The sequence below is a fragment of the Pseudomonas danubii genome (genome assembly GCF_042980055.1).
GTDB classification, from domain to species: domain Bacteria; phylum Pseudomonadota; class Gammaproteobacteria; order Pseudomonadales; family Pseudomonadaceae; genus Aquipseudomonas; species Aquipseudomonas danubii.
In genome coordinates this window covers 3027219-3140923 of the sequence record NZ_CP116502.1, presented here as the reverse complement: position 1 = coordinate 3140923, position 113705 = coordinate 3027219, and the positions used below count along the sequence as shown (strand labels likewise).

The window sequence follows — 113705 nt, the reverse complement described above, 5'->3', positions numbered from 1 at the left end:
ACTCCTCGTCGTAGGACTCAAAGCGAATATCCAGCACTTCGCCGATGGTGTTCTTCTGGATTGCGTTCAGTTGTTCGATGTTCGGAGTGGTACGCCACAGACTCATCGCCGCTTCCTTCTCTCGGGTTGTTCTTGTCGATCAATCCTGCCACAGCACGGCTTCGCCACGCTCGCTCCAGGTTTGAAAACTCCCGCCATAGGTGGCTTCGATCACATTGCGCTTGATCTTCAGGGTCGGGGTCAGAAAGCCGTTCTCCACGGCCCAGTTGTCCTTGACCACCACTAGCCGATGCAAACGCTCGTGTTTGTCCAGACTGCCGTTGACCTGAACCAGGAGACTTTCCAGGCTGCTGTGCAGCCCTTCCCGGGAGCTGCCGCCAGCAGCCTGCAAGCCGGCCGCCGAAAGCACACACAACCCCAGGGGCGCGCTCAAGCCATCGCCCACCACACACACCTGCTCGATATGGGCATGCACCGCCAGGCGATTCTCGATGGGGGCCGGGGCCACATACTTGCCCTTGCTGGTCTTGAAGATTTCCTTGAGCCGGCCAGTCAGGCGCAAATTGCCGGCAGCATCCTGCTCCCCTTTGTCCCCCGTGCGCAAAAAACCATCCTCGGTGATGGTTTCCGCCGTTTTCTGCGGGTCCTTGTAATAACCCAGCATGGTGGCCCCGCTGCGCACCTGGACCTCCCCTGCCTCATCGATACGCACTTCGACCTCCGGACAGGGCCGGCCGATCCAGCCCGGAACATGCTCCCCGGACCGCCCGATATGGGAATAACCGCAGCTTTCGGTCATGCCGTAAACCTCCAGCACGTCCAGGCCCAGGCGGCGATACCAATGCAACAGGGTCTGAGGTACCGGCGCCGCGCCCGACAAGGCCACGCGCAATGCGTCGAGCCCCAATCCGGCCAGCACCTTGTGACCGACGCGCCTGCCGATAAAAGGCAGGCCCAAAAGAAAATCCAGACGCTTGGCCGGCACCTTGCTGTACACCCCCATCTGGAACTTGGTCCAGATCCGCGGCACGCCAAACAGTGCAGTGGGCCGGGCCCGCTGCAGGTCAACCAGGAAAGTGTCGAGGCTTTCGGCAAAGAACACAGTCTGCCCGGTGTAGATCGCCGCCATCTCGACGAACATGCGTTCGGCCACATGACACAACGGCAGGTAGGACAGCAACCGATCCTCGGGGCCCAGGCCGAAAAGCCCGACGCCGTGACTGGCGGCAAAGCCCAGGTTGCCGAAACTGTGCATCACGCCCTTGGGCAGGCCGGTGGTGCCGGAGGTGTAGATAATGGTGGCCAGTTGATCCGCAGGCGGGCAAGGGCTATCCGCCAGGGGCTCGCTACGCTGCACCTGTTCCCAGTCGAAATCGAAATGCCCCTCGGGGCCCAGCGGCAGACGGATGGTGGGCAACCCGGGCTTCAACCCCGGGGCCATGCCCGGCCAGTCATCAAGCTTGCCGATGAATGCCAGGGCCGACTCGGAGTGCTCCAGCACCTGGGCCACCGAATCGGCTGTGAGGTTGGGATACAGCGGCACCGACACATGCCCGGCCATCCAGATCGCCAAGTCGCTGATGATCCAGTGCGCGGAGTTCTTGCCAATGATTGCAATGTGGCTGCCAGGAGCCAGCTGCCGTTCCCGCAGCCACTGGGCGGCACGACGGGCCTGCTGGCCGACGTCGAACCAGCTCAACGCCTGCACCTGCCCTCCGGCGCTGGGCTGCACCAGGAAACGTTGCTGGGGATGACGAGCTTCGCGCTCGTAGAACACTTGCAGCGGCAAACGAAAAGCAGCAGCCATGACTCGCTCCTTTGTTTTTATTCTGTTCGCGACACCAACCAAGCACTTGCTTGGCTGACTATTCCACGCACAAAGGAGCGCTGCAAGTTAAGAAATGTAGCGGATCACGACCCGATACCAAGCGGGGGCAAAAGGTCATGACGGCCAGGGGATTCCCTGGCCGCCGCCAGCATCAAGGGTGCTTGACGCCGTTAAGGATCATCAGCCCCGCCAGAGGCCAGTCGCCTTCCAGCTCCGCCAGGCTGGCGGTGTTCATGGGCTGGGGATCACGCAGATGGCCATGCTGCAACAGGCCGATCAGGCTACCCACCAGGGGTTGATGGCTGACCAGCAGCAGATTGTCCGCACCGTCCAGTTGCTGCAGCACCTGCAGCGGATTGGCCTCCGGCGTCAGCCAGGGCACGGTACGGATCTCTGCTTCGAACCCCAGGGCCTCGCGTACCAGCTGGGCCGTTTGCTGGGCTCGTACATAAGGGCTGGCGATGATTGCGCTGATGGGCTGGCCAATCAGTTGCGCGGCGCTGCCCAGCACTTCCTCACGGCCGTGGGCGGTGAGATTGCGCTGGGCATCGGTGGGCGCGTGGGATTCGGCCTGGCCATGGCGCAGGACCCACAGTTTCACAGCTTGGGCTCCTCATCGCGCACCGGATGGGGGGCTGGCGGCACGCTATGGGGAGCCTCCCCCTCAGGTGCTCGTGGGGCTGGCCAATCCGAGAACGGCCAGGGTTTCTGTTCGGTATGGAAGCTGCCGAAACGGCCGATCTGAGCCAGGAACTGACTCAGGCTGTCACCGAAGTTCATCAGGCCGGCATTGGGAGCGCCGTAGATCAACCGATAAACAAGCTGCACCAGGACCAGGGCACCAAGGAGAAACTGCGCCACCTGCCACACCATCACGAACACCAGCATCCACAGCACGCGCAGGAGGATGGATTCGTATTTGGCTTCGGAATTCGTATCGTTCATGTCTGGCTCCTGTGCTACTCAGTTGAATCCGCTGGTGGAGATAAAATCGACGTCGGTTTTCGGCTCGCCGCGCATCAAGAGCTCGATCACCTGATTCAGCGTACGCCCTTCGAACAGGATCGCGTGCAGCCCGGCTACCAGCGGCATGTAGACCCCCAACTCCTGAGCCTTGACCTTGAGCACCTTGAGGGTGTTAACGCCCTCCGCCACTTCGCCAAGACGCGTCACCGCCTCTTCCAGGCTCAGGCCCTGGCCCAGGGCAAAGCCCACCTGATAGTTGCGGCTCTTGGGCGAGGAACAGGTGACGATCAGGTCACCGACACCCGCCAGACCGAGAAAGGTCATGGGATTGGCACCCTGGCTCACGGCAAAGCGGGTCATTTCCGCCAGCGCGCGGGTAATCAGCATGCTCTTGGTGTTTTCCCCCATGCCCAGGGCCACCGCCATGCCGGCGATGATCGCGTAGACGTTCTTCAGCGCTCCGCCCAGCTCCACGCCAAAGCGGTCGGCACTGGCATAGACGCGGAACGTCCGGCCATGCAACACAGCCTGGACCTGCTGGCACAGTTCTTCGTCTTCGCTGGCGACCACGGTGGCGGTCAGGGCGTGCTCGGCCACTTCGCGGGCCAGATTGGGCCCAGAGAGCACGCCGATCCGCGCTTGCGGGGCGATATCCTCGAGGATCTCGCTCATCAGTTTGAAGGTCTGGGCCTCGATGCCCTTGGTCAGGCTGACCAGCATCTTGCCGCTCAACAGTTGTGCGTGGGGGGCCAGTACCGAGCGCAGGGCGCTGGAAGGCAAGGCGACAAAGCACAGGTCACTGTCATTCAGGGTGGCCAGCAGATCGGTGACCGGCTCCACTGCCGGATGAATCTTGATGCCCTTGAGATAGCGCGGATTCTCGCGATTGACCCGAATGGCCTCGGCCTGTTCGGGGTCACGCATCCACTGCCGCACCGGGTGACCGTTCTCGGCCAGCAGATTGGCCACGGCGGTACCAAAACTTCCGCCTCCCAGGACCGCAATAGGGCGCTGTTGTGTCATATGCAATCCGTTTATCCATAGCAGTGGCGATGGCGGCATTATACGGGGCGGTTTCCCCACCACCAGCCCCAGCGGCCATTCAGACGATCTGTCGGGAACGGGTGGACTCATTCGGGGAATGTCGGGCTTATCGACTGGAAAACTCGACTGTCTCGGTTAACATGCGCGCCATCTTTCAAGATTCAAGGCTGTGCCGTGTCCATTGGCCCCTCACCTCTTCGTCTGTCGCTGCTGCTGGGCATGTTGTTCGGCTACCCAGCGCTGGCCGACGATTTGTTCATGGATGGCAGCGCCCTGCCCGAGGTCCTCACCGCCACGCGCCTGAAGCAATCCCCAGCCGCCGTCCCCGGCAGCATGACGGTGCTCGACAATGAACTGATCAAGGCCAGCGGCGCGCGGGACATCAGCGAACTGCTGCGCCTGGTGCCGGGGATGATGGTCGGCGCCATCAGCGGCAATCAGGCCACGGTCAACTACCACGGCACCAACGCCAGCGAAGCCCGGCGCATGCAGGTACTGATCGATGGGCGCTCGGTGTATCGCGCGGGCCTGGCCACGGTGGACTGGAGCGATATTCCGGTAGCCATGGAAGACATCGAGCGCATCGAAGTGTTTCGCGGCCCCAACACCGTCAGCTACGGCGCCAACGCACTGATGGCGGTGGTCAACATCATTACCCGCTCACCCGCCAACAGCCACGGCACGCGCTTCAAGGTGACCAGGGGCCAGCGCGGTATCAACGACTGGTACGCCAGCCAGGGCACCGGCTGGGAAAGCGGCGACCTGCGGCTGTCGTTGTCGGGGCAGGAAGACGATGGCTTCGACAGCCGCCTCGACGGTTCGGACTACCGCGACAGCAGGCGCTTGAATCGCGTCAGTCTGTCGGTGAGCCAGATGCTCAATGAACAGCAGAGCATCGATTGGCAATTGAACGCCAAGGAAGGCACCAACCAGCGACCTTATACCTACAAGCCGGTGTTCTATGGCGTGTCCCAACAGGGCAACAACTCCGACGTGGTGGCCAAGGACTACGCCGGGTCACTGCGCTGGAACCTGGAACTCAATCCGCAGCACAGCCTTTATGTCCAGGGCTCGGCTCAGCACTGGGATCGCCAGCAGACTTGGCGCGCCTGTGACGCGGCGATTTCCTTCAGCCCCGAGCTGACCCGCCTGTGGCAAATCAATCCGAATTACGCCGAGCGCCTGGCGCGCGGCATCAAAGGTTTCAGCGATGCCGGTGCCCCGCCCCCGGGATCTCCCGCCGAGCAGGCCATAGCCCAGCAGGTCCTCACCCAGTGGAACGCCGGCGGCAAGCAAACCGTCTGCGGCAATATCGACCAGAGCGCCCGGGAGACCCGCTACGACCTGGAGTTGCAGGACACCCTGAGCCTCAGCGATAACCTGCGACTGGTCAGCGGCATGAACTATCGTTACGACCGGGCCGACTCCGAAACCTACTTCAACGGCACCCTCGACGACACCACCTGGCGCCTGTTCGGCCAGTTGGAGTGGCGGGCCAGCGAACACTGGCTGATCCAGGGCGGGGCTATGTACGAAGACACCCAGCTGACCGGCAACTCGCTGACGCCACGGATCGCCGTCAACTACCTGATCAACCCGCGCCACGGGCTGCGCGCGGTGTATTCGGAAGCCATCCGCTCTGCGGACATGTTCGAGAACAACGTCAACTGGAGCTACCGGGTCACCGGTCTGAGCGCTCCGGTCTACGGCCAGAACAGCGCCCAGTACTTCGTCAGGACCCGTGGCCCCGGCAATCTTGACCAAGAGCACATGCGCTCTCGGGAGCTGGGCTACAACGGCTATTTCAGCGACCAGGCACTGAATCTGGACATCAAGCTGTTCTACGACGAAATCAGCGGAATGATCAGCGAACCGCTGCGCAACAACCAGTACATCGCCAGCAACAACAACTCGGCGCGCTTCTCCGGCACCGAGGGCCAGCTGGACTGGCAACTGAGCCGCGCCGACCGCCTGCGCCTGACCTACGCCTATGTCCACGCGCAAGCCAGCAATCGCCTGGACCAGCACCTGACCGCCAGCAACAGCGGTTCTGCCGGCTGGCTGCGCAATTGGGGCCAGGGCTGGTCCAGCGCCCTCTTCTACTATGGTGACAACGCCCTCAACGGCTACCGCTTCCAGCGCATCGACACCCGCATTGCCAAGCGCCTGGCCCTGGGCAAGGCCAGCCTGGAACTGGCAGGCACGCTGCAACAGCGGCTTGACCATGAGCCCACCACCTTCGCCGACAACCTCTACGACTCACGGCACGTGGCCTACCTCAGTGCCGAGCTGGAGTTCTAGCATGGGCCAGCGCGGGCCCTGGAAGGCCCTGGGCATTCATCGCTGTCTCGGTATCTGCCTGATCCTCCTGGGCATGCTGCTGGCGACTCCGCTGCGGGCAGCCGACGTGTTGCTGACCGCCAGTGAAGGCAGCGACAGCGTGCGCACCTTCACCGAGGAACTGGCCACCCAGCGGCCTCAGGACCAGGTGCGCTTCGTGCCCTTGGCACAACTGCCGGCACCGAGCCAACTGCCCGCAGCCACGCGCCTGATCCTGCTGGACCCGCAAAGCCTCGACTGGCGCCTGCAAGACCCGCAAGGGCCGGCCACCCTGGTCCTGCGGATCAGCCGCCTGCAGGCCCAGCAGCGCCTGCAAGGCGCGCCTCACCCCAAACTCAGCCTGCTCTGGAGCGACCCGCCCTTGAGCCGCCAACTGCGGCTGATCCACAAGGTGCTGCCCCAAGTGCGCCGGATCGGCGTGCTGTACAGCGAGGACAGCCAGTTCCTGCTCAGGGAACTGCGCGACGCAGCGCAATCCATGGAAATGGAAATCGTCGCCGAACCCTGGGACAGCACCAATGACAGCCGTCCGATGCAAAACCTGTTGCGCAACAGCCAGGTGCTGCTGGGCCTGGACGACCCCAAGCTGTACAACCCGAAAACCGTGAAGAACCTGCTGCTGAGCAGCTACGCCCGGCAACAGGCGCTGATCGGGCCCAATGCCGGCTTCGTCAGGGCCGGCAGCCTGGCCAGCACCTACAGCGACCAGCAGGACTGGCTGCAGACCCTGGACAGCCTGCTGGATCAGGCACCAGCCCACTGGCCCAGGGAGCTGTACCCGGCGGCCTTCAAAGTACTGAGCAATCCACAGGTGGCACGCTCCCTGGGCATCGAGGAAATCGACCCGCAAGCCGTCGCGCACCAGTTGAGTGAAGGAGAGAAACGCCCATGACATTGCGTCGCCGGTGGGATATCCAGACCCGCACTCAGCTCATCAGCCTGGGCCCGGCCCTGCTCCTGACTCTGCTGCTGATCAGCTTTTTCACCTTCGTGCGCCTCCAGGATCTGCGCCAGGAGTTGAACCATACCGGCCAACTGATCGCCAACCAATTGGCCCCGGCCACTGAGTACGGGGTGATCTCCGGCAACAACGAGGGCCTGGAAAGCCTGTTGCAAGCCACTCTGGCCACGCCTCATGTGCACTTTCTGGAAGTCCAGGACAGTGCCAACAACATCCTGGTGTATGTCGAGCAGCCGTCCGCCAGTCACAACCATGCCCAGCAGATCAAGGTCTTCCAGGCGCCGGTGCGCTTGCAACGCATTCAGGTGCACAACGACTTTCTGCAGAATGATCCCGCCAGCCTGAGCCCCCAGGGCGACGGTTACCTGGGGCGGGTCATTGTCGGCATGTCCAATGACGCCTTCAGCCAGCGTCAACAGGAAATCCTCCTCAAGGCCGGGATTCTCGCCCTGTTCGCCCTGCTCTTCACCTTCTTCCTGGCCCGACGCCTGGCGGCCGGCCTGGCGCAACCCATCAGCGCCATGGGCCACGCGGTGAAGGCGATTCAGGAAGGCGACTTCAAGACGCCGCTGCCGATTGTCGACGACGGCGAGCTGGGCAATCTGGCGCGACATATCAACAACCTCGCCGCCGGCCTGGAACTGGCCAGCCGTGAGCAGCAACAGGCAATGTCACAACTGATCCAGACCCGGGAAGATGCCGAGCGGGCGAACAAGGCCAAATCGGACTTCCTGGCGATGATGAGCCATGAGCTGCGTACCCCGATGAACGGCGTACTGGGGATGCTGCAATTGCTGGAAACCACCGAGATGACCCAAGAGCAGAGCGAGTACGCGGCACTGGCCTCGGAGTCCACCGAGCACCTGCTGAAGGTGATCAATGACATCCTCGACTTCTCGCGCATCGAACGCTCGGCCCTGGAGCTGGAACACATTCCGTTCAACCTCGCCGAGTTGATCAGCAGCTGCGCCCAGGCCTTCCAGCACAGCGCATTGCAACGAGGCCTGGACCTGCAACTGCGGCTGCCGCCGGGCATGGAGTCGCTGCAGGTCAAGGGCGACCCGACGCGAATCCGCCAGATCCTGGTCAACCTGATCGGCAACGCGCTGAAGTTCACCGAACAAGGCAGCGTCACCATCGAGCCCCAGTGGCAGGCCCTGGATCACGAACTCCTGTGGTTCACCTGCTCGGTGCGCGACAGCGGGATCGGCATCAGCCCGGCCAGCCTGGAGCTGATGTTCGATGCATTCCAGCAGGCCGACAGCTCGATTTCCCGACGCTACGGCGGCACGGGCCTCGGCCTGCCTATCGCCCGGACCCTGGCTGAACGCATGGGCGGCACCCTGCGGGCCCAGAGCGAGGAAGGCCAGGGCTCGGTGTTCACCCTGGAAATCCCCCTGGCGCTGTTTCAGCAAAGCCTGCCCGTGCTGGCGCCGCGAGTGAACACGGCCGCTCACCAGGGCGAAGGCCGCAACGTGCTACTGGTGGAGGACAACCCGGTGAACCAGACCGTGATCCAGGCCATGTTGCGCAGCCTGGGCTTCACCGTCAGCATCGTCACCGACGGCGCCCAGGCGGTACGCAGCGCCGAAAGCCTGATTTTCGAGGCCATTCTGATGGACTGCCGACTGCCACTGGTCGACGGCTACGAAGCCACCCGGCAGATCCGCCAACTGCCCGGCTGCGCTGATTTACCGATCATCGCCCTGACCGCCAACGCCTTGCAGGGCGACCGTGAGGCCTGCCTGGCGGCGGGCATGAACGACTACCTGGCCAAGCCGTTCAAGCGGGCTGATCTGCAGCAAATTCTCCAACGTTGGGTGCAGTAACAGGCTATTTTCCAACAGGTGCGACTGGCGTGACGGGCGAAAGTGCGGCAGTCTTAGGCACCCGACGGGCCCCGAAAAGGCCCTCAAAAAAAATTTCAGTGCACAAGTGTACATTCATGCCCTTTGCGCTGTGACTTTCACTACAACGCAATAGTCTATGAGTAGGCTGCCGGCTCGAGGCATGAACGCTTCGATCGGCCGGGAAGATTGCCCAACCCTGCCGCACGGGACTATTGAGGAGCTCGCATGACCAAACAAAACGCCTTTACTCGGGAAGACCTGCTGCGCTGCAGTCGCGGTGAGCTGTTCGGCCCAGGTAACGCGCAACTGCCCGCCCCCAACATGCTGATGGTGGATCGCATCACCCATATCAGCGAAGAGGGTGGCAAGTACGGTAAAGGTGAATTGGTCGCTGAGCTGGATATCACTCCAGACCTGTGGTTCTTCGCTTGCCACTTCGAAGGCGATCCGGTGATGCCGGGCTGCCTGGGCCTGGATGCCATGTGGCAACTGGTCGGTTTTTTCCTCGGCTGGCAAGGCCTGCCGGGCCGCGGCCGCGCCCTGGGTTCGGGGGAAGTGAAATTCTTCGGCCAGGTACTGCCGACCGCGAAAAAAGTCACCTATAACATTCACATCAAGCGCGTGCTCAAGGGCAAGCTGAACATGGCCATCGCCGATGGTTCGGTCAGCGTTGACGGCCGCGAAATCTATACCGCCGAAGGCCTCCGGGTCGGCGTGTTTACCTCAACTGACAACTTCTAAGGGTTATCCGCATGCGCCGCGTCGTTATCACTGGTCTGGGCATTGTTTCGTGCCTGGGCAATGACAAAGAGACCGTCTCCGCTAACCTGCGTGCAAGTCGCCCTGGCATCCGCTTCAACCCGGAATATGCCGAAATGGGTCTGCGTAGCCAGGTTTCCGGCTCCATTGACCTGAATCTTGAAGAACTGATCGATCGCAAGATCTATCGCTTCGTCGGCCACGCAGCGGCTTACGCCTACCTGGCCATGAAAGACGCCATCGCCGACTCCGGCCTGAGCGAAGAGCAAGTGTCCAACCCCCGCACCGGCCTGATCGCCGGCTCCGGCGGCGCTTCGACCCTGAACCAGATGGAAGCACTGGACATCCTGCGCGAGAAAGGCGTCAAGCGCGTTGGCCCGTACCGTGTAACGCGGACCATGAGCAGCACCGTTTCCGCCTGCCTGGCCACGCCGTTCAAGATCAAGGGCCTGAACTACTCCATCGCTTCTGCCTGCGCCACCAGTGCTCACTGCATCGGTACCGCCATGGAACAGATCCAGATGGGCAAGCAGGACATCGTCTTCGCCGGTGGCGGTGAAGAAGAGCACTGGACCCAGTCGTTCCTGTTCGACGCCATGGGCGCCCTGTCCACCCAGTACAACGAAACCCCGGAAAAAGCCTCCCGCGCCTATGACGCCAAGCGTGACGGTTTCGTCATCGCCGGCGGTGGCGGCATGGTGGTGGTCGAGGAGCTGGAACACGCTCTGGCCCGTGGCGCGAAGATCTACGCGGAAATCGTCGGCTACGGCGCCACTTCCGATGGCTACGACATGGTGGCTCCAAGCGGCGAAGGCGCAATCCGCTGCATGCAGATGGCCATGTCCACCGTCGACGCACCGATCGACTACCTGAACACCCACGGCACCTCGACTCCGGTCGGCGACGTTGCCGAGATGAAGGGCGTGCGTGAAGTGTTCGGCGACAAGGCTCCAGCCATCAGTTCCACCAAGAGCCTGTCGGGTCACTCCCTGGGCGCCGCCGGCGTTCACGAAGCGATCTACTGCATGCTGATGATGGAAGGCAACTTCATGGCCGGTTCGGCCAACATCGACGAGCTGGATCCGGAAGTGGCCGACATGCCGATCCTGACCAAGACTCGCGAAGACGCCACCATCAACACCGTGATGAGCAACAGCTTCGGCTTCGGTGGCACCAACGCTACCCTGGTGCTGAAACGCTGGCAGGGCAAGTAAGCCCCGCCGCTTCGCCGAATGAAAAAGCCCCGACTGGTTCGGGGCTTTTTTTCGCCTGGCGTTCGCCGGTAAGCCGACGCCCAAGCAACCTGCACGAGCCAGCTTGCCAGCGAAAGCGCCTCACACCGAGAAGCGCGCCACCATGGTGTTCAGATCCACCGCCAGCCGTGACAGCTCCTGGCTGGCGGCGCTGGTCTGGTTGGCCCCCGCCGAGGTCTGCAGCGCCAGATCGCGGATGTTCATCAGATTGCGATCCACTTCCCGCGCTACCGCGGCCTGCTGCTCCGAGGCACTGGCAATCACGATATTGCGCTCGTTGATCAAGGTGAAGGCCGAAGCGATTTCCTCCAGCGCCTGACCTGCCGCCTTGGCCACTTCCAGGGTCGAGCGGGCCCGGCTGTTGCTGTGCTGCATGGAACTGACCGCCTGGTCGGTGCCTTGCTGGATCCCGCCAATCATCTGCTCGATTTCCTGGGTCGACTGCTGAGTCCGATGGGCCAGGGCCCGCACTTCGTCTGCCACCACGGCAAACCCGCGCCCGGCATCCCCGGCTCGCGCAGCCTCGATGGCCGCGTTCAGTGCCAGCAGGTTGGTCTGTTCGGCGATGGAGCGAATCACATCCAGCACCTTGCTGATGCCATAGACCTTCTGTGCCAGCTCTTCCACCTGGCTGGCATTGGTCGTCACATCCTCGGCCAGCAACTCGATGGAGAGCACCGTCTGATGCACCTGCTCACGCCCATGCTGGGCGATCCGGTCCGACTCCCGAGAGGCTTCGGAGGTGGCCACGGCATTGCTGGCCACCTCCTCCACCGCGGCGGTCATCTGATTCACCGCAGTGGCCGCCTGCTCGATTTCCAGGCTCTGCTGATGCAGGCCCCGGGTCGCATCCTCGGTCACGCAACTGAGCTCTTCCGAGGCGGAGGCCAACTGGCTGGAGGAGTCGGAAATGCGCCGGATGGTTTCCCGCAGGCTGTGCTGCATGGCCTTGAGCGCCAGCAACAGACGCGCCGGTTCATCCTTGCCAACCACCGTGATGTCACCCGTCAGGTCGCCGCCGGCCACCACCTCGGCGACACTCAGGGACTGGGCCAGGGGCAGGACGATGCTGCGGGTCAGCAACAATGCCAGGCCAATGGTCACCAGCGCCGCCACCGCGATCATGCCCACCACCCAGACCCGCGACTTGCTGAACACGGCCTGGGCCAGGTCCGTGGCCTGGGTCGCGCTCTGCTTGTTCAACTCGACCAGTTCATGCAGGGTCGCCGCCATGTCATCGGCCAATTGATTCATCTCGCCATTGACCACCTTGATCGCCTCTTCCAGCTGGTTCTGGCTGGAAAAGGCCATGACCTGGGCCTGGCGCTGCAGGTACTGCTTCTCAATGGCCTTGAAACGATCGAACAGGACCCGTTCCTGGGGCAGCACGATCAATGACTCATAGCGCCCCTGGGCAACCCCCAGGCCAGTCTTGATGTCGTTGATCTTTTTTTCGTTCTGGACAATCGCTTGCGGGTCGCGATTGATCAGCAGACGCAGGGTCAGGGCACGGATGCGCAGCAGGTCCTGACTCATGTCACCGACGAACATGACGCTGGGCAGCCAATTGCTTTCCACTTCATCGGACTGCTGGCGCATATTGGCCATCTGCATCAGGGCGAATGCCCCGAGGGCAAACACCATCAGCGCCAGCAAGCCGAAACCCAGGCCTGCGCGCGGCGCGATATTGAGACTTCTAAGGCTCATTCCTCTGGCTCCTTCCTAGAGCGCTGCAAGAACTTGCAGCAGGGTGCTCTTAGACGGTATCGGGCCGTTGGAAAATTGCGTAAGACAAAAACGTGATATCAAAACGCCCTAGCACTCCAATACTTGGGCGTAAAACGATTCAGCGCACAGAAAATCGCTGTTCTGCCAACAAACGGTCGCCCTGAAAGACCATGAAGTGCCATTCGCCGGGCACCACTTCATGGTTCTCCGTGAATTCGTAGGCCATCACATCCTGAGGTGCATTGGGTACCAGTTTCTGGGTGATCTCGAACTTGTCGTGGCGCGCCCCGTCCGGGGTACGGATGCCCGGAGTCAGGTAGAGCAGAGTCAGGGGCTGATCCTCGGCCACCTTGCCCAGCAACTGGTAACGCATACCGAACTTGGTCCCCAGCTTGGCGGGCACCACCGAGGTTTGCTGGATCTTCTCGTTGCTGCGGCGCAGCACCCGCTCCCCCGATTGCAGCTCGGCCTTGGGCCCTTCGAACACGCCGTATTCCACCGGTCCTTCAACACGGACTTCGGCACTGGCCAGGCCAGTGAAGATCATCAGCGCCGCCAATGCGCTTAAACGAGTGAGGTGCATATCGCGCTCCTTGATTGAGATGGCGCGAGCTTATGAAGCAGGCGTGACAGGCTGATGACAGACTGGGGCCTGCTAAGGGCGACTTTTGGCGGGAAGGATGGCGAGAAAATTGTCATGGGCCACCTTGCGCGCCACCTCCTCCGGCAAGGCATCGAGGAAGACATCGAAGCTGTGCAGCTCGCGCCCCAGCTTGTTGAAGCGCCCGACCACATCCGAACCGAGCATGAAGCGCTCCGGGAAGCGCTCCACCAACTGCAGCCATGCCTGGCTGGGGTTGCCCTGCTCATCCAGCAGATAGGGCGTGAGCAGGCTCCAGGACAGGTCGATGTACAGATTGGGGTAGCTCTCCAGCAGCCGCGTCAGGGTCGGCAGCAAGAATTCCAGGCGGGTCTGGTGACGATGGATCTCGGCGCTGGTGCCAGCGTGGGCCCAAATAAAGCGCGTATGGGGGTGATTGCGCAGCGGCTCTTCGATTTCTGCCAGGTACAGCGGGTTGCGTTCGCGCTTGGAGGTGATGTTGGAATGCAGCATGACCGGCAGGTCGTTCTCCGCCGCCAGGTGATAGACCTTGGTCATCGCCTCGTTGTTGGCCCGTGGCGTGTCTCCGGCAGTCAAGGCCGTGAGGTCGTCATGGCGGGTGAAGACCTCACCGATGCCCTGCCACAGCCCCGGATCAAGGTCGAGCATGCGCTGGATATGCGCCGCGGAGTTCTTGTCATTGGGATTGAAACCGGACAGGAAGGGATGAAAACGCTGACGCTGCTCAGGGGGCAGTTGCTTAACCGCAGCCGCCACCAGCACGTCGGTGGCGCTGTACCAATAGGCATCAGCATCATCACCGGCGTAATAGCGTGGACGCTTGGGTTCATCCTCGTGCCATTTCTTGGCCACCGGAATGCCGGAAATCATCACCTGTTCAATACGGTTGTCAGCCATGGCCTTGAGCAACGCATCCATGCCCGCGGATTCCTGGAAGAAGTCCACGTAATGCAAGTGAGCATCGCTGTAGCGGTAATCCCGTGCCTGGGCCGCCACGCCGGGCAGCAGCATCAGCAACGCTCCAAGGCAGGTTCCGTATAAATGATTCCAGTACACCGCAGCGTCTCCAAAGGGTTGCAGCCGGGTAGACCCTGCACCCCAGCAGCAGGTTCAGAAAAAAGGGGAACGCCTGTGCCTCCCCATGCTCTATAACTTCAGCACCTTTACAGCCTGATCCGATACTCATCACTGCCTGAGGTTTGCCATGACCATTACCGTCAATACCGAGTCCAGCGAAGGTTTCCGCCACAGCATCCAGGTGGATGACCACCAGTTGTTCACCGACCTGCCCCAGTACGCCGGTGGCGAAGGCACCGCCCCCGAGCCCCATGACTACTTCGATGCCGCCCTAGGGGCCTGCAAGGCCCTGACCCTGAAGCTCTATGCGCAGAAGAAGAACATCCCGCTGACCGGGGTCACGGTGGAGCTCAAGCACGACAACAGCCAGGAGCCGCAAGGCAAATACGCCCTGCATGTAAAGCTGACCCTCAAGGGCGTGCTCACCGATGCCCAGCGTGATGAGCTGCACCGGGTGGCCGACCGTTGCCCGATCCACAAGCTGATGACCACCAGCGAAGTCAGCATCGAGACCCACCTCTCCGAAGGCGCCTTCAGCCAATAGCGGCAAGGCTGGCACACGCGGGTTATGCTCCCGGGCATAACCCGATCAGCCTGGAATCCGCCATGAACTCACCCCTCGTGATCCGTCCCCGTGCCGAGGACGTTGAAGGCCAGCCCATCCTGCGCCCCCTGCCTTCGGCCCAGTGCCGCAGTGTCGGGCCCTTCGTGTTCTTCGACCATATGCTGGAAACCCGCTACCCGCCGGGCAAGGGCATGAATATCCGCCAACATCCGCATATCGGCCTGTCCACCCTGACCTACCTGTTCGCCGGGCAGATCCAGCACAAGGACAGCCTGGGCTCCGACCAGATCGTGGAGGCCGGAGACGTCAGCTGGATGACCGCCGGCAGCGCCATCGCCCATGTCGAACGCACGCCAGCCCCCTTGCTGGCCCAGGGGTTCGCCATGCACGGCCTGCAGGTCTGGCTGGCCTCGCCCCAAGAGCAGGAGCAAGGCCCGGGGCATTACAGCCATCACCCGGCCAGCAGCCTGCCGGTGAGCGACAACCTGGGGGTGAGCATCCGCATGATCGCCGGCAGCGGCTTCTGCCTGGAATCGCCGGTGCCGGTACTCTCCCCCACCCTGTACGCCGAACTGCGACTGCAGACCGCCACCAGCCTGCTGATTCCCACCGAGCACCCGCAGCGCGCGCTGTATGTACTGGACGGCGAGGCACAACTGGACGGCGAGCCTTTGCCCGTGCACGCGCTAGTGGTATTGCCGGAGGGGGAGAACGCCACGCTGTTCGCCGAAAGCGATTGTCACGCAGTGCTGATCGGCGGCGCGCCCCTGGACGGTCCTCGCCGGATCAATTGGAACTTCGTGGCCAGCGATCCGGCGCGTATCGAGGAAGCGCGCCAACGCTGGGCGGCCGGGGATTGGCCGCAGGTGCCAGGAGAAAGCGAGCGCATCGAATTGCCACCCCCCCCCCGCCACTGATCGCTAGGAGCCGGCTTGCCGGCGAACAGGCCCGTGAGTCTGGCGTTGCTCTCACTGATGCCTTCGCTGGCTAGCCAGCTCCGGAATCAGAGGCGGCGGGTCAGCCGCAGAAAACTTCGTCCAGCAGGTAATGCATGGTGGCGAAGGCCCGCGCCGAGGTCTTGGCGTCGTACATCATCTTGCCCGGTACATTGGCGTGGGTATCGGTGAAGGAATGCACCGCACCGCCATAGCTGACCAGTTGCCAGTCCACACCCGCCGCATCCATTTCCGCCTCGAAGGCCGGCAGTTGCTCCTTGGCCACTAACGGGTCCGCCGCACCGTGCAGTACCAGTACCGAACCCTTGATATTGTTCGCGTCGCTAGGGTTGGGGGTGTCCAGGGTGCCGTGGAACGACACCGCCGCCTTCACTGGCGCGCCACTGCGGGCCAGCTCCAGGGCGCAGCAGCCGCCAAAGCAGAAACCGAAGGTGGCCAGCCTGGAAGTGTCCACCGCTGCTTCGCCCTGACTCTGCAAGGCCGCAAAGGCCGCCTGCATGCGCTTGCGCAACAACACCCGGTCATCCTTGAGCGGCATCATCGCGGCACCGGCCTCACTGGCATCGCTGGGACGCAGCGACTGGCCATACAGATCAGCGATCAGTACCACGTAGCCCTTGGCCGCCACCGCCTCGGCGATCTTCTCCGCGCCGGCGCTGACGCCCATCCAGTTCGGCGCCATCAGCAACCCCGGGCGCGCGCCTTGATGGGCGGCATCGAAGGCCAGTCGACCTTCATAGGGCTGGCCATCGATCTGATAGACCACGGAACGCACTGTGATTTGACTCATGACTCAGCTTCTCCAGTAGAGGGACACCAGAATGAAAAAACCCGCCGAAGCGGGTTTTTCTTGCAACGTGGTTAAACCGACAGTTCAACCAGCAGCTTGTTCAGTCGGCGCACATAGGCCGCCGGGTCTTTCAAGCTGTCACCGGCCGCCAGGGCCGCCTGATCGAAGAGGATGTGCGACAGGTCGCCAAAGCGCTCTTCGCTCTGCTCACCGTCGAGTTTCTCGATCAGCGGGTGAGTCGGGTTGAACTCGAAGATCGGCTTGGAATCCGGAACCTTCTGCCCGCTGGCTTCAAGGATCTGGCGCATTTGCAGCCCCAGGTCCTGCTCGCCGATGGCCAGGATCGCCGGGGAGTCGGTCAGGCGGTGGGAAACCCGCACTTCGCTGACGCTCTCGCCCAGGGCGGTCTTGATCCGCTCCACCAGGCCTTCCTTGGTCTTGGCGACTTCCTCGGCAGCCTTCTTGTCCTCTTCCGAGTCCAGGTTGCCCAGGTCCAGGTCACCACGCGCCACGTCGACAAAGCTCTTGCCGTCGAATTCGTTGAGGTAGCTCATCAGCCACTCGTCGATACGGTCGGTGAGCAGCAGCACTTCGATGCCTTTCTTGCGGAAGACTTCCAGGTGCGGGCTGTTCTTCACCTGAGCGTAGGATTCGCCGGTGAGGAAGTAGATCTTGTCCTGACCTTCCTTGGCGCGAGCCAGGTAGTCGGCCAGGGACACTGTCTGCTCGCCGTCGTCGCCCTGAGTGGAAGCGAAGCGTAGCAGGCCGGCGATCTTTTCCTTGTTGGCGAAGTCTTCGGCCGGGCCTTCCTTCATCACCTGGCCAAAGTTCTTCCAGAAGCCCTTGTATTGCTCTGGCTCGTTCTTCGCCAGTTTTTCCAGCATGTCGAGGACGCGCTTGGTCAGTGCCGATTTCATCGAGTCGATGATCGGGTCTTTCTGCAGGATTTCCCGCGAGACGTTCAGCGACAGGTCGTTGGAATCCACCACGCCCTTGATGAAGCGCAGGTACAGCGGCAGGAAGGACTCAGCCTGATCCATGACGAACACGCGCTGCACGTAGAGCTTGAGGCCCTTCGGCGCTTCACGCTGGTACAGGTCGAACGGTGCACGGGCCGGCACGTAGAGCAGCGAGCTGTATTCCAGCTTGCCTTCGACCTTGTTGTGGCTCCAGCTCAGCGGGTTCTCGAAGTCATGGGCGATGTGCTTGTAGAACTCCTGGTATTCCTCGTCCTTGATCTCGGTACGCGGACGGGTCCACAGGGCACTGGCGCGGTTGACGGTTTCCCACTCCAACGCCGGTTTCTCTTCGCCTTCGGCGGCAGCGGCTTCTTTGGGCAACTCGATCGGCAGCGCGATGTGGTCGGAGTACTTCTTGATGATGTTGCGCAGGCGCCAGCCATCGGCGAACTCGTCTTCACCGGATTTGAGGTGCAGGACGATGCGGGTACCGCGCTCGGCCTTGTCGAGGGTCGCCACTTCGAACTCGCCTTCACCCTTGGACGACCAGTGCACGCCTTCGCTGGCCGGCAGGCCGGCACGACGGCTGAACACTTCGACCTGGTCGGCAACGATGAACGCGGAGTAGAAACCCACGCCGAACTGACCGATCAGGTGCGAGTCCTTCTTCTGGTCGCCGGTGAGGTTCTTCATGAAATCGGCGGTGCCGGATTTGGCGATGGTCCCCAGGTGAGTGATGACATCTTCACGGCTCATGCCGATACCGTTGTCTTCGAGGGTGACGGTTTTCGCGTCCTTGTCGAAGCTCACACGGATTTTCAGTTCGGCGCCACCTTCCAGCAACTCGGGCTTGGACAGGGCTTCGAAACGCAATTTGTCGACGGCGTCAGAGGCGTTCGAGATCAATTCGCGAAGGAAGATTTCCTTGTTGGAATACAACGAATGGATCATGAGGTGCAGCAGTTGCTTCACCTCGGTCTGGAAGCCCAGGGTTTCCTTTTGAGTTTCCACACTCATGGTCATCAAACTCCAATCAGATGGCTGTGGTCGCGCTCCGGAAGCGGAGAGCGGCGGGATGACATGGAAGTGGGGGTAGCTGACTGGATTTCAAGGGGCGAGACTCTCTTCAATCTTGAAATGTGCCCGGGCGGTAGCAATTGGCTCGTCGGCGGTGCTCTGCCAGGCCGTGATGGCGACGTTGGCCACCCTCCTCCCCTGCCGCCACACCTGGCAGCGAGCGAAGGTGTCACGAAACTGTCCGGCACGCAGGTAGTCGAGGGAAAAATCGATGATCTTCGGCACGCCGGGCGAGCCGGTGAGAATCAGCAAATGCAGGGCTGCCGCCAGCTCCATGAAACCGGCGATCACTCCACCGTGCAGGGCCGGCAGCAGAGGATTGCCGATATTGTCCTTATTGGCCGGCAGGCGAAACAGCAGCTCATCCCCCAGCGGCGTGCACTCGATGCCGATCAATCTGGCGTAGGGAATCTGCTCCAGCAACGCGGCGTAATCGCCCTGCTGACGAGCCTGCTCCAATAACCCTGCAAGCCCCCCGCTCATGCCCGCTCTCCCTTGATGGAGCCGGCAAACCCACGACTGCCCTTGAGCCCTTTGCCCATGCGCATGAAGGTACCGACCACGTGGGCCACGGGGCGTTCGGGGTCGTCCTGATAGGCAAAGCCACGGGTGAAGATCACGTCAGTGGTGACCCGGTAACACTGGGCAAAGCCGTGCACGTCATGATGAGGCATCGCCGGATGCATATAGTCTATGCGCAGGTCCAGGGTCGGACACACTTCGAACTCCGGCAGCACACAAAGCGTGGCCATGCCGCAGGCGCTGTCCATCAGCGTGGTCAGGGCGCCGCCATGAATGATCCCGGTTTGCGGGTCACCGACAATCTGCGGGCTGTAGGGCAAGGTCAGAGTCATGCCTTCCACCGAGGCGCTGTGTACCCTGATATCCAGCACCTGACAGTGGCGCAGAGCGGAAAGAAAGCGCGTCGCACGCTCGAAAATTGGGTTCTGCACCATGGCTTATGCCTCTTGTTATTGTCAGGAATGTGCATTGAATGAAGCAGACAAAAGTTCCGTGAAACGAATACTTAATATATCTATGAGCCTCAAGGAACTTAAATCACAAGGCCATGATCGAAAGGCCAGTAGATATCTTCACTAAGGAGAAACACCCCATGCGTAAGACTTTAGCTATTGCCCTGATGCTGACCGCTTCCCTCGGTCTGGCTGCCTGCGACAAAAAATCCGAGGACAAAGCTCAAGATGCCAACCAACATGCTGAGCAAGCTCAACAAAAAATGAACGAAGCTCAGGATAAAGTGAACGAGGCAGCGAAAGAAAACGCCGAAGCCGCCAAAGATCAGGCTGAATCCAACAAGGCCGCTGCTGAAGAAAGCGCCAAGGAAGCAGCACCTAAAACCAACTAAGCCGGTTTTAGCGCAACACCAAAAAGCCCGCCAAGTGCGGGCTTTTTCTTGTCTGCAAAACAGCAGCTCAATACAACGGTGTTTAGTTGTCGAATAGGTAACTAAGCACTGAAGCTCAATACCCTGACTCCAGGAACAACTCATCCTGGAGCGGCTCTGCCTGCAACGGGTGTCCAGACACTCCACTGGCTGAAGACTCCAACGCATAGTGCGAGGAACTGGATACGGGCAATAGCCTGATGGGAAAGTCGTAATGGGCGGTAAAGGGTGCCAACCACTGGCGAGTCTGGTAATCGACCGCGCTGATACTCATGTAGCAAGGGTGCGGGGTGTCCTGGGGCGCGCGGCCAGCCAGCACCATCACCAGTTCCCAGTCGGTTGCCTGCTCGACCTGGAAGCGTCCGTCCTCGCCAGTCAGGAACTGCGCCCCACACAAGGTGCCCCTGGCCCCGGCGATCGGCATGCCGCTCAATGCATCCACCACCTGGCCACGGGCGTCGCCATTCAGATACAGGGTTTGCACCCGGCAACCGGACAACAAAATGAATGAAAGGCACAGGCACATCAGGGCACGCAGCTTACTCATTGGCCAACTCCTTTTAACCGGGCAACAGATCAATCGATCAGCCCTCCCCGCTCAGACTGCGTCTTTGGGGCTATCGGCCAAAGGCTGTTCAGTCGGGGTATAGACCATGACGTCAAGTACGTCGGAATGAAACTCCCGCCGGTACAGGACAAACACCACGCCTGCACTCATCAGCATGAACAACCAGGGGCTGACGAACCAGGCCAGCATGGTCATGCCGAAATAGTAGGAACGCAGCCCGAAGTTGAACTGGTTGGCCGCCATGGAAATCACCCGGGCTGCCCGCAAAGCAAACGCCTTGCGCTCCTGCTCGGAGACATGTCGCTCGCCGATCATCGGCGCCGACCCCACCAGCACCGCCGCAAAGTTGTACTGGCGCATGCACCAGCTGAAGGTGAAAAAGGCATATACGAACACCAGCGCCAGGCACAGCAACTTGATCTCCGACATGCCCTGGGACGCCTGCTGCACCAGCGGAATGTCCGCCAGCAGCGACACCGCGCGCTCCGATGCACCGAGCACTGTGAGGATGCCTGCCAGGATGATCAGGGTACTGGAAGCGAAGAACGAAGCGTTGCGCTCCAGGTTGCCGATCACACTGGCGTCGGCGATACGGTTGTCCCGCAGCAGCATGCGACGCATCCAGTCCTCGCGGTACAGGTGCAGGACGCTGGCCAGGCATGCCGTGTCCCGGCCCTTCCAGGTGGCATAGCGGGTATAGCCGCCCCAGCAGACGACGAACCACAGAGCGGCCAGTAGATGAATCAGGTTGGCTTGGACAAACGACATGCAAATTCCTGTAAGGCGTTGGCAAAAGACAAGGACACTGCTTCGACGCCACGCCGAGGAAAAAGACACCGCCCAAGCCCCATAAAAAATGCCCCGTATCGATGGATACGAGGCATTTTCCTTGGCGCTCATGGATCGCTTGTGGCGATCCAGAGCCATCAGCGGCAGATCAAGCCAGGGCTTGGGCCGGCTTGCCCAGAATACGGTCGAAAACCACCGCAACCGCCAGGACGATCACCGAAGGCACCAGCCAGGCCAGGCCTTGCTCGCTCAACGGCAAGTGGGCCAGCTGGCTAGGCAAACCATCGGCCAGGCCGGCCCCCTTGAGCGCATCGATCAGACCGAACACGAAAGACACCAGCATCACCGGGCCAACGATACGCCGCTGGTCCTGCCAGAAGTCCTTGCAGAAGCTCAGGGCCACCAGGGCAATGCACGGTGGATAGATGGCAGTCAGTACCGGGATCGAGAAGGCGATCAGCTTGGTCAGGCCAAGGTTGGACACCAACAGCGAGAAGACCGCGAGGATCACCACCAGAGTCTTATAGGACAACGGTGTTACGCGGCTGAAATACTCGGCGCAGGCACAGGTCAGACCCACAGCGGTCACCAGGCAAGCCAGGGAGATCAGTACCGCGAGGAAGCCGCTGCCCAGGGAGCCAAAGGTGTGTTGGACATAGGCATGCAGCACCGCCGCGCCATTGGTGGCCCCGGCGGCCACTTCATGGCTGCCCGAACCGAGACGGAACAGACTGACATAGACCAGCGCCAGACCGACCCCGGCGATCAGGCCGGCGATCACCGCGTAACGGGTGATCAGTTGAGGCGACTCGACTCCTCGCGAGCGAATGGCGTTGACGATAACGATACCGAACACCAGAGCGCCCAAGGTATCCATGGTCAGGTAACCATTAATGAAACCTTGAGAAAACGGCGCTGCCACATATTCGGGCGTGGCCTCGCCAACAGTACCCGCTGGCAGCGCGACCGCTGCAATACCCAGAACCGCCAGCGCGATGATCTTCAACGGCGCCAGGAAACGGCCAACGGTATCCAACAAGCGGCCCGGATACAGGGAGATGAAGAACACCAGCAGGAAGTAGGCCGAGCTGTAGAGGAACAGCGCCAGCGGGCTCTCGCCCGTCAGTGGCGCCAGGCCCACTTCAAAGGACACAGTAGCCGTCCGCGGCGTGGCGAACAGCGGGCCAACCGCCAGGTAGCAGACCGCCGCCAACAGACCGCCAGCGACTTTACCGATGGGGCTGCTCAGGGCATCCATGGCGCCACCGACCTTGGCCAGGGCAACCACCGTGATCACTGGCAGGCCGACCGCCGTGATCAGAAAACCCAACGCCGCCATCCAGACATGGGGTCCGGACTGCAAACCGACGATAGGAGGGAAGATGATGTTGCCAGCCCCGACGAACAGGGCAAAAGTCATGAAGCCGAGTGCCAGAATGTCCTGGCCTTTCAACACTTTCATTAAGGAAATACCACACTACTGAATCGGAATTTAGAGAGGGATTTCCCTTATGGGTGAGGGAAATGCTGTCAATCCGTATAAGACTGACCCGTTTAGCGCGCAGTTACCTTGTGGGCAGCAGACGCAAAAAGAGGCGGCTAGCCTACCGAATCTGCAAGACGAACGCACCGGCGCAATGAGAATTTTCTGATATGCGACATTGGGATGTCGCATTTTCGAAATTATATTTCCATCGGGCTTAATCCCATCCCCGCACACCAGCCAGCATGCTGGGAGCCGAACCGTATAGAAGCCGAATTAGGTAAGCGAGGCTTGTATAGGAGCTGGCTTGCCAGCGAAGCCCTCCCCCCAGGGCAACAACTGAACTGAAGGCCTCTTCGCCGGCAAGCCGGCTCCTACGGCAGAAAGCACAAAGGCCACCCGAAGGTGGCCTTTGTGGTTGAAGCGTCAGTTAAGCGCGAGGCTTACTTGACAGCCCAACCGGTCAGCTCGGCCAGGGCCTTGCCGATGTCTGCCAGCGAACGCACGGTTTTCACGCCTGCGTCTTGCAGCGCAGCGAATTTCTCGTCTGCAGTGCCTTTGCCGCCAGAGATGATTGCGCCAGCATGGCCCATGCGCTTGCCCGGAGGAGCAGTCACACCAGCGATGTAGGAAACAACCGGCTTGGTCACGTGAGCCTTGATGTAGGCAGCCGCTTCTTCTTCAGCCGAACCGCCGATCTCGCCGATCATCACGATCGCTTCGGTCTTCGGGTCTTCCTGGAACAGCTTCAGGATGTCGATGAAGTTGGAGCCTGGGATCGGGTCACCACCGATGCCGACGCAGGTGGACTGACCGAAACCGGCGTCAGTGGTCTGCTTCACAGCTTCGTAAGTCAGGGTGCCGGAACGGGAAACGATACCGACCTTGCCTGGCAAGTGAATGTGACCTGGCATGATGCCGATCTTGCATTCGCCTGGAGTGATCACGCCTGGGCAGTTAGGGCCGATCAGGGTAACACCCAGCTCGTCGCACTTAACTTTAGCGTCCAGCATGTCCAGGGTAGGAATGCCTTCGGTGATGCAGACGATCAGCTTGATGCCGCCGAACGCTGCTTCCAGGATCGAGTCCTTGCAGAAAGGAGCTGGAACGTAGATCACGCTGGCGGTGGCGCCAGTGGCAGCTACAGCGTCTTTCACGGTGTTGAACACTGGCAGACCCAGGTGCTCGGTACCGCCTTTGCCTGGAGTTACGCCACCCACCATCTGGGTGCCGTATTCGATGGCTTGCTGGGTGTGGAAACTACCTTGCGAACCGGTAATACCCTGGCAGATAACTTTGGTGTCTTTATTGATCAGGACGCTCATTATTTGCCCTCCGCAGCTTTGACAACTTGTTGAGCAGCGTCGGTCAGGCTGGTAGCAGCGATGATGTTCAAGCCGCTTTCTGCCAGTACTTTAGCGCCCAGTTCAGCGTTGTTGCCTTCAAGGCGAACAACAACCGGGATTTTCACGCCGACTTCTTTCACAGCGCCGATGATGCCTTCGGCAATCATGTCGCAGCGAACGATGCCGCCGAAGATGTTGACCAGTACTGCAGCGACGTTGGTGTCGGACAGGATGATCTTGAAAGCTTCGGTCACGCGCTCTTTGGTAGCACCACCGCCCACGTCGAGGAAGTTGGCTGGCTTACCGCCGTGCAGGTTGACGATGTCCATGGTACCCATGGCCAGGCCGGCACCGTTGACCATGCAGCCAATGTTGCCTTCCAGGGCTACGTAGTTCAGTTCGAACTTGGCAGCGTGCGCTTCGCGCGGATCGTCCTGCGACGGATCGTGGAAGGTCTTCAGCTTAGGCTGACGGTACATGGCGTTGGCGTCGATGTTGATCTTGGCGTCCAGGCAGTGCAGATCGCCGTCAGCCTTGATCACCAGCGGGTTCACTTCCAGCAGGGCCAGATCGTGATCCTGGAACAGTTTGGCCAGACCCACGAAGATCTTGGCGAACTGGGCAACTTGCTTGCCTTCCAGACCCAGCTGGAAAGCCAGCTCGCGACCCTGGAATGGCTGAGCGCCAACCAGTGGGTCGATAGTGGCTTTCAGAATTTTTTCTGGAGTGTCGTGAGCGATTTTCTCGATGTCCACGCCACCTTCGGTGGAAGCCATGAACACGATGCGACGGCTCGAACGGTCAACGACAGCGCCCAGGTACAGCTCTTTAGCGATATCAGTGCACGATTCAACCAGGATCTTGGTGACAGGCTGGCCATTGGCATCAGTCTGATAGGTCACCAGACGCTTGCCCAACCACTGCTGAGCGAATGCCTTAGCGTCTTCTTTGCTGCGAACCAGCTTAACGCCGCCCGCTTTACCGCGACCACCGGCGTGAACCTGGGCTTTGACAACCCACTCGGAGCCGCCGATTTTGTCGCAAGCTTCTGCTGCTTCTTCCGGGGTGTCTACCGCGTAGCCTTTGGATACTGGCAGGCCGTATTCAGCGAACAGCTGCTTACCCTGATACTCGTGAAGATTCATGCTTTTTACCGTCTTCGTTAGGTACTGCGCATTCGGCGCTGCGCTCAAGATTGAGTGCCGCACCACCTGTGACCGCTACTCTCAAACCAGCGCCACACCTGAACCCGGAGCCTGGGCCCCGATCCAGTGTGTGGCGCTACCTCAAGAGGTCGAGTCCAGCGGATATTCCGCGGTGAGTCTTGCGCACAAGGCTCACGACGGGCCAACCGCCGTGGTTTCTTATTATTGCTTAGCGTTTCTTGCGGTTGGCAATGTGGATGGCGGTGCCATTCACAGCCAGAGCTGCTTCGTGCAGGGCTTCGGACAGGGTCGGATGAGAGAAAACCATCATGCCCAGGTCTTCGGCGCTGGTGCCGAATTCCATGCCGATTGCACCTTGCTGAACCAGTTCCGCAGCGCTTGGGCCAATCACGTGGACGCCCAATACGCGGTCAGTCTTGGCATCGGCGATGACTTTGACGAAACCACCGGTGTCGTTGGCTGCCATGGCACGGCCGCTGGCGGCAAACGGAAAGGTGCCGACGTTAACTTCAACGCCTTCAGCTTTCAAGGCCTGCTCGGTTTTACCGACCCATGCAATTTCCGGGTGAGTATAGATAACCGAAGGGATCAGGTCATAGTTCATCTGGGCCTTGTGGCCCTTGATGCGCTCGGCAACCATGATGCCCTCTTCCGAGGCCTTGTGAGCCAGCATCATGCCGCGCACCACGTCACCAATGGCGTAGACGCCCGGTACGGTAGTAGCGCAGTGATCGTCAACGTGCACGAAACCGCGCTCGTCGAGGGTCACGCCGCAGTCGGCAGCCAGCAGATCGGTGGTCACCGGACGGCGACCAACGGCGACAATCAGCTTGTCGAAAGTGATGGTCTGTTCGCCGTTGGCGTCGGTGTAGGTCACCACGACTTCTTCGCCGTTGACCTTGGAGCCGGTCACGCGAGCGCCCAGCTTGATGTCCAGACCCTGCTTGGTCAGGGTTTTCAGCGCTTCCTTGGAAACAGCGGTGTCAGCTGCCATCAGGAAGGTGTCCAGGGCTTCCAGGACAGTCACTTGCGCGCCCAGACGCGACCAGACCGAGCCCAGTTCCAGACCAATAACGCCAGCGCCGATCACGCCCAGACGTTTTGGTACGGCCTGGAATTCCAGCGCGCCGGTGGAGTCGACGATGACATTCTGATCGACCGGGGCCGGTGGAATGTCGATTGGACGCGAACCCGGAGCCAGGATCACGTTTTCAGCTTCGATGACTTCAACCGAACCGTCCGGCTTGGTGACTTCGACTTTCTTGCCTGCCAGCAGTTTGCCGTGGCCTTGGATCGAAGTGACGCCGTTGGCTTTGAACAGGGTGGCAACACCGCTGGTCAGGCCTTTGACGATGCTGGCCTTGCGACCGACCATGGCCGGTACGTCCATGGTCACGCCAGCGTGGCTGATACCGTGGATGGCGAAACCGTCCTGGGCCTCATGGAATTTCCAGGAGCTGTCCAGCAGCGCCTTGGAAGGAATGCAACCGACGTTCAGGCAAGTACCGCCGAGGGCCAGCTTGCCCTCTTTATCGGTGTACTTCTCGATGCAAGCGGTGGTGAAACCGAGTTGTGCGGCCTTGATTGCGGCGACATAACCGCCTGGGCCCGCGCCAATCACTACCACGTCGAATTTCTGAGTCATAAAAAGGTTCCTTTTAACGGCAAGCTAGAAGCCGCAAGCCGCAAGCTTGAAGCCCCTCGCCTTAAGGGCTCGGAACTTGTCGCTTGCAGCTTGCAACTGCTTTTTAGATGTCCAGGAGCAGACGCGCCGGGTCTTCCAGCAGGTTCTTGATGGTCACCAGGAACGTCACAGCTTCTTTACCGTCGATCAGACGGTGATCGTAGGACAGCGCCAGGTACATCATCGGACGGATTACTACCTGACCGTTGATCGCCATAGGACGTTGCAGGATGTTGTGCATGCCCAGGATAGCGGCTTGCGGTGGGTTGACGATCGGGGTCGACATCATCGAGCCGAAAGTACCACCGTTGGTGATGGTGAAAGTACCACCGGTCATCTCTTCCATCGACAGCTTGCCGTCGCGGGCCTTCTTGCCGAAGGTGGCGATGCCGCCTTCGATTTCGGCCAGGCTCATCAGCTCGGCGTTACGCAGGACCGGAACCACCAGGCCACGGTCGCTGGACACCGCAACACCGATGTCGGCGTAGCCGTGGTAGACGATGTCGGAACCGTCGATCGAAGCGTTGACTGCCGGGAAGCGCTTCAGCGCTTCGGTGGCGGCCTTGACGAAGAACGACATGAAGCCCAGGCGCACGCCGTTGTGGGACTTCTCGAACAGGTCCTTGTACTTCGAACGCAGAGCCATGACTTCGGTCATGTCGACTTCGTTGAAGGTGGTCAGCATGGCCATGTTCGACTGTGCTTCGACCAGACGCTCGGCAACCTTGGCCCGCAGACGGGTCATAGGTACGCGCTTCTCGACGCGATCGCCGGCAGCGAAGACTGGAGCGGCAGCGGCTGGAGCCGGAGCCTTGGCAGGCGCGGCAGCCGGAGCGGCTTTCTTGGCGGCAACAGCAGCCACCACGTCTTCCTTGGTCACACGACCGCCTTTGCCGGTACCGGCAACGGAGGCGATGTTGATGCCGTTCTCTTCAGCCAGCTTGCGCGCGGCAGGAGCGGCGATTGGATCGTCTTCGCCGTCAGCGGCAGCCGGGGCAGCAGCGGCAGCGGCCGGAGCAGCGGCGGCAGCAGGAGCAGCGGTAGCAGCACCGCCTTCAACGATGGAGCCCAGAACTTCGTCGGACAGAACGGTGTCGCCTTCGTTCTTGACGATAGCGCCCAGCACGCCATCAGCGGTGGCCAGCACTTCCAGCACAACCTTGTCGGTCTCGATGTCGACGATCAGCTCGTCGCGCTTGACGGCTTCGCCCGGTTGCTTGTGCCAGGTGGCAACGGTGCCATCGGCAACCGATTCCGGGAAAGTGGGGGCTTTGATCTCGATAGCCATTATCAGTGGTTCCTTAAATTCGGTTTCAGGTGCGCGAAGGCGTTAAACAGTGAAGGCATCTTGCAGCAGTTTTTCCTGCTGCTCGGCGTGCATCGACGCGTAGCCACAAGCTGGCGCAGCAGAGGCGTCACGGCCCGCGTACTCGAGTACGAGCGACTTGTCGTGATTGCCTACGATGCGACGCATGTGGTGCTGGCTGCAGTACCAGGCGCCCTGGTTCATCGGCTCTTCCTGACACCAAACCACATGCTTGAGGTTGGTGTACGGAGCCAGGACTTCGTTCAGATCGTCCTCAGGGAACGGATACAGCTGCTCAATACGCACGACGGCGATGTCTTCACGACCTTCGGCACGGCGTTTTTCCAACAGGTCGTAGTAGACCTTGCCGCTACACAGAATCAGGCGCTCGACCTTTTTCGGGTCCAGTACGTCGATTTCCGGAATCACGGTCTGGAACGAACCTTCGGCCAGATCTTCCAGAGTCGAGATGGCCAGCTTGTGGCGCAGCAGCGACTTCGGAGTCAGAACCACCAGTGGTTTGCGCAGAGGACGGATCACCTGACGGCGCAGCAAGTGGTAGATCTGTGCCGGAGTGGTCGGCATGCACACCTGAATGTTGTGCTCGGCACACAGTTGCAGGTAACGCTCCAGACGCGCCGAGGAGTGCTCAGGGCCCTGACCTTCGTAACCGTGAGGCAGCAGCATGGTCAGACCGCAGAGACGGCCCCACTTGTGCTCGCCACTGGTGATGAACTGGTCGATCACCACTTGCGCACCGTTGGCGAAGTCGCCGAACTGGGCTTCCCAGATCACCAGCGCGTTCGGCGTGGTGGTCGAGTAGCCGTATTCGAATGCCAGTACCGCCTCTTCCGACAGGAAGGAGTCGTACAGGTCAAAGCGCGGCTGACCTTCGAACAGATGCTTGAGCGGCACATAAGTGCTGGCATCTTTCTGGTTGTGCAGAACGGCGTGGCGGTGCGAGAAGGTGCCGCGGCCGATGTCCTGGCCGGTCATGCGGATCGGGTGACCTTCGAAGGCCAGGGTCGCGTACGCCATGGTTTCAGCGTAACCCCAGTTGATCGGCAGGCCGCCGGCTTGCATCTTCTGACGGTCTTCGTAGATCTTCGCAACCTGACGCTGAACCACGAAGCCTTCCGGCAGCTCCAGCAACTTGGCGGACAGTTCCTGCAGGGTCTTGAGATCGAAGGTGGTGTCGTGACGTGCGGTCCAGGTGTGGCCCAGGTATGGACGCCAGTCCACGAACAACTCTTTGTTCGGTTCCTTGACCAGGCTCTTCACTACGTGCAGACCGTTGTCCAGCGCATTGCGGTACTCATCGACTTTCGCCTGAACACGCTCTGCGTCGAGCACACCGCTCTGGATCAGGCGATCGGCATACAGCTCACGGGTGGTACGCTGTTTGGTGATCTGCTGATACATCAGTGGCTGGGTGCCGCTTGGCTCGTCGGCCTCGTTGTGGCCGCGACGACGGTAGCAGACCAGGTCGATCACCACGTCGCGCTTGTACTGCATGCGGTAGTCGATGGCCAGCTGGGTCACGAACAACACGGCTTCCGGATCATCACCATTCACATGGAGGATCGGCGCCTGGATCATCTTCGCAACGTCGGTAGCGTACTCGGTGGAGCGCGAGTCCAGCGGGTTGCTGATGGTGAAACCTACCTGGTTGTTGATCACGATGTGCACAGTGCCGCCGGTACGGAAACCGCGGGTCTGGGACATCTGGAAGGTTTCCATCACCACGCCCTGACCGGCAAACGCCGCGTCACCGTGGATCGAGATCGGCAGAACCTTGTCGCCGGTCTGGTCGTTGCGACGATCCTGACGGGCGCGCACCGAACCCTCGACCACTGGAGAAACGATTTCCAGGTGGGACGGGTTGAACGCCATGGCCAGGTGAACTTCACCGCCGGCGGTCATCACGTTGGACGAGAAACCCTGGTGATACTTAACGTCACCGGAGCCCAGCTCGACCTTCTTCTTGCCTTCGAACTCGTCGAACAGCTCGCGCGGGTTCTTGCCGAAGGTGTTGACCAGGACGTTGAGACGGCCACGGTGAGCCATGCCGATCACGACTTCCTTGGTGCCGTAGGAACCGGAACGCTGGATCAGCTCGTCGAGCATTGGAATCAGGCTTTCACCACCTTCCAGACCGAAACGCTTGGTGCCCGGGTATTTGGTACCCAGGTATTTTTCCAGGCCTTCGCCGGCGGTGACGCGCTCGAGCAGGTGGCTCTTGATGTCGGCGGAATAGGTCGGACGGCCGCGTACGCTTTCCAGACGCTGCTGGAACCACTGACGCTGTTCGGAATCGGTGATGTGCGTGAATTCAGCGCCGATGGTGCGGCAATATGTCTGCTGCAACGCTTCGTGAATTTCGCGTAGGCTCGCTTCCTCTTTGCCGATGAACAGGTCGCCGGCACGGAAGGTCGTATCAAGATCGGCATTGGTCAAGCCGTAATGATTGATCGACAGGTCTGCAGGTGCAGGACGCTGCCACAGCCCCAGCGGGTCCAGCTGGGCTGCCTGGTGGCCACGCATCCGATAGGCCTGGATCAATCGCAGCACTTCAACTTGCTTCTTCTCGTGCTCACTGCTCACGCTGCCGGCGGATACCGGTTGGGCGCGGCGCTGGTTCTTTGCCAGCAAGACGAAATGATCGCGGATTGTCGAGTGCGAAACATCGATGGCAGTGCTGCCGTCGGTAGGCAACTTCTGAAAGTAAGTGCGCCACTCTTCTGGCACAGCGTTAGGGTCGTGCAGGTAGAGCTCGTAGAGCTCTTCCACATAGGCAGCGTTACTACCGGATAGGTAGGCGCTGTTCCACATGCGCTGCATCACGCTTTCTTGCATGCTTGGTCACCCTCGGTTAGGGGAACACCACCGGCGAAGACACCGAGCAAGCTTGCAGAAGTCCGAATGCAGCGACCAAAACAAGCCACTTAGGATCACGCTGATAGTCCGGGTACCAGCCCGGATGCCCCTGCTTGTCTCATTTCTTCAAAAATAAAAGCAGCCACTTTGTGAGCTGCTGCTCAGGTTAGAGCCATGACGCGGGTTGAAGCCCGCGCCTTGGCTTTTACGGGTACAGCGGTCCTACGGGTACAACAGCTGAATCACACGCCACTCTGCAGCAACATGTTACGAATGTGACCGATGGCCTTAGTCGGGTTCAGGCCCTTCGGACAAACGTTGACGCAGTTCATGATCCCCCGGCAGCGGAATACGCTGAACGGGTCATCAAGAGAAGCCAGACGCTCGGAAGTCTTGGTGTCACGGCTGTCTGCCAGGAAGCGATAGGCTTGCAGCAGAGCAGCCGGGCCCAGGAACTTGTCCGGGTTCCACCAGAAGGACGGACAAGAGGTCGAGCAGCAAGCGCACAGGATGCACTCGTACAGACCGTCGAGCTTTTCGCGCTCTTCTGGGGACTGCAGACGCTCGATGGCCGGAGCCGGCGTGTCGTTCTGCAGGAATGGCTTCACCTTCTCGTATTGCTTGTAGAAGATGCTCATATCGACGACCAGGTCACGGATAACCGGCAGACCTGGCAGCGGACGAACAACCAGCTTGTTCTTCTTGACCACGGCGGACAGCGGCGTGATGCACGCCAGGCCGTTCTTGCCGTTGATGTTCATGCCATCGGAACCGCAAACGCCTTCACGGCAGGAACGACGATAGGAGAACCCCTCGTCCTGCTCTTTGATCAGCGCCAGCACGTCCAGCACCATCAAGTCCTTGCCACCGGTGTCGACCTGGAAAACCTGGGTTTTCGGAGCCGAGTCGGTGTCAGGGTTGTAACGATAAACTTCAACTTGCAACATATCGATCACCCTTTAGTAAGTCCGGACTTTTGGTTCAAAAGTCGGAACAGTCTTCGGCGAGAAGTTGACCGCACGCTTGGCAACGCGCTTCTCACCCGGGAAGTACAGGGTGTGGCACAGCCAGTTTTCGTCGTCACGGTCTTCGAAGTCTTCACGGGCGTGAGCGCCGCGGGACTCTTTACGCACTTCGGCAGCGATGGCAGTGGCTTCAGCCACTTCCAGCAGGTTCTGCAGCTCAAGTGCTTCGATACGCGCAGTGTTGAAAGCTTGAGACTTGTCGTTGATCTTGACGTTGGCGATACGCTCGCGCAGCTCAGCCAGCTGAGCAATACCCTTCTGCATGTACTCGCCGGTACGGAATACACCGAAGTAGTTCTGCATGCAGTTCTGCAGCTCGCGGCGCAGGGTTGCAACGTCTTCACCGGTGGTGCGCTCGTTGAGCTTGGCCAGGCGGTTCAGGGCAACGTCGACGTCGGTGTCGCTGGCATCGCGGTATTCGATACCGTCGGTCAGCGCTTTTTCCAGGTGCAGGCCAGCTGCACGACCGAACACCACCAGGTCCAGCAGCGAGTTGCCGCCCAGACGGTTGGCGCCGTGTACCGATACGCAAGCCACTTCACCCACTGCGAACAGACCAGGGATGATGGTGTCTTCGCCAGCAGCATTCTGAGTGATCGCCTGACCATGAATGTTGGTGGCAACGCCGCCCATCATGTAGTGGCAGGTTGGAACGACCGGAACCGGAGCAACCACCGGGTCAACGTGGGCAAAGGTCTTGGACAGCTCGCAGATGCCAGGCAGGCGGCTGTGCAGTACTTCTTCGCCCAGGTGATCGAGCTTGAGCATCACGTGGTCGCCATTCGGGCCACAACCGTTGCCGGCGATGATTTCCTTGACCATGGAGCGCGCAACAACGTCGCGACCTGCCAGGTCTTTGGCGTTCGGAGCATAACGCTCCATGAAACGCTCGCCGTGCTTGTTGATCAGGTAACCGCCTTCACCGCGGCAGCCTTCAGTCACCAGTACACCAGCGCCGGCGATACCGGTCGGGTGGAACTGCCACATTTCGATGTCTTGCACCGGAACGCCGGCACGCAGCGCCATGCCTACACCGTCACCGGTGTTGATCAGGGCGTTGGTGGTGGAAGCATAGATACGACCTGCACCGCCGGTAGCCAGAACAGTGGCCTTGGAGCGGATGTAGGTGGTTTCGCCGGTTTCGATGCAGATCGCGATCACACCGACAAAAGCGCCGTCCTGGTTCTTCACCAGATCGACCGCGTACCACTCGTTGAGGAACGTGGTGCCGGCTTTCAGGTTGCCCTGATAGAGGGTGTGCAGCAGCGCGTGACCGGTACGGTCGGACGCAGCACAGGTACGAGCAGCCTGGCCGCCCTTGCCGTAATCCTTGGATTGACCACCGAAAGGACGCTGATAGATACGACCGGTTTCAGTACGAGAGAACGGCAGACCCATGTGGTCCAGCTCGAAGACCGCAGCAGGACCTTCCTGACACATGTATTCGATAGCGTCCTGGTCACCGATGTAGTCGGAACCCTTGACGGTATCGTACATGTGCCAGCGCCAGTCATCGTTCGGGTCCGCCGAGGCGATCGCGCAAGTGATGCCGCCTTGGGCAGACACAGTGTGCGAACGGGTCGGGAACACCTTGGTGATTACAGCAGTCTTGTGGCCGCCCTGGGCCAGCTGCAGTGCGGCACGCATGCCGGCGCCGCCGCCGCCAATGATGATGGCGTCGAAAGAAATGGTTGGAATGTTAGCCATGAATCAGATACCCCAGAGAATCTGCACACCCCAGACGAAGTAAGCGAACATTGCAACGCCGCATACTGCCTGGAAAAGGAAACGCACTGCTGTCGCCGACTTGCCCAGCGCCATCGGCGTCAGGTAGTCAGTCGAGATGGTCCACATGCCGACCCAGGCGTGAGCGCCCAGGGCCACCATGGCCAGCAGACTGAAGATACGCATCCAGTTGTTTGCGAACAGGCCATGCCACTGGGTGTAGTCAATGCCCGGATTCGCTACGAGGTATCCGATCAGGAAAATGAAATAAGCCGCGAGAACGACCGCAGACACACGCTGTGCCATCCAGTCATAAAGGCCCGAACGCGACAGGTTCGTAACGCTGGTTACCATATCCAAACTCCCGCCAGAACGATTACCACCACGGATACGGCGATAACGATTTTCGAGCCCAGCTTGCCGCCTTCCAGCGTCTCACCGATGCCCATGTCCATAATCAGATGGCGTACACCGGCCACCAAGTGATACAGCAAGGCGGACAGGAGGCCCCACGCAACGAATTTGGCCAGCGGACTGGTCAAGCACGCCTTCACCTCGGCATAGCCTTCCTCAGAGCCCAGGGATTTGCTCAATGCATAAAGCATGATGCCGATGCCCAGGAAGAGGATGATGCCGGAAACACGGTGAAGAAACGACGTAACGCCGGTGATGGGGAGTTTGATGGTCCTTAGGTCTAGGTTTACAGGTCGTTGGCTATTCACGGCTTTTTTCACACTGAAGAGCCCCTAACAATCAGGGCAAAGTTGTTGGGGAGTGCACTGGTCAGGTAACCACTACCCAGGGAGTGCGACCCCCAATAAAGCGGGCCCAGAAGCCTACGGAGGTCGGTGGCCGAGTATAGACAGTTAGGCTACTAATGACAACGCAAACACCTTCCCCTAATAGCTGATTGCGTTAGCCTTATAAAAGGCGTAAATGGCGCTGAATTTCGCTAAAAAATCCCTCCCAAAGCCTTCTGGGACAAGACTTTAGGCAAATTGACATTCAGATTTATCTCACTATAGTGGTGCGGGCCCTGCGTGGGGGGTCTGTCTGATGATTTCAAGCATAAATAGGAGGCCACATGGCTGACAAAAAAGCGCAGTTGATCATCGAGGGCGCAGCCCCCGTCGAGCTGCCCATTTTAACCGGCACCGTTGGTCCCGATGTAATTGATGTTCGGGGCCTGACGGCCACGGGCCGCTTCACTTTTGACCCGGGTTTCATGTCGACCGCCTCCTGCGAGTCGAAAATCACCTATATCGACGGCGACAACGGCATTCTGCTGCACCGCGGCTACCCGATCGAACAGCTGGCTGAAAAGTCGGACTACCTGGAAACCTGCTACCTGCTGCTCAACGGTGAATTGCCTACCGCCGAACAGAAGGCCCAGTTCGTCAGCACCGTGAAAAACCACACCATGGTTCACGAGCAGCTGAAGAGCTTCTTCAACGGTTTCCGCCGCGACGCCCATCCAATGGCGGTAATGTGCGGCGTAGTGGGTGCACTCTCGGCGTTCTACCACGACTCCCTGGACATCAATAACCCGCAGCACCGCGAAATTTCCGCCGTGCGCTTGGTCGCCAAGATGCCGACCCTGGCAGCGATGGTTTACAAGTACTCCATGGGCCAGCCGATGATGTATCCGCGCAACGACCTGTCGTACGCGGAAAACTTCCTGCACATGATGTTCAACACCCCGTGCGAGATCAAACCGATCAGCCCGGTACTGGCCAAGGCGATGGACCGGATCTTCATCCTCCACGCCGACCACGAACAGAACGCCTCGACTTCCACCGTGCGTCTGGCCGGCTCTTCGGGTGCCAACCCGTTCGCCTGTATTGCTGCCGGTATCGCCGCGCTCTGGGGCCCTGCCCACGGCGGCGCCAACGAAGCCGTACTGACCATGCTCGACGAAATTGGCGATGTCTCGAACATCGACAAGTTCATCGCCAAGGCCAAGGACAAGAACGATCCGTTCAAACTCATGGGCTTCGGTCACCGCGTGTACAAGAACCGCGACCCGCGCGCCACCGTAATGAAGCAGACCTGCGACGAAGTCCTGAAAGAACTGGGCATCAACAACGATCCTCAGCTCGAACTGGCCATGCGCCTGGAAGAGATCGCCCTGACCGATCCGTACTTCATCGAACGCTCCCTGTACCCGAACGTCGACTTCTACTCGGGGATCATCCTCAAGGCGATCGGCATTCCAACCAGCATGTTCACCGTGATCTTCGCCCTGGCGCGGACCGTCGGCTGGATCTCCCACTGGAAGGAAATGCTCTCCAGCCCTTACAAGATCGGCCGTCCTCGTCAGCTGTACACCGGCTACGAATCGCGCGACATCACCAAGCTGGAAGACCGCAAGTAAGACCTGCCTTGCGCACACGTCTTAGCTGCACCGGATACGGCCTCTAACAGAGGTCGTATTTGTTTCTGCTCCCCTCCCCTCACCTATCCCCTGCCGGAACCGACTTGCCGGCGAAGAACCCCGCAGCCCTGCCTCCCCCTCAAATAAGCCTTCGCTGGCACGCCAGCTCCTTGCATCTCGACTATCGCTGCGCCCGCAATCGAGGGTATCTGAACAGGGCGAGCAGACAAAAAAATGCCTCGATCTTTCGATCGAGGCATTTTGCTATTACACAGCTTCTATATAGAAGCCGATACACAGGCCGAGCTTAGTGCGACACCGCCCCACTGGCGCCCAGGCCGGTCTGCGAACGCACGAACTGCGGGAAGAACAAGGCCCGCTCATTGGCCGCCGAAGCCGACTTGTCAGTGATGGAGAAGAACCAGATACCGACAAAGGCAATGATCATCGAGAACAGCGCCGGGTACTCGTACGGGAAGATTGCCTTCTCGTGGTGCAGGATCTGCACCCAGATGGTCGGACCGAGAACCATCAATGCCACCGCACTGACCAGACCTAACCAGCCGCCAATCATGGCGCCACGCGTGGTGAGCTTCTTCCAGTACATGGAAAGCAGCAGCACCGGGAAGTTGCAACTGGCAGCGATGGAGAACGCCAGGCCCACCATGAACGCAATGTTCTGACTCTCGAAGAGAATGCCCAGACCGATGGCCAGCACCCCCAAGGCCACGGTAGTGATCTTGGAAACGCGAATCTCATCCTTCTCGTTGGCCTTGCCCTTCTTGACCACACTGGCATACAGGTCGTGGGACACCGCCGAAGCACCTGCCAGGGTCAGGCCCGCTACTACCGCCAGAATGGTGGCGAAAGCCACCGCCGAGATGAAGCCGAGGAACACGCTGCCGCCCACCGCATTGGCCAGGTGCACCGCCGCCATGTTGTTGCCACCCAGCAAGGCGCCTGCGGCATCCTTGAAGGCCGGATTGGTGCTCACCAGCAGGATCGCGCCAAAGCCGATGATGAAGGTCAGGATGTAGAAGTAACCGATGAAGCCAGTGGCGTAGAGCACGCTCTTACGGGCTTCCTTGGCATCGCTCACGGTGAAGAAGCGCATCAGGATATGCGGCAGGCCGGCTGTACCGAACATCAGCGCAAGCCCCAGGGAGAATGCCGAGATCGGGTCCTTCACCAGACCGCCAGGGCTCATGATCGCCTCACCTTTGGGGTGAACCTTGATCGCCTCGGAGAACAGGGTGTTGAAATCGAAGTTGACGTGCTTCATCACCATCAGCGCCATGAAGGACGCACCGGACAGCAGCAGCACTGCCTTGATGATCTGTACCCAAGTGGTGGCCAGCATGCCGCCGAACAGCACATACAGGCACATCAGGATCCCCACCAGGATCACCGCCACATGGTAGTCGAGGCCGAACAGCAGCTGGATCAGCTTGCCGGCACCCACCATCTGCGCGATCAGGTAGAACGCCACCACCACCAGCGAACCACAGGCCGACAGAGTGCGGATCTGAGTCTGCCCGAGGCGATAGGACGCCACGTCGGCAAAGGTGTACTTGCCCAGGTTGCGCAGGCGCTCGGCGATCAGGAACAGAATGATCGGCCAGCCCACCAGGAAGCCGATGGAGTAGATCAGGCCGTCATAGCCGGAAGTGAACACCAGCGCGGAAATCCCCAGGAAGGACGCCGCCGACATGTAGTCACCAGCAATCGCCAGGCCATTCTGGAAGCCGGTGATCTTGCCACCCGCGGCGTAATAGTCGGCAGCCGACTTGTTGCGCTTGGAGGCCCAGTAAGTGATGCACAGGGTGGCCCCGACGAAGACCACGAACATCACGATCGCCGAGACGTTGAGGGGTTGCTTGTGGACTTCGCCAGTCAAAGCGTCTGCGGCCCACAGGGCAGGAGCGAAAGCGGCAAGACCGAGTGCTGCGAATAGACGTCGGATCATTGCTGAGCCTCCTTCAGGATCGCATTGTTCAGGTCATCGAACTCGCCGTTGGCGCGTCGCACATAGATACCGGTCAGGATGAAGGCCGAGACAATCAAGCCGACACCAATGGGAATGCCCCAGGTGATGGATGAAGTTGGACTGAGTTTGGCGCCCAGGATCTGCGGACCGTAAGCGATCAACAGAATGAAGCCCGAGTAAAGCCCAAGCATGATCGCCGAGAGAATCCAGGCGAACCGCTCTCGCTTACTGACCAGCTCCTTGAAACGCGGGCTGTTTTGAATCGAGAGGTAAATGCTGTCGTTCATTGTTTTTATCCTCGCAGCACAGATTTTAGGTAGAACCTAATCCACTCTATGCGGCTGTGAGGCAGGTTCCAGACGACCTTAGTATTAGAACGACATTAGCCACCTCGCCAACTTCCCCCCCAAAAAAACACAAGGCCGGCCGCTGATTTCAGCGGCCGGCCTCACAACCCTCGTTCTAGACGCCTGACGGCTATTTAGCAGTCCACTCGGCAACCCGCTCCGGGTGCTTGCTCACCCAGTCCTTGGCTGCCACATCCGGTTTTGCGCCATCTTGAATGGCCAGCATGACCTCGCCGATTTCATCCTTAGACGCCCACTGGAACTTCTTCAGGAACGCTGCCACCTCTGGCGCCTTCTTCTCCAGGCCCTTGCTGCCGATGCTGTTGACGGTTTCAGCGGCGCCATACACCCCTTTCGGATCTTCGAGGAAGCGCAGTTTCCACTTGGCGAACATCCAGTGCGGTACCCAGCCGGTCACGGCGATGGATTCCTGCTTATCCTCGGCCCGGGTCAATTCGGCGATCATCGCCGCACCGGAACTGGCCTGCAGCTTGTAGTCCAGGCCGTAGTCCTTGATCGCCTGGTCGGTCTTGAGCATCACCCCTGAACCGGCGTCGATGCCGACAATCTTGTTCTTGAAGCTGGTATCGGTCTTGAGGTCCTCAATGGTCTTGGCCTTGACGTACTCCGGCACGATCAGACCGATCTTGGCGTCCTTGAAGTTGGGACCGTAGTCGACAACCTTGTCCTTGTTCTTGGTCCAGTATTCGCCGTGAGTCACCGGCAACCAGGCCGAGAGCATGGCGTCGAGCTTGCCGGTGGCCACGCCCTGCCACATGATCCCGGTCGCCACCGCTTGCAGTTTGACGTCGTAACCGAGCTTCTGCTTGATCACCTCCGCCGCCACATAGGTAGTCGCCACGCTGTCGGACCAGCCGTCGACGTAGCCGATGCTCAGGGTTTTGCTGTCGGCACTGGCCAGAGTGGAGCTGATGGCAAGTACCAGTGCGGCACCTGCGCCTAAGAGTCGTCGCATCTTCATCGTTACTTCCCCGAAAAGTGCAGTGCCAGGCGGCTGCCGGGCACGTCAACGTATGGTTATGGTGCTCAGCGCCCCCATCACGCCTCACCGCGAACGCGTTCGATCATCAGCGGAGTACTGATGCTTCGATCATCAACCCGCCACCGCCCGCGACCTGCTCTGCCTGCGACCTCAAGGCAACCAGCAACGACATCAGATAGCCAGTAACCAGGTGCTGCGACCTCCCCGACTGAGGGCCCGCCCAAACTTTGCATGTCAAAATCATGCAGGCCACCAAGCTGTGGACAAATGCGGGTAAGATGCCCCGCTTTGTTCCACTACGGCCTGACCATGCCCGCCACAGCCCGCTTCCCCACCCTCGCTTATCTGTTTGCCTGCCTGCTCGGCCTGCTGGCCCTTGGTAGTTACTGGTACGGCCTTGGCCGGCCGGTGTCGCTGCCGGACGTCGCCAGCGCCAGCCACAAACTGCAATGCGCCTCCTATACGCCGTTCGACAAGGACCAATCGCCCTTCGACCAGCCGTTCAAACTGCGCCCCGAACGCATGGACGCCGACCTGGCATTGCTGGCCACCCGCTTCGAATGCATCCGCACCTATTCCATGACCGGCCTCGAAGCCCTGCCCGAGCTGGCGCGCAAGCACGGCCTGAAGCTGATGATCGGCGCGTGGGTCAATAGCAACCCAGTAGACACCGAGAAAGAAGTCGACCTGCTGATCGCCTCGGCCAATGCCAACCCGGATGTCGTCAGCGCGGTGATCGTCGGCAACGAGTCGCTGCTGCGCAAGGAAGTCACCGGGCCGCAACTGGCGCGGCTGATCCTCAAGGTCAAGGCCGGGGTCAAGCAGCCGGTCACCTATGCCGATGTCTGGGAATTCTGGCTCAAGCACCCGGAGATCGCGCCAGCGGTGGACTTCCTCACCATTCACCTGCTGCCGTACTGGGAAGACGCCCCCTCGAACATCGACGCGGCCCTGAACCACGTGGCCGAGGTACGCCAGGTATTCGGCAACCGCTTTGCCCCCAAGGACGTGATGATCGGTGAAACCGGCTGGCCCAGCGAAGGCCGCCAGCGAGAAACGGCACTGCCGAGCCGAGTCAACGAGGCCAAGTTCATTCGTGGCTTCGTTGCCCTGGCGGAACACAACGGCTGGCACTACAACCTGATCGAAGCCTTCGACCAGCCCTGGAAACGCGCCAGCGAGGGCGCAGTCGGCGGTTACTGGGGGCTGTTCGATGCCGATCGCCAGGACAAGGGCATCCTCGCAGGCCCGGTGTCCAACCTGCCTTACTGGCCACAATGGCTGGGGGCCGGCACGGTGATATTCCTCGGCACCCTGATCCTGGGTGGCCGGGTTCGCGGTCGACGCGCTGCGCTGCTCTTGCCGCTGCTGGGCGCGCTGGCGGCGTGCACCATCGGCACCTGGGGCGAACTGGCGCGGGTCACCAGCCGCTTCGCTGGCGAATGGTGCTGGGCCGGACTGCTGCTGGGCCTGAACCTGCTGATTCTGGCCCATGCCGCCCTGGCCTTGAGCCCTCGCGAAGGCTGGCGTCTGCGGGCCTTCAATGCCCTGGAAAAGCGTGCAGGCTGGTTGCTGGCAACGGCAGGATTCGCCGCCGCGGTGATGATGCTGGAGCTGGTGTTCGACCCGCGCTACCGCAGCTTCCCGAGCGCGGCCCTGCTGTTGCCGGCGCTGGTCTACCTGTGCCGCCCGGTGCGCGTGCCACGCCGCGAAATCGCCTTGCTGACCTTTATCCTGGGTGCCGGCATCGCTCCGCAGCTGTATCAGGAAGGCCTGGCCAACCAGCAGGCCTGGGGCTGGGCCCTGGTCAGCCTGCTGATGGTGGCCGCGCTGTGGCGCAGCCTGCGGGCCCGCATCGCCTGAACCACAGCCCTAGCCGCAGGTTTCGCTTGCGGCTAGGGCTTGGCGGCGCGCACCAGGCGCAAGGCCGCAATCACCACCGCAAACACCGCCAGCGTGGTGTTGTACAAGGCCAGGGCCGGAATGCCCGCCAGCAAGGCCAGCACCGCCAGCCACCAGCCGGCACGACCGGGCACGACAAACCCCAGCAGCGCTGCGCCCAAGGCACTCCAGCCCAGCACCTTGAAGTGGATCATCCAGCCCAGGCTGGAACGTAGCGAACACTCCCAGCGACCGGCCTCATCAACACAGACGCCCACCCACCGAGCATCCTCCATAAAGCCATAGCGCAGGCCATAACTGGCGGCCAGCCACAGCGGCAGGACAACGAGCAGCACAATCACGGGAAGGCGGCGGGACATGAAACACTCCGAACAATCAAAACGGCGCCCAGCATAATCGCCCACGGACGCTTGGCAAGCACGACGCACAGATAACTGTTCAGCAAATAGCGGCAAAGTGTATCGTCCGGCTACTATCACCCCCCAGCAGGCCTGTGGCCGGGGTTATTTGTGCCCACCCATGGCACTTCGGCAGCAGCGCGGTGGTCATAGCCTGCGAACCTCATTCGGTACCTTCCTTCTAGGGATACAGTCATGCTTCGTTCCTTGCGCCTCGCTGCCCTGTTCGGCGGCCTTATCCTGAGTGCGTCCGCACTGGCGGTGGATGTCGACCCGGCCAGCTATGGCTACCCGTTGACCAACCCCTTTGAAGCCACCATCGCCACCACCCCCCCGGAGCTGCGCCCGGAACTGCCCGCCAACGATGACATCCGTCAGTCCGACTACAGCCTGAACCTGCGGCCGGAGCGCGAGTTCATCCTCCCGGACAATTTCTGGGCGGTGAAGAAGCTCACCTACCGCATCGCCACCCAGGACCACGCCGCGCCACTGATCTTCCTGATCGCCGGCACCGGCGCGCGCTACGACAGCAGCCTCAACGAATACCTGAAGAAGCTCTACTACAAGGCCGGCTACCATGTGGTGCAACTATCCTCGCCCACCAGCTTCGACTTCATCACTGCCGCCTCGCGCTTCGCCACCCCCGGGGTGAGCCAGGAAGACGCCGAAGACATGTACCGGGTCATGCAGGCCGTACGGGCCCAGCACCCCAAGCTGCCGATCACCGAGTTCTACCTCACCGGCTACAGCCTCGGCGCCCTGGACGCGGCGTTCATCAGCAAACTGGATGAGACCCGACGCAGCTTCAACTTCAAGAAAGTGCTGCTGCTCAACCCGCCGGTCAACCTCTACACCTCGATCACCAACCTCGACAAACTGGTACAGACCGAGGTCAAGGGCATCAACAACAGCACCACTTTCTATGAACTGGTGCTGGGCAAGCTGACCCGCTACTTCCAGCAGAAGGGCTACATCGACCTCAACGACGCCCTGCTCTACGACTTCCAGCAGTCCAAGCAACACCTGACCAACGAACAGATGGCCATGCTGATCGGTACCTCCTTCCGCTTCTCGGCAGCGGACATCGCCTTCACCTCGGACCTGATCAACCGCCGCGGCCTGATCACCCCGCCCAAGTACCCGATCCGCGAAGGCACCAGCCTTACCCCGTTTCTCAAGCGTGCCCTGCAGTGCGACTTCGACTGTTACCTGACCGAACAGGTGATCCCGATGTGGCGCGCCCGCACCGACGGCGGCAGCCTGCTGCAACTGATCGACCAGGTAAGCCTCTACGCCCTGCAGGACTACCTCAAGGCCAGCCCGAAGATTGCCGTGATGCACAACGCCGATGACGTGATCCTCGGCCCCGGCGACCTGGGTTTCCTGCGCAAAACCTTTGGCGACCGCCTGACCGTCTACCCTCATGGCGGGCATTGCGGCAACCTCAACTACCGCGTCAACAGCGACGCCATGCTGGAGTTCTTCCGTGGCTAAACATCTCCTGCTTATCGCTGCGTTGCTCTGCGCAGGCTATGCCCAAGCCGACAACAGCAAGGCCCACGCCCCCACGGTTCAGGACCCCGACGGCTTCACCGAGCCGTTGAAGAAACTCAAGTTCAACCCGGGGCTGGACCAGCGCGAGTTCGAGCGTTCGACCCTCAATGCACTGAACATCTATGACCCGCTGGAGTCGTGGAACCGCCGGGTCTACCACTTCAACTACCGCTTCGATCAGTGGGTGTTCCTGCCGGTGGTGGACGGTTATCGCTATGTGACCCCGAGCTTCCTGCGCAGCGGGGTCAGCAACTTCTTCAATAACCTCGGCGACGTCCCGAACCTGATGAACAGCCTGTTGCAGTTCAAGGGCCATCGGTCGATGGAAACCACGGCGCGCCTGCTGCTCAACACCACCATCGGCGTTGCCGGCCTGTGGGACCCGGCCACCAAGATGGGCCTGCAACGCCATAGCGAAGACTTCGGCCAGACCCTCGGATTCTATGGCGTGCCCGGCGGCGCCTATCTGGTGTTGCCGATCCTCGGCCCGTCGAACCTGAGGGATACGGCCGGGCTGGCGGTGGACTACACCGCCGAATCGGCGATCAACTTCCTCAACGTCTCGGAAGTCAGCAGCAATCACCCCGAGATCTGGGCGCTGCGTGGTGTCGACAAGCGCTACCAGACCAGCTTTCGCTATGGCCAGCTGAACTCGCCGTTTGAATACGAGAAGGTACGCTACGTGTACACCGAATCGCGCAAACTGCAGATCGCCGAGTAACCTGCTGTACCGGTTGCCGACCGCAAGAGCGGCAACCGGCTGACTCGGATCTCAGCCGCGCAAGGCGCGCCAGCCTTTGCCCAGTAGCGTCACGGCCAGCAGTACCAGCCCACCGGCAATGATCCCGGCTACGGCATTGAGCAGGGTCGGCATGATCACCGACACCGGGCCCATGACTGCGGTACTACGCTCGGCCAGGCCCTCGATCAGATGGTGCACGGCAGGGACGCCGTGGGTGAGGATGCCGCCGCCCACCATGAACATCGCCGCCGTGCCGATCACCGACAGACTCTTCATCATCCACGGCGCCGCTCGCAGGATGGCACCACCGACGCGTTTGGCCAGAGCGCCCGGTTTCTGCGCCAGCCACAACCCCAGGTCATCAAGCTTGACGATGCCCCCCACCAGACCGTAGACGCCAACGGTCATGACAATCGCAATCCCCGAGAGCACCACCACCTGCTGGCTCAGGGAGGCGCCTGCCACCGTGCCCAGAGTAATAGCGATGATTTCCGCGGAAAGGATGAAGTCGGTACGAATCGCGCCCTTGATCTTGTCCTTCTCAAAGGCCACCAGATCCACCTGAGGGTCTGCCAGCGCCTGCAAGGTCTGCTCATGCTCGGCCGCATCGTCGCCGTGGGGCAGGTACTTGTGCGCCAGCTTCTCGAAGCCTTCGAAACACAGGTAGGCCCCGCCGATCATCAGCAACGGCGTCACCAGCCAGGGCGCCAGGGCACTGATGGCCAGCGCCGCCGGCACCAGGATCAATTTGTTGCGAAACGAGCCCTTGGCCACGGCCCAGACCACGGGAATTTCCCGCTCGGCGCGAACCCCGGAAACCTGCTGGGCATTGAGCGCCAGATCGTCGCCCAATACCCCGGCGGTCTTCTTCGCCGCCATCTTGGTCATCAAGGCTACGTCATCGAGAACTGCGGCGATGTCGTCGATCAAAACCAGCAAACTGCTTCCTGCCATGGGCCAGGCTTCCCTGCGTGAAATAAGGCGCGCAGCATACCGCGTCAAAGGCCGGACAAGCGAGATGTCAGAAGCAGGAAAACCGCGGCCAACGGGCATTCTTGAGCCCCTCGCGACCCCGGTGCTACCATGCGCAACCGCCCGAACAGGCAAGGAATCCCCCGGTTTATGAGCACCATCCGCGAGCGCAATAAAGAACTGATCCTGCGGGCCGCCAGTGAAGAGTTTGCCGACAAGGGCTTTGCAGCGACCAAGACCAGCGACATCGCCGCCAAGGCCGGGTTGCCCAAGCCCAACGTCTACTACTACTTCAAGTCCAAGGAAAACCTCTACCGCGAGGTGCTGGAAAGCATCATCGAACCGATCCTCCAGGCTTCCACTCCGTTCAACGCCGACGGCGTACCCAGTGAAGTGCTCAGCGGCTACATCCGCTCGAAGATCCGCATCTCCCGCGACCTGCCTTTTGCCTCCAAGGTGTTCGCCAGCGAAATCATGCACGGTGCGCCGCACCTGAGCCCGGACCAGGTGGAACAGCTCAACGCCCAGGCCAAGCACAACATCGAATGCATCCAGACCTGGATCGATCGCGGCCTGATCGCCCCGCTCGACCCCAACCACCTGATGTTCAGCATCTGGGCCGCGACCCAGACCTACGCCGACTTCGACTGGCAGATCTCGGTGGTCACCGGCAAGAGCAAACTTGACGAAGACGACTACGAAGCTGCCGCGCAGACCATCATCCGCCTGGTGCTCAAAGGCTGTGAACTGGATCGCTGATCGCGTTTCGGCCCCTTCCCGTGCATTTGTGTTGTTGCTGCAAACTGCGCACAGGGATATCTAGACACCAGGCAAGGTCCTGCGGACCTTTTCGCAGCCTCGCGGGCTCGGCAGCGGCTACAGGCCAGGGCCGGGCCCGCAAGGTTAAGGGCTAAGCGCTGACGCCGGCGTCCGCCGCCAGGCCCTGAGCCTCGATCGCGCTGATCGCGCATTGCTCATCGATGTCCGAGGTATCGCCACTGATGCCGATCGCTCCCAGCACCGCCCCCGCCTGATCCCGAATCAACACCCCGCCCGGCGCGGGCACCACGCTGCCCTGTCCCAGGCCATTCAACGCACCGATGAACGCCGGGCGCTGCTGCGCATCCAGCGCCAGCAGGCGCGAGCCCTTGCCCAGGGCTACCGCGCCCCAGGCCTTGCCGATGGCGATCTGCGGACGCAACAGGCTGGCGCCATCCTCCCGTTGCAGGGTCACCAGATGCCCGCCGGCATCCAGCACCGCAATGGTCAGCGGGGCCGCGTTGATCTTGCGCCCCGCATTGATGGCCTGATTGGCCAGGTTGACTGCGACTTTCAAGGTTAAAGCGCTCATGGGTGCCGTCCTTATCTTGTTATTGGGAAAGCCTGGTGGAAGCTTCTTGCAGGAGAAGTCCGATACAGCAAATAGAACACAATGAATTTATTTTTTGTATACAATAATTCGAGAAAGGTAGCTCATGCGACAAAAGGACGCCGGTTTATAGGGCCCCATCGAAAGCCGCTACCGTTCAAGAAAATGGATTGACCTGCGCCATCCGCCGTGAATACACTTTGCGCAAAACCACTTGTATACAATTACAAAACGCAAGAGGCACAAAACCATGAGCAAAATGAGAGCAATCGAAGCCGCCGTTCTGGTGATGCGCCGTGAAGGGGTCGATACCGCTTTTGGCATCCCGGGTGCCGCCATCAACCCGCTGTATTCCGCGCTGCAGAAGGTCGGAGGCATCGATCACGTCCTCGCTCGCCACGTCGAAGGCGCCTCGCACATGGCCGAGGGCTACACCCGCACCAAGGCCGGCAACATCGGCGTGTGCATCGGCACTTCCGGCCCGGCCGGCACCGACATGGTCACCGGCCTGTACAGCGCCTCGGCCGACTCGATCCCGATTCTCTGCATCACCGGCCAGGCGCCCCGGGCCCGCCTGCACAAGGAAGATTTCCAGGCCGTGGACATCACCAGCATCGTCAAGCCGGTGACCAAGTGGGCCACCACCGTGCTGGAACCGGGCCAGGTGCCCTACGCCTTCCAGAAAGCCTTCTATGAAATGCGCTCCGGCCGTCCTGGTCCGGTGTTGATCGACCTGCCGTTCGACGTGCAGATGGCGGAAATCGAATTCGACATCGACGCCTACCAGCCACTGCCCCTGGCCAAACCGGCGGCCACCCGGCTGCAGGCGGAAAAGGTTCTGGCCCTGCTGGACCAGGCCGAACGCCCGTTGCTGGTAGCCGGTGGCGGTGTGATCAACGCCGATGCCAGCGACCTGCTGGTGGAGTTCGCCGAACTGACCGGCATTCCAGTGATCCCGACCCTGATGGGCTGGGGCACCATCCCTGACGATCACCCACAGATGGTGGGCATGGTCGGCCTGCAGACCTCCCATCGCTACGGCAACGCCACCCTGCTCAAATCCGACACGGTGCTGGGCATCGGCAACCGCTGGGCCAACCGCCACACCGGCTCGGTGGACGTCTACACCGAAGGCCGCAAGTTCATTCACGTGGACATCGAGCCAACCCAGATAGGCCGGGTATTCACTCCGGACCTGGGCATCGTCTCCGACGCTGGCAGCGCCCTGACCGTACTGCTGGAAGTGGCTCGTGAATGGCAGACCGCCGGTAAGTTGAAAGATCGCAGCGCCTGGCTGCATGACTGCCAGCAGCGCAAGGCCAGCCTGCATCGCAAGACCCACTTCGACAACGTGCCGGTCAAGCCGCAACGGGTCTACGAAGAGATGAACCAGGTCTTCGGCAAGGACACCTGCTACGTCAGCACCATCGGCCTGTCGCAGATTGCCGGTGCGCAATTCCTCCACGTCTACAAGCCACGCCACTGGATCAACTGCGGTCAGGCCGGCCCATTGGGCTGGACCATCCCCGCCGCCCTCGGCGTGGTCAAGGCCGATCCGAACCGCCAGGTGGTGGCCCTGTCCGGCGACTACGACTTCCAGTTCATGATCGAAGAGCTGGCAGTAGGGGCACAGTTCAACCTGCCGTACATCCACGTGGTGGTGAACAACTCCTACCTGGGACTGATCCGCCAGGCCCAGCGCGGCTTCGAGATGGACTACTGCGTGCAGCTGTCCTTCGACAACCTCAACGCGCCGGAGCTCAACGGCTACGGCGTGGACCACGTCGCGGTCGCCGAAGGCCTGGGCTGCAAGGCCCTGCGGGTGTTCGAACCCAAGGACATCCAGCCGGCCCTGCGCCAGGCCCAGGAAATGCTCCAGACCTTCAAGGTACCGGTGGTCGTGGAGATCATCCTGGAGCGCGTGACCAACATTTCCATGGGCACCGAAATCAACGCGGTCAACGAGTTCGAAGACCTGGCGCTGGTGGGCAACGACGCCCCGACCGCCATTTCCCTGCTCGACTAAACCCTGTAGCCGCGCCCCCAGGCTGCCATCAGGTTCGCAGAACCTGGCCGGGATCTGCCCCGCACCCTCTTCAAGAGGCACTGCCGGGGCAGCTCGACTGCAGCCTTCGCCCGCTCTACAGGCTTCACCGATTCACAGGAGACCACCATGCCGCGTTTTGCCGCCAACCTGTCCATGCTGTTCACCGAACAGGACTTCCTCGCTCGCTTCAAGGCCGCCGCCGATGCCGGTTTCAGCGGCGTCGAATACCTGTTCCCCTACGAATTCAGCTCCGCCGAGATCAAGGCGCAACTCGATGCCCACGGCCTGACCCAGGTGCTGTTCAACCTGCCCGCCGGCGACTGGGGCAAGGGTGAGCGCGGAATCGCCTGCCTGCCCGACCGGGTCGAGGAATTCCGTGCCGGCGTCGACCTGGCCATCGCCTACGCCCAGGTCCTGGGCAACACCCAGGTCAACTGCCTGGCCGGCATCCGTCCCCAGGGGGCTGATGCCGCGTTGCTGGAAAAGACCTTCGTCGCCAACCTCAAGTACGCCGCCGACAAACTGCAGGCGGTCGGCATCAAGCTGGTGATGGAAGCCATCAACACCCGCGACATTCCCGGCTTCTACCTCAACAACACCGCCCAGGCGCTGTCGATCCGCGAACAAGTAGGCAGTGCCAACCTGTTCCTGCAGTACGACATCTATCACATGCAAATCATGGAAGGTGACCTGGCGCGGACCATGGCCAACCACCTCAACCAGATCAACCACATCCAGCTGGCAGACAACCCAGGACGCAACGAACCCGGCACCGGCGAGATCAACTATCGCTTCCTCTTCGAGCACCTGGACAGCATCGGCTACCAGGGCTGGGTCGGCTGCGAGTACAAACCGCTGACCACCACCGAAGCGGGCCTCGGCTGGCTGAAAACCCACAACGCAATCTGAAACCGCCCCCCCTGTAGGAGCCGGCTTGCCGGCGAACAGGCCCGCAAGCCGTGCTGCGCCTTCGCTGGCCAGCCAGCTCCTACAAGGTCCCGTTGAATAGAGGATTTTTATCATGGCTAAAATCGGATTTATCGGCACCGGCATCATGGGTCATCCCATGGCGGCAAACCTGCAGAAAGCCGGTCACTCCCTGCTGCTCTCGGAACACCACGGCAAGGCCCCGGCCGACCTGATCGCCGCCGGCGCGGTGGCCCTGGCCTCGCCCAAAGAAGTGGCCCAGGAAGCCGAGTTCGTCATCATCATGGTGCCCGATACCCCTCAGGTCGAAGACGTGCTGCTGCGTGCCGACGGCGTTGCCGCCGGGATCGGCAAGGGCAAGATCGTCATCGACATGAGTTCCATCTCCCCCACCGCGACCAAGGCCTTCGCCGCCAAGATCAACGAGAAAGGCGCGCAGTACCTGGACGCACCGGTGTCCGGCGGTGAAGTCGGGGCCAAGGCCGCGACCCTGAGCATCATGGTCGGTGGCGACAGCCAGGCCTTTGAGCGCGCCTTGCCGCTGTTCCAGAGCATGGGCAAGAACATCACCCTGGTGGGGGGCAACGGTGACGGTCAGACCGCCAAGGTGGCCAACCAGATCATCGTCGCCCTGAACATCCAGGCCGTGGCCGAAGCCCTGCTGTTCGCCTCGAAGAACGGTGCCGATCCGGCCAAGGTGCGTGAAGCGCTGATGGGCGGTTTTGCCTCCTCGAAGATCCTCGAAGTGCACGGTGAACGCATGATCAAGGGCACCTTCGATCCAGGCTTCCGCATCAACCTGCACCAGAAGGACCTGAACCTGGCCCTCAGTGGCGCCCGCGAGCTGGGGATCAACCTGCCCAACACCGCCAATACCCAGCAAGTGTTCAGCACCTGCACCGCTATTGGTGGCGGCAACTGGGACCACTCGGCCCTGATCAAGGGCCTGGAACACATGGCCAACTTCTCGATCCGCGATAAGAAATAAGCAGCGTCCGTAGCCGCTACCCCAAGCAGCGCCAAGGTTTGCAGGAAACGCCTCACGGCGGGCCAGGGACAGGCCCTGCTGACCTTGTCGCCGCCTGAGGTGGCGGCTACACCCGTTTCAAGCCCCCCATAACAAGAAATCCGGGAGCCCGCCATGTCGGTCGATCCGCAACAATTCCTCCGAGAGCTGTTCGCCACAGCCATCGACGCCGCCCATCCGCAACAGGTTCTCGAAGCCCATCTCCCCAGCGACCGCAGCGGCCGCGTCATCGTCATCGGTGCCGGCAAGGCAGCGGCGGCCATGGCCCAAGTCGTGGAACGCAGCTGGCAGGGCGACGTCTCCGGGCTGGTGGTTACCCGCTACGGCCACGGCGCCCCGTGCACCAAGATCGAAGTGGTCGAGGCCGCTCACCCGGTGCCCGACGCGGCCGGCCTGGCCGTGGCCAAGCGGGTACTGGAGCTGGTCAGCAACCTGTCAGAACAGGATCGGGTGATTTTCCTGCTGTCCGGCGGCGGTTCGGCGCTGCTGGCCCTGCCCGCCACGGGCATCACCCTGGCCGACAAGCAGGCCATCAACAAGGCCCTGCTGAAATCCGGCGCCACCATCAGCGAGATGAACTGCGTGCGCAAGCACCTCTCGGCGATCAAGGGCGGACGCCTGGCCAAGGCCTGCTGGCCGGCCACGGTCTACACCTATGCCATTTCCGACGTCCCCGGCGACCTGGCCACGGTCATCGCTTCCGGCCCCACAGTGGCCGATCCGAGTACCTCGGCCGAAGCCCTGGCGATTCTCAAGCGCTATGCCATTGAAGTACCCGCAGCAGTACGCAACTGGTTGCAGAACCCCGACTCGGAAACCGTCAAGCCCGGCGACCCGTGCCTGGAACGCAGCCACTTCCAGTTGATCGCCCGCCCCCAGCAATCCCTGGAAGCCGCCGCGGTCAAAGCCCGCCAGGCCGGCTACAGCCCGCTGATCCTCGGCGACCTGGAAGGCGAATCCCGGGAGGTGGCCAAGGTTCACGCCGGCATCGCCCGCCAAGTAGCCTTGCACGGCCAGCCCCTGGCTGCGCCCTGCGTGATCCTTTCCGGTGGTGAAACCACGGTTACCGTGCGCGGCAAAGGTCGCGGCGGCCGCAACGCCGAGTTCCTCCTGAGCCTCACCGACAGCCTCAAGGGGCATCCCGGGATCTACGCCCTGGCCGGCGATACCGACGGCATCGACGGCTCCGAAGACAATGCCGGGGCGATCATGACCCCGGACAGCTACGCTCGGGCTGCGGCCCTGGGCCTGAGCGCCAGCGACGAGCTGGACAACAACAATGGCTATGGCTACTTCGCAGCCCTGGGCGACCTGATCGTCACCGAGCCGACCCGTACCAACGTCAACGACTTCCGCGCCATCCTGATCCTCGAGAACTCCAAAAATGACGCCTGACAAGAAAGTCAAAATCCTCGCCACCCTGGGGCCGGCCACCGACAGCATCGAGGACATCCGCGAACTGGTGCAGGCCGGCGTAAACATCTTCCGACTCAACTTCAGCCACGGCAGCCATGCCGACCATGCTCAGCGATATGAGTGGATTCGCCAGATCGAACGCGAGCTGAACTACCCCCTGGGCATCCTCATGGACCTGCAAGGACCGAAACTGCGGGTTGGCACCTTCGCCGAGGGCAAGGCGCAGTTGGTACGCGGCCAGGCCCTGCGCCTGGACCTGGACCCGACGCCGGGGACCGCCCAGCGGGTCAACCTGCCGCACCCGGAAATCATCGCGGCCCTGGAGCCCGGAATGGACCTGCTGCTGGACGACGGCAAGCTGCGCCTGCGGGTCATCGCCAAGCACGCGGACGCCATCGAGACCACCGTGCTCAATGGCGGCGAACTGTCGGACCGCAAGGGCGTCAATGTGCCCCAGGCAGTGCTCGACCTCAGCCCGCTGACCGCCAAGGACCGCCGCGACCTGAGCTTCGGCCTGGAATTGGGCGTGGATTGGGTGGCGCTGTCCTTCGTGCAACGTCCGGAAGACATCCGTGAAGCCCGTACCCTGATTGGCGACAAGGCCTACCTGATGGCCAAGATCGAAAAGCCTTCTGCGGTGGCCCAACTGCGGGAAATCGCCGAACTGAGCGACGCGATCATGGTGGCCAGAGGTGACCTGGGGGTGGAAGTCCCGGCGGAAAGCGTGCCGCAGATCCAGAAGAACATCATCAGCACCTGCCGTCAGCTGGGCAAACCCGTGGTGGTCGCCACACAGATGCTGGAGTCCATGCGTTTCTCCCCGGCGCCCACCCGAGCCGAGGTGACCGACGTCGCCAATGCCGTGGCCGAAGGCAGCGATGCGGTGATGCTCTCGGCGGAAACCGCCTCCGGGGAATACCCGCTGGAAGCGGTGCAGATGATGAGCAAGATCATTCGCCAGGTGGAAACCGGCCCCGACTACCAGACTCAACTGGACGTCAGCCGCCCCCAGGCCGAAGCCACGGTATCCGACGCCATCAGCTGCGCGATCCGCCGGGTGTGCAGCATCCTGCCCGTGGCGGTGCTGGTGAACTACAGCGAGTCCGGCAGTTCCACCCTGCGTGCCGCCCGGGAACGTCCTTCGGTACCTATCCTCAACCTGACGCCGAACCTGCAGACAGCGCGCCGCTTGAGCCTGGCCTGGGGTGTGCACTCGGTGGTCAATGACCGCTTGCGCCAGGTGGACGAGGTCTGTGCCACGGCCCTGGAAATCGCCCAGGCCCAGGGTCTGGCCAAACGCGGGGATACCGTGGTGATCACCACCGGCGTGCCGTTCGGCCAGCCGGGAACCACCAACTCCCTGCGCGTCGAAACCCTTCTCTGACCCGCCGCAGCGCCCGCGACCTGCAGCGAGCCTCCCAAAGAGGATGCCGCTGGGGTCGAACGCTGCGGTACGACAACCACCGCATTCGCCGACTCTCGTCATGCCTGCACAGTCTTTCAATGCCTTCTGCCCCGACTGGGCCACTGCCTTGCTCAACGGTTTCAGTCAGATTTTCCTCCAGCGCCACCCGCTGTGCGGCCTGCTGTGCCTGCTGGCGATCCTGATCAGCGCCCCGGCCCTGCTCGGGGGCGCCCTGCTGGGTGCCCTGGCCGGCCTGCTCACCGCCCAGCAACGGGGCTATGCCAAGGCAGACCGGCAAGCCGGACTCTTCAGCTATAACGGCGTGCTCCTGGGCCTGCTGCTGAGCCTGTACCTGCCCTGGTCGGTGCTGCTGCCGCCGCTGATCATCGCCGCCGCCGGCCTCAGCGCGATCATCACCCAGCAATGGCTGAAACGGGCCCGCAGCCCCGCCAGCCTGCCGGCCTACACCGCGCCCTTCGTGGGCCTGGGCTGGCTGTTGCTGAGCCTGATGGAACCCATGCAATCCATGCCCCAGGCGGCGCCCGGCCTGTCCCTGTGGAGCCTGCTGAGCGGAGTGTTCCAGGGCCTGGGCCAGATCATGTTCCTCGGTCAGCCTCTGGCCGGATTGTTGATTCTCCTCGGCCTGCTGCTGGCCAACCGCCGCGCAGCGACCTGGGCCCTGATCGGTTCCGCCAGCGGCCTGGCCTTGACACTGCTGCTGCATGAGCCCGGCCGTGCCCTGCTGGGCCTGGGCGGCTATAACTGCGCACTGGTGGCCCTGGCCCTGGGCCAAGGAGCCCGACGTCCGTGGCGGCCACTGGCAGGAATGTGCCTGGCGCTGCTGATCACCCCAGGCATTGTCGCCCTGGGGCTAGCGCCCCTCACCGCCCCCTTCGTCCTGGCCTGCTGGCTGATGCATGTCGCCACCCGGGTCCTGGGGCCTGCGCCTGGGGACCACGCACCTTGCGCTCCCCCGGCAACTCCCCCTAGGCTTCGCTGATCTTTGATTCAGGCGATTCCCATGGTTAACCGCGACAACTGGCGCCAGCGCCTCTACGTGATGATCTTCCAGACCGATACGGTGGCCGGAAGACGCTTCGATACGACCCTGCTGCTGATCATCCTCGCCAGCCTGGTGATCGTGATTCTCGACAGCATCGACGAGGTGCACAGCAACTACGCCGACGTCCTGGCGTACATCGAATGGGGCTTCACCCTGATCTTCCTCATCGAGTACGGACTGCGCCTGTATTGCTCCCCCAAACCCCTGCGCTATGCCTTCAGCTTCTATGGCCTGGTGGACCTGCTGGCGATCGTCCCCGGCATCCTCGCCCTGTACTACAGCGACGCCCAGTACCTGTTGATCATTCGGATCATCCGCATGCTGCGGATCTTCCGCGTGCTCAAGCTGTCGCCCTACCTGAAACAGGCCCATTACCTGCTCGATGCCCTGCGCGGCAGCAAGCAGAAGATCCTGGTGTTCCTGCTCAGCGTCTGCACCCTGGTCACGGTGTTCGGCACCCTGATGTACGTGGTGGAAGGCCCGGAACATGGCTTTACCAGTATCCCCAAGGGCATCTACTGGGCCATCGTCACCCTGACCACCGTGGGCTATGGCGATATCGTGCCCAAGACCGTAATCGGCCAGATTATTTCGTCGATGGTGATGATCACCGGTTACTCGATCATTGCCGTGCCTACCGGGATCTTCACCGCGGAGCTGGCCAGCGCCATGCGCGGCGAACAGCTCAAGCACGACTGCCCGGTGTGCCGCAAGAACAGTCACGAACCGGCCGCGGCCTTCTGCTCTCGCTGTGGCAACGCGCTGTTCAAGAAAATGGAATAAGCAAAGTACTTTTTAATCTTTAAAGAGATATAGCGCCCCGGCTATAGTCGGCGGCAAATTGCCTTCACTCTCGAACAAAAGGAATGCGCAGTGAAAAAACTCTTCAGCGCCTCGCTTCTGGCCGCCGGCCTGGCCCTGGGCAGCGTCGCCCAGGCCGCACCGACCCTGCTCAACGTGTCCTACGACGTGATGCGCGACTTCTACAAGGACTACAACACCGCCTTCCAGAAACACTGGAAAGCCGAGCACAACGAAAACATCACCCTGCAGATGTCTTTCGGCGGCTCCAGCAAGCAGGCGCGCTCGGTGATCGACGGCCTGCCGGCGGATGTCATCACCATGAACATGGCCACCGACATCAACGCCCTGGCGGACAACGGCAAACTGGTGCCGGACAACTGGGTAACGCGCCTGCCGAACAACAGTGCGCCCTTCACTTCGGCCACCGTGTTCATCGTCCGCAAGGGTAACCCCAAGGCCCTGAAAGACTGGCCAGACCTGCTCAAGGATGGCGTGCAAGTGATAGTGCCCAACCCCAAGACCTCGGGTAACGGCCGCTACACCTACCTCTCGGCCTGGGGCTACGTGCTGAAGAACGGCGGCGACGAGAACAAGGCCAAGGACTTCGTCGGCAAACTCTTCAAGCAGGCCCCGGTACTGGACACCGGTGGCCGCGCCGCCACCACCACCTTCATGACCAACCAGATCGGCGACGTGCTGGTGACCTTCGAGAACGAAGCGGAAATGATCGCCCGCGAATTCGGCCGCGATCAGTTCGAAGTGATCTACCCAAGCGTCTCCGCTGAAGCCGAGCCGCCGGTGTCGGTGGTGGACAAGGTGGTGGAGAAGAAAGGCACCCGCGCTGCGGCCGAGGAATACCTGAAGTACCTGTGGTCGCCGGAAGGCCAGGAAATCGCCGCCAACAACTACCTGCGCCCACGGGACCCGAAAGTCCTGGCCAAGTACACCGACCGTTTCCCGAAAGTCGACTTCCTGTCGGTGGAGAAGACCTTCGGCGACTGGCGCAGCGTGCAGAAGACCCACTTCAACGACGGCGGGGTCTTCGATCAGATCTATACCAACGCCAAGTGACGCTGGTAGCCCGATAAAAAAAGCGACCGTGAAGGTCGCTTTTTTTATGCCGCCGATCAGGGAGTCACAGAGCCCGCGCCGAACTGAACTGCGCGGCTTCGGCTGCCTGATAACGCTCATCCAGCACCGCCTCCGCCTCGACTTCGATCAACCACTCCGGCAACGACAGCCCGCTGACGATGATCCATGAGGACGCCGGTGGCTGGCTGGCAAAACGCTCGAGCAATACCGCGCTGATGTGCTCCTGCTGATCCCGCGCCGCTTCGGCGATGTAGATCCGCAACATCACCACATCCGCCAGTTGGCCTCCCGCCTCGGCCAGGACCTTCTCGATATTGTCGAAGGCCTGCTCGGTCTGCTGCCGCAGGCCCGGCCCTACGGTGCGCTCCTGCTCATCCACACCCACCTGACCGGACAGCAGCAGGCGTCGACCGCCGCGCACCTCCACCGCCTGGCTGAAACCGTATTGCAGGGAATTGAACACACTGGCTGGGTTGAACGTTGACTTTTCCATAAGGGACTCCCACCGCACTGAACGACCGGAAACCCTAAACCAAGGCCTCAGCGACTTCCACTGCAAGCGCAGCGCAGCAACATTTGGCAACGCAAGCTTCAGCGCGGGGTTGCCAGCCTTGAGCAGGCTGCCCCCAGGGCCCTGAAGACCATGAGCATGCTATCGAACAAGATGTAAGTAAATGTATCATCAGGCCTCGGCAGCGGCACGCCCCGGCCATCTCCAGAGCCTCATGACTCAGAGATTTATTCCCAACAGGAATGAATGCTATCGCCCCGCCCTCTCTACTGCGTTACTGCGCGGTCTCTTAACCTCGTTCCATCCTTTCGCCGCCAAGAGAAACCTGATGACTTCCACGACCCAGGTGCTGCCCGCCAGCAACGTGACAATGACCCGAGGCATGGTGCTGCTGTTCGCCTTCTGCTGCGGCGCCATCGTCGCCAACATCTACTACGCACAACCGATCATCGAGCTGATCGCCCCGGACCTGGGCCTGTCCAGCTCCCTGGCCAGCCTGATCGTGTCCCTGACCCAGATCGGCTATGCCCTGGGCCTGTTCTTCCTGGTGCCCCTGGGAGACCTGCTGGAAAACCGTCGGTTGATGATCACCACCACCCTGGTGGCCATCGCCAGCCTGCTGGGGGCTGCGTATACCCAGCAGCCCAACGCCTTCCTCCTGGTATCGCTGCTGATCGGCTTCAGCTCGGTGTCGGTCCAGATCCTCATTCCCCTGGCTGCGCACCTGGCCCCGGAGGAGTCCCGAGGACGAGTGGTGGGCGGCATCATGGGCGGCCTGCTGCTGGGGATTCTCCTGGCCCGCCCGGTGTCCAGCGTGGTGACCGATCTCTTCGGCTGGCGCGCAATGTTCATCGCCGCCGCCGTGCTGATGGCCGCCATCAGCCTGGTATTGATGCTGACCATACCCAAGCGCCAGCCGGCCCACAGCGCCACCTACGGCCAACTGCTGCGCTCCCTGGGCGGCCTGCTGCGCCAGCAGCCGGTCCTGCGCCAGCGAGCCTTCTACCAGGGCTGCATGTTCGCCACCTTCAGCCTGTTCTGGACCGCCGCGCCCCTGGAACTGGCACGACATCACGGCCTGTCACAAAGCCAGATTGCGATCTTTGCCCTGGTGGGCGCCATCGGCGCCATCGCCGCCCCCATCAGCGGACGTCTCGCGGATGCCGGCCATACCCGCATCGCCTCGCTGCTGGCCATGCTCCTGGCAGCCCTGAGCTTTATCCCGACACTGATCCATCCCGCCTATAGCGTCATCGGCCTGGCAGTGACCGGGGTGGTCCTGGATTTCTGTGTGCAGATGAACATGGTGCTCGGCCAACGGGCGGTGTATGCCCTGGACGCCCACAGTCGCAGTCGCCTCAACGCGCTGTACATGACCAGCATCTTCATCGGTGGCGCCTTCGGCTCGTCGATTGCCAGTGCGGTGTACGAACACGGCGGCTGGCTGGGAGTGGTGCTGGTGGGCAGTGGGTTTCCACTGCTGGCCCTGCTGCGCTTCCTGCTGGTGGCGGACAACCGCCGCGCGGCCAGCGCCTAGGCCGTGCGCCCAGGACTCGGTGAACGTTTTGGCGCACACTCCCCGATTCCCCCTTCTCAACCCAGCAAGGACAACCGATGGACCGCCTGGCCGCGATGGAAACCTTTGTACATGTGGTGGAAAGCGGCTCCTTCTCCGCTGCCGCCCGGCGTCTGAACCTGGGTCAGCCCGCCGTATCGAAAAGCATCGCCCAACTGGAGGCCTATCTGCAGGTGCGGCTGTTGCTGCGCTCCACCCGCGGCCTGAGCCCCACCGAAGCCGGCCTGGCCTTCTTCGAACGGGCCAAACGCACCCTGGAGGAAGCCAGCGAAGCGGAAAATGCCGCCCGGGGCTCGGCCTCCCAGTTGCGTGGCACCTTGCGCATCTGTGCGGCGGTGACCTTCGCCCGCCTGCATATCATTCCTCACCTGGGGCCCTTTCTAGAGCAGCACCCCGAGTTGCAGATCGACGTGGTGATGGATGATCACACCATCAATCTGGTGGAGGCGGGAGTCGATGTCGCCCTGCGCATGGGCAGCCTCGCCGACTCGACCCTCATCGCCCGCCAGATCGCCGAGTGCCCGCGCCTGCTGCTGGCCACTCCCGAGTACTTCGCCGAGCACGGCGAGCCGCAGCATCCCGGTGAACTGACCGGGCATCAAGCGGTGATCTATAGCCGGGGGCCCGGCAATCTCTGGCACTTTTCCCAAGGCGACGACGAGCAACGGGTAAGTGTCAGTGGCAGGGTTCGAGTGAATGCCGCAGAAGGCTTGCGCGAATCGGTACTGGCCCATCAGGGGCTGGCAATGGCCTCGCAATGGATGTTTGCCCCGGAGCTGGCCAAGGGCGCGGTCAAGGCCGTGCTCACGGATTGGCAACTGCCCCGGCAGCAGCTGTGGGCGGTGTTTCCCGGCGGGCGCCTGGTGAGTGCCAAGGCCCGGGCGTTCGTGGATTATGTGGAGCAGTTGCTGGAGCGTCTGTGAAACCCCGGCCTCAGATCCGCTCGCGCACCAGCACTTCGATATTCGCCGCCTCACCCCAGCGCCGCAGCCGGTCGATCAGGCTCAGGTCGGTTTCACCCACCAGATACAGGACGTCGATGGTCTGGATCGCGGCCCACTGGACGAACTCACTGCTGTCGAACTCGCCAAGACTGGCGAGCTGGAACTCGTTCTCGTAGAAACCTGGGATCACCGGGACCGGGGTGTCCTGGGGGCTGGCTCCGGCAATGAACGGGCAGGACAGGTGCACCACGCCCCATTGCGCCACACGCCAGTTCCTCAGGGCTTCGTCCAGGCGCGCGCGGGCACCGCGGACAAAGCCCAGGCCGTCGATCACTACCCGCCGGTTGACGATCAGCCACAACTTGCGCCGGCGCGGCGCCTTGAGCAGTACCTCGCCGGTCACCTTGGACGCCCGCAGCGCCAGGGCGATCACCAGCAGCAAAGGTGCGCAGTAGCCATAGAGCCTCTCGGTCTGACTGGCCTCGGTCAGGCCATGCAGACGGTGTACCTCGGCCCGCTGGTGCTCCAGCTCACCGAAGGTGTCCCCCAGACGCTGCAGCCATTGCTGCACCAGCGGCGCTGAATACTCACCACGAAGGTCGCCCAGGGCCTGCTGCACCTTGATCACGGCCAAAGCCGACAGACGCCCATCGGCAGAACGCTCCAATGTGCCAAAGCGTTCGCACAGATTGCTGACCTGGGCGGCATCCTGGGGCTCATGCAGCTCCAGCGCCGCCTTGCAGTGAGCGCTGCCGAGCATGTCGTCGATCTCGGCCAGCACTCTGCGCTGCGCTGCGTCCCGGGCACTTTGTGCCAGTTGGTAGTCGCTCTGGAACCAGTCCACCCGCACTGCCTGGGTGGCGCTGATCAGGGCCAGGGCAGCCAGCAGCAACCAGCCGTAGTCGACTTTCTTCCAGCCGACCTCCCCCAAGCGGAAAACCGAGATCAGGCTCCAGCAGAAGAAGTAGTACATGAAAGCGAAGGCCACCAGCAGGTACACCGGTGCCAGGGACAGATAGATCAGCTCCGGCACGTCCGCCGGCCCCAGGCCGTACAACAGCAACAGGACGCAGACCACGGCCAGCCAGAACACCATCGGCGCGACATAGGGTTTGTTCAGGTCTTTCTTCATCGGGCGCTCAACGGCTGATACTCAGGAACACCCCGCTGTATCGGCCAGCCTGGGCAGGGCTTAAATAATCCGCTGACCATGGCAAGGCCGGCGCCGGCTCTGGCCCGCGCCTGTGCAGTCAGTCAATGGTGTTGGAAATTACTGGAACTGACGCCCCAGCCCTGCGGGTACACCATGGATGTCGGTGTCTTCCCAAGGACCGTCGGGGCTGATGGAGCGGCTCCAGCCGTTGTTCCAACGGTAATAGGTGCGTTGGCGATAGAAGGTGTTGCTCTGGTTATCCAGCACATAGACCCCCAGCCGCGCATCCCAGTGGCTGTGCCCGCCGGGTGGCGGAGCAAAGCTGGCGGAGGTGCGTGGCAGGGGCTTGGCGGCGGGAATCGGCGCCCCGGGCTTGCCTGGCGCGGGAGCCGTAGACGGGGCCGGGCGCGTGCTCGGCCCCGCAGGCGGGATGGGTTCAGAGGAGGTCGGCGCCGGCCGGTGGACCGTACAAGCACTCAACCCCAGGACCAGTGACAACAGGGTGATACGAGCGATGGCGGTCATGGCGGCTTCTCTGATTATTGATCCGGACTGTCGATGGTCAGCTGTTGCGCGGCCGTGGTGCTGCTGGGCAGGGGCTGGCTCTGCCCGATCCACTCACCGGCCGTTGGCTGGCCGGCACGGGAAATGCGCGCAACCAATTGGACTTCAGGGAAGTTCGACAGTTTCAACTGCGGCATCATCGCGTCGCTATCCCCCAGCTCCACAGTGGCCGGCAGGTCGGCGACGGTCAGGCGCTTGGCCGCCAACGGCGCGGGCGGGCCCTGGGTCGCACGGGCGAAGATGAATACGCTGTCACCCGGCTGGACCTTGGCCTTGAGCTCCGCCGCCAGATCGACCCGGACCTTGAGCAAGGCGCCCTTGGCCTTGACCGCAGGCTCGGCCGCGACCTTGCCACCGGCTGCCAGCAGTTTCTCGCTGGCGCGATCAATGCCTCCCTGCAGCGCGGCACGGGAATTGTCCTGCGGCGGCAGTTGCGCCTGCAGGCGCTTCCAGTAATCGATGGCCTCCTGGAAACGCCCGCCTTCGAAAGCGGCGATACCCAGCAACCCGAGACTGGTGACTTCGTTGGGATCGGCCTTCAACGCTTCATCGGTCAAGCCCTGGACCTTGTCCGACCATTGCTTGTTATCGGCGAAGTACTGAGCCTGGGCCCACTGCCCCAACAGCTCGGGCTGGCGTCCGGCCAGGGCCACGGTACGCTCGAAGATCTTCGCCGCGTCCGCTGGACGGTCCTGGGCCATGTAGGTACGCCCAAGGAAGTACAGGCCCTCGGCAGAATCCGGCTGGGCCGCCACTGCGCGCTCCAGGCGCCGGGTCATTTCTTCCATGGACTGCGGCGCCTGGGCGAACTCCCGGGTCAGCTCGACCTTGTCGCTGGCACCAAAATGCAGGTACAGACCCAAGCCCAGCACCGGCACCAGCAGCGCCGCCAGCAGCGGCAGCGGTTTGCCCAGACGCGAGGTCCGCACTGGGCCGCTGCCTTCGGTGTCCGCCAAGAGTTCCCGGGCCGCTTCCGCACGCCCCGCGTCCATCTGCTCGGCACTGAGCACGCCTTGCGCTTGCTGGCCATGCAGCTCGGCCACGCGCTCTTCATAAAGCGCCACGTTCAGCGCGGTACGATCCTCCTCACGTTGGGCACGACGCTCACGCAATACCGGGATCAACAGGAAACTCAGGGCGATCAGGAGCAGCAGACCTGCTGCAAGCCAGAAATCAATCATGGGGGGTTTTATCCAGCAGTTGGTCGAGGCGCTGACGCTCTTCGACGGAAAGCGTGTTCGGGCTGTCGCTGCGCTCGACGCGACGACGCCGGACTATCACGGCAATGATCACCAACCCGCCCAGCAACAGGCCGGCAGGACCGAACCAGAGCAAGGCGGTCTTGCCGGTCAGGGCCGGCTTGTAACGCACGAAGTCACCGTAGCGATCCACCATGAAGTCGATGATCTGCTGATTGTCCTTGCCCTCGCCGAGCATGCGGAAAATCTCCTTGCGCAGGTCGGCGGCAATCGGTGCATTGGAATCGGCGATGTCCTGGTTCTGGCACTTGGGGCAGCGCAGTTCCTTGGTCAGCTCGCGAAACCTTTCGCGGTCGGTGTCATTGGCGAACTGGTAGGTATCAATGGCAGCGTGGGCCACGCCAGCGATGCTCAGGCCCAGGATGGCGGCAGCTAACCAGCGCTTCATGGCTTGGCCTCGTCGACCAGGGCCTGGTACTTGGCCGCCAGCTGTTCGCGCCACACCACTTCGTCGATCACCCCGACGAACTTGTCACGGATGATGCCCTTGGCATCGATGAAGAAGGTTTCCGGAGCGCCGTAGACACCCAGATTCAGCCCCAGGGAGCCCTCCTCGTCACGCACATCCAGCAGGTAGGGATTGTGGAACTCGGCCAGCCACTTCAGGGCGTCGGCATTGACGTCCTTGTAGTTGATGCCGTAGATCACCACGCCCTTCTCGGCCAGCTTGTTCAGCACCGGATGCTCGACCCGGCAGGAAATGCACCAGGTGCCCCAGACGTTGACCAAAGCCGGCTTGCCCAGCAGGTCCGCGCGGGTCAGGGTCTTGTCGCCCTGCACCGACGGCAGGGAGAACTCCGGGAACGGCTTGCCGATCATCGCCGACGGCAGCTCGGCCGGGTCCAGATACAACCCGCGATAGAGGAACACCGCCACCACCAGGAACACCGCCAGGGGCAACATCATCATCCAGCGTCTCATGCGGCGGCTCCTGTCATGCCCAGCGCTTCGCGCACGCGGCTTTTAACCTTGACCCGATAACGCCGATCCATCGCCGCCAGCAAGCCACCGAACCCGGTGAGCAGGCCGCCGAACCAGATCCAGCGCACGAACGGCTTGACGTGTACCCGCACCGCCCAGGCGCCATCACCCAGGGATTCGCCCAGGGCGACATACAGGTCACGGGTGAAACCGGCATCGATGCCGGCTTCGGTCATCATCGAGCTCTGCACGGTGTACAGGCGTTTTTCCGGGTGCAGCACCGCCACTTCCTTGCCGTTGCGCACCACACGCACAGTGCCCTTGTCGGAAGTGAAGTTCGGCCCTTCGAAATGCTTGGCGCCTTCGAAGATGAACTGATAACCGGCCAGTTCCATGGACTCGCCTGGCTCCAGGCGCAGGTCGCGCTCGGCGCTGTTCTGGCTCGACAGCACCACGCCCAGGGCGCAGATCGCAATGCCCAGGTGCGCCAGCTGCATGCCCCAATAACTGCGAGTCAGGCTTGGCAGGCCCTTGATCAGGCCCTTGTGGCGGGTCTTGTCGAAGATGTCACGCACCCCGGCCAGCAGCACCCAGGCCGCCAGCAAGAAGGTCGCCAGCACCGCCCAGTTGAAGTCGCCGTAGGCAATGCCGGCCACCACGGCCAGGGCCACGCTGCCCAGCAGCACCGGACCGAGCATGCCCAGCAGCCATTTCACCGGGGTGTCTTTCCAGCGCACCAGCACACCCACCGCCATCACCACCATCAGCAGGGCCATCAGCGGAATGAACAGCGCATTGAAATACGGCGGGCCCACCGACAGTTTGGCCCCGGTCAGGGCATCCAGCACCAGCGGATACAGGGTGCCCAGCAGGATCATCGAGGACGCCACCACCAGCACCAGGTTGTTGCCCAACAGCAGGGTTTCCCGGGACCACAGGTTGAAGCCCACATGGCTCTTGACCACCGGCGCTCGCAGGGCAAACAGGGTCAGGGAGCCCCCCACCACGAACAGCAGGAAGATCAGGATGAACACGCCGCGCTCAGGGTCCGAGGCGAAGGCGTGCACTGAAGTCAGGACCCCGGAGCGCACCAGGAAGGTCCCCAGCAGGCTCAGGGAAAAAGCGGCAATGGCCAGCAGCACGGTCCAGCTCTTGAATACACCGCGCTTTTCCGTCACTGCCAGGGAGTGGATCAAGGCCGTACCCACCAGCCAGGGCATGAAGGAAGCGTTTTCCACCGGGTCCCAGAACCACCAGCCGCCCCAGCCCAGTTCGTAGTAGGCCCACCAGGAGCCCAGGGTGATACCGATGCCGAGGAAGGCCCAGGCGACAATGGTCCAGGGCCGCGACCAACGCGCCCAGGCAGCGTCCAGGCGACCGCCGAGCAGCGCGGCGATGGCAAAGGCGAAGGCTACCGAGAAACCGACATAGCCCATGTACAGCATGGGCGGGTGGACGATCAGGCCGATGTCCTGCAACAGCGGGTTGAGGTCGCGACCGTCCGCCGGCACTTGGGGCAGGATCCGCGAAAACGGGTTGGAGGTCATGATCAGGAACAGCAGGAAGCCGGTGCTGATCATGCCCATCACCGCCAGCACCCGGGCCAGCATCACTTGCGGCAACTGGCGCGAGAACACCGATACGGCGAAGGTCCAGCCTCCGAGGATCAGCGCCCAGAGCAGCAGCGAACCTTCGTGGGCGCCCCACACGGCGCTGAACTTGTAGTACCAGGGCAAGGCGCTGTTGGAGTTGCTGGCGACATAGGCCACCGAGAAATCGTCACTCATGAAGGCGTAGGTCAGGCAGCCGAAAGCGAATACCAGGAACGCAAACTGGCCCCAGGCTGCTGGCTGGGCCAAGCTCATCCACAGGCGGTCGCCGCGCCAGGCGCCCAGCAATGGCACCACGGCCTGGACCAGGGCAAAGCACAGGGCGAGGATCATCGCCAGATGACCGAGTTCGGGAACGAACAGTGCGGAACTCATGGCTTAACCCTCTTTCGCTGGTGTCGGTGCCGACTGGCCGCTGTCTTGCAACGCCTTGGTGACTTCCGGCGGCATGTATTTCTCGTCGTGCTTGGCCAGCACTTCATCGGCCACCACCACGCCATCGGCGTTGAGCTTGCCCAGGGCGACGATGCCCTGCCCTTCGCGGAACAGGTCCGGAAGAATGCCGCGGTAGGTGATGGTCACTGATTTGTTGAAGTCGGTGACCACGAATTTCACGTCCAGGGAGTCGGCGGAACGTTGCAGGGAGCCGGCCTCGACCATGCCGCCAGCGCGAATTCGCGTGTCCAGCGGTGCTTCACCATTGGCAATTTGGGTCGGGGTGTAGAACAGGTTGATGTTTTCCTTCAGCGCGCTGAGGGCCAGGCCGACGGCAATGCCGACGCCCACCAGGATCGCCAGGATGATCAAAAGACGCTTTTTACGCAGCGGATTCACTTACCGTTCTCCCGGCGCAGACGACGCGCCTCTTGTTGCAGATAACGCTTGCGCGCCAGGATCGGCGCCACCAGCTCACGAGCCAGGACGACCAGGCAAATGCCATAGGCCGACCAGACGTAGAGGCCGTGATGGCCCATGGCGAGAAAATCGCTGAAGGATGCAAAGCTCATTGTGCGGTCTCCAGGCTGCGTTGGACTTCGGCCTTGACCCAACTGGTGCGGGCTTCGCGCTTGAGCACCTCAAGGCGCATGCGCAGCAACAGCAGCACGCCAAAGAAACAATAGAAACCCAAGGACGTCAGCAGCAGCGGCAGCCACATTTCCACCGGCATGGCGGGCTTTTCGGTGAGGGTGAAAGTCGCCCCCTGGTGCAGGGTATTCCACCACTCCACCGAGTATTTGATGATCGGGATATTCACCACGCCGACAATCGCCAGCACCGCGCAGGCCTTGGCGGCGCTGTCACGATTGCTGATGGCGGCATTGAGCGCAATCAGACCTGCGTACAGAAACAGCAGGATCAGCATCGACGTTAGTCGCGCATCCCAGACCCACCAGGAACCCCAGGTCGGCTTGCCCCAGATCGCCCCGGTTACCAGGGCCAGGAAGGTGATCGAATGCCCGATGGGCGCCGCGCATTGCAGGGCAACGTCGGCCAGTTTCATTTTCCACACCAGCCCGACCACACCGCACACGGCCAGCATGACGTAGCAGGACTGGGCCAGCATCGCCATTGGCACATGGATATAGATGATGCGAAAGCTGTTGCCCTGCTGGTAATCCGGTGGCGCAAAGGCCAGGCCCCAGACCACGCCGATACCGATCAGCAACACGGCGGCGACGCTCAGCCAGGGCAGCAGCTTGCCGCTGATGCCGTAAAACCATTTAGGCGAGCCGAGCTTATGAAACCAAGTCCAGTTCATTCATTGCTTCCATCACGGTTGCTCTTCGCTCTCACGAACAGCCAGGGTCTTTACTGGTCAAAAAACAACCAGACCTCATTATTCGCCGACGCTGATCTTCAGGCCAGCAGCTATTGCAAAGGGTGTAAGGGTTACTGCCAGGGCGGTCAGGCTCCCAAGCCACAGCAGATAACCTGTCGCCGGCATGCCCTGCAGTGCCGCCTGCAGGGCGCCACTGCCGAGAATCAATACCGGGATGTACAGAGGCAGGATCAGTAACGCCAGCAGCAAGCCTCCACGCTTCAACCCCACCGTCAGTGCTGCGCCCACTGCGCCCAGCAGGCTCAGCACCGGAGTGCCCAGCATCAATGAAGCCAGCAACACCGGCAGGCAGGCGGCAGGCAAGCCGAGCATCAAGGCCAGCAAGGGTGCAAGCAATACCAGTGCCAGGCCGGAAAAGGCCCAGTGTGCCAGTACCTTGGCCAAAACCAGAAGAGGCAGGGGGTGCGACGAAAGGACCCACTGTTCAAGGGATCCGTCCTCGAAATCACTGCGAAAAAGCCCGTCCAGCGAGAGCAGGACGGACAATAAGGCCGCTACCCAGACCAGCCCGGGAGACAAGGTTTGCAACAGATTTGTCTCAGGTCCCACGGCCAATGGGAACAGTGCAACGACGATGGCGAAGAACACCAGGGGATTGGCCAGCTCCGCCGGGCGTCGGAACAGCAAGCGCGCTTCACGGGCCAGCAATTGGGCAAAGACGCTCATGCCGCCCACCGCCCCAGATCCAGATCGCGGTAGCCGGACGGCATACGGGTCAGCGTGTGGTGAGTGGTCAGGACCACCATGCCGCCACGTTCACAATGATTGGCCAGGTGCTCCTCGAGCTGGGCCACCCCCTGTTTGTCCAGGGCGGTAAAGGGTTCGTCGAGGATCCACAGCGGCGGGCCGTCCAGATACAACCGGGCCAAGGCCACACGACGCTGCTGGCCGGCGGACAGGGTGTGACAGGCAACGTCCTCGAAGCCGCGCAGGCCGACGGCCGCCAGAGCCTGCCAGATAGCGTCGCGCGTTGCCGGCTGGTGCAAGGCACAGAGCCAGTTGAGGTTTTCCTCGGGGGTCAGGACATCCTTGATTCCGGCGGCATGGCCAATCCACAGCAGGTTGCGCGCCAGTTCGGCGCGCTGGGCATGCAAGGGCTGGCCATTGAGCAGCACCTGACCGCTGGTGGGTTGCATCAGGCCGGCGAGCAAACGCAGCAGGCTGGTCTTGCCACTGCCGTTGGGGCCACTGATCTGCACCATGTCTCCGCCGGTCAGACGCAACTCCAGGTGTTCAAACAGCATCCGCCAGTCGCGCTCACAGGCGAGTGCTACGGCTTCGAGAAGAGGGCTGGTCAAGGGATGGTGGGCCTTTACGGGTTCAAGTCGGCAGTGGAGCGGCCGTTAAAGGGATGCAGGATAAATGCATTGGCGGCCTGTTCTAGAGAGCTGCGTCAAACATTTGCAATGTTTTCCCCACTCCCCCAAAGACGGGCGGCATTATACATGCGAAGCCCTACTCTCAAGAGGGCTAATTTCCACAGGTTGTGTCCGAATGACTGGCGAAATAAACATCCTGCCACTACCCCAGGCGCCGGCTCCCGGCCCCTCGCGCCCTCAGCCGATCAGCGGCGAACTGCTCAAGCTGGTGCCGCCACTGGAAGGCTTGATTGCCGCCGGTCAGAGCGCCAAGGCTGAAGTGCTGTCGCTCAAGCAGACCGACCAGACCTTCCAGCTGTTGCTCAAGGTGACCCTAGACAACGGCCGGCAAACCACCGTGCAAGCCACCAGCAGCCAACCCTTGCCCCAGGGCACCAGCCTGGCGGTGATCCAACCTTCGGCCGGCAACCTGGCGATCACCGTGCAGCAGGCCATTGCCTCCAGCGTCGCCGCCCTGACGCGCCTGGATACCAGCCAACTGCCCGCCGGCACCCTGCTCCAGGGCAAGGTGCTGACTACCCAGCTCCTGCCCCAGGGCAGCAATCAGCCGGCGATCTACCGTTCCCTGGTGAGCCTGCTCAACACCGCGCAAAGTGGCGCCACCTTGAGCATCGACAGCCCGCAGCCGCTGCGTATCGGCAGCCTGCTCAGCGCCCAGGTCGCGGATGCACAGACCCTGAACTTCGTCCCTCTAGGCAACCGCCAGGAACAACTGGCCATCGCCGCACAACTGGCCAGCCAGCAAAGCCGCCAGGGTTCCCTGAACGGACTGATCAACCTTCTGCAGAACCTGCCCGCCGACAGCGAACTGGCCACTTCCTCCGCCGACCTGCGGGCCGCCGTGGAGCGCTTGCTGGCCGGTCTGCCGGACCATCAGCAGTTGAGCACCTCGCGCGGCGTGGCCCAGGCTCTGCTGGGCAGCGGCCTGTTTCTGGAAGCCAAGCTGCTGGCCGGCACCAATCCCGGTCAGACGCCAGACCTGAAGGGCGACCTGCTGCGCCTGATCGCCCAGTTGACCCCGGGGCTGCCCTCCTCCAGCAGCTTCAATGCAATCATCGCCGCCAACACCCTGGCGCAATCGCTGCCGAGCTTCGTGCGCAGCGCCCTGGGCACCCTCGGCCAGGTCAGCGCCAAGACCTCACCCAGCGGCTTCCCGCTGCCGGCACGGCTGCTGCAAAGCCTGGAGGGCGAAGGCGATCTGGAACACTTGCTGCGCCTGGCCGCCGCTGCGGTATCACGCCTGCAGAGCCATCAACTGGCGAGCCTGGAACAAAGCGGCCAGACCGACGATGGCCGGCAACTGACCACCTGGCAGCTGGAAATTCCCATGCGCAACCTGCAGGACATCGTGCCCTTGCAGGTCAAAATGCAGCGCGAAGAAGCGCCGGAACCTGAGCCGCAACAAAAACGTGAAGAGCGAGAATCCAAGCAGGCCTTGTGGCGGCTCGATCTGGCCTTCGACCTGGAGCCCCTGGGCCCGCTGCAGGTCCAGGCTCAACTGATTCAAGGTCGGCTGTCCAGCCAGCTGTGGGCCGAACGCCCCTACACCGCGAGCCTGATCGAAAGCCACCTGGGCAACCTGCGCGAACGCCTGCTGGCTTCAGGGCTGGATGTCGGTGACCTGGACTGCCACCTGGGCATCCCGCCCCAGGGCCCGCAAACCCGATTGGAACAACGCTGGGTCGACGAAACCGCATGAAGCACACACCTCCTCCACGCCAGGCCATTGCCCTCAAGTACGACGGCCAGCAAGCCCCGGCCCTGACCGCCAAGGGTGACGATGAACTGGCCGAAGCCATCCTGAAGATCGCCCGGGACTATGAAGTGCCGATCTATGAGAACGCCGAGCTGGTGAAGCTGTTGGCGCGCCTGGAGTTGGGCGAGAGCATTCCACCGGAGCTGTACCGGACCATCGCCGAAATCATCGCCTTCGCCTGGAACCTCAAGGGCAAGTTTCCGGCCGGGCATGATCCGCATCAGGTGGAACTGGAGAAAGACATCACCGAGCGCGGTGACGATTATTGAAGAGAAGCCGCGGCAAGCGCTGAGTCGCAAGCCTCCCTCGGGAAGCTTGCGACTTGTGGCTAGCCTTTGTGCAGCTTGCTGACCAGCTCCGCCTCGGCCTGGGTCAGGCCGCAGGACTGGGTCAGCTCGTCGACACTGGCGCCCATGCCCACCAAGCGCGCGGCCTGGGCGAAGGACAGGCTGGAGGGGTCACGCTGCTCCAGTTGGGCCAGTTTGTCCGGCAACGGCGCCACCACCGCTCGCAGCTCGTGCAGATCCTCGCCCATGCGCACCGTACCGCTCTGGTAATGATCGACGCGCTTGGCCAGCTCCTTGATCCGCTGGTCGCGCACGGCATCGCCTTCGGCCTGCTGGGCAGCGATCTGCCGCTGATTGCGGGTGTACGAAAGGAATAGCGCCACAGTGGCGACCCAAAGGATCGCCAGGACAATCACCGCTACCTCGAGGATCAATCAGATACTCTCCAGTTCCGACCATTCCTCTTCGCTCATCATCTTGTCCAGTTCAACCAGAATCAGCAGTTCGCCGTTCTTGTTGCAGACACCCTGAATGAACTTGGCCGACTCTTCGTTACCGACATTCGGCGCGGTCTCGACTTCCGACTGACGCAGGTAAACCACTTCCGCCACGCTGTCGACCATGATCCCGACCACTTGCTTGTCGGCTTCGATGATGACGATCCGGGTGTTGTCGTTGACTTCGGTCGGCACCAGGCCGAAACGCTGACGGGTGTCGATCACGGTGACCACATTGCCCCGCAGGTTGATGATCCCCAGCACATAGCTGGGAGCACCCGGTACCGGAGCGATCTCGGTGTAGCGCAGGACTTCCTGGACGCGCATCACGTTGATGCCGTAGGACTCGTTATCCAGCTTGAAGGTGACCCATTGCAGGATCGGATCTTCGGAACCCTGTGCAGACGACGACTTATTCATACCCTGACCCCTCAAAAAACCGTTGAAAACGGCGTGTGTTCTGTGTGGCCACGTCCGACGGACGTAGCCTGTTGTTGGTTTACTTCGGCTTGTGGGCCGCTTGACTGATAGCCATCTGCTTGGCGCCACCGGTGGCAATCAACTCGGCCAGTTCAGCAACGTCAAGCAAGGCGCACATATGCTCAATCACCGTGCCGGCCAGCCACGGACGCTGGCCACGATGACTGCGCCACTTGATTTCGTTGGGGTCCAGGCGCAGGGAGCGACTGACCTGATGCACTGCCAGCCCCCACTCGTAGCCCTGGACCGAGATCACATACTGCAAGCCCTGGCGAAAATCATCACGGTAGCGATCCGGCATGACCCAGCGAGCGGTATCCAGGACTTTCAGATTACCGGCCTGGCTCGGCAGGATGCCGAGGAACCATTCCGGCTGGCCGAACAGCGGTGTCAGTTCCTGCCCTGCCAGGGAGTAGATCGACCCCAGGCACACCAACGGCACTGCCAGGGTCAGGCCGGCGACATCGAACAACAGGCACTCGAAAGGTTCGGCCGCCCAGCTGGGACGGTCGCTACCGGAAACCGGAGGCGGTGTATTGTTCGGCGGCAGATGAACTTCCACCAGTGGCGGCACCAGGGCCTGGAGCATCGGCACCACCGGCGAGATCGAGCTCGGCAAGGGTTCCGGCGCCTCCATTACCGCAGGTGCAGGTGCAGCGTCCCGGACAGCAGGTGCCGCCTGGTGCTGGGCCTGTGCGTCCCGCGCCTGCTCTTCCAACACTGCAGCCTGGAACTCATCCAGCACTTCGCTGGAAGCCGGGGACATTACCGGCGGGACCGGCGGAGCAACCTGGACCGGAGGCTCCGGTAGCTGTTCCTCTTCGGTAGCATCCTGCAGCAAAGCGTCCAGGTACGACTGCAGCGCCAGCTGAGGCCGGCTCTTGATATCCAGAGGACGGTTCATGAGGATGCCCACGCAAAAACCCCGGTACAGTGATCTGTAGGGGTTATCGGCCGAGCGGTCGAGTGACTTGAATAGCGCTTCACGTCAAGCCACCTGCGCCACGAGTTGTTGGGCCAGCAGATGCTTGAGCAAGGCCTTGTAGGCCAGTACACCGCGGCTCTTGCCATCGAACTGAGATGGTGTGACCCCTGCCCGGCTGGCATCCCGCAAGCGGGTATCCACCGGGATATAGCCCTGCCAGATTTCGTCGGGAAACTTGTCCCGCAGAATGCGCAGAGTACCCAGGGAAGCCTGGGTCCGGCGGTCGAACAGGGTCGGCACAATGGTGAACGGCAGCGGCTGCTTGCGCGAGCGATTGACCATCGCCAGGGTGTTGACCATGCGCTCCAGCCCCTTGACCGCCAAGTGCTCGGTCTGCACCGGGATCACCAGCTGCTGGCTGGCCGCCAGGGCGTTGACCATCAACACACCGAGCAGCGGCGGGCTGTCGATCACCGCGTAATCGAAGTCCTGCCACAGCTGTGCCAGGCTCTTGGCGATCACCAGGCCCAAACCACTCTGCCCCGGTGACTGACGCTCAAGGGTGGCCAGGGCGGTGCTCGACGGCAACAGCGAAATGCGCTCATGGCTGGTGCCCAGCAACAACTGGCCCGGCAGGTCCTGGGGCACATTGCCCTTGTGCAGGAACAGGTCGTAGCTGCTGTGCTCCAGGCTGTCCGGGTCATAGCCGAAGTAGCTGGTCATGGAACCGTGGGGGTCGAGATCGACCACGACCACGCGCTTGCCCGCCTCGGCCAGCAAACCGGCTAAAGCGATGGAACTGGTGGTTTTACCGACACCACCCTTTTGATTGGCAACTGCCCAGACTCTCATTCGGTTTGTTCCTCCCGCCCGGCCACAGCGGGGCGAGACATAGCGCTAAGTTATAAAGCGGGTGACGGAGAATTGACGGCGCTTCCCTGTACCGGCGTTTTCACTGGGGTTGGTGCAGTTTGTGTGCCAGCACGCTTGAGTGCCGCATCCGGTGTCGCGTTGGCGGTTCCGGTACCGGTCAGGCTGCGACGCACATCCAGGTTGCGCGATACCACCAGCACCACCCGGCGATTGCGTGCCCGGCCTTCGGCGGTGGCATTGTTGGCCACCGGCTGGAACTCGCCATACCCCACCGAAGCCATTCGCGCGGGGTTCACCCCCTGCATCGCCAGCATCCGCACGATGCTCGCCGAGCGGGCCGAAGACAACTCCCAGTTGGTCGGGTACTGCGCGGTCTGGATCGGCAGGTTGTCGGTGAAGCCTTCGACATGAATCGGGTTGTCGAAGGGTTTGAGGATCTTCGCCACCTTGTCGATGATGGTGAACGCCTGATCGCTGGGCATGGCATCGCCGCTGCCGAACAACAGGCTGGAGTTGAGTTCGATCTCCACCCACAACTCATTGCCACGCACGGTCATCTGGTTGGAGCTGATCAGGTCGCCAAAAGCGGCGCTGATGTCATCGGCGATGCTTTTCAGCGGATCACTGCCACCGGAAATGCCGGCGTCGGTCTGTTCGCTGTCCTTGACCAGCGGCTTGGCCGGGGTCACGGTCTTGGGCCGCTCGTCACCGATGGGAATCGGCTTGAGACTGCGATCGGAGTCGGTGAAGACCCCGATCAAGGCTTCGGAAATCACCTTGTACTTGCCCTCGTTGATCGAGGAGATGGAGTACATGACCACGAAAAACGCGAACAGCAAGGTGATGAAGTCGGCGTAGGAAACCAACCAGCGTTCGTGGTTGACGTGTTCTTCTTGCTGGCGACGACGAGCCATAATCAGTCCATGAAGCCTTGCAGCTTCAACTCGATGGAGCGAGGGTTTTCGCCTTCGGCAATCGACAGAATGCCTTCGAGCAACATTTCCCGGTAACGGGACTGGCGCAAGGCAATGGCCTTGAGCTTGGCCGCGATCGGCAACAGCACCAGGTTGGCGCTAGCCACCCCGTAGATAGTGGCGACGAAGGCCACGGCGATACCACTGCCCAACTGCGACGGGTCCGCCAGGTTGCCCATCACGTGGATCAGGCCCATCACCGCACCGATGATGCCGATGGTCGGCGCATAGCCGCCCATGCTTTCGAAGACCTTGGCAGCCTCGATATCGCGGCTTTCCTGGGTATAGAAGTCCACTTCAAGGATGCTGCGGATGGCTTCCGGCTCGGCACCATCGACCAACAGCTGCAAGCCTTTGCGCGAATAGGTGTCAGGCTCGGCGTCCGCCACGCCTTCCAGGCCCAGCAGGCCCTCCTTGCGTGCGGTCAGGCTCCAGTTGACCACCCGATCGATGCCCCCGGGCAGGTCCACCCGAGGCGGAAACAGAATCCACACCAGGATCTGCATGGCTCGCTTGAAGGCACTCAACGGCGACTGCAGCAAGGCCGCGCCGATGGTCCCGCCGAGCACGATCAGTGCCGCCGGGCCATTGGCCAGGGCCGACAGGTGCCCCCCTTCCAGGTAGTTGCCGCCAATGATGGCGACAAACGCCATGATGATCCCGATAAGGCTGAGCACATCCATCAGAGACAGGCCTCGACCAGATGCCGGCCGATGTCGTCCAGGCTGTACACCGCGTCCGCCAGATTGGCTTTGACGATGGCCATGGGCATGCCGTAAATCACGCAGCTGGCTTCATCCTGGGCCCAGACCGCGCTGCCGCCCTGCTTGAGCAGACGCGCGCCTTCACGACCGTCAGCGCCCATACCGGTCAGAACCACCGCCAGAACTTTGTCGCTGTAGGATTTGGCTGCAGAGCCGAAGGTGATGTCCACGCACGGCTTGTAGTTCAGGCGCTCGTCGCCAGGAAGAATCTTCACCGCGCCACGACCGTCGATCATCATCTGCTTGCCGCCCGGCGCCAGCAGCGCCAGGCCTGGACGCAGTATGTCGCCATCCTCCGCTTCCTTGACGCTGATCCGGCACAGCTTGTCCAAACGCTCGGCAAAGGCCTTGGTGAAGGCCGCGGGCATATGCTGAATCAGCACGATAGGTGCCGGGAAGTTGGCCGGCAGTTGGGTCAGGACCCGCTGCAGCGCCACCGGGCCACCGGTGGAAGTACCGATCGCCACCAGCTTGTAGGCCTTGCGCTTGGGCGCCGGCGATGCCGGGCCGGCAGCCGGTGCAGGAGCACGGACTGGAGCAGGCGCAGGCGCCGGACGACTGCCGCCAAAACTCGACGGCGCCGGAGCCGGTGCAACCGGTTGCGGCGCCGGGGCGCTGTAGCTGCTGAAACGGCGATTACTGCGCGAAATGCTGTGGACTTTCTCGCACAGCAGTTGCTTGACCTTCTCGGGATTGCGCGAGATGTCTTCGAAATTCTTCGGCAGGAAATCCACAGCCCCGGCATCCAGCGCATCGAGGGTCACTCGAGCGCCTTCGTGGGTCAGGGAAGAGAACATCAGGACCGGCGTCGGGCAGCGCTGCATGATATGCCGCACTGCGGTGATGCCATCCATCATCGGCATCTCGTAGTCCATGGTGATCACGTCCGGCTTGAGGGCCAGGGCCTGATCGATCGCCTCTTTACCATTGGTCGCCGTACCGACGACCTGGATATTCGAATCCGCTGAAAGAATTTCCGAGACGCGGCGGCGGAAAAAACCCGAATCGTCCACCACCAGGACTTTGACTGCCATAAACACTCCGTTAGGTGGGGCGAGGCCAACCGCCCCTCCCCGCCGAATCAAATACGCCGTGCGGCGTAACGCTTGAGCATGCTCGGAACATCGAGAATCAGAGCGATGCGGCCGTCACCGGTAATGGTGGCGCCGGACATGCCCGGGGTTCCCTGAAGCATTTTGCCCAAGGGCTTGATGACCACTTCTTCCTGGCCGACCAGTTGATCGACGACAAAGCCGATCCGCTGGGTGCCCACCGAAAGGATCACTACGTGGCCTTCACGCTGCTCTTCATGAGCGGCGGAACTGACCAGCCAGCGCTTGAGGTAGAACAGGGGCAACGCCTTGTCACGCACGATCACCACTTCCTGGCCATCCACCACATTGGTGCGGGACAGATCGAGGTGGAAAATCTCGTTGACGTTGACCAGAGGGAAAGCGAACGCCTGGTTGCCCAGCATCACCATCAGGGTCGGCATGATCGCCAGGGTCAACGGCACCTTGATGACGATCTTCGAGCCCTGGCCCTTGGTCGAGTAGATGTTGATCGAGCCATTGAGCTGGGAAATCTTGGTCTTCACCACGTCCATGCCCACACCACGGCCGGAGACGTCGGAGATCTCGGTCTTGGTGGAGAAGCCCGGGGCGAAGATCAGGTTGTAGCACTCGGTGTCGCTCAGGCGGTCGGCCGCGTCCTTGTCCATCACGCCGCGCTTGACGGCAATGGCTCGCAGAACGTTGGGGTCCATGCCCTTGCCGTCGTCGGAAATCGACAGGAGGATGTGATCACCTTCCTGCTCCGCCGCCAGCACCACTTTGCCGCCGCGGGCCTTGCCCGAGGCTTCGCGCTCTTCCGGCGACTCGATGCCATGGTCCACCGCGTTGCGCACCAAGTGCACCAGCGGATCGGCCAGGGCCTCGACCAGGTTCTTGTCGAGGTCGGTTTCTTCCCCCACCAGCTCCAGGTTGATCTCTTTCTTGAGCTGTCGGGCCAAGTCGCGAACCAGACGCGGGAAGCGCCCGAACACCTTCTTGATCGGCTGCATGCGGGTCTTCATCACCGCGGTCTGCAGGTCGGCCGTCACCACGTCCAGGTTCGACACGGCCTTGGACATGGCTTCGTCGCCGCTGTTGAGCCCCAGGCGCACCAGACGGTTACGCACCAGAACCAGCTCGCCCACCATGTTCATGATTTCGTCCAGGCGCGCGGTATCGACCCGCACCGTGGTTTCTGCTTCGCTGGCAGGCTTTTCCGCTGGTGGCGCAGCTGCGGCACGAGCCGGTGCCGGCGCTGCAGCCGCTGCCGGTTTTGGCGCCTCGGCCTTGGCTTCGGGCTTCTTCGCCACGGGCTTGGCGACGGCGGTGCTGGTTGCAGCAGCCGCTGCCGGTTTGGCCGCACCCGGAGCTTCAGAGAACTTGCCCTTGCCGTGCAGCTCATCGAGCAGGGATTCGAATTCGTGATCGGTGATCAGGTCGCTGCCGGCTGCGGCGGCGCTTGGCGCCGGCGCGGCAGGCACCGCGGCCACTGCTGACTCCAGTGCGTCCACGGCAAAGTTGCCCTTGCCATGCAACTGGTCCAGCAGGGCTTCGAATTCGTCATCGGTGATTTCGTCGCCCGCCGCGGCAGCACCAGCGGCAGCAGGAGGCGCTGCGGTGGCTACGGCATCGGGTGCGAACTGCCCCTTGCCATGCAGTTGGTCCAGCAGGGACTCAAACTCAGCATCGGTGATCTCGTCGCTGGCGGGCTCGCCCTCGGCCACCGGTGCGGCAGCAGGTGCGGCTTCGGCGTCGGCCTTGGCGGCATTCAGCGAGTCGAGCAAGAGTTCGAATTCGTTATCGGTGATGTCCCCTGACGGAGCCTGCGCTTCAGGCTCGACAACGGCTTCGGCCACTTCTTCAACCACCGGCGCTGCAGGTTCGGCACCGGCAGGCTCAGCCAGGCGCGCCAAGGCGGCCAGCAGCTCTGGTGTCGCGGCAGTAATTTCGGTGCGCTCACGGACCTGGCCAAACATGCCGTTCACCGCGTCCAGAGCCTCAAGCACCACGTCCATCAGTTCCGAGTCGACCCGCCGCTCACCCTTGCGCAGGATGTCGAAGACGTTCTCGGCGATGTGACAGCACTCCACCAGCTCATTGAGCTGGAGGAAGCCGGCGCCCCCTTTAACAGTGTGAAAACCGCGAAAAATTGCATTGAGCAAGTCCGCATCATCTGGCCGGCTTTCCAGCTCGACCAGTTGTTCGGACAGTTGCTCTAGAATCTCGCCGGCCTCAACCAGGAAATCCTGAAGGATCTCTTCATCGGCGCCGAAGCTCATTAATGGGTGCTCCTAGAATCCAAGGCTGGAAAGCAAATCGTCTACATCGTCCTGACCGGACATAACGTCTTCCCGTTTATCGGCATGAATCTGCGGACCTTCACCCTTGGCGAGATGTTTTTGCGGATCTTTTTCAGCGAGGATCGATTCACGGTCATGTTCGATGCCAGCGAAACGATCGACCTGACTGGCCATCAAGACGAGTTTGAGCAGATTGCTTTCGACTTCCGTGACCAACTGGGTCACACGCTTGATCACCTGACCGGTCAGGTCCTGGTAATCCTGCGCCAGCAGAATGTCGTTGAGGTGGCCCGAGACGGTGCGGGTTTCCTGCTCGCTACGCGTCAGAAAACTGTCGACCCGGCGTGCCAGTTCGCGAAACTCTTCAGCGCCGACCTCGCGCCGCATAAAGCGCCCCCAGTCTGCGCTCAAGGCCTGGGCTTCAGTGCTCAGGCCATTGACCAACGGAGTGCTGATCTCTACCAGATCCATGGTGCGGTTGGCGGCGGCTTCCGTGAGCCGGACCACATAGGACAGGCGCTCAGTGGCATCCGTGATCTGTGAAACTTCCTCGGCTTGCGGCATGTGCGGGTCAATCTGGAAATTGACGATCGCGCTATGCAGCTCGCGGGTGAGCTTGCCCACTTCCTGATACAGGCCGCGGTCACGGGTCTGATTGAGCTCATGGATCAATTGCACCGCTTCGCCAAACCTGCCCTTTTCAAGGCTTTCGACCAGTTCCAGCGCATGTTTTTTCAGGGTCGACTCAAAGTCGCCCAGTGAAGATTCGTTATGCTCCATAGCTCCCCCGTGGCGGAATGGCTACGTACATCAACCGATGCGTTCGAAGATCTTTTCGATCTTCTCTTTCAACGCCTGAGCCGTGAATGGTTTGACGACATAGCCGTTTACGCCGGCCTGGGCCGCTTCGATGATCTGCTCGCGCTTGGCTTCAGCAGTCACCATCAATACCGGCAGGTGCTTGAGTTTTTCATCGGCACGCACGTGGCGCAGCAGGTCGATACCGGTCATGCCCGGCATGTTCCAGTCCGTTACCAGAAAGTCGATGCTCCCGCTGTTGAGTACCGGAATGGCGGTAGTGCCATCGTCGGCCTCGACCGTGTTGGTGAAACCCAGATCACGCAACAGGTTTTTTATGATCCGCCGCATCGTTGAAAAGTCATCAACGATGAGGATTTTCATGTTCTTGTCCAATTCGACCTCCAAGCAGTCTTAAACGCATCCAGCACCTGAACGCGCCATTCAATCAATTCGGCATAACACACAACGACTGCATGGAGCACATACTGCAAGACCGGTGCAGCGCTTGCTTCACCGGTCCTGATCGCAGTGTCCCCACACTGCCTGTCAGCGCGCTCGCCACTCCCCCAAACGCCCCCGCAAGCGGGCTGCGCACTGGCTGTGTAACTGGCTGACCCGCGACTCGCTGACCCCCAGGACCTCACCGATTTCCTTGAGGTTCAGCTCTTCGTCGTAGTACAGCGCCAACACCAGTCGCTCGCGCTCCGGCAAATTGGCAATCGCATCCGCCAACGCAGCCTGGAAGCGTTCATCCTCCAGGTCCCGTGACGGCTCGAGATGAGCACTGGCGCCATCCTCATGCAGCCCTTCATGTTCGCCGTCCTGCAACAGATCGTCGAAACTGAACAGGCGACTGCCCAAGGTGTCGTTCAAAATCCCGTAATAATCGTCGAGACTCAATTGAAGTTCGGCCGCAACTTCGTGATCTTTAGCGTCGCGACCGGTTTTAGCTTCAATTGCGCGAATGGCATCACTGACCATGCGCGTATTACGGTGCACCGAACGCGGTGCCCAATCGCCTTTGCGAACCTCGTCGAGCATCGCCCCGCGGATACGGATACCCGCGTAGGTTTCGAAACTCGCCCCCTTGCTCGCGTCGTACTTGGTCGACACTTCGAGCAAACCGATCATTCCGGCCTGAATCAGGTCTTCCACCTGAACACTGGCCGGCAACCGCGCCAGCAGGTGATAGGCAATACGCTTGACCAGTGGCGCGTAGCGCTCGATCAATTCGTATTGGCTGTCACGTGCCGACTTCTTGTAGAGGTTGTAGCCGCTGGCAGTCATAGCACCGGTCCCGCTGTTTGATGCACTAGGCGCTCGACAAAAAACTCCAGATGCCCGCGTGGGTTCGCCGGCAACGGCCAGGTATCGACTTTTTGCGCGATGGCCTTGAACGCCAATGCACACTTCGAACGAGGAAAGGCTTCATAGACCGCACGCTGCTTTTGCACGGCCTTGCGTACGCTTTCGTCGTAGGGAACTGCGCCGACGTATTGTAAGGCCACGTCCAGGAAACGATCCGTGACCTTGGTCAATTTTGCAAACAGGTTGCGCCCTTCCTGAGGGCTCTGGGCCATGTTGGCCAAGACCCGGAAACGGTTCATGCCGTAGTCGCGGTTGAGCAACTTGATCAGCGCGTAGGCGTCGGTGATGGAGGTCGGTTCGTCGCAGACCACCAGCAACACTTCCTGGGCAGCGCGGACGAAACTGACTACCGAGTCACCAATGCCCGCAGCGGTGTCAATCACCAGCACATCGAGATTGTCGCCGATGTCGCTGAAGGCCTGGATCAGGCCCGCATGCTGGGCAGGACTCAGGTGCACCATGCTTTGGGTGCCCGAGGCGGCCGGAACGATGCGAATGCCGCCAGGCCCCTGGAGCAGCACGTCGCGCAGCTCACAGCGCCCTTCGATGACATCCGCCAGGGTGCGTTTGGGGGTCAGACCCAGTAGGACATCGACGTTGGCCAGTCCCAGATCGGCGTCCAGCAGCAAGACCCGCCGACCGAGCTCAGCCAGAGCCAGGGACAAGTTCACTGACACATTAGTCTTGCCGACGCCACCTTTGCCGCCGGTCACCGCAATCACCTGTACGGGATGCATGCTGCCCATGTTCTTTCTTTACCTTGTCTTACTTAGACGGGGCCACATAACTGGCTGCGCGTTCACCATTGGAACAATGCATGGCAGACCATCGATGTAGATACACTGCAATCTATTCATGTCTACCTCAGCCGACCCGCTTGGTCGGGCTGTGATAGAGGTCAGCGAACATGTCGGCCATGGCTTCTTCGCTGGGTTCTTCCTGCATCTGCACACTGACAGCACGACTCACCAACTGGTGACGGCGAGGCAGATGCAAATCGTCGGGAATCCGTGGGCCATCGGTGAGATAGGCCACTGGCAATTCGTGACTGATGGCCAGGCTCAAGACCTCGCCAAGACTAGCTGTTTCATCCAGTTTCGTGAGGATGCAACCGGCCAGACCGCAGCGCTTGTAGCTGTGGTAGGCAGCCGTCAGCACCTGCTTCTGGCTGGTGGTGGCCAGCACCAGGTAATTCTTCGCCCGAATCCCACGACCGGCCAGGCTTTCCAGTTGCATGCGCAACGCCGGGTCGCTGGCTTGCAGGCCGGCGGTGTCGATCAACACCACGCGCTTGCGCAGCAGCGGGTCCAGGGCTTGAGCCAGGGACTGACCAGGATCGACATGGGTCACCGACACATTAAGGATGCGCCCCAGGGTCTTGAGCTGCTCCTGGGCGCCAATACGGAAGCTGTCCATGCTCACCAGGGCAATGTTCTGTGCGCCGTACTTGAGTACATAGCGCGCTGCCAGCTTGGCCAGGGTGGTGGTCTTGCCCATGCCGGCAGGACCGACCATGGCAATCACCCCCCCTTCTTCGAGTGGCTCGACTTCCGGGGTCTGGATCATCCGCGCCAGGTGCGCCAGCAACATGCGCCAGGCCTGGCGGGGCTCGTCGATTTCGCTGATCAGTGCCAGCAGGTCGCGCGCCAGCGGGCCGGACAGGCCGATGCGCTGCAGGCGACGCCAGAGGTTGGCCTGCTCCGGGCGGCTGCCCTGCAACTGGCTCCAGGCCAGGGAGCCCAACTGCACTTCCAGCAGCTCACGCAGACCGTTGAGTTCGAAACGCATGGAGTCCAAGGCCCGGTTATCGGGCGCCGGAGCAACAGGAGCCGGGGCCGGACGCGGACGTTCGGTCAGGGTCGGCTCGATCAGCGGCTCGGCGGCAGTCAACGGCAGACCGGCGAACAACTGGCGATTGGTGATCGAGGCACTGTCGCCCTCGCCCCGCAGGCTCAGTTCGGCCTGGGCGGTGACGATACGCGACTGGGTCTTGCGCAACTCGTCTTCAAGTTCCATGTTCGGAACCCGCGGCGACAAGGCTGACAACTTGTAATCCAGGGCAGCCGTCAACTCGACGCCCCCGGCAATCCGCCGGTTGCCGATAATGGCGGCTTCAGCGCCCAACTCATCACGAACCAGTTTCATGGCCTGACGCATATCGGCGGCGAAAAAACGCTTAACTTGCATAACCCACTACCTCAGCCGTTGGGCCCTACTGTCGCAACGATGGTCACTTGCTTGTTGTCGGGAATTTCCTGGTACGCCAGCACATGCAACCCGGGAACGGCGAGACGCCCGAACCGCGAGAGCATGGCGCGGACCGGACCCGCTACCAACAGAATCACCGGTTGACCTTGCATCTCTTGACGCTGCGCCGCTTCGATCAGCGAACGTTGCAGCTTTTCAGCCATGCTTGGCTCCAGCAGAACGCCTTCTTCCTGGCCTTGTCCTGCCTTCTGCAAACTGCTGAGCAAAATTTGTTCCAACCTTGGCTCCAAGGTAATCACAGGCAGCTCAGACTCAGTACCTACAATGCTTTGGACGATGGCGCGAGACAAGCCGACCCGAACCGCGGCAACCAAAGCGGCAGTATCTTGACTCTTGGCGGCATTGTTGGCGATCGCCTCGGCAATGCTGCGGATGTCCCGTACCGGCACCTGTTCGGCCAGCAGCGCCTGCAACACCTTGAGCAACTGCGACAACGACAGCACACCCGGCACCAACTCCTCGGCCAGCTTCGGCGAACTCTTGGCCAGCACTTGCAGCAGCTGCTGCACCTCCTCGTGACCAATCAGCTCGCTGGAGTGCTTGTACAGAATCTGGTTCAAGTGGGTGGCGACCACGGTACTGGCGTCCACTACGGTGTAGCCCAGGGACTGCGCCTGAGGCCGCTGGCTGATTTCGATCCACACCGCCTCCAGGCCAAAGGCCGGGTCACGGGCCGAGATACCGTTGAGGGTGCCGTAGACCTGCCCGGGGTTGATCGCCAGTTCGCGATCCGGATAGATCTCGGCCTCCGCCAGGATCACCCCCATCAGGGTCAGGCGATAGGCACTGGGGGCCAGGTCCAGGTTGTCACGGATATGCACAGTGGGCATAAGGAAGCCCAGGTCCTGGGACAGCTTCTTGCGCACACCCTTGATCCGCGCCAGCAGTTGCCCGCCCTGGTTGCGATCCACCAAAGGAATCAGGCGGTAGCCAACTTCCAGGCCGATCATGTCGATCGGAGTCACATCGTCCCAACCCAGCTCCTTGGTCTCCATGGCCCGAGCCGGAGAAGGCAGCAAGTCTTGCTGACGCTGGACTTCTTCCTGAGCCTTGACCTTGACCAGGTTCTGCTTTCTCCAGAGCAGATAAGCCGCACCACCGGCCACTGCCGCCAGGCTGAGGAAGGAGAAGTGCGGCATGCCCGGCACCAGCCCCATCACCGCCATCAGGCCCGCAGCCACTGCCAGCGCCTTGGGCGAAGCGAACATCTGCCGGTTGATCTGCTTGCCCATGTCTTCGGAACCCGAAGCACGAGTCACCATGATGGCGGCCGCGGTGGACAGCAGCAGCGATGGCAACTGCGCCACCAAACCGTCACCGATGGTCAGCAAGGCATAGACCTTGCCGGCGTCGGCAAAGGTCATGTTGTGCTGGAAGATACCGACCGCCATGCCGCCGATCAGGTTGATGAAGAGGATCAGCAGGCCGGCGATGGCGTCGCCGCGAACGAATTTGCTGGCACCGTCCATGGAGCCGTAGAACTCGGCCTCCTGGGCCACTTCCAGACGGCGCAGCTTGGCCTGATTCTGATCGATCAGGCCGGCGTTGAGGTCAGCGTCGATGGCCATCTGTTTGCCGGGCATGGCATCCAGGGTGAAGCGCGCGCTCACCTCGGAGATCCGTCCGGCACCCTTGGTCACCACCACGAAGTTGATGATCATGAGGATCGCGAAGACCACGATACCCACGACATAGTTACCGCCGATCACCACCTCACCGAAGGCCTGGATCACCTTACCGGCGGCGGCATGGCCTTCCTGACCGTGGAGCATCACCACCCGGGTCGAGGCCACGTTGAGTGCCAACCGCAGCAAGGTGGCTACCAGCAGAATGGTGGGGAACACCGCGAAATCCAGTGGTCGCAGGGCGTACACACAGACCAGCAGGACTACGATCGACAGGGCAATGTTGAAGGTGAAGAACACATCCAGCAGGAACGCCGGCACTGGCAGCATCATCATGGCCAGCATGACCAACAGCAGCACAGGTACACCCAGGTTGCCTCGACCGAGGTCAACCAGGTTACTGCGAGCCGTGTTGATTAACTGAGAGCGATCCACCGATTTACCCCGTTCCGTAAAGCAAACTTTTGACGCCTGAAGCGGCTCGGGGCTGCTACTGCAAGAAGCCTTCCAACTTTGCCAAAGCGGCGCAATCCCATCCTTGACCAGGAAGAACCGGGCTACCGGCGAACAAGATCGCGGGACCACCATTGTCGGCTAGCGAAGCGCCCTGGGTCAGCTGCAAGAAACAAGGTTACAAGGCGAAATAATGGCCATTAGCCATTTTTCTGACGAAAGCAGGACGCACTCGTTGGCAAGCCAGGCCCTGCATGCCTGCAGCTACACAGGCTCGATGGGGCCGCCCGAGGATTGCTTGCCGCCAGTGTCGCGCCGCAGATCCGCCGGAATCGGCAAGTCCTTGAGCGGGTCCGGACGCTTGCCCTTGCCCGCGCGGTGCTGGCGGATCTGATAGACGTAGGCCAGGACCTGGGCCACCGCCAGGTACAGGCCCGCAGGGATTTCTTCTTCAAGCTCAGTGGAGTAATAGATGGAACGCGCCAAAGCCGGCGACTCCAGCAGCATCACTTCATGGGCCACGGCAATCTCGCGGATTTTCAGGGCCAAGAAATCACTGCCCTTGGCCAGCAACACCGGAGCCCCACCCTTCTCGGCGTCATACTTGAGGGCAACGGCGTAGTGAGTCGGGTTGGTGATCACCACGTCAGCCTCGGGGATTGCCGCCATCATCCGCCGCTGAGACATCTCGCGCTGGGTCTGGCGAATCCGCTGCTTGACCTCAGGACGACCTTCCTGGTCCTTGTGCTCGTCACGCACCTCCTGCTTGGTCATCAACAACTTCTTATGGGCCTGGTAAATCTGCACCGGCACATCCACCGCCGCGATCAGGATCAGCCCGCACGCCATCCACAACGTGCTCCAGCCCACCACCTGGACGCTGTGGATGATCGCCAGTTCAAGCGGTTCGTGGGCAATGCGCAGCAGATCATCAATGTCCGCCGACAGCACCGAAAGCGCCACGAACAGCACCAGGCCGAATTTGGCCAGGGCCTTGAGCAGCTCGATCAACGCATTGGTGGAAAACATCCGCTTAAGACCACTAGCCGGATTCATCCGACTGAACTTGGGCGCCAGACTCTTGCCCGCGAACAACCAGCCCCCGAGGGAAATCGGCCCGATGATGGCCGCCAGCAGCAAGGTCAGCAGCACCGGCTGCACCGCCAGGATGGCGATCTTGCCCGAGTGCAGCAGGTACTGCCCCATGGCTCCCGGGCTGAGCAGCACCTCCCGGGGCAAGGAGAAATTCAGACGCATGATTTCCAGCAGGTCCTGGGCCAGACCACCGCCATACACCAGCAGGCCGCCCGCCCCTGCCAACATGACGGCCAGGGTATTGAGCTCCTTGGAACGGGCAATTTCACCCTTTTCCCGGGAGTCCTTCTTGCGTTTCTCCGTGGGGTCTTCTGTCTTGTCCTGACCGCTCTCGCTTTCTGCCATGGCTCAACGCGCCTTTGCCAGTTCGCGTAAAAACTGCAAGGCCTCGGAGGCCAGCGGTTGATACTGATTGAGAATGTCAGCCAGGCTGACCCAGACAATGCCCATGCCGAGCACCAGCGTCAGGGGAAAGCCGATGGAGAAGATATTCAATTGCGGGGCGGCTCGGGTCATCACGCCAAAGGCGATGTTGACCACCAGCAGCGCGGTGATCGCCGGCAGTACCAGCAACAGCGCAGCCCCCATGACCCAACCGAGCTTGCCCGCCAGCTCCCAGTAGTGGTTGACCATCAGGCCACCGCCCACTGGCAGGGTGGTGAAGCTTTCGGTAAGGACTTCAAAGACCACCAGATGGCCGTTCATGGCCAGGAACAGCAGGGTCACCAGCATGGTGAAAAACTGCCCGATCACCGCCACCGAGACGCCGTTGGTAGGGTCGACCATGGAAGCGAAGCCCATGCCCATCTGGATCGCCACGATCTGCCCGGCGATCACAAAGGACTGGAAGAACAGCTGCAGGGAAAACCCCAGCACCGCACCGATCAGAATCTGCTCGGCAATCAGCAGCAGGCCGCTGAGATCCAAGGCACGCACTTCGGGCATGGGCGGCAGGCCCGGGACTATGACCACGGTAATCGCCAGGGCGAAATACAAACGCACGCGACGCGGCACCAGAGTGGTACCGAATATCGGCATCACCATCAGCAGCGAGGTGACCCGGAACAACGGCAACATGAAGCTCGCCACCCAGGTACTGATCTGAGTGTCGGTCAGCGCCAACAGGGACATCGGCTCAGCCGATCAGCTGAGGAATACTGCCGTACAACTGACGGATGTATTCCATGAAGGTTTGCACCAGCCAGGGACCGGCGACAATCAGGGTCACCAGCATCACCAGCAAGCGCGGCAGAAAGCTCAGGGTCTGTTCGTTGATCTGGGTGGCCGCCTGGAACATGGCCACCATCAAGCCCACCAGCAGGCTGGGCACCACCAGCACTGCCACCATCAGGGTGGTCAGCCAGAGGGCTTCGCGAAACAGGTCTACCGCGACTTCAGGAGTCATTGTCGAGCACCCGCAAACAAGGTTTTAAACACCACCGAAACTGCCCGCCAAGGTGCCGATGATCAGGGCCCAGCCATCCACCAGGACAAACAGCATGATCTTGAACGGCAAGGAAATGATCAGCGGTGACAGCATCATCATGCCCATGGCCATCAGCACACTGGCCACCACCAGGTCGATGATCAGGAACGGGATAAAGATCATGAAGCCGATCTGGAAGGCCGTCTTGAGCTCCGAGGTGACGAAGGCCGGCACCAGGATGGTCAGCGGTGCCTGGTCGGGGCTGGCAATGTCGGTGCGCTTGGACAGGCGCATGAACAACTCCAGGTCACTGCTGCGAGTCTGCGCCAGCATAAAGTCCTTGATCGGCACCTGGGCCTTGGCCACCGCCTCCTGGGACGTGAGTTTTTCCGCCAGGTAAGGCTGCAAGGCATCCTGGTTCACCCGGTCGAACACCGGAGCCATGATGAACATGGTGAGGAACAGCGCCATGCCGGTGAGGATCTGGTTGGACGGCGTCTGCTGCAGACCCAGGGCCTGACGCAGGATCGAGAAAACGATGATGATCCGGGTGAAGCTGGTCATCAGCATGACGAACGCCGGGATGAAACTCAGCGCGGTCATGATCAGCAGGATCTGCAGGCTGACCGAGTATTCCTGCTGACCGTCGGCATTGGTGCCCAGGGTAATCGCCGGGATCGACAACGGGTCGGCCGCCAGCGCCAGCGGCGCCACCAACATCAGTGCCAACGTCAAGATGATGCGCAACGGCATTACTTCTTATCCTTATGATCCTTGCCCAACAGCTCCATCAGGCGCTGGGCAAACTCGGGCGTCGCCTGCTCGGCACTGGGCACCTGCACCGGTTCTTTGAGTACATGCAGCGGGGTGATGGTGCCCGGGGTCAGGCCCAGCAGAATCTGCTCGCTGCCCACTTGCACCAGCACCAGGCGATCGCGCGGCCCCAGGGCCCGGGAGCCGATCAACTCGATCACCTGCCCCTTCCCGGCGGGACCGGCCTGCTGCACCCGGCGCAGCAGCCAGGCGAGGAAGAAAATCAGCCCGATCACCAGCAGCAGGCCCAGCACCAGCTGGGTCAACTGCCCACTGACGCTGCCCACTGCCGGGGCTGCAGCCGCAGCTGTCGCTGCCGACTCTGCAGCCAGGGCGCCCAGGGGCAAACCGAGCACGACCACGCCAAGCAGCTTGTTCACTTAGCGCAGCTTCTTGATGCGTTCGCTGGGGCTGATCACGTCAGTCAGGCGAATACCGAACTTCTCGTTGACCACCACCACCTCGCCATGGGCGATCAGGGTGCCGTTGACCAGCACATCCAGCGGCTCGCCGGCCAGGCGATCAAGCTCGATCACCGACCCCTGGTTGAGCTGCAGCAGGTTGCGGATGTTGATGTCGGTGCTGCCCACTTCCATCGAGATCGATACCGGGATATCGAGAATCACGTCCAGGTTGGGACCGTCGAGCGTGACCGGCTCATGACTCTTGGGCATGCTGCCGAACTCTTCCATCTGCAAACGCCCGGAGCCGGACGCGGCGCCTGCATCGGCGGCCAGCAAGGCGTCGATATCGGCCTGGCCGGCATCACCGGTTTCTTCCAGTGCAGCAGCCCATTCATCGGCCAGTGCCTGGTCGTCCTGGGAGTTAATTTCGTCAGCCATCTTGGGTCCTCGACGGGCAAAAATTCATTGAACAGCAAACAGGTTGGAGCGCCGCTCAACGGCGCTCGATCGGCTCGATCACTTGCAGCGCCAGGTTGCCCTTGTGGGAACCCAGCTTGACCTTGAACGACGGTACGCCGTTGGCACGCATGATCATGTCTTCCGGCAGTTCCACCGGGATCACATCGCCCGGCTGCATGTGCAGGATGTCCCGCAGGCGCAACTGACGACGGGCCACGGTGGCGCTCAGCGGCACTGCCACATCCAGCACGTCCTCGCGCAGTGCCTTGCTCCAGCGCTCGTCCTGGTCATCCAGGTCAGACTGGAAGCCGGCGTCGAGCATTTCGCGGATTGGCTCGATCATCGAGTACGGCATGGTCACGTGCAGGTCGCCGCCACCGCCATCGAGTTCGATGTGGAAGGTCGACACCACGATGGCTTCGCTGGGGCCGACGATGTTGGCCATGGCCGGGTTCACTTCCGAGTTTATGTACTCGAAGTTGACCGGCATGATCGCCTGCCAGGCTTCCTTCAGATCGACGAAGGCCTGCTCCAGCACCATGCGCACCACCCGCAGCTCGGTAGGCGTGAATTCACGCCCTTCGATCTTCGCGTGGCGGCCGTCGCCGCCGAAGAAGTTGTCCACCAGTTTGAACACCAGCTTGGCGTCGAGAATGAACAGCGCCGTGCCACGCAGCGGCTTGATCTTCACCAGGTTGAGGCTGGTGGGCACATACAGCGAGTGCACGTACTCACCAAACTTCATAACCTGCACGCCACCTACCGCCACATCGGCGGAACGACGCAGCATGTTGAACATGCTGATCCGGGTATAGCGGGCGAAACGCTCGTTGATCATTTCCAGGGTCGGCATGCGTCCGCGGACGATGCGATCCTGGCTGGTCAGGTCGTAGCTTTTGACACTGCCGGGCTCGGCAGCGTGTTCGGTCTGTACCAGACCGTCGTCGACGCCATGGAGCAGCGCATCGATCTCATCCTGGGACAGCAGGTCCTGCACGGCCATGTCGTGTTCCTACTGCAGTACGAAGTTAGTAAAGAGCAACTGCTCGACCACCACTTTGCCCACCTCTTTCTGCGCCACTTCCTGGACGCTGGCAGTGGCCTTCTGGCGGAGCATTTCCTGGCCAACCGGAGTCGCCAGGGTGTCGAAACTCTGTCCTGAGAACAGCATCACCAGGTTGTTGCGGATCACCGGCATGTGCACTTTCAGCGCATCCAGGTCGGCCTGGTTGCGCGCCAGCAGGGTAATGCTCACCTGCATATAGCGCTGACGACCGTTCTGCGTGAAGTTGACGACGAAGGCCGGGGCCATGGGCTCGTAGATCGCTGCCGGCTTGACGTTGCTGGCGGTTTCCGCAACCGGCGCAGGCTTGCTCTGAGCACTGTGCATGAAGTACCAGGTGGCGCCGACCGACAAGCCGATGGCCAGCAACAACGCCAGAACAATCAAGAGGATAAGCTTGAGTTTGCTTTTCCCTGCGGTGGGTTTTTCTGCTGCTTCGCTCTTCGCCATGCCAATAATCCGTCACTATTCGGGGGTTCACAGTCGCACGGCAAGGCAAGAGCAAGTGTTATGCCAGATTTGTCCGAAATGGGGGGATAAGCAGCGGGGAAGGAGAAGCAAGGGGCATGGCGAGCTCTCTCGGCCACGCCCCCTCTGTCACTCAATCAGGCGTAATAGTCCACAGCGCTGGTGCCAATCACGGTCTGCACCGGGGCAGCCACTTCAGCCACGCCATGGGGCAACTCTTCGTCGCCACCGTCCAGGCGCGTGCCACTGGTGCTGGAACCACTCCTGCGGTTCTGCTCCTGCTGCGCCTGTTCCTGACCCTGCCAGCCGCGAGACTGGTCGGAAACGTTGACGTCCACCTGCCCCAACCCCTGCTGGCTGAACATGTCTCGCATACGGTGCATCTGCCCTTCCAGGGCCTCACGGACACCGGCATGGGCACTCATGAAGGTCACCTGGGTCTGCTGATCAGGAATCATGTGTACGCGAATATCCAGGCGTCCCAGCTCCGCAGGTTGCAACTGAATGTCCGCCGACCTGAGGTTGGCGCTGGACAGGTACATCACCCGATTGACCACTTCATCGGTCCAACCGCTCTGGTGCATGGCCAGCGGCTGGTTGACCGGCACCGCATTGGCGGTCTTCGGCGTCGCGGCCTGAGTCAGGGCCGCCAGACGATTGGCGAAATCATCCACCCGGGTATCGCTGGAAGCCCCCTTGAGGTCTTTCAGGCCGTCGGCAATCAGGCCAGTGAAGGCCTTTTCGCCGCCCTGCTCGGTGCTGTTCTTGCTAGTGTGCTGCTCAAGCATGCCGGCCATGCCATTGGCGAAGTTCTGCACCGACGTCAACTGACCGTCGGCATCGGCATTCGCAGGTGCAGCCTTGGGCTGAGACTGACTGGAAGCCGAGACATGCCCGCCTTGCTCCATGGCCAGACGCAGCGCTGGCAAGGCATCCAGCGGATCAGCCTCAGGATCGAAGGCCTCCTTGGGCGGCTCCGCCACAGGCGCCACCGTCGCCACTACCGCTGCCACCACCCCAGCGGGCGGCGCCACGGGCACTTCCACCTGAGGTTGCGCAGCCACTACCGGCGGCGGCACTTCAGCAACCTGGGGTTGCGGCTGGATCGCCGGCAACAGACTCGGGTCCACCGGCGCCGGATCCACCGAGGCGTCGGCCTGCGTGGTATCGGCCGGCTTGCTGTCATCACTGGCGGCAGTGGCGGGCTTGCTGTCGCTGCTCACCGGCTTATCGGCAGGCAAGGTTTTGCCGCTATCGGCAACCGCCGGCTGCGGCGCGGCAGACTGATCGCTGGCAACATCCTTCTTCGGACTGTTGTCGACGCTCTTGTCCCGTACGGGCTTGGGCGAGTTGTCGGCGAGGGCCGGCGACTTGTTCTGCGGCTTGCTCTGAGACTCCTTGGCATAGAGCTGCGCGAAGCTGGACGCCTTGTCCCCAGGCTCGGCAACGCTTGCCAGAGGGCTGGCAGGGGCCGCTTGAGTCTTGGACTTAGCGTTGGCCTGAGCTGTGGCCTGAAGAAGCGAATTAGGGGTAACAGCCATGGGACAGTCTCCGCTGCACGGGGATCAAAGGTACAGTTCAGAGACTTGACTGCAAAGGTCGAGCCAGCTTTATCAACCTGCTGACAAAAGGTCGTTTCTCAGCAGTGGAAGCGCTGCAATTCCTGCTCGCACAAGCGCCGGACAATGGCGAACTCGCCATCGATCTCCCCCACCAGCTGGCGAATGCCATCAACGGCAGACTGTCCGGCCCGCACCTCAAGCTCATGACAGAGCTCAGCCAGGCGGATCGCCCCCATATTGCTGCTACTGCCCTTGAGACTGTGGGCGGTCGCCACTAGCTGCAGAGCATCCTCGGACTTGCGCAACAGCCGCACTCGTTCCTCGGAGTCGCAGACGAAAGTGTCCAGCAGGACGGGGTATTCATCCTCCATGACTTCCTGCAATGCGTTGAGCACCGTGTGGTCCAGATGTATCTCAGCCACTTGTTCACTCCTTGATCAAGAACCCCAGGATTATGCCAGAGCCTCCCAGGAAAACTCCACGCAGACACTGCGCCCATCGTCCGCCCACACCGCCTGGCGGCTCATCTGTCGGATCAGGCTCACGCCGCGCCCCGACAAGCGCTCGGTATCGTTGGGCCGAGCCAGGATCGCCGCGACATCGAACCCCTCGCCACTGTCTTCGATCCGCACTATCAGGCGCCCTCCCGTCTCCAGGGGCTGCACCTGCAAATGCACCCGCACAAAGCCATCCTCTAGCTCCGCCAGCCTCACGGATCGCTCGCGGTAATAGCGGCTGAAGCCCTCGGCATCCCGTTTAAGCCGGGAGTCGAGCTTGAGCACACCGTGCTCCAAGGCATTGGAATAGAGTTCGGCCAGCACGCTGTACAGAGCCCCGCTCTGGGAGCGCAGGCCGTGCACCTCCAGCAACAACTGCAACAGATACGGCAAAGGATTGAAGCGCTTGAGGGTAGCGGCGCGGAACTCGAAGCTCACCGACCAATCCAGCGGACAGGACTGGCCGCTGTCGGAGTACACCGGGGCCGGCGGCGCCAGCCTGGGAAATTCTGGCAAGCCGACTTCGACCATGCTCACATCGTCCCGGGCACTGCCACCAAAGTCCTCCAGGGCCTGCTGAATCTCCTCGAACAGTCGCTCCTGCTCGCGGTTGGCGGCAAACACCCGGTGCAACCGCTCCACACCAAACAACTCATCGGCGGTGTTGCAGGTGTCGATCACCCCGTCGGACAGCAGGAATACCCGATCCCCCGGCGCCATGGGGAACACTTCAGTGCGATCTTCGAAAGCCTCGGCACTCAGCACCCCGAGGGGCAGATGTCGCGCCACCAGGGGCGTACGCGCACTGCCGGCATGACGATACAGATACCCCTCGGGCATGCCGCCATTCCACACCTCCACTGACCGTCGCTGGTTACTCAGGCACAGCAGGGTCGCACAACAGAACATATCCACCGGCAGGATGCGCTTGAGCTTGGCATTCATCTCCCGCAGGGTTTCCGGCAGTCCGTAACCCTTGGCGGTCATGCCATAAAACACCTCGGCCAGGGGCATGGCCCCAACCGCCGCTGGCAAGCCATGACCGGTGAAGTCCCCCAACAGCACATGCATGTCACCCGCCGGGGTGTAGGCCGCCAGCAGCAAATCGCCATTGAACAGCGCGTAAGGCGACTGCAGGTAGCGGATGTTCGGCGCATCCAGGCAACCGGAATGGGCGACCTTGTCGAACACCGCCTTGGCCACCCGCTGCTCGTTGAGCAAGTAATCGTGGTGACGAGTGATCTGGTCCCGCTGCGCCAGCACGGTTTCCTGCAGGCGCCGCAAACGGTCCATGGCGTTGATCTTGGCCCCCAGAATCACCGGGTTATAGGGCTTGGCCAGAAAGTCGTCGCCACCTGCCTCCAGACAGCGAGCCAGCGCCTCCCCTTCGCTCAGGGAGGTGAGGAAGATGATCGGCACCAGGGTCTCGCCCGCCAGGGTCTTGATCCGTCGCGCGGCCTCAAAGCCGTCCATCACCGGCATCATCGCGTCCATCAGCACTATGTGCGGACGCCGCTGCTCGAACAACGCCAGGGCCTCGGCCCCATTACTGGCCGCCAGCACCTGATGCCCCTGGCGCCGGATAATGCCAGACAGCAGCAAGCGGTCCGCCGCGCCATCTTCGGCGATCAGCACACACAGGGGCTCGGTCATCGAGCGCATACCGCTCAACTGATGTCGAAAAGCTTGTCGAAATTGGAGATGGCAAGGATCTTGCGCACATCCGAGTTGCTGTTGATCACCCGGACATCGGCATTGTCGCCACCGGCGTGATCACGCAACAGCAACAGCATGCCCAGGGCCGAGCTGTCGAGGTAGGTGGCTTCCTTGAGGTCCACCACGATGGACTCTGGCGTCCGGTTCAGGCGCTCATAGGATTCACGAAACTCCTGGTGGCGTCCAAAATCGAAGCGCCCCCTGATGGAAATCGTGAGTTTTTGTCCGTCCGGGGATATTTCTGTAACGACCGACATGTGACTGCTTCCTTGTCATTGACGACGTTTAAAAGGTTTAGCACCCACTGACCCGGCGAACAACCTGCAGACGAAAAATGAGCGCTCTCAATAAGGGTTCTGACGGGGCAGACGCTGGGAAAGTTCATCCAGCAGCTTCTGTTCGCGCTTGTCCTCAAGCGCTCGAGCCTCATCAATGTAACGCTGCACCAGCTTGCGCAGCCCTTCCACCCGGGCATAAGCCTGCTGCCAGGCCTCGCGCGCGCGATCGAGGTTGTTCTGATGCCAGGCAAGGCTTTGCCGCTGCTGGGCCACGGCGGTATCCAGCTGACTGAGAAAATACTGGTAGTTCATCAACCAGTGACCACTGACGCCGAGCTTGCCGCGCTCGACCCACTGTTCCTGGTAGTCGCCACGAAAACGCTCCAGGTCCCCGAGCTTGCTCTGGGCCACACGCACCTGGCCGTGAAAGTACTCCAGACGCTGGGCAGCGGTACGCTCGGCGTTTTCCGCCATGTCCACCACCGGCGCCAGACGCGCCGCACGGCTGTCGGCCATGGCCGGTTAGCCCCCCGTCGCTGGAGCGAAAAGCATTTCCAGGTGGGTCTGGCTATGACCCAGGCTGACGTTGTCGTTAAGGCCCTGGCGCAGGTAGGCAACCATCGCCGGCTGCAGGGAGATTGCGGTGTCGGTATCGCGATCGCCACCGGCGACGTAAGCGCCAACGCTGATCAAGTCCCGAGCCTGTTGATAACGCGACCACAACTGTTTGAAGTATTGCGCCCGGGCCATGTTGTCGGGGCTGATCACCGCCGGCATGACCCGGCTGATGGAGGCCTCGATATCGATGGCGGGATAATGCCCTTCTTCGGCCAGGCGCCGGGACAGCACGATATGCCCGTCGAGCACGCCCCGAGCCGAGTCGGCGATCGGGTCCTGCTGATCGTCACCCTCGGACAGCACGGTATAGAACGCGGTAATCGAACCACCACCGGCCTCGGCATTACCGGCCCGCTCCACCAGCTTGGGCAGCTTGGCGAACACCGAAGGCGGGTAACCCTTGGTGGCCGGCGGCTCGCCAATGGCCAGAGCGATCTCCCGCTGGGCCTGGGCGAAACGGGTCAGGGAATCCATCAGCAACAGGACGTTCTTGCCCTTGTCGCGAAAATACTCGGCGATCCGCGTGCAGTACATCGCCGCCCGCAAACGCATCAACGGCGCATCGTCCGCTGGCGAAGCCACCACCACCGAACGCTTGAGCCCCTCTTCACCGAGAATGTGCTCGATGAACTCCTTGACCTCACGGCCCCGCTCGCCGATCAGCCCGACCACGATGATGTCGGCCTCGGTGAAGCGAGTCATCATGCCCAGCAGCACACTCTTGCCCACGCCGGTACCAGCGAACAGACCGAGGCGCTGGCCGCGACCTACCGTCAATAAACCGTTGATACTGCGAATGCCCACATCCAGCGGCTGGCTGATGGGATCGCGCTTGAGGGGGTTGATGGTAGGACCGTCCATCGGCACCCAGTCCTCGGCACGCATGCCGCCCTTGCCATCCAGAGCGCGTCCGGCGCCATCCAGCACACGCCCGAGCATGCCCATACCCATGGGCAAGCGCCCGGTATCAGCCAGAGGGACAACCCGAGCACCAGGAGCGATCCCGGCCACGCTACCGACTGGCATCAGGAACACCTTGCTCCCGGAAAAACCCATGACTTCCGCCTCGACCTGAACCGGGTGATAGCTGTCATCGTTGATCACCAGGCAGCGGGTGCCCATGGCGGCGCGCAGGCCCTCGGCTTCAAGAGTAAGGCCGACCATGCGCAGCAGGCGGCCTTCAAGAATCGGCTGACCTGGCAGCTTGACGGCCTCGGCGTAACCTTCCAGGCGCTTGCCGAAACTGGTGCGTTCAAGGCGCATCGGGGTGTTCCGCAGGCTCGGCCTGCTCTGGAACGCTGGACTCTGCGGCGTCGACATCCGGCGCCGACGGAGTCCTTGGGCCGAGGTCCAGGCTCAGGTCAGCAGCCGCCGGGTGCAGCGACTGCTCATGCAACTGATCGGACAGTTGATCCAAGGCCTGGGTGATCCGGGTTTCGATACTGGCATCGATGCGGCTGTGCTCGGTCTCGACCCGGCAACCACCGGGCAGCAGCGCCTCGTCCTCGACGATGCGCCAGCTTTCCTCGTGCCGCTCGCGCAGGCTCTTGACCTGCTCGAAGTCCTGCGGATTGACATAAAGACGTACATTGCCAACCCCCAGCGGCAATAGCTTGAGGGCCTCGCGCATGACGTGTTCGATCTGACTGGAATCCATCACCAGCTCACGCTGGATCACCTGCCGGGTGACGTGCTTGACCAGATCCACCAGGGTTTGTTCGATCTGCGTATCTTGCTCGGCGATGGGCTCGAACAAATTGACCATCAACTGTTCGAGCGCCTGCAACTTGGCGACCAGGGCGACTTCAGCCTCCTGGCGAACCTTGAGCGTGGTGCTGTGGAAGCCTTCCTTCTCGCCGGTGGCGAAACCTTCGTTATAGGCTTCCTGGCGAATGCTCTCGAGCTCTTCCAGGGTCAGTGGCTGGACTTCTTCCAGCGGCACTTCCTCGATTTCTTCCGGCACCTCTTCAGGCTCCGGCTCAGGCTCGGGCGGCTCGGGATCGAAACTGGGCAGCGCCCAGACGTCAAAACCCTCGACGTCCCGGGCACGAATCAGTTCGCTTTGGGACTCATCACTGCTGGACGACATAAAGCGACCTTAGATCATTTCTTCGCCGCCCTTCCCACCGAGAACAATCTCTCCGGCTTCGGCCATACGGCGGGCAATAGTGAGGATTTCCTTCTGCGCAGTTTCCACGTCGCTGACGCGAACCGGGCCCTTGGCTTCCAGGTCGTCGCGCAGCAGCTCCGCCGCACGCTTGGACATGTTCTTGAAGATCTTTTCCTTGACCCCTTCGTCCGACCCCTTGAGGGCCAGAACGAGGACATCGGAAGACACTTCGCGCAACAGGGCCTGGATACCGCGGTCATCGACATCGGCCAGGTTGTTGAACACGAACATCAGGTCTTCGATCTGACCAGACAGGTCTTCGTCGACTTCGCGGATCGAGTCCATGAGCTGGCCTTCAATCGAGCTGTCGAGGAAGTTCATGATGTCGGCTGCGCGCTTGATACCGCCCAAGGTGGTACGGGACGCGTTGGAGTTGCCGGAGAATTGCTTCTCGAGAATCTGGTTCAGCTCTTTCAGGGCCGCTGGCTGCACAGTATTGAGCGAGGAAACCCGCAGAATGATGTCCAGGCGCGCCTTGTGGTCGAAGTTGCCCAGCACTTCACCGGCCTGATCCGGATCGAGGTAAGCCACCACGATGGCCTGGATCTGCGGGTGCTCGTAACGGATCACGTCGGCCACGGCCCGTGGTTCCATCCACTTCAGGCTGTCGAGGCCACTGGTGTTGCCACCCAGGAGGATACGGTCGATCAGGCCATTGGCCTTGTCTTCGCCCAGGGCCTGGGTAAGCATTTTGCGCACGTAGTCATCGGAACCGACGCCGAGACTGGTTTGATCGCCGACAATGTCGACGAACTCGCTCATCACCTGCTCGACCTGCTCACGGTGCACGTTGCCCATTTGCGCCATGGCCACACCCACACGCTGAACCTCTTTGGGCCCCATGTGGCGCAGCACTTGCGCGGCATCGGTGGAACCCAGGGACAGCAGCAGAATCGCGGCTTTGTCGACCCGGGTCAGTTTGGCGGTAGCGGCTCGGTTATCACTCATCTGCGTTAATCCACTCTTTCACGACCTGAGCCACACGACCCGGGTCTTCAGCCACCAGACTCTTGATTGCGTTCAACTGAGCGTCATAGCCCTCGCTCGGGCTCGGCAGCAAAATGCTTTGCGGACCGCCCAGGCTGACGCGGTCGTTGGCCAGCTCGCCGTCCAGGCCGCCCATGCCGCCCAGCTCGACGTCGCTGCCCAGCCCTGCCAGTTCCTTGTTCTTGCCGCCGCCAGTGATGTTGTTGAGCACCGGGCGCAGCACGCCGAACACCAGCACCAGGATGAACAACACGCCCAGTACTTGCTTGACGATGTCCCAGAACCACGGCTGCGAGTAGAACGGAATGTCGGCGATCACTTCCCCACGCTCGGCGGAGAACGGCACGTTGATTACGCTGACACTGTCGCCACGGCTGGCATCGAAGCCCACTGCGTCCTGCACCAGGCGAGTGAAGCGCGCCAATTCATCGGCGCTCCAGGGAGCGCGACTGGTTTCGCCGTTAGCCGGGTTGACCTTGACTTGATCATCCACCACCACCGCTACCGACAGGCGATTGAGACGCCCCTGCTGTTGCTTGGTGTGGCTGATGGAACGATCGAGTTCGAAGTTCTTGGTGGATTGTTGACGCTTGTCCGACGGGTACGGTGCCAGCATCGGCTGGCCGGTAGCCGGATCCATGATCTGCTGACCGTTGGCGTCCAACAGCGGCTGACCTGGCTGCACCATGCCCGCGGCGGCGGTAGCGCCACCGGTGGTTTGCGGCGCCGAAGCCGGCGAAGGCGGCTGGTTGCTCAGAGCACCCGGAACGCCTTGCGGACCATTGCTGCTGGAACGCTGCTCGTTGACCGACTGCTCGCTGCGCAAGGCCGGCTGGTCTGGGTTGAACTGTTCGGAAGTGGATTCAACGGCGCTGAAGTCGACATCCGCCGAGACCTCAGCCTTGTAACGATCGTTGCCCAGCACTGGCTGCAGGATGTTGTGCACCCGCTGGGTCAGCATGCCCTCCAGGCGACGACTGTAGTCGAACTGCTTGCCAGCCATGGTCAGCGCGGAGTTTTCCGCTTGATCGGAGAGCAGGTTGCCCTTCTGGTCGACCACTGTGACTTGGGACTTGCTCAATTCGGGGACGCTGGTAGCCACCAGGTTAACGATGGCCATGACCTGGCCTGGCTCCAGGGAGCGGCCGGAGTACAGCTCTACCAGTACCGAAGCACTGGGCTTGCGCTCGTCGCGCACGAACACCGAGCTTTTGGGAATCGCCAGGTGCACCCGGGCGCCCTTGACATTGTTCAGGCTGGAGATGGTACGGGCCAGCTCGCCTTCCAGGCCGCGACGATAACGGGTCGCTTCCATGAACTGGCTGGTGCCCAGGCCTTGCTCTTTATCAAGGATCTCGAAGCCGACGTTGCCGTCACCCGGCGCCACACCGGCGGCAGCCAGTTTCAGGCGAGCACGAGACAGGTCATCGGCCTTGACCAGCAAGGCACCGGAGTTGGGCTCGACGGTGTAAGGAATGTCGGCAGAGGCCAGGGTGTCCATGACTTGCTTGGCGTCCATCCCGGCCAGGCTGCCGTACAGCGGCCGGTAATCGGGCTGCTGGGACCACAGCACCACGGCAAAGCCGATCGCCACGCTGGCGGCCAGGCCTACCAACAGGCCAACCTGACGCAGCATGGTCATCTGGGACAGGTTTTCCAGGAAGGACAAACCGAACAGCGGCGGTTTACCGTCTATCGGGGTGGCCTTGGCCGGTACGTTATCGGCGACTGCTTCTGCCATGACTCAATCTCGTCCTTAAACCGGCATCTGCATGATGTCTTGATACGCTTGAACCAGCTTGTTACGAACCTGGGTCAAGGCTTGAAAAGACACGCTGGCCTTTTGCGAGGAAATCATCACATCCGTCAGGTCCACACCGCTTTTGCCGATCTCGAAGGCACTGGCCAACTGATTGGACGCCTTCTGGGTGTCGTTGACCTTGTTCACGGCCTGGCCAAGCATGTCAGCGAAACTGCTGCCGCTGACCTCTGCCACTGCGGCGGATTTAGGCTGCGACATCGCGTCCATTTGCATGGCCCGCATATCCAGCATCAACCGATTAAATTCAACACCTTGGCTCATGGTCTACTCTCTCTGACGACCCGCAATTTTTTGACGCTCACCGTGCGGTTAGTGAGGTGTTAGCAACAAGGGTGCCAGCTCCATGGCCCAACTCGACAAAAGCCCATCCAGGACTTTGCATATCAGTAATCAGGTCGCAAACAGATAGGCCTCGACGTCCATTCCGGCGTCACGCATCTGCGCCAATTTGTAACGCAGGGTGCGCGGACTGATCCCCAGACGCTCCGCCGCCTCTTTGCGCCGCCCACGCTCGGAACGCAGGGTATCGATGATCATCTGAAATTCCCGGCGCCGCAGATCATCCCCCAGCCCCCCCGACTCCTGAGGCACGCCCTCATCCTCGCCGACCACGCCGCGCAACGCCGACTGACCGGCAGGAGCCAGAGCCGGCAGGGGTGCACAGGCCACCGGCCCGGCCAGGCAGAAATCTTCCGGCTGGATCAGGCCGCCCTGCTGCAGGATCAATGCCCGCTGCAAAGCGTTGTCCAGCTCCCGGACGTTGCCCGGCCATGGATAGGCCAACAGACACGCTTGCGCCTCAGCCGAGAGCCTGGCGGCGGCATGTTTCATTTTATTGACGTGTTTGGCCAGCAGACGCTCGGCCAGCGGCAAGATATCGGCGGTACGCTCGCGCAATGGTCTCCAGGCCAGAGGAAACACCGAAAGACGGTAATACAGATCCTCGCGGAAGCGTCCGGCCGCCACCTCTCCTGCCAAGTCGCGGTTCGTGGTGGCCACTACCCGAATATCCAGAGCGATAGGCTTACGCGCCCCCACCCGCTCCACTTCACGCTCCTGCAACACCCGCAGCAACTTCGCCTGCAGCCCCAGGGGCATTTCGGAAATTTCGTCCAGGAGAATAGTGCCGCCGTCGGCCTGCTCGAACTTGCCGGGCTGCGCGGCGATAGCCCCCGTGAAAGAACCCTTCTCATGCCCGAACAGGGTGGCCTCAAGCATGTTGTCGGGAATCGCCGCACAGTTGATGGCGATAAAGGGCTGGGCACTTCGATGGGAATGCTGGTGGATGTAACGCGCCAACACTTCCTTGCCCGTGCCGGACTCGCCGGAAATCAGCACAGTGGAATCACTACGGGCCACGCGCGCGGCCAGTTCCAGCAATTGCGCACTGGCCGGCTCAAAGGCTACAGGCCCCTCATCCTCGCCCGCCCCCAGGCAACCCAGGGCATGGCGCACCACCAATTCCAGCAGGGCACGAGGCTCAAAGGGTTTGACCAGATAATCGGCAGCGCCTTGACGCATGGCCTCCACGGCTCGCTCGACGGCGCCATGGGCAGTCATCAGCAATACCGGCAACTGCGGTTGGCGGGCACGCAACAGACCCAACAACTGATGACCGTCCATGCCAGGCATGTTGACATCGCTGACCACCAGGCTGAAGGACTCCAAGGCGACCGCTTCCAGCGCCTCTTCCGCACTGCCGACCGCCTTGTAGTCATGACCGGCCAGCAGCAGAGTGTCCGCCAGGGCCTCGCGCAACGCGCGATCGTCTTCAACCAGTAGAACCTTGATTGCCATTACCTTCACTCCACTCCATGAGCACTGGAGAACAGAGGCAATGTCACCAGCGCACAAGTACCACGCCCAGGACGGGAACGCAGCGACAATTCTCCCTGATGCGCACGAGCCACCGCCTTGACCACCGTCAGACCAAGCCCAGTCCCATTGGCCTTGGTGGTGAAAAACGGCTCTCCCAGACGCTCCAGCACCGCCGCATCGATGCCACTGCCGCTGTCACTGATGCACAGCCGCAAGGTGTCACCACGACTGTACAGGTGCACCTTGAGCCGCGCCGCGCCGGCACTGGCTTGCACGGCATTTTCGATCAGGTTGAGCAAGGCACCCACCAGGGTGTCGCGATTGCACAGCAACTCTCCCTGATGACTGTCGCACTGCCAGCGCACGGCAACATCCTGGACATGGGTCAGGGCCGCGGCCTGCAGTGATTGCAGCAGCGACTTGGGAGTCAGGCGATCAGTGAGAGGCAGCTCACCACGAGCGAACACCAGCATGTCGCGCACCTGGTGCTCCAGCTCGTGCAGTCGCTCCTTGAGGCGCCCAGCGAAACGCTGATGAGTGGCCACTGGCAGTTCATGCTCGGTGAGGTGACTGGCATACAACAGGGCCGCCGAGAGCGGCGTGCGAATCTGATGCGCCAGAGAAGCGACCATCTTGCCCAGGGAGGACAGGCGCTCGTGACGGGCCAGTTGATCCTGCAGATGACGGGTTTCAGTCAAATCGTTAAGCAGCACCAGTTGCCCGGGTTCGGCATCCAGTGAGCGGGTAGCGATCGATAGGCGCCGGCCATCGCGCAGGGATATTTCATGACCATCATCCTCGCGGGGCGCAAAGCTGCGGGCGATGATGTTGCGCCACAACTGCCCTTCCAGCGGCAGCCCCAGCAAATCACACGCCGCCGGGTTGGCCTCGCTGACGATACCCTGGCCATCGATGACGATGACGCCACCGGGCAACAGGTCGAGAAGGTTTTGCAGACGGTTGGCCAGACGCTCTTTTTCTGCCAGCTCCTGCATCCGCTGGGCACTGACCACAGCCAACTCGCCCTTGAGCTCAGTCACCCGAGCCTCAAGCATGCTGTAAGAGTCAGTAAGTTGGCTCGACATCTGGTTGAACAAGGCGAAGGCCTGCTCAAGACCCAGCCGGCTTGCCTGCTCTACGGACGACGATTGCCCCGAAGTATCAGGGGCAGGAGACATCTGGGCGGCTTGGGGCATCGTGCTTTCTCGCGTGGCTGACCGTCAGTTAAACGGAACGTTGCAAGAGACTTAGCAATACCCGTGCCTAAAAAAAACCGCCCTTTTTTCAACAACTTGAAAAACAGGCGTCAATCATCCGCCTGTTCATCACCTTCACGACGACTCATGCCGTACTTGCGCATCTTCTCCACCAGGGTGGTGCGACGAATGCGCAGGCGTTCTGCGGCCCGAGCCACAATGCCATTGGCATCGTCCAGCGCTTGCTGGATCAGACCCTGCTCCAGGCTACCGAGGTAATCCTTCAGATCCAGGCCTTCCGGCGGCAGCATGGCGGTGGCAGCAAAGTCCGGCGCATGGCCATTGATCGCCACGCGCTCTTCCAGGTCACTGCGCAGGCTGTCCACCAACTGCTCGTCTTCATCATCGACGTAGCGAAACTTCTTGGGCAGCTCGACCACACCGATCACGCCGTACGGATGCATGATCGCCATGCGCTCCACCAGGTTCGCCAGTTCGCGGACGTTACCCGGCCAGCCATGCCGGCACAGGGACATGATGGCCGCGGAGTTGAAGCGGATCGAGCCGCGCTTCTCATGCTCCATGCGCGAGATCAACTCGTTCATCAGCAGCGGAATGTCTTCCACTCGCTCACGCAACGGCGCCATCTCGATGGGGAACACGTTGAGGCGGTAGTACAGATCCTCACGGAAACTGCCCACTTCAATCATGCTTTCAAGGTTTTTATGGGTGGCTGCGATGATTCGCACATCGACACCCTGGGTCTTGTTGCTACCTACGCGCTCGAAGGTACGCTCCTGCAGCACCCGCAACAGCTTGACCTGCATTGGCAGCGGCATATCACCGATTTCGTCAAGGAACAGGGTGCCACCGTTGGCCAGCTCAAAGCGCCCAGCACGACTGGTAATGGCCCCGGTAAATGCGCCCTTCTCATGGCCGAACAGCTCGCTTTCCAGCAACTCTGCAGGAATGGCTCCGCAATTGACCGGAACGAATGGCGCGTCACGACGCTTGGAGTGGTAGTGCAGGTTACGAGCTACCACTTCCTTGCCGGTCCCGGACTCACCAAGGATCAGCACGCTGGCATCAGTATCCGCCACTTGCTGCATCATCTGCCGCACGTGCTGGATCGCACGACTGGTGCCTACCAGGCTGCGAAACAGGTTGGGTTCGCGGTGACGACCGCGCTCGCGGGCCTGATCGTACATTTCACGATAGACCTGGGCACGGTGCAGGGAGTCAAGCAACTTGCTGTAGCTAGGAGGCATTTCCAGAGTGGAAAGCACTCGACGACGCTGGTCTTCTGGCAAGTCGATGGAAGAATTTTCGCCCATTAACAAAACCGGAAGGAACTCATCCCAGGTTGAGAGTGTCTTTAACAGGCCCAAAAGCGCACCAGGAGCATTTACAGTCCCGATGAGGACGCAAATTACTTCACGACTTGACGACAAAGAGCCGACAGCCTGCTGCCAGTCATGGCTACCGCAGGGTAAATTTTCTTCACCGAGAAAATTTAAAATCACCGCCAAGTCGCGGCGGCGCACGCTATCGTCATCGATCAGCAGAATTTTGGTTTCACGCCACATGCAATAGCAACTTCCCTAGTCAACTCAATGCCCAGAATGAGGGGCAAGCTAGACGCGCTTTAGGCATTTTCTGCCTTATAGACGCCTGAAATCTGAAAACAGCCACTAGTTAAGTCAAAAATGCGTGCACAGTCAAATTTATGGCGCGCAACGTTCGGATTAACTCAACATTAACCGAACAAATGGTAAACCTTTGCTGCGTTCTGTGCTTGGGTGATCTGCGACATCTCGTCGACTATTGCCTGACGCTCACCGGTTGCCACCTCAAGCAGCTGCCGGTAAACACCCAGCAACTCCTCCAGATTGTCCCGCAAGGCGACCTCGTCAACCTGAGCCTCACCAAGCACATCTTCCATGCACGAACGGCAGGCAAGATCCAACTCGCCAATGGCTTGCCAGTTGCGCTCAGCCAAGGCACCAACCAGGGCTTCGCGGGTTTCTTCGATGCGTTGCAGGACAGCACTCATGGTGTTCCTCCTTAGAACTGCGGACCCGGTGCAGCGATGGCATCCCAGCCTTCCTTGACCGTACGCAGCAGATCAGCGACCTCATCGAGAATCTTCGGATCGGTCTTGATATTGGCTTCAGCCAGACGCTTCATCATGTAGGTATAAAGACTGTCCAGATCCCCCAGGGTATCCATGGAGTTTTCCAGGTCCAGCCCCTCACGCAAGCCACCGATGATGCCAATGGCCTTGCCGATGAACACGCCCTTGTTGGCGACATCCTTGCGCTCCATCGCGCCCTTGGCCTGCGCAATACGATCCAGGCCGCCTTCCATCAGCATCTGTACCAGACGATGCGGACTGGCTTCTGAGGTCTGTGCCTGTGCACCCACCTTCTGGTACTGCCGAAGGGCTAACATCGGATTCATGTGATACCTCTTCAAAAATCAAGGGTTCGTATAAGCAATGTATCGACGCAACGTCAAAAAACTTTAGATCAAATGCAAAAGCCCGGAGCGCTGAAAAAACGCTGCCGGGCTTTTGGCGCAGACTGGATATTAGCCTTTTTTCTGTGCGTTCAACGCTTCGAACATCGACGTGATGTTACTGGCGGTGGCCTTCAACTTGCCCACCAAAGTATCCATGTCGTTGTACTTCTTGGTCAGTACCGCGGTCAGCGTCGCCACTCGACGGTCAAGAGCATCCTGCTGATCGCTGAGCTTTTTCTTGGTGATATCCAGGGTCTTGGTCCGAGTGGTGAGAATCCCCTCGGTCATACTGCCTACGCCCTGAGTGAACGGCTTGATAGCGGAAGTCATGCGATCAAGCAGGCCCGGATTGGTGCCATCGCCGGAAAACAGCTTCTGCACCTCGCCACCGAGCTTTTTATCGGTCATGGCGGCAGTGAACTTCTTATCGTCGAAGTCCAGGGCGCCAGTCTTTTGGTTGGTGGTAATCCCCAACTGCGCCAGTACCGTCAACTTGTCACCCGCCCCCACTTCCGACAACGGCGCACGAATCGCCGCCAGAATCGAACGAGGCAGAGCGTCACCGGTCAACTGAGCAGGGACCGTCAGCTTGCCGTCGTCGTCCAGCGAGGGCTTGGTCAAGGTCGAAATACCATTGGCCACGGCGTTATAGGCATCGACAAACTTCTGAATCGAAGTTTTCAGACCCTCTGTATTGGTCGCAACAGTGATAGTGATCGGCTTATCGGTCTGGGTCGGGGCCAACAAGTTGAGCTTGAGGCCGGAAACAGCCTGAGTGACGGTATTGGTCTTGCTGGTCAGTTGCATGCCATCGATTTTGAAAACCGCATCCTTGGCCAGCCCACCAATGTTGCCCGATGCAGCGGCGCCTGCCCCCATAGATTGGGTGCCGTCAATTTCCAACCCGGCGATACCACTGACAGAAATATCAGAGCCCGCACCGGTCTTGTCAGAGCCAATCACCAGACGCGAGCCGAACGAGTCAGTCACAATGTTGGCACTGATTCCGGACATGGCCATCTTGGAGTCGGCGTTGATCGAGTCACGCACCGACTGCAATGTCGCATTCGCGCCGATCGTCAGCGGATAGTTAATGCCATTTTGAGTGATGTTCAACGTACCACTCGGAATGGCACTGGTATTTCCTCCGGCAAAAGCCTTACTGGCCACTTTTGACGAAGTTGCAAGATTGGACACCTCAACAGTGTACTTGCCAGCTACCGCATAGTTGTCGGCTGTGGCATCCACAGTTTTGTTGTCGCTGGAGGTCGCCGCAAAGCCGGCAAAGGAGGGATTGACCGAACTTCCAAGCCCTGTGACCGAGAGGGTGCTCTGAAAAGTCGACAACAGCGATTGCAAGGTGCCGATACCGGAAATGCTCGCACTGTTGCTGGCAGTTGCACGGTCAATCTGACCCTGCTTGGCCGCTTTATCAGCCGCAACCAACGCCTTGACGATAGCACCGGTGTCGAGGCCGGAACCCAGACCGGTACCCGGTAGAATTGGACTTGCCATGTGTTTCTCCCTTCAGTGTGCCGCCGGTCTTTTGACCACTACAACGTCCAAAAGAACACAGCAACAAGTTTCATGCCAGCTATCAGACTTTCGCGCTGAACAGCAGACTGCTGGCGTCATTCAAGCTATTGGCCAATCTCAGCACTTCTTCGTTGGGGATCTGACGAACCACCTCACCCGAATCACTGGCAATCACCTTGACCACAACCTGGCCGGAGGGCTCGTCGATCGAGAACTCCAGATTGCGCTTGACCGACTGGACGAATTTCTCGATTTCCTGAACGGCCATCTTCAACTTGTCCTGCTCGGTCTGAGCATCTTTCTTGCTGTCCTGGCTGGCAGCCTCAACCACAGCAGGCACCACCTCTCGAGGCTTCTCCACGGGCTTGTCAGCAACGGGCGTCACCGGCTTGGCCGCTGGATAAGACAAGTTCAGCTTCACGCTCATATCCATGTCCATCACCTCTTAAAGTAAAAAAGCGAGAGAGCACGACCAGCGCACTCCCCCGCCAAAGCTTAGCCAGCTATTACTGAAGCAGTTTCAGTACAGCGGATGGCAGTTGGTTGGCCTGGGCCAGAACTGCGGTCGAAGCTTGTTGCAGAGTCTGCTGCTTGGTCAGCTGGGCAGTTTCAGCAGCGAAGTCGGTATCTTGTACGCGACCCAGTGCAGCACTGGCGTTTTCGTTGATGTTCTGCAGGTTGGAGATGGTGCTGGTCAGACGGTTCTGGGCAGCACCGAGGTCGGCACGGCTGGAGTTGATGGTCTGCAGCGCCTTGTCGATAGCGTCCATAGCAGCTTTGGTGCTGGCTTCAGCAGTGGTGCTGTCAGTACCGGTAATGGCGATGGTCGCGGAACCCACGCTCAGGGTTGCAGCGTCGAAGCCGCTGGCCAGAGTGATGGTGATCTGGTTGGTAGCGCCAGTGTTGGAACCAACCTGGAAGGTCATGGTGCCAGCAGTACCGTCGATCAGGTTCTTGCCGTTCAGGTTGGTCGACTTGGCGATACGGGTCAGTTCGTCCGACATCTGAGCAAATTCTTTGTTCAGAGCAACACGGTCTTGAGTACCGTTGGAGTCGTTTCGCGACTGAACAGCCAGTTCACGCATACGCTGCAGGATGTTGGTGGATTCTTGCATCGCGCCTTCAGCGGTCTGGGCGATGGAGATACCGTCGTTGGCGTTCTTGATCGCCATGGTCTGACCACGGATCTGCGAAGTCATACGGGTAGCGATCTGCAGGCCGGCGGCGTCGTCTTTTGCACTGTTGATTTTCAGGCCGGAAGACAGGCGAGTCATCGAAGTCGACAGAGCGTCGGAAGCGCGGTTCAGGTTCTTCTGAACGTTCAACGACGTGACGTTAGTGTTTACTGTTAAAGCCATGACGAATTCCTCGTTGGTTGGGTACTGCGGCTTCCGGCCCTGGCAACCGCCGGGTAATGGCCTAGAGAACCTTCGTAATAGTTATCGTCGCCAATGCAAGTTGCTTTAGGGCTTTTTCAAAAATATTTGCCATCACCCTGCCACCCCTTGGAAAACAAGGGGTTAAGCCCATCAACAAGCGAAAAAATGACGCCAGAAAACCCACGCAAAAACCAACTTTGAGCCCTCAGATGGGATACCTCGTCAACCGTCGAGCCCAACCTGCAGCCAATCCAACATTTCATATTCAAGATAATCAGCCAGACCCAACCAGTTCTGCATTTCCTGACAGGCCAGCATCAGTCCCAGCAGCCGAGCCCAGTCCTGCTGAACCGAAACCGGCGCACTGTCCACCCACAACTGTATGGGCTCGAACAACTCCACCATGCCCCCTACAGCTTCTACATCCCGGCCCAGCCGGAACAGATCGGCAACTTCCCGCGCACGATCAAACACAGGCTCAAGTCGCGTCATTGAACAAAGTCCCCATGGAAGGTGGTGCCCAGGATCATCGCGCCACTGCGACTGGTATTGAAGAACGCCACTTCAGGCCGACTCGCGATGTAACGCTCCAGCTCGCACAGATAGCTGCGAAAGTTGAGCTGAGTCTTGACCCGCTGTCCGTAACCGTCCATCACCCAATGCCGGGCCACGCCGGCCTGAGGCCCGAGATCACCGTCCTGCCAACCGGCGTGAGTACGATTCTGAGGAAAAGCGAAATCAGCACCAAACAGAGTGATCCGCCTGCCTCCCATCTTCACCGCGAGGTCCACGGCCGGATGAATCACGCTGCCTCCGGCATGCAACTGCGCCCGCGGCAACCGCTGGCGCAACGCCTGGAATACCGGACTGGAGGAATAGCCCACATACCGCGGCCCTTGCCAACCTTCAAGAACCAGCGGGTCCGCCAGGGGCATATAGACCAGGACGACGCCTTCACTGCCCTGGCCCGGCAGGTGCCGCGTGGAGATTCGCTGATCGATACTGACCACCAGGTCCACCCGGATGCCTTGCTTGAGCAGGGGCAGATAGGCCGTATCCACACAGATCAACAACGGCCGCTCAGGTTGTCCGGCCACGACCCGCAATGCCGAGTAATGCTGTTCCAGACTTGGCCCCGTAGCGATCACGAACACCTCGCGCCCAGGGTGAAGATCAAACAGTTCGGCAACATCTCGATCCGCCCGAACCCAGGGCTCGATGGCAGCCAGGCGCGCGGCGATATCCGGCGTATCGGCCGAAAACAAACGATTGTTGAAGGACAGATGGGTCTCGCTGATCAGCCGATCACGAATCTTCGCGTTGTAGTCATCGGCCAGCACCAACTCGGCCGGCAGGGCAAAGAACGGCAGTTGAATCTCCGGCAGATCGCCGGCATACAGCAACTCGACCCGCGGATCGGCCAGCCAGTCCTGCTGATCAAGCAGTTGCAGCACCAGCCTGAACACCGCGCCATTGAGGATGTGCACGTACAAGCGCTTCAGCTCCGGCCGCTGGAGCAACGCCAGTTGCAGATCCCCCAAGCCACAGCCGTACAGATGCAGGACCGGCGCCTCAGGCAGGCTGGCGGCCTGGGTATGCGCCTCACGGGTACGATCATGACGACTGGTGAGCTGAATACCTGCAATGCTCAGGGTCGAGCCCAGCCCCTCAACCAGATCGGCCTGCAACGCACCACTGTCTTCAGCCTGCAGCCGCTCCAGCAGCACCGGCCAGCGCTCGCCCAAGATCCGGGCATTGTGTTCCAAGCTGTCGCTCATGCTGCCTCGCTTATCACTCGCGCAAAAAAATAGCGCTCAAGATTACACCTTGAGCGCTACGTGTGCCGCCGGAAGCTGAGCGTCAGGAGCGATAGATAATCGCCGACCCCCAGGACAAGCCAACGCCGAAACCACTCAAGGCCACGCGCTTCCAGCTGGAGTCGAACATGTGCTTTTCCAGCAGCAGCGGAATGCTCGAGGAAACCGTGTTACCGGTTTCCACCATGTCCTTGATGAACTTGTCCGGATCGCCCTCGAAACGCCGGGCCACGGCGTCGACAATCGCGGCACTGCCCTGGTGAATGCAGAAGGCATCGATATCGTCAGGCTGCAAGCCCGACTCGGCCAGCAACTCGTGCAGGTGGGCAGGTACCTTGAGCAGCGCGAAGTTGAACACCTGGCGGCCATTCATGAAGAACACGCCGTCGCTGACTTTCAGGTGCGGAGCACCGGAGCCATCGGTGCCGAACTTGGCCTTGCCCAACTGCCAGGTAGCGCCCTCACCCAGCCAGGTGGCGGTGGCGGCATCGCCGAACAGCATGGTGGTGTTGCGGTCTTCAGGATCGACGATCTTCGAATAAGGATCGGCGGTGACCAACAGGCCGTTCTTCAGGCCCGCAGCTTCCATGAAGCCCTTGATGGCATAGATACCGTAGACATACCCGGAACAGCCCAGCGAAATATCGAAGGCCGCCACTGTGGTCGGCAGACCCAGCTTGTCCTGAACGATCGCGGCAGTGTGAGGCAGCCCCTCCTCGTCACCGTTCTGGGTGACCACGATCAATACGTCGATAGCTTCACGCTTGAGTTCCGGGTTGCTGGCGAACAGGGCATTGACCGCTTCGACACACAGATCGGAAGTCTCTTGCCCGTCGTCTTTGCGCGGCAAAAAAGCAGAACCGATCTTGCCCAGGATGAAATCTTCATCCTTGGCGAATTTTGCACCTTGTGCGTAATTGTCCACGCCGGCTACAGGCACGTAGCTCGCAATGCTTTTTATGCCAATCATTACGGCTTCCCAATAATAAACAGCTCAATACCCCCGCTCAGTCACTGAGCAGGGGCTGCCGAAAGAAACACAGATACTTGCGCCGAACACAACGGCATCGGGAAGAACCAAGGGCTATCACGGGTCCTGTCACGCAGGGCTGGCGCCATCTTCCCGGGCAATACAATACAGTGAAGATGCACGTTATGACTCACAGGTCACGCTATTTTGCCGAATCAGCCACACAAAGGCCTATTCGATGAGCGCCCAGTCCAGTGCCGTGCCGCGCTTGAGGGCCTGACGCGCACGACGGCCGAGCAGCGCATCGTAGTGCTTGGGAGCCAGCCCCAGCCCGGGACGGATTGCCCGCACGTTGTCGGCACTGAACAGCTCCCCGGCCTGCATGTCCCGAGTGACATACAACGACCGACGGTACATCAGCGACTTGCTCTCGGCCTGAGTAGCGCCATAGCGCACTTGCCCCATGGCCTGCCAGGCCCGCTCGGTTTCCACCACTAGGCTGGCCAACTCCCCTGGCTCCAGGGAAAAACTGGCGTCGACCCCACCGGCCGAACGGTCCAGGGTGAAGTGCTTTTCGATCACCGTGGCGCCCAGGGCCACAGCAGCCACCGAGACCCCAACCCCCATGCTGTGATCGGACAAGCCCACCTCACAGCCGAACAGTTCCCGCAGATGAGGAATAGTCAGCAGGTTGCTGTTGGCCGGCGAAGCCGGATAGGTGCTGGTGCACTTGAGCAATACCAGATCCCGGCAGCCGGCCTGCCTGGCGGCCTGCACGCTTTCGTCCAGCTCGGCGATGCTGGCCATGCCGGTGGAAATGATCAGCGGCTTGCCGGTGGCGGCGACCCGGCGAATCAGCGGCAGATCGGTGTTTTCAAAACTGGCGATCTTGTAGGCCGGAACGTCGAGGCTCTCGAGAAAGTCCACCGCGCTCTCGTCGAACGGCGTGGAAAACGCCAGCATGCCCAACTCACGTGCCCGAGCGAAGATCGGCTCGTGCCACTCCCATGGCGTATGGGCACGCTGGTACAGGTCGTAAAGCGATGAACCGGCCCACAGGCTGTCCGGGTCCTTGATGAAAAACTCCCCCTGATCCAGGTCCAGGGTCATGGTGTCGGCGGTGTAGGTCTGCAACTTCAGGGCATGGGCACCGGCCCTGGCTGCGGCCTCGACAATCTGCAGGGCCACATCCAGCGACTGATTATGGTTGCCGCTCATCTCGGCGATGATCAACGGCGCCGCACCCGCACCCACGCAGCGCGAGCCGATCTTGAAACTAGTCATCCAGATGTTCCTTCAACACACGGGTGAATTCGCAGGGCGCCTGGCAATAGCCGGCCCGGCGAAACAATGTCAGCGAAACCTGATTCTCTGCCAGCACCCTAGCCCCCAGACGCTGCACATCGGGCCAATGGCGCATCAGCCAAGCCTCGCCCTGCTCCAGCAGCGTCCGCCCCCAGCCCAAGCCCAGGTGCTCGGCAAACAGGTAGATCGACACATCCGCCTGAATGCCTTGGCGGTCATAGCGCAGCACCCCTACCGCCCCCGAGGCTATTTCCGCTATCAGCAACAGCCGCTGCGGATCATTCACAGCGGCCTCCAGCCAGCGCACATGGTCCGGCCACTCAAGCGCCTCGGGCTGCTGGGACCAACGCCTGACAGGCTCAGCATTGCGCCCCTCGAACAGTAGCCGGGCATCCTCCATAGTCGCCGGACGCAAGCGCAGTACCGCAGTGAACAACGCCGCCGCCACTCGCTGCACGCCCCGACCATCCACCAGCTCGCGGGCCCGGCGAGACAGGCTATGCCGCAGCCCCGGATTGCCCAGCAACAGACTCAGGGCCTGGCGCACCTGCTCCACGCTGACCTGCTCACAGGCCCCCAGGTACAAGTGGGCACCCGCCTCGGCCAGCAACCGGGCATTGGCCTCCTGGTTAGCGGCCACGGTGATGCACAGCGTAGGCACGCCCAATACCGCCCGCTCCCAGCTGGTACCGCCTCCCGCGCCCAGGCACAGGTCGGCCTCGACCAACAGCCCGGCGAAATCCTTCACATAGCTGTGCAGTCGCCAGTGCGGCCGTTCGGCAGCCAGGGCCTGCATGGCCTGCCAGTCCGGGTTGCCGCTGCCGGCGACGAAGTCCACCTGCAGATCGTGAAAATCCAGCAGTGCCAACATGGCCTTGTGGGTCTGACCGGCGGCATCGAAGCCGCCGAAGTTCACCAGCAAGCGCCGCGCCTGTGGCCGGATCGATATCGGTGGACGGCGGAACTCTTCGCGCAGCAAGGCGTAGTGCGGGCCGAACAGGGTCCGGCACGACGCATCGTGCAATCCG

111 protein-coding genes and 2 pseudogenes (2 of these 113 cut by a window edge) are annotated in these 113705 nt (G+C 61.3%); 25 read left to right on the top strand and 88 right to left on the bottom strand.

The window, feature by feature from the left end:
- From PFZ56_RS14580 to PFZ56_RS14560, 5 genes are all read right to left on the bottom strand, one after another.
- Nucleotides 1-106, bottom strand: the 5' end (the start) of a protein-coding gene (locus PFZ56_RS14580) for a hotdog fold thioesterase (RefSeq protein ID WP_102863949.1). 338 nt of this gene lie to the left of the window's left edge; the window shows 106 of its 444 coding nt (coding positions 1-106); its start codon is at nucleotides 104-106; its stop codon lies off the left edge, out of view.
- Between the two features lie 33 nt (nucleotides 107-139).
- A complete protein-coding gene (locus PFZ56_RS14575) occupies nucleotides 140-1807 on the bottom strand; it encodes an AMP-binding protein (RefSeq protein WP_110652143.1) in 1668 nt (555 codons plus the stop codon).
- A gap of 172 nt (nucleotides 1808-1979) precedes the next feature.
- Nucleotides 1980-2429 (bottom strand): phosphohistidine phosphatase SixA, encoded by a 450-nt coding sequence (gene sixA / locus PFZ56_RS14570; protein ID WP_170001254.1) that lies wholly within the window; start codon nucleotides 2427-2429, stop codon nucleotides 1980-1982.
- Entirely contained in the window at nucleotides 2426-2773 is a 348-nt protein-coding gene (locus PFZ56_RS14565) for a DUF4389 domain-containing protein (RefSeq protein ID WP_110652144.1), read from the bottom strand. The genes sixA and PFZ56_RS14565 overlap by 4 nt, the downstream gene beginning before the upstream one ends.
- A gap of 18 nt (nucleotides 2774-2791) precedes the next feature.
- Nucleotides 2792-3817 carry an NAD(P)H-dependent glycerol-3-phosphate dehydrogenase gene (locus tag PFZ56_RS14560; RefSeq protein ID WP_102878901.1) on the bottom strand — a complete coding sequence of 342 codons (1026 nt, stop codon included), beginning with the start codon at nucleotides 3815-3817 and terminating at the stop codon, nucleotides 2792-2794.
- Nucleotides 3818-4012: 195 nt separating this feature from the next.
- Here PFZ56_RS14560 and PFZ56_RS14555 point away from each other — a divergent pair, with 195 nt between their 5' ends.
- The 5 genes from PFZ56_RS14555 to fabB all read left to right on the top strand — a co-directional run bounded on the left by PFZ56_RS14555 (nucleotide 4013) and on the right by fabB (nucleotide 10962).
- Complete coding sequence (locus tag PFZ56_RS14555) at nucleotides 4013-6139, top strand: TonB-dependent receptor domain-containing protein (protein ID WP_170001255.1); 2127 nt, start codon at nucleotides 4013-4015, stop codon at nucleotides 6137-6139.
- Between the two features lies 1 nt (nucleotide 6140).
- Nucleotides 6141-7070 carry an ABC transporter substrate-binding protein gene (locus tag PFZ56_RS14550; RefSeq protein ID WP_170001256.1) on the top strand — a complete coding sequence of 310 codons (930 nt, stop codon included), beginning with the start codon at nucleotides 6141-6143 and terminating at the stop codon, nucleotides 7068-7070.
- Nucleotides 7067-8968, top strand: a complete 1902-nt coding sequence (locus PFZ56_RS14545) for an ATP-binding protein (RefSeq protein WP_102878898.1) — start codon at nucleotides 7067-7069, stop codon at nucleotides 8966-8968. The genes PFZ56_RS14550 and PFZ56_RS14545 overlap by 4 nt, the downstream gene beginning before the upstream one ends.
- A gap of 246 nt (nucleotides 8969-9214) precedes the next feature.
- Nucleotides 9215-9730: a 3-hydroxyacyl-[acyl-carrier-protein] dehydratase FabA gene (gene fabA, locus PFZ56_RS14540; protein WP_011060067.1), complete on the top strand. Its 516-nt coding sequence runs from the start codon at nucleotides 9215-9217 to the stop codon at nucleotides 9728-9730.
- A gap of 11 nt (nucleotides 9731-9741) precedes the next feature.
- Entirely contained in the window at nucleotides 9742-10962 is a 1221-nt protein-coding gene (gene fabB, locus PFZ56_RS14535) for a beta-ketoacyl-ACP synthase I (protein ID WP_047302756.1), read from the top strand.
- A gap of 120 nt (nucleotides 10963-11082) precedes the next feature.
- Here fabB and PFZ56_RS14530 read toward each other — a convergent pair.
- The 4 genes and pseudogenes from PFZ56_RS14530 to PFZ56_RS14515 all read right to left on the bottom strand — a co-directional run.
- A pseudogene (locus tag PFZ56_RS14530) lies at nucleotides 11083-11679 on the bottom strand (methyl-accepting chemotaxis protein); the annotation flags it as partial.
- Between the two features lie 306 nt (nucleotides 11680-11985).
- Nucleotides 11986-12645, bottom strand: a pseudogene (locus tag PFZ56_RS14525) (MCP four helix bundle domain-containing protein); the annotation flags it as partial.
- Nucleotides 12646-12847: 202 nt separating this feature from the next.
- Nucleotides 12848-13312 (bottom strand): DUF3859 domain-containing protein, encoded by a 465-nt coding sequence (locus PFZ56_RS14520; protein ID WP_102863958.1) that lies wholly within the window; start codon nucleotides 13310-13312, stop codon nucleotides 12848-12850.
- 72 nt (nucleotides 13313-13384) lie between these two features.
- Nucleotides 13385-14362 (bottom strand): amidohydrolase family protein, encoded by a 978-nt coding sequence (locus tag PFZ56_RS14515; protein WP_110595180.1) that lies wholly within the window; start codon nucleotides 14360-14362, stop codon nucleotides 13385-13387.
- 193 nt (nucleotides 14363-14555) lie between these two features.
- Here PFZ56_RS14515 and PFZ56_RS14510 point away from each other — a divergent pair, with 193 nt between their 5' ends.
- Both PFZ56_RS14510 and PFZ56_RS14505 read left to right on the top strand, forming a co-directional pair.
- A complete protein-coding gene (locus PFZ56_RS14510; protein ID WP_102878895.1) occupies nucleotides 14556-14972 on the top strand; it encodes an OsmC family protein in 417 nt (138 codons plus the stop codon).
- 62 nt (nucleotides 14973-15034) lie between these two features.
- Entirely contained in the window at nucleotides 15035-15910 is an 876-nt protein-coding gene (locus PFZ56_RS14505) for a pirin family protein (protein WP_170001257.1), read from the top strand.
- Nucleotides 15911-16010: 100 nt separating this feature from the next.
- On the opposite strand, the gene PFZ56_RS14500 is transcribed toward PFZ56_RS14505, so the two are convergent.
- From PFZ56_RS14500 to PFZ56_RS14485, 4 genes are all read right to left on the bottom strand, one after another.
- The gene (locus tag PFZ56_RS14500) at nucleotides 16011-16739 is read right to left on the bottom strand and encodes a dienelactone hydrolase family protein (protein ID WP_170001258.1); all 729 of its coding nucleotides are present in this window, start codon (nucleotides 16737-16739) and stop codon (nucleotides 16011-16013) included.
- Nucleotides 16740-16810: 71 nt separating this feature from the next.
- Nucleotides 16811-18715: a molecular chaperone HtpG gene (gene htpG / locus PFZ56_RS14495; protein ID WP_102879089.1), complete on the bottom strand. Its 1905-nt coding sequence runs from the start codon at nucleotides 18713-18715 to the stop codon at nucleotides 16811-16813.
- 90 nt (nucleotides 18716-18805) lie between these two features.
- A complete protein-coding gene (locus PFZ56_RS14490) occupies nucleotides 18806-19258 on the bottom strand; it encodes a PaaI family thioesterase (RefSeq protein WP_102878892.1) in 453 nt (150 codons plus the stop codon).
- Nucleotides 19255-19731, bottom strand: coding sequence for a PaaI family thioesterase (locus PFZ56_RS14485; protein ID WP_102863964.1), 477 nt, complete (start codon nucleotides 19729-19731; stop codon nucleotides 19255-19257). The genes PFZ56_RS14490 and PFZ56_RS14485 overlap by 4 nt, the downstream gene beginning before the upstream one ends.
- Before the next feature lie 158 nt (nucleotides 19732-19889).
- On the opposite strand from PFZ56_RS14485, the gene PFZ56_RS14480 reads away from it, so the two are divergent.
- Nucleotides 19890-20141, top strand: a complete 252-nt coding sequence (locus PFZ56_RS14480) for a hypothetical protein (protein WP_016968094.1) — start codon at nucleotides 19890-19892, stop codon at nucleotides 20139-20141.
- A 115-nt stretch (nucleotides 20142-20256) separates the two neighbouring features.
- Here PFZ56_RS14480 and PFZ56_RS14475 read toward each other — a convergent pair whose 3' ends face one another.
- The 12 genes from PFZ56_RS14475 to sdhC form a co-directional block, all read right to left on the bottom strand.
- Complete coding sequence (locus PFZ56_RS14475; protein ID WP_170001259.1) at nucleotides 20257-20727, bottom strand: hypothetical protein; 471 nt, start codon at nucleotides 20725-20727, stop codon at nucleotides 20257-20259.
- Between the two features lie 51 nt (nucleotides 20728-20778).
- Complete coding sequence (locus PFZ56_RS14470) at nucleotides 20779-21516, bottom strand: DUF599 domain-containing protein (protein WP_102878890.1); 738 nt, start codon at nucleotides 21514-21516, stop codon at nucleotides 20779-20781.
- A gap of 169 nt (nucleotides 21517-21685) precedes the next feature.
- Nucleotides 21686-22999 (bottom strand): branched-chain amino acid transport system II carrier protein, encoded by a 1314-nt coding sequence (gene brnQ, locus PFZ56_RS14465; protein ID WP_102878889.1) that lies wholly within the window; start codon nucleotides 22997-22999, stop codon nucleotides 21686-21688.
- 464 nt (nucleotides 23000-23463) lie between these two features.
- Entirely contained in the window at nucleotides 23464-24345 is an 882-nt protein-coding gene (gene sucD / locus PFZ56_RS14460; RefSeq protein WP_068587916.1) for a succinate--CoA ligase subunit alpha, read from the bottom strand.
- A complete protein-coding gene (sucC, locus tag PFZ56_RS14455; protein ID WP_009047768.1) occupies nucleotides 24345-25511 on the bottom strand; it encodes an ADP-forming succinate--CoA ligase subunit beta in 1167 nt (388 codons plus the stop codon). The genes sucD and sucC overlap by 1 nt, the downstream gene beginning before the upstream one ends.
- A 229-nt stretch (nucleotides 25512-25740) precedes the next feature.
- A complete protein-coding gene (lpdA, locus tag PFZ56_RS14450) occupies nucleotides 25741-27177 on the bottom strand; it encodes a dihydrolipoyl dehydrogenase (protein ID WP_170001261.1) in 1437 nt (478 codons plus the stop codon).
- Nucleotides 27178-27280: 103 nt separating this feature from the next.
- Nucleotides 27281-28504: a 2-oxoglutarate dehydrogenase complex dihydrolipoyllysine-residue succinyltransferase gene (gene odhB, locus PFZ56_RS14445; protein ID WP_102878887.1), complete on the bottom strand. Its 1224-nt coding sequence runs from the start codon at nucleotides 28502-28504 to the stop codon at nucleotides 27281-27283.
- Nucleotides 28505-28546: 42 nt separating this feature from the next.
- Nucleotides 28547-31378 carry a 2-oxoglutarate dehydrogenase E1 component gene (locus PFZ56_RS14440; RefSeq protein ID WP_102863970.1) on the bottom strand — a complete coding sequence of 944 codons (2832 nt, stop codon included), beginning with the start codon at nucleotides 31376-31378 and terminating at the stop codon, nucleotides 28547-28549.
- 263 nt (nucleotides 31379-31641) lie between these two features.
- Nucleotides 31642-32346, bottom strand: a complete 705-nt coding sequence (locus PFZ56_RS14435; protein WP_011060051.1) for a succinate dehydrogenase iron-sulfur subunit — start codon at nucleotides 32344-32346, stop codon at nucleotides 31642-31644.
- A gap of 12 nt (nucleotides 32347-32358) precedes the next feature.
- Nucleotides 32359-34131 carry a succinate dehydrogenase flavoprotein subunit gene (sdhA, locus tag PFZ56_RS14430; protein WP_102878886.1) on the bottom strand — a complete coding sequence of 591 codons (1773 nt, stop codon included), beginning with the start codon at nucleotides 34129-34131 and terminating at the stop codon, nucleotides 32359-32361.
- Nucleotides 34132-34134: 3 nt separating this feature from the next.
- Nucleotides 34135-34503, bottom strand: a complete 369-nt coding sequence (sdhD, locus tag PFZ56_RS14425; protein ID WP_011060049.1) for a succinate dehydrogenase, hydrophobic membrane anchor protein — start codon at nucleotides 34501-34503, stop codon at nucleotides 34135-34137.
- The gene (gene sdhC / locus PFZ56_RS14420; RefSeq protein WP_015634665.1) at nucleotides 34497-34883 is read right to left on the bottom strand and encodes a succinate dehydrogenase, cytochrome b556 subunit; all 387 of its coding nucleotides are present in this window, start codon (nucleotides 34881-34883) and stop codon (nucleotides 34497-34499) included. Before sdhC ends, sdhD begins: the two co-directional genes overlap by 7 nt.
- A gap of 350 nt (nucleotides 34884-35233) precedes the next feature.
- On the opposite strand from sdhC, the gene gltA reads away from it, so the two are divergent.
- On the top strand, nucleotides 35234-36523 hold the full coding sequence (gene gltA / locus PFZ56_RS14415) for a citrate synthase (RefSeq protein WP_011060047.1): 1290 nt from the start codon (nucleotides 35234-35236) through the stop codon (nucleotides 36521-36523).
- A gap of 307 nt (nucleotides 36524-36830) precedes the next feature.
- Here gltA and PFZ56_RS14410 read toward each other — a convergent pair whose 3' ends face one another.
- From PFZ56_RS14410 to PFZ56_RS14400, 3 genes are all read right to left on the bottom strand, one after another.
- The gene (locus PFZ56_RS14410) at nucleotides 36831-38489 is read right to left on the bottom strand and encodes a cation acetate symporter (protein ID WP_102878885.1); all 1659 of its coding nucleotides are present in this window, start codon (nucleotides 38487-38489) and stop codon (nucleotides 36831-36833) included.
- The gene (locus PFZ56_RS14405) at nucleotides 38486-38797 is read right to left on the bottom strand and encodes a DUF485 domain-containing protein (protein WP_102863973.1); all 312 of its coding nucleotides are present in this window, start codon (nucleotides 38795-38797) and stop codon (nucleotides 38486-38488) included. Before PFZ56_RS14405 ends, PFZ56_RS14410 begins: the two co-directional genes overlap by 4 nt.
- Nucleotides 38798-38987: 190 nt before the next feature.
- Complete coding sequence (locus tag PFZ56_RS14400) at nucleotides 38988-39839, bottom strand: glycine betaine ABC transporter substrate-binding protein (protein WP_102863974.1); 852 nt, start codon at nucleotides 39837-39839, stop codon at nucleotides 38988-38990.
- A gap of 330 nt (nucleotides 39840-40169) precedes the next feature.
- On the opposite strand from PFZ56_RS14400, the gene PFZ56_RS14395 reads away from it, so the two are divergent.
- On the top strand, nucleotides 40170-41723 hold the full coding sequence (locus PFZ56_RS14395; RefSeq protein WP_170001262.1) for a beta (1-6) glucans synthase: 1554 nt from the start codon (nucleotides 40170-40172) through the stop codon (nucleotides 41721-41723).
- Between the two features lie 32 nt (nucleotides 41724-41755).
- Here the strand turns inward: PFZ56_RS14395 and PFZ56_RS14390 are convergent, their stop codons facing one another.
- Entirely contained in the window at nucleotides 41756-42121 is a 366-nt protein-coding gene (locus tag PFZ56_RS14390; RefSeq protein ID WP_102863975.1) for a hypothetical protein, read from the bottom strand.
- A 234-nt stretch (nucleotides 42122-42355) separates the two neighbouring features.
- Between PFZ56_RS14390 and PFZ56_RS14385 the strand changes: the two genes are divergently transcribed.
- Together PFZ56_RS14385 and PFZ56_RS14380 are read left to right on the top strand one after the other, a co-directional pair.
- On the top strand, nucleotides 42356-43654 hold the full coding sequence (locus tag PFZ56_RS14385) for a serine/threonine protein kinase (RefSeq protein WP_102863976.1): 1299 nt from the start codon (nucleotides 42356-42358) through the stop codon (nucleotides 43652-43654).
- The gene (locus PFZ56_RS14380; protein WP_102878883.1) at nucleotides 43647-44435 is read left to right on the top strand and encodes a VacJ family lipoprotein; all 789 of its coding nucleotides are present in this window, start codon (nucleotides 43647-43649) and stop codon (nucleotides 44433-44435) included. The genes PFZ56_RS14385 and PFZ56_RS14380 overlap by 8 nt, the downstream gene beginning before the upstream one ends.
- A 51-nt stretch (nucleotides 44436-44486) precedes the next feature.
- Here PFZ56_RS14380 and PFZ56_RS14375 read toward each other — a convergent pair whose 3' ends face one another.
- The gene (locus PFZ56_RS14375) at nucleotides 44487-45410 is read right to left on the bottom strand and encodes a DUF808 domain-containing protein (RefSeq protein WP_170001263.1); all 924 of its coding nucleotides are present in this window, start codon (nucleotides 45408-45410) and stop codon (nucleotides 44487-44489) included.
- A gap of 168 nt (nucleotides 45411-45578) precedes the next feature.
- Here PFZ56_RS14375 and PFZ56_RS14370 point away from each other — a divergent pair, with 168 nt between their 5' ends.
- On the top strand, nucleotides 45579-46187 hold the full coding sequence (locus PFZ56_RS14370; protein ID WP_102863979.1) for a TetR/AcrR family transcriptional regulator: 609 nt from the start codon (nucleotides 45579-45581) through the stop codon (nucleotides 46185-46187).
- Nucleotides 46188-46338: 151 nt separating this feature from the next.
- Here PFZ56_RS14370 and PFZ56_RS14365 read toward each other — a convergent pair whose 3' ends face one another.
- Nucleotides 46339-46779: a heme-binding protein gene (locus PFZ56_RS14365; protein WP_102863980.1), complete on the bottom strand. Its 441-nt coding sequence runs from the start codon at nucleotides 46777-46779 to the stop codon at nucleotides 46339-46341.
- 268 nt (nucleotides 46780-47047) lie between these two features.
- On the opposite strand from PFZ56_RS14365, the gene gcl reads away from it, so the two are divergent.
- The 8 genes from gcl (at nucleotide 47048) to PFZ56_RS14325 (ending at nucleotide 56557) form a co-directional block, all read left to right on the top strand.
- The gene (gcl, locus tag PFZ56_RS14360; RefSeq protein ID WP_102863981.1) at nucleotides 47048-48823 is read left to right on the top strand and encodes a glyoxylate carboligase; all 1776 of its coding nucleotides are present in this window, start codon (nucleotides 47048-47050) and stop codon (nucleotides 48821-48823) included.
- 147 nt (nucleotides 48824-48970) lie between these two features.
- Nucleotides 48971-49753, top strand: a complete 783-nt coding sequence (gene hyi, locus PFZ56_RS14355) for a hydroxypyruvate isomerase (RefSeq protein ID WP_102878881.1) — start codon at nucleotides 48971-48973, stop codon at nucleotides 49751-49753.
- A 112-nt stretch (nucleotides 49754-49865) separates the two neighbouring features.
- Nucleotides 49866-50759: a 2-hydroxy-3-oxopropionate reductase gene (locus tag PFZ56_RS14350; protein ID WP_102878880.1), complete on the top strand. Its 894-nt coding sequence runs from the start codon at nucleotides 49866-49868 to the stop codon at nucleotides 50757-50759.
- A 153-nt stretch (nucleotides 50760-50912) separates the two neighbouring features.
- On the top strand, nucleotides 50913-52193 hold the full coding sequence (locus tag PFZ56_RS14345) for a glycerate kinase (RefSeq protein ID WP_170001264.1): 1281 nt from the start codon (nucleotides 50913-50915) through the stop codon (nucleotides 52191-52193).
- The gene (gene pyk / locus PFZ56_RS14340; protein ID WP_102878878.1) at nucleotides 52183-53598 is read left to right on the top strand and encodes a pyruvate kinase; all 1416 of its coding nucleotides are present in this window, start codon (nucleotides 52183-52185) and stop codon (nucleotides 53596-53598) included. The genes PFZ56_RS14345 and pyk overlap by 11 nt, the downstream gene beginning before the upstream one ends.
- A gap of 100 nt (nucleotides 53599-53698) precedes the next feature.
- Complete coding sequence (locus tag PFZ56_RS14335) at nucleotides 53699-54619, top strand: urea transporter (protein ID WP_170001265.1); 921 nt, start codon at nucleotides 53699-53701, stop codon at nucleotides 54617-54619.
- Nucleotides 54620-54640: 21 nt separating this feature from the next.
- On the top strand, nucleotides 54641-55465 hold the full coding sequence (locus PFZ56_RS14330) for an ion transporter (protein ID WP_102878876.1): 825 nt from the start codon (nucleotides 54641-54643) through the stop codon (nucleotides 55463-55465).
- A 90-nt stretch (nucleotides 55466-55555) separates the two neighbouring features.
- On the top strand, nucleotides 55556-56557 hold the full coding sequence (locus PFZ56_RS14325) for a sulfate ABC transporter substrate-binding protein (RefSeq protein ID WP_058433729.1): 1002 nt from the start codon (nucleotides 55556-55558) through the stop codon (nucleotides 56555-56557).
- A 64-nt stretch (nucleotides 56558-56621) separates the two neighbouring features.
- On the opposite strand, the gene PFZ56_RS14320 is transcribed toward PFZ56_RS14325, so the two are convergent.
- Nucleotides 56622-57071 carry a RidA family protein gene (locus PFZ56_RS14320; RefSeq protein WP_102863988.1) on the bottom strand — a complete coding sequence of 150 codons (450 nt, stop codon included), beginning with the start codon at nucleotides 57069-57071 and terminating at the stop codon, nucleotides 56622-56624.
- Nucleotides 57072-57417: 346 nt separating this feature from the next.
- On the opposite strand from PFZ56_RS14320, the gene PFZ56_RS14315 reads away from it, so the two are divergent.
- Both PFZ56_RS14315 and PFZ56_RS14310 read left to right on the top strand, forming a co-directional pair.
- Complete coding sequence (locus PFZ56_RS14315) at nucleotides 57418-58626, top strand: MFS transporter (RefSeq protein WP_170001266.1); 1209 nt, start codon at nucleotides 57418-57420, stop codon at nucleotides 58624-58626.
- A gap of 77 nt (nucleotides 58627-58703) precedes the next feature.
- Nucleotides 58704-59588: a LysR family transcriptional regulator gene (locus PFZ56_RS14310; protein WP_102863990.1), complete on the top strand. Its 885-nt coding sequence runs from the start codon at nucleotides 58704-58706 to the stop codon at nucleotides 59586-59588.
- A 10-nt stretch (nucleotides 59589-59598) separates the two neighbouring features.
- Here the strand turns inward: PFZ56_RS14310 and PFZ56_RS14305 are convergent, their stop codons facing one another.
- From PFZ56_RS14305 to ccmA, 11 genes are all read right to left on the bottom strand, one after another.
- Nucleotides 59599-60741: a hypothetical protein gene (locus tag PFZ56_RS14305; protein ID WP_170001267.1), complete on the bottom strand. Its 1143-nt coding sequence runs from the start codon at nucleotides 60739-60741 to the stop codon at nucleotides 59599-59601.
- 138 nt (nucleotides 60742-60879) lie between these two features.
- Complete coding sequence (locus PFZ56_RS14300) at nucleotides 60880-61287, bottom strand: hypothetical protein (protein ID WP_102863992.1); 408 nt, start codon at nucleotides 61285-61287, stop codon at nucleotides 60880-60882.
- Between the two features lie 14 nt (nucleotides 61288-61301).
- A complete protein-coding gene (ccmI, locus tag PFZ56_RS14295) occupies nucleotides 61302-62507 on the bottom strand; it encodes a c-type cytochrome biogenesis protein CcmI (RefSeq protein WP_102863993.1) in 1206 nt (401 codons plus the stop codon).
- On the bottom strand, nucleotides 62500-62973 hold the full coding sequence (locus PFZ56_RS14290; RefSeq protein ID WP_102863994.1) for a cytochrome c-type biogenesis protein: 474 nt from the start codon (nucleotides 62971-62973) through the stop codon (nucleotides 62500-62502). Before PFZ56_RS14290 ends, ccmI begins: the two co-directional genes overlap by 8 nt.
- Nucleotides 62970-63506: a DsbE family thiol:disulfide interchange protein gene (locus PFZ56_RS14285; protein WP_060838164.1), complete on the bottom strand. Its 537-nt coding sequence runs from the start codon at nucleotides 63504-63506 to the stop codon at nucleotides 62970-62972. The genes PFZ56_RS14290 and PFZ56_RS14285 overlap by 4 nt, the downstream gene beginning before the upstream one ends.
- On the bottom strand, nucleotides 63503-65491 hold the full coding sequence (locus tag PFZ56_RS14280; RefSeq protein ID WP_110595165.1) for a heme lyase CcmF/NrfE family subunit: 1989 nt from the start codon (nucleotides 65489-65491) through the stop codon (nucleotides 63503-63505). The genes PFZ56_RS14285 and PFZ56_RS14280 overlap by 4 nt, the downstream gene beginning before the upstream one ends.
- 3 nt (nucleotides 65492-65494) lie before the next feature.
- Nucleotides 65495-65950 carry a cytochrome c maturation protein CcmE gene (gene ccmE / locus PFZ56_RS14275; protein ID WP_102863996.1) on the bottom strand — a complete coding sequence of 152 codons (456 nt, stop codon included), beginning with the start codon at nucleotides 65948-65950 and terminating at the stop codon, nucleotides 65495-65497.
- On the bottom strand, nucleotides 65947-66123 hold the full coding sequence (gene ccmD / locus PFZ56_RS14270; protein WP_011060018.1) for a heme exporter protein CcmD: 177 nt from the start codon (nucleotides 66121-66123) through the stop codon (nucleotides 65947-65949). The genes ccmE and ccmD overlap by 4 nt, the downstream gene beginning before the upstream one ends.
- On the bottom strand, nucleotides 66120-66875 hold the full coding sequence (locus PFZ56_RS14265; RefSeq protein WP_102863997.1) for a heme ABC transporter permease: 756 nt from the start codon (nucleotides 66873-66875) through the stop codon (nucleotides 66120-66122). Before PFZ56_RS14265 ends, ccmD begins: the two co-directional genes overlap by 4 nt.
- Nucleotides 66876-66953: 78 nt before the next feature.
- Complete coding sequence (ccmB, locus tag PFZ56_RS14260; protein WP_102864110.1) at nucleotides 66954-67622, bottom strand: heme exporter protein CcmB; 669 nt, start codon at nucleotides 67620-67622, stop codon at nucleotides 66954-66956.
- Entirely contained in the window at nucleotides 67619-68254 is a 636-nt protein-coding gene (gene ccmA, locus PFZ56_RS14255) for a cytochrome c biogenesis heme-transporting ATPase CcmA (protein WP_102878871.1), read from the bottom strand. Before ccmA ends, ccmB begins: the two co-directional genes overlap by 4 nt.
- A 196-nt stretch (nucleotides 68255-68450) precedes the next feature.
- Between ccmA and PFZ56_RS14250 the strand changes: the two genes are divergently transcribed.
- Both PFZ56_RS14250 and PFZ56_RS14245 read left to right on the top strand, forming a co-directional pair.
- Nucleotides 68451-70034 carry a flagellar hook-length control protein FliK gene (locus tag PFZ56_RS14250; protein ID WP_102878870.1) on the top strand — a complete coding sequence of 528 codons (1584 nt, stop codon included), beginning with the start codon at nucleotides 68451-68453 and terminating at the stop codon, nucleotides 70032-70034.
- Entirely contained in the window at nucleotides 70031-70360 is a 330-nt protein-coding gene (locus tag PFZ56_RS14245) for an EscU/YscU/HrcU family type III secretion system export apparatus switch protein (RefSeq protein WP_170001268.1), read from the top strand. Before PFZ56_RS14250 ends, PFZ56_RS14245 begins: the two co-directional genes overlap by 4 nt.
- Before the next feature lie 59 nt (nucleotides 70361-70419).
- On the opposite strand, the gene PFZ56_RS14240 is transcribed toward PFZ56_RS14245, so the two are convergent.
- The 45 genes from PFZ56_RS14240 to pseG form a co-directional block, all read right to left on the bottom strand.
- Nucleotides 70420-70812 (bottom strand): DUF2802 domain-containing protein, encoded by a 393-nt coding sequence (locus PFZ56_RS14240; RefSeq protein WP_102864001.1) that lies wholly within the window; start codon nucleotides 70810-70812, stop codon nucleotides 70420-70422.
- Complete coding sequence (locus PFZ56_RS14235; RefSeq protein ID WP_011060011.1) at nucleotides 70813-71295, bottom strand: chemotaxis protein CheW; 483 nt, start codon at nucleotides 71293-71295, stop codon at nucleotides 70813-70815. It abuts the gene before it with no gap.
- Nucleotides 71296-71374: 79 nt separating this feature from the next.
- Entirely contained in the window at nucleotides 71375-72259 is an 885-nt protein-coding gene (locus PFZ56_RS14230; protein WP_170001269.1) for a CheW domain-containing protein, read from the bottom strand.
- Nucleotides 72260-72343: 84 nt separating this feature from the next.
- Entirely contained in the window at nucleotides 72344-73132 is a 789-nt protein-coding gene (locus PFZ56_RS14225) for a ParA family protein (protein WP_102864003.1), read from the bottom strand.
- A gap of 50 nt (nucleotides 73133-73182) precedes the next feature.
- Nucleotides 73183-74070, bottom strand: a complete 888-nt coding sequence (gene motD / locus PFZ56_RS14220; protein WP_371826159.1) for a flagellar motor protein MotD — start codon at nucleotides 74068-74070, stop codon at nucleotides 73183-73185.
- Nucleotides 74070-74810 carry a flagellar motor protein gene (locus PFZ56_RS14215; RefSeq protein WP_102864005.1) on the bottom strand — a complete coding sequence of 247 codons (741 nt, stop codon included), beginning with the start codon at nucleotides 74808-74810 and terminating at the stop codon, nucleotides 74070-74072. Before PFZ56_RS14215 ends, motD begins: the two co-directional genes overlap by 1 nt.
- Nucleotides 74810-75925, bottom strand: coding sequence for a chemotaxis response regulator protein-glutamate methylesterase (locus PFZ56_RS14210; protein ID WP_102878867.1), 1116 nt, complete (start codon nucleotides 75923-75925; stop codon nucleotides 74810-74812). Before PFZ56_RS14210 ends, PFZ56_RS14215 begins: the two co-directional genes overlap by 1 nt.
- A 47-nt stretch (nucleotides 75926-75972) precedes the next feature.
- Nucleotides 75973-78222, bottom strand: a complete 2250-nt coding sequence (locus tag PFZ56_RS14205; RefSeq protein ID WP_170001271.1) for a chemotaxis protein CheA — start codon at nucleotides 78220-78222, stop codon at nucleotides 75973-75975.
- Between the two features lie 12 nt (nucleotides 78223-78234).
- Complete coding sequence (locus tag PFZ56_RS14200; protein ID WP_102864008.1) at nucleotides 78235-79023, bottom strand: protein phosphatase CheZ; 789 nt, start codon at nucleotides 79021-79023, stop codon at nucleotides 78235-78237.
- A 30-nt stretch (nucleotides 79024-79053) separates the two neighbouring features.
- Nucleotides 79054-79425, bottom strand: a complete 372-nt coding sequence (locus PFZ56_RS14195) for a chemotaxis response regulator CheY (RefSeq protein WP_003183998.1) — start codon at nucleotides 79423-79425, stop codon at nucleotides 79054-79056.
- Between the two features lie 165 nt (nucleotides 79426-79590).
- Nucleotides 79591-80331: an RNA polymerase sigma factor FliA gene (gene fliA / locus PFZ56_RS14190; RefSeq protein ID WP_011060003.1), complete on the bottom strand. Its 741-nt coding sequence runs from the start codon at nucleotides 80329-80331 to the stop codon at nucleotides 79591-79593.
- On the bottom strand, nucleotides 80328-81158 hold the full coding sequence (gene fleN, locus PFZ56_RS14185; protein ID WP_016963180.1) for a flagellar synthesis regulator FleN: 831 nt from the start codon (nucleotides 81156-81158) through the stop codon (nucleotides 80328-80330). The genes fliA and fleN overlap by 4 nt, the downstream gene beginning before the upstream one ends.
- Before the next feature lie 118 nt (nucleotides 81159-81276).
- Nucleotides 81277-82599, bottom strand: a complete 1323-nt coding sequence (gene flhF, locus PFZ56_RS14180; protein WP_102864009.1) for a flagellar biosynthesis protein FlhF — start codon at nucleotides 82597-82599, stop codon at nucleotides 81277-81279.
- An 11-nt stretch (nucleotides 82600-82610) separates the two neighbouring features.
- Nucleotides 82611-84740 carry a flagellar biosynthesis protein FlhA gene (gene flhA, locus PFZ56_RS14175; protein WP_102864010.1) on the bottom strand — a complete coding sequence of 710 codons (2130 nt, stop codon included), beginning with the start codon at nucleotides 84738-84740 and terminating at the stop codon, nucleotides 82611-82613.
- Nucleotides 84741-85022: 282 nt separating this feature from the next.
- Nucleotides 85023-86198: a flagellar biosynthesis protein FlhB gene (gene flhB, locus PFZ56_RS14170; protein WP_110595161.1), complete on the bottom strand. Its 1176-nt coding sequence runs from the start codon at nucleotides 86196-86198 to the stop codon at nucleotides 85023-85025.
- A 3-nt stretch (nucleotides 86199-86201) separates the two neighbouring features.
- Nucleotides 86202-86984 carry a flagellar biosynthetic protein FliR gene (gene fliR, locus PFZ56_RS14165; protein ID WP_102878865.1) on the bottom strand — a complete coding sequence of 261 codons (783 nt, stop codon included), beginning with the start codon at nucleotides 86982-86984 and terminating at the stop codon, nucleotides 86202-86204.
- A gap of 4 nt (nucleotides 86985-86988) precedes the next feature.
- Nucleotides 86989-87258: a flagellar biosynthesis protein FliQ gene (fliQ, locus tag PFZ56_RS14160; protein ID WP_102864013.1), complete on the bottom strand. Its 270-nt coding sequence runs from the start codon at nucleotides 87256-87258 to the stop codon at nucleotides 86989-86991.
- A 24-nt stretch (nucleotides 87259-87282) separates the two neighbouring features.
- Entirely contained in the window at nucleotides 87283-88032 is a 750-nt protein-coding gene (gene fliP, locus PFZ56_RS14155; protein ID WP_102864014.1) for a flagellar type III secretion system pore protein FliP, read from the bottom strand.
- Nucleotides 88032-88472 carry a flagellar biosynthetic protein FliO gene (fliO, locus tag PFZ56_RS14150; protein WP_102878864.1) on the bottom strand — a complete coding sequence of 147 codons (441 nt, stop codon included), beginning with the start codon at nucleotides 88470-88472 and terminating at the stop codon, nucleotides 88032-88034. Before fliO ends, fliP begins: the two co-directional genes overlap by 1 nt.
- Nucleotides 88473-88934, bottom strand: coding sequence for a flagellar motor switch protein FliN (gene fliN / locus PFZ56_RS14145; RefSeq protein WP_102864016.1), 462 nt, complete (start codon nucleotides 88932-88934; stop codon nucleotides 88473-88475). It lies immediately after the preceding gene.
- A gap of 55 nt (nucleotides 88935-88989) precedes the next feature.
- The gene (fliM, locus tag PFZ56_RS14140; RefSeq protein ID WP_011059984.1) at nucleotides 88990-89958 is read right to left on the bottom strand and encodes a flagellar motor switch protein FliM; all 969 of its coding nucleotides are present in this window, start codon (nucleotides 89956-89958) and stop codon (nucleotides 88990-88992) included.
- A gap of 9 nt (nucleotides 89959-89967) precedes the next feature.
- Complete coding sequence (fliL, locus tag PFZ56_RS14135) at nucleotides 89968-90468, bottom strand: flagellar basal body-associated protein FliL (RefSeq protein ID WP_102864017.1); 501 nt, start codon at nucleotides 90466-90468, stop codon at nucleotides 89968-89970.
- A gap of 155 nt (nucleotides 90469-90623) precedes the next feature.
- Nucleotides 90624-92027, bottom strand: coding sequence for a flagellar hook-length control protein FliK (locus PFZ56_RS14130; RefSeq protein WP_110652163.1), 1404 nt, complete (start codon nucleotides 92025-92027; stop codon nucleotides 90624-90626).
- Nucleotides 92028-92125: 98 nt separating this feature from the next.
- Nucleotides 92126-92470 carry an Hpt domain-containing protein gene (locus PFZ56_RS14125; protein WP_102864019.1) on the bottom strand — a complete coding sequence of 115 codons (345 nt, stop codon included), beginning with the start codon at nucleotides 92468-92470 and terminating at the stop codon, nucleotides 92126-92128.
- 30 nt (nucleotides 92471-92500) lie between these two features.
- A complete protein-coding gene (locus PFZ56_RS14120; RefSeq protein WP_110595159.1) occupies nucleotides 92501-94207 on the bottom strand; it encodes a fused response regulator/phosphatase in 1707 nt (568 codons plus the stop codon).
- A 5-nt stretch (nucleotides 94208-94212) separates the two neighbouring features.
- Complete coding sequence (locus PFZ56_RS14115; protein WP_011059979.1) at nucleotides 94213-94518, bottom strand: STAS domain-containing protein; 306 nt, start codon at nucleotides 94516-94518, stop codon at nucleotides 94213-94215.
- 87 nt (nucleotides 94519-94605) lie between these two features.
- The gene (fliJ, locus tag PFZ56_RS14110) at nucleotides 94606-95055 is read right to left on the bottom strand and encodes a flagellar export protein FliJ (RefSeq protein WP_102864021.1); all 450 of its coding nucleotides are present in this window, start codon (nucleotides 95053-95055) and stop codon (nucleotides 94606-94608) included.
- Between the two features lie 6 nt (nucleotides 95056-95061).
- Complete coding sequence (gene fliI, locus PFZ56_RS14105; RefSeq protein WP_102878860.1) at nucleotides 95062-96420, bottom strand: flagellar protein export ATPase FliI; 1359 nt, start codon at nucleotides 96418-96420, stop codon at nucleotides 95062-95064.
- Nucleotides 96410-97246 carry a flagellar assembly protein FliH gene (gene fliH, locus PFZ56_RS14100; RefSeq protein WP_102864023.1) on the bottom strand — a complete coding sequence of 279 codons (837 nt, stop codon included), beginning with the start codon at nucleotides 97244-97246 and terminating at the stop codon, nucleotides 96410-96412. The genes fliI and fliH overlap by 11 nt, the downstream gene beginning before the upstream one ends.
- Nucleotides 97247-97255: 9 nt before the next feature.
- Entirely contained in the window at nucleotides 97256-98275 is a 1020-nt protein-coding gene (gene fliG / locus PFZ56_RS14095) for a flagellar motor switch protein FliG (RefSeq protein ID WP_011059975.1), read from the bottom strand.
- Nucleotides 98268-100055 carry a flagellar basal-body MS-ring/collar protein FliF gene (fliF, locus tag PFZ56_RS14090; RefSeq protein ID WP_102864024.1) on the bottom strand — a complete coding sequence of 596 codons (1788 nt, stop codon included), beginning with the start codon at nucleotides 100053-100055 and terminating at the stop codon, nucleotides 98268-98270. Before fliF ends, fliG begins: the two co-directional genes overlap by 8 nt.
- Before the next feature lie 15 nt (nucleotides 100056-100070).
- Entirely contained in the window at nucleotides 100071-100397 is a 327-nt protein-coding gene (gene fliE, locus PFZ56_RS14085) for a flagellar hook-basal body complex protein FliE (protein WP_102864025.1), read from the bottom strand.
- A 129-nt stretch (nucleotides 100398-100526) separates the two neighbouring features.
- A complete protein-coding gene (locus tag PFZ56_RS14080) occupies nucleotides 100527-101933 on the bottom strand; it encodes a sigma-54 dependent transcriptional regulator (RefSeq protein ID WP_170001273.1) in 1407 nt (468 codons plus the stop codon).
- Between the two features lie 5 nt (nucleotides 101934-101938).
- Entirely contained in the window at nucleotides 101939-103132 is a 1194-nt protein-coding gene (locus PFZ56_RS14075) for a PAS domain-containing sensor histidine kinase (RefSeq protein ID WP_170001274.1), read from the bottom strand.
- Between the two features lie 128 nt (nucleotides 103133-103260).
- Nucleotides 103261-104736 carry a sigma-54 dependent transcriptional regulator gene (locus PFZ56_RS14070; protein WP_011059970.1) on the bottom strand — a complete coding sequence of 492 codons (1476 nt, stop codon included), beginning with the start codon at nucleotides 104734-104736 and terminating at the stop codon, nucleotides 103261-103263.
- A 170-nt stretch (nucleotides 104737-104906) separates the two neighbouring features.
- Nucleotides 104907-105203: a flagellar protein FliT gene (locus PFZ56_RS14065; protein WP_102864028.1), complete on the bottom strand. Its 297-nt coding sequence runs from the start codon at nucleotides 105201-105203 to the stop codon at nucleotides 104907-104909.
- 11 nt (nucleotides 105204-105214) lie between these two features.
- The gene (gene fliS, locus PFZ56_RS14060) at nucleotides 105215-105610 is read right to left on the bottom strand and encodes a flagellar export chaperone FliS (RefSeq protein ID WP_102878857.1); all 396 of its coding nucleotides are present in this window, start codon (nucleotides 105608-105610) and stop codon (nucleotides 105215-105217) included.
- Nucleotides 105611-105739: 129 nt separating this feature from the next.
- Nucleotides 105740-107185, bottom strand: coding sequence for a flagellar filament capping protein FliD (gene fliD / locus PFZ56_RS14055; RefSeq protein WP_102878856.1), 1446 nt, complete (start codon nucleotides 107183-107185; stop codon nucleotides 105740-105742).
- Nucleotides 107186-107267: 82 nt separating this feature from the next.
- The gene (locus PFZ56_RS14050; protein WP_110595156.1) at nucleotides 107268-107639 is read right to left on the bottom strand and encodes a flagellar protein FlaG; all 372 of its coding nucleotides are present in this window, start codon (nucleotides 107637-107639) and stop codon (nucleotides 107268-107270) included.
- Nucleotides 107640-107712: 73 nt separating this feature from the next.
- Nucleotides 107713-108564: a flagellin domain-containing protein gene (locus PFZ56_RS14045; RefSeq protein ID WP_060838138.1), complete on the bottom strand. Its 852-nt coding sequence runs from the start codon at nucleotides 108562-108564 to the stop codon at nucleotides 107713-107715.
- Between the two features lie 243 nt (nucleotides 108565-108807).
- Complete coding sequence (locus PFZ56_RS14040) at nucleotides 108808-109077, bottom strand: hypothetical protein (RefSeq protein WP_102878854.1); 270 nt, start codon at nucleotides 109075-109077, stop codon at nucleotides 108808-108810.
- Nucleotides 109074-110363: a motility associated factor glycosyltransferase family protein gene (locus PFZ56_RS14035; protein ID WP_296414959.1), complete on the bottom strand. Its 1290-nt coding sequence runs from the start codon at nucleotides 110361-110363 to the stop codon at nucleotides 109074-109076. The genes PFZ56_RS14040 and PFZ56_RS14035 overlap by 4 nt, the downstream gene beginning before the upstream one ends.
- An 82-nt stretch (nucleotides 110364-110445) precedes the next feature.
- Nucleotides 110446-111372, bottom strand: a complete 927-nt coding sequence (locus tag PFZ56_RS14030; protein ID WP_102864035.1) for a ketoacyl-ACP synthase III — start codon at nucleotides 111370-111372, stop codon at nucleotides 110446-110448.
- 231 nt (nucleotides 111373-111603) lie between these two features.
- Nucleotides 111604-112656, bottom strand: coding sequence for a pseudaminic acid synthase (pseI, locus tag PFZ56_RS14025; protein ID WP_102864036.1), 1053 nt, complete (start codon nucleotides 112654-112656; stop codon nucleotides 111604-111606).
- Nucleotides 112649-113705: the 3' portion of a UDP-2,4-diacetamido-2,4,6-trideoxy-beta-L-altropyranose hydrolase gene (pseG, locus tag PFZ56_RS14020; protein ID WP_170001276.1), read on the bottom strand. The gene runs 449 nt beyond the window's last position; the window shows 1057 of its 1506 coding nt (coding positions 450-1506); the start codon falls outside the window, past its right edge; it ends in the stop codon at nucleotides 112649-112651. Before pseG ends, pseI begins: the two co-directional genes overlap by 8 nt.

Bases quoted from the DNA above. Each gene is read 5' to 3' on its own strand.
- fliD (WP_102878856.1), bottom strand. From the start codon at position 107,185: ATGGCAAGTCCAATTCTACCGGGTACCGGTCTGGGTTCCGGCCTCGAC.
- PFZ56_RS14210 (WP_102878867.1), bottom strand. From the start codon at position 75,925: ATGGCAGTCAAAGTCCTGGTGGTGGACGATTCGGGTTTTTTCCGCCGC.
- fliM (WP_011059984.1), bottom strand. From the start codon at position 89,958: ATGGCCGTGCAGGACCTGCTGTCCCAGGATGAGATCGATGCGCTGCTC.
- hyi (WP_102878881.1), top strand. From the start codon at position 48,971: ATGCCGCGTTTTGCCGCCAACCTGTCCATGCTGTTCACCGAACAGGAC.
- fliR (WP_102878865.1), bottom strand. From the start codon at position 86,984: ATGTCCCTGTTGGCGCTGACCGACACTCAGATCAGTACCTGGGTGGCG.
- PFZ56_RS14505 (WP_170001257.1), top strand. From the start codon at position 15,035: ATGAACTCACCCCTCGTGATCCGTCCCCGTGCCGAGGACGTTGAAGGC.
- PFZ56_RS14365 (WP_102863980.1), bottom strand. From the start codon at position 46,779: ATGAGCGCTTTAACCTTGAAAGTCGCAGTCAACCTGGCCAATCAGGCC.
- fliA (WP_011060003.1), bottom strand. From the start codon at position 80,331: ATGACTGCCAGCGGCTACAACCTCTACAAGAAGTCGGCACGTGACAGC.
- PFZ56_RS14565 (WP_110652144.1), bottom strand. From the start codon at position 2,773: ATGAACGATACGAATTCCGAAGCCAAATACGAATCCATCCTCCTGCGC.
- htpG (WP_102879089.1), bottom strand. From the start codon at position 18,715: ATGAGTGTGGAAACTCAAAAGGAAACCCTGGGCTTCCAGACCGAGGTG.
- PFZ56_RS14070 (WP_011059970.1), bottom strand. From the start codon at position 104,736: ATGTGGCGTGAAACCAAAATTCTGCTGATCGATGACGATAGCGTGCGC.
- PFZ56_RS14440 (WP_102863970.1), bottom strand. From the start codon at position 31,378: ATGCAAGAAAGCGTGATGCAGCGCATGTGGAACAGCGCCTACCTATCC.
- PFZ56_RS14350 (WP_102878880.1), top strand. From the start codon at position 49,866: ATGGCTAAAATCGGATTTATCGGCACCGGCATCATGGGTCATCCCATG.
- PFZ56_RS14385 (WP_102863976.1), top strand. From the start codon at position 42,356: ATGCTTCGTTCCTTGCGCCTCGCTGCCCTGTTCGGCGGCCTTATCCTG.
- fliQ (WP_102864013.1), bottom strand. From the start codon at position 87,258: ATGACTCCTGAAGTCGCGGTAGACCTGTTTCGCGAAGCCCTCTGGCTG.
- PFZ56_RS14390 (WP_102863975.1), bottom strand. From the start codon at position 42,121: ATGTCCCGCCGCCTTCCCGTGATTGTGCTGCTCGTTGTCCTGCCGCTG.
- PFZ56_RS14405 (WP_102863973.1), bottom strand. From the start codon at position 38,797: ATGAACGACAGCATTTACCTCTCGATTCAAAACAGCCCGCGTTTCAAG.
- fliI (WP_102878860.1), bottom strand. From the start codon at position 96,420: ATGCGCCTTGAACGCACCAGTTTCGGCAAGCGCCTGGAAGGTTACGCC.
- PFZ56_RS14035 (WP_296414959.1), bottom strand. From the start codon at position 110,363: ATGAGCGACAGCTTGGAACACAATGCCCGGATCTTGGGCGAGCGCTGG.
- PFZ56_RS14480 (WP_016968094.1), top strand. From the start codon at position 19,890: ATGCGTAAGACTTTAGCTATTGCCCTGATGCTGACCGCTTCCCTCGGT.
- PFZ56_RS14410 (WP_102878885.1), bottom strand. From the start codon at position 38,489: ATGATCCGACGTCTATTCGCAGCACTCGGTCTTGCCGCTTTCGCTCCT.
- PFZ56_RS14265 (WP_102863997.1), bottom strand. From the start codon at position 66,875: ATGAACTGGACTTGGTTTCATAAGCTCGGCTCGCCTAAATGGTTTTAC.
- PFZ56_RS14230 (WP_170001269.1), bottom strand. From the start codon at position 72,259: ATGAACCGTCCTCTGGATATCAAGAGCCGGCCTCAGCTGGCGCTGCAG.
- PFZ56_RS14250 (WP_102878870.1), top strand. From the start codon at position 68,451: ATGACTGGCGAAATAAACATCCTGCCACTACCCCAGGCGCCGGCTCCC.
- PFZ56_RS14235 (WP_011060011.1), bottom strand. From the start codon at position 71,295: ATGAATAAGTCGTCGTCTGCACAGGGTTCCGAAGATCCGATCCTGCAA.
- PFZ56_RS14065 (WP_102864028.1), bottom strand. From the start codon at position 105,203: ATGAGTGCTGTCCTGCAACGCATCGAAGAAACCCGCGAAGCCCTGGTT.
- flhF (WP_102864009.1), bottom strand. From the start codon at position 82,599: ATGCAAGTTAAGCGTTTTTTCGCCGCCGATATGCGTCAGGCCATGAAA.
- PFZ56_RS14520 (WP_102863958.1), bottom strand. From the start codon at position 13,312: ATGCACCTCACTCGTTTAAGCGCATTGGCGGCGCTGATGATCTTCACT.
- PFZ56_RS14130 (WP_110652163.1), bottom strand. From the start codon at position 92,027: ATGGCTGTTACCCCTAATTCGCTTCTTCAGGCCACAGCTCAGGCCAAC.
- ccmI (WP_102863993.1), bottom strand. From the start codon at position 62,507: ATGATTGATTTCTGGCTTGCAGCAGGTCTGCTGCTCCTGATCGCCCTG.
- PFZ56_RS14370 (WP_102863979.1), top strand. From the start codon at position 45,579: ATGAGCACCATCCGCGAGCGCAATAAAGAACTGATCCTGCGGGCCGCC.
- PFZ56_RS14375 (WP_170001263.1), bottom strand. From the start codon at position 45,410: ATGGCAGGAAGCAGTTTGCTGGTTTTGATCGACGACATCGCCGCAGTT.
- PFZ56_RS14285 (WP_060838164.1), bottom strand. From the start codon at position 63,506: ATGAGACGCTGGATGATGATGTTGCCCCTGGCGGTGTTCCTGGTGGTG.
- PFZ56_RS14335 (WP_170001265.1), top strand. From the start codon at position 53,699: ATGCCTGCACAGTCTTTCAATGCCTTCTGCCCCGACTGGGCCACTGCC.
- gltA (WP_011060047.1), top strand. From the start codon at position 35,234: ATGGCTGACAAAAAAGCGCAGTTGATCATCGAGGGCGCAGCCCCCGTC.
- PFZ56_RS14330 (WP_102878876.1), top strand. From the start codon at position 54,641: ATGGTTAACCGCGACAACTGGCGCCAGCGCCTCTACGTGATGATCTTC.
- sdhA (WP_102878886.1), bottom strand. From the start codon at position 34,131: ATGGCTAACATTCCAACCATTTCTTTCGACGCCATCATCATTGGCGGC.
- PFZ56_RS14400 (WP_102863974.1), bottom strand. From the start codon at position 39,839: ATGAAGATGCGACGACTCTTAGGCGCAGGTGCCGCACTGGTACTTGCC.
- fabB (WP_047302756.1), top strand. From the start codon at position 9,742: ATGCGCCGCGTCGTTATCACTGGTCTGGGCATTGTTTCGTGCCTGGGC.
- sucD (WP_068587916.1), bottom strand. From the start codon at position 24,345: ATGAGCGTCCTGATCAATAAAGACACCAAAGTTATCTGCCAGGGTATT.
- fliS (WP_102878857.1), bottom strand. From the start codon at position 105,610: ATGAATCCGATGTTAGCCCTTCGGCAGTACCAGAAGGTGGGTGCACAG.
- PFZ56_RS14120 (WP_110595159.1), bottom strand. From the start codon at position 94,207: ATGCGCTCGATGACCGAGCCCCTGTGTGTGCTGATCGCCGAAGATGGC.
- fliE (WP_102864025.1), bottom strand. From the start codon at position 100,397: ATGAGCCAAGGTGTTGAATTTAATCGGTTGATGCTGGATATGCGGGCC.
- PFZ56_RS14470 (WP_102878890.1), bottom strand. From the start codon at position 21,516: ATGTCGTTTGTCCAAGCCAACCTGATTCATCTACTGGCCGCTCTGTGG.
- fliG (WP_011059975.1), bottom strand. From the start codon at position 98,275: ATGAGTGATAACCGAGCCGCTACCGCCAAACTGACCCGGGTCGACAAA.
- pyk (WP_102878878.1), top strand. From the start codon at position 52,183: ATGACGCCTGACAAGAAAGTCAAAATCCTCGCCACCCTGGGGCCGGCC.
- PFZ56_RS14290 (WP_102863994.1), bottom strand. From the start codon at position 62,973: ATGAAGCGCTGGTTAGCTGCCGCCATCCTGGGCCTGAGCATCGCTGGC.
- PFZ56_RS14305 (WP_170001267.1), bottom strand. From the start codon at position 60,741: ATGAAGAAAGACCTGAACAAACCCTATGTCGCGCCGATGGTGTTCTGG.
- PFZ56_RS14560 (WP_102878901.1), bottom strand. From the start codon at position 3,817: ATGACACAACAGCGCCCTATTGCGGTCCTGGGAGGCGGAAGTTTTGGT.
- PFZ56_RS14245 (WP_170001268.1), top strand. From the start codon at position 70,031: ATGAAGCACACACCTCCTCCACGCCAGGCCATTGCCCTCAAGTACGAC.
- sucC (WP_009047768.1), bottom strand. From the start codon at position 25,511: ATGAATCTTCACGAGTATCAGGGTAAGCAGCTGTTCGCTGAATACGGC.
- PFZ56_RS14080 (WP_170001273.1), bottom strand. From the start codon at position 101,933: ATGGCAATCAAGGTTCTACTGGTTGAAGACGATCGCGCGTTGCGCGAG.
- PFZ56_RS14200 (WP_102864008.1), bottom strand. From the start codon at position 79,023: ATGGAGCATAACGAATCTTCACTGGGCGACTTTGAGTCGACCCTGAAA.
- fliN (WP_102864016.1), bottom strand. From the start codon at position 88,934: ATGGCTGACGAAATTAACTCCCAGGACGACCAGGCACTGGCCGATGAA.
- PFZ56_RS14315 (WP_170001266.1), top strand. From the start codon at position 57,418: ATGACTTCCACGACCCAGGTGCTGCCCGCCAGCAACGTGACAATGACC.
- PFZ56_RS14195 (WP_003183998.1), bottom strand. From the start codon at position 79,425: ATGAAAATCCTCATCGTTGATGACTTTTCAACGATGCGGCGGATCATA.
- fliJ (WP_102864021.1), bottom strand. From the start codon at position 95,055: ATGGCCGACAGCCGTGCGGCGCGTCTGGCGCCGGTGGTGGACATGGCG.
- ccmD (WP_011060018.1), bottom strand. From the start codon at position 66,123: ATGAGCTTTGCATCCTTCAGCGATTTTCTCGCCATGGGCCATCACGGC.
- PFZ56_RS14320 (WP_102863988.1), bottom strand. From the start codon at position 57,071: ATGGAAAAGTCAACGTTCAACCCAGCCAGTGTGTTCAATTCCCTGCAA.
- PFZ56_RS14515 (WP_110595180.1), bottom strand. From the start codon at position 14,362: ATGCTGCTGCCCGGCGTGGCGGCCCAGGCACGGGATTACCGCTACAGC.
- PFZ56_RS14575 (WP_110652143.1), bottom strand. From the start codon at position 1,807: ATGGCTGCTGCTTTTCGTTTGCCGCTGCAAGTGTTCTACGAGCGCGAA.
- PFZ56_RS14215 (WP_102864005.1), bottom strand. From the start codon at position 74,810: ATGGATGTGCTCAGCCTTATCGGGATCATCATGGCGTTTGTCGCCATC.
- PFZ56_RS14030 (WP_102864035.1), bottom strand. From the start codon at position 111,372: ATGATTGGCATAAAAAGCATTGCGAGCTACGTGCCTGTAGCCGGCGTG.
- PFZ56_RS14045 (WP_060838138.1), bottom strand. From the start codon at position 108,564: ATGGCTTTAACAGTAAACACTAACGTCACGTCGTTGAACGTTCAGAAG.
- PFZ56_RS14280 (WP_110595165.1), bottom strand. From the start codon at position 65,491: ATGAGTTCCGCACTGTTCGTTCCCGAACTCGGTCATCTGGCGATGATC.
- PFZ56_RS14345 (WP_170001264.1), top strand. From the start codon at position 50,913: ATGTCGGTCGATCCGCAACAATTCCTCCGAGAGCTGTTCGCCACAGCC.
- fliF (WP_102864024.1), bottom strand. From the start codon at position 100,055: ATGGCAGAAGCAGTCGCCGATAACGTACCGGCCAAGGCCACCCCGATA.
- lpdA (WP_170001261.1), bottom strand. From the start codon at position 27,177: ATGACTCAGAAATTCGACGTGGTAGTGATTGGCGCGGGCCCAGGCGGT.
- PFZ56_RS14075 (WP_170001274.1), bottom strand. From the start codon at position 103,132: ATGTCTCCTGCCCCTGATACTTCGGGGCAATCGTCGTCCGTAGAGCAG.
- PFZ56_RS14500 (WP_170001258.1), bottom strand. From the start codon at position 16,739: ATGAGTCAAATCACAGTGCGTTCCGTGGTCTATCAGATCGATGGCCAG.
- ccmB (WP_102864110.1), bottom strand. From the start codon at position 67,622: ATGAGCGTCTTTGCCCAATTGCTGGCCCGTGAAGCGCGCTTGCTGTTC.
- fabA (WP_011060067.1), top strand. From the start codon at position 9,215: ATGACCAAACAAAACGCCTTTACTCGGGAAGACCTGCTGCGCTGCAGT.
- PFZ56_RS14545 (WP_102878898.1), top strand. From the start codon at position 7,067: ATGACATTGCGTCGCCGGTGGGATATCCAGACCCGCACTCAGCTCATC.
- odhB (WP_102878887.1), bottom strand. From the start codon at position 28,504: ATGGCTATCGAGATCAAAGCCCCCACTTTCCCGGAATCGGTTGCCGAT.
- flhB (WP_110595161.1), bottom strand. From the start codon at position 86,198: ATGGCAGAAAGCGAGAGCGGTCAGGACAAGACAGAAGACCCCACGGAG.
- brnQ (WP_102878889.1), bottom strand. From the start codon at position 22,999: ATGAAAGTGTTGAAAGGCCAGGACATTCTGGCACTCGGCTTCATGACT.
- PFZ56_RS14395 (WP_170001262.1), top strand. From the start codon at position 40,170: ATGCCCGCCACAGCCCGCTTCCCCACCCTCGCTTATCTGTTTGCCTGC.
- PFZ56_RS14510 (WP_102878895.1), top strand. From the start codon at position 14,556: ATGACCATTACCGTCAATACCGAGTCCAGCGAAGGTTTCCGCCACAGC.
- pseI (WP_102864036.1), bottom strand. From the start codon at position 112,656: ATGACTAGTTTCAAGATCGGCTCGCGCTGCGTGGGTGCGGGTGCGGCG.
- fleN (WP_016963180.1), bottom strand. From the start codon at position 81,158: ATGGGCAGCATGCATCCCGTACAGGTGATTGCGGTGACCGGCGGCAAA.
- PFZ56_RS14300 (WP_102863992.1), bottom strand. From the start codon at position 61,287: ATGACCGCCATCGCTCGTATCACCCTGTTGTCACTGGTCCTGGGGTTG.
- PFZ56_RS14040 (WP_102878854.1), bottom strand. From the start codon at position 109,077: ATGACGCGACTTGAGCCTGTGTTTGATCGTGCGCGGGAAGTTGCCGAT.
- PFZ56_RS14485 (WP_102863964.1), bottom strand. From the start codon at position 19,731: ATGGTGCAGAACCCAATTTTCGAGCGTGCGACGCGCTTTCTTTCCGCT.
- sdhD (WP_011060049.1), bottom strand. From the start codon at position 34,503: ATGGTAACCAGCGTTACGAACCTGTCGCGTTCGGGCCTTTATGACTGG.
- fliH (WP_102864023.1), bottom strand. From the start codon at position 97,246: ATGTCGTCCAGCAGTGATGAGTCCCAAAGCGAACTGATTCGTGCCCGG.
- PFZ56_RS14310 (WP_102863990.1), top strand. From the start codon at position 58,704: ATGGACCGCCTGGCCGCGATGGAAACCTTTGTACATGTGGTGGAAAGC.
- fliP (WP_102864014.1), bottom strand. From the start codon at position 88,032: ATGCCGTTGCGCATCATCTTGACGTTGGCACTGATGTTGGTGGCGCCG.
- PFZ56_RS14225 (WP_102864003.1), bottom strand. From the start codon at position 73,132: ATGAGAGTCTGGGCAGTTGCCAATCAAAAGGGTGGTGTCGGTAAAACC.
- gcl (WP_102863981.1), top strand. From the start codon at position 47,048: ATGAGCAAAATGAGAGCAATCGAAGCCGCCGTTCTGGTGATGCGCCGT.
- PFZ56_RS14550 (WP_170001256.1), top strand. From the start codon at position 6,141: ATGGGCCAGCGCGGGCCCTGGAAGGCCCTGGGCATTCATCGCTGTCTC.
- PFZ56_RS14205 (WP_170001271.1), bottom strand. From the start codon at position 78,222: ATGAGCTTCGGCGCCGATGAAGAGATCCTTCAGGATTTCCTGGTTGAG.
- PFZ56_RS14115 (WP_011059979.1), bottom strand. From the start codon at position 94,518: ATGTCGGTCGTTACAGAAATATCCCCGGACGGACAAAAACTCACGATT.
- fliL (WP_102864017.1), bottom strand. From the start codon at position 90,468: ATGGCGAAGAGCGAAGCAGCAGAAAAACCCACCGCAGGGAAAAGCAAA.
- PFZ56_RS14435 (WP_011060051.1), bottom strand. From the start codon at position 32,346: ATGTTGCAAGTTGAAGTTTATCGTTACAACCCTGACACCGACTCGGCT.
- PFZ56_RS14050 (WP_110595156.1), bottom strand. From the start codon at position 107,639: ATGGATATGAGCGTGAAGCTGAACTTGTCTTATCCAGCGGCCAAGCCG.
- PFZ56_RS14490 (WP_102878892.1), bottom strand. From the start codon at position 19,258: ATGAGCGGGGGGCTTGCAGGGTTATTGGAGCAGGCTCGTCAGCAGGGC.
- PFZ56_RS14475 (WP_170001259.1), bottom strand. From the start codon at position 20,727: ATGAGTAAGCTGCGTGCCCTGATGTGCCTGTGCCTTTCATTCATTTTG.